This window comes from Larkinella knui, from assembly GCF_003858645.1.
In the GTDB taxonomy this organism is placed as follows: Bacteria; Bacteroidota; Bacteroidia; order Cytophagales; family Spirosomataceae; genus Larkinella; species Larkinella knui.
Genome location: NZ_RQJP01000002.1, coordinates 346,030 through 461,372, shown reverse-complemented (window position 1 = coordinate 461,372; position 115,343 = coordinate 346,030). Strand labels below are relative to the sequence as shown.

The 115,343-nt window shown below is 51.7% G+C and carries 92 protein-coding genes and 1 pseudogene (1 of these 93 running past the window's edge); 56 read left to right on the top strand and 37 right to left on the bottom strand.

The window, feature by feature from the left end:
• The first annotated feature begins 259 nt into the window (after positions 1–259).
• The 4 genes from galE to EHT87_RS10820 all read left to right on the top strand — a co-directional run bounded on the left by galE (position 260) and on the right by EHT87_RS10820 (position 4,116).
• Positions 260–1,294 carry a UDP-glucose 4-epimerase GalE gene (gene galE / locus EHT87_RS10835; RefSeq protein WP_124906645.1) on the top strand — a complete coding sequence of 345 codons (1,035 nt, stop codon included), beginning with the start codon at positions 260–262 and terminating at the stop codon, positions 1,292–1,294.
• Positions 1,295–1,298: 4 nt separating this feature from the next.
• Positions 1,299–2,357, top strand: coding sequence for a dTDP-glucose 4,6-dehydratase (gene rfbB, locus EHT87_RS10830; protein ID WP_124906644.1), 1,059 nt, complete (start codon positions 1,299–1,301; stop codon positions 2,355–2,357).
• 109 nt (positions 2,358–2,466) lie between these two features.
• Positions 2,467–3,327, top strand: a complete 861-nt coding sequence (gene rfbA / locus EHT87_RS10825) for a glucose-1-phosphate thymidylyltransferase RfbA (protein ID WP_124906643.1) — start codon at positions 2,467–2,469, stop codon at positions 3,325–3,327.
• A 384-nt stretch (positions 3,328–3,711) separates the two neighbouring features.
• Positions 3,712–4,116 carry a hypothetical protein gene (locus EHT87_RS10820; protein ID WP_124906642.1) on the top strand — a complete coding sequence of 135 codons (405 nt, stop codon included), beginning with the start codon at positions 3,712–3,714 and terminating at the stop codon, positions 4,114–4,116.
• 645 nt (positions 4,117–4,761) lie between these two features.
• On the opposite strand, the gene EHT87_RS10815 is transcribed toward EHT87_RS10820, so the two are convergent.
• Entirely contained in the window at positions 4,762–4,947 is a 186-nt protein-coding gene (locus EHT87_RS10815) for a hypothetical protein (RefSeq protein WP_124906641.1), read from the bottom strand.
• Between the two features lie 43 nt (positions 4,948–4,990).
• On the opposite strand from EHT87_RS10815, the gene EHT87_RS10810 reads away from it, so the two are divergent.
• The 8 genes from EHT87_RS10810 (at position 4,991) to EHT87_RS10775 (ending at position 15,543) form a co-directional block, all read left to right on the top strand.
• Entirely contained in the window at positions 4,991–5,377 is a 387-nt protein-coding gene (locus tag EHT87_RS10810) for a hypothetical protein (RefSeq protein ID WP_124906640.1), read from the top strand.
• A 150-nt stretch (positions 5,378–5,527) separates the two neighbouring features.
• The gene (locus tag EHT87_RS10805; RefSeq protein ID WP_124906639.1) at positions 5,528–6,076 is read left to right on the top strand and encodes a hypothetical protein; all 549 of its coding nucleotides are present in this window, start codon (positions 5,528–5,530) and stop codon (positions 6,074–6,076) included.
• Positions 6,077–6,186: 110 nt separating this feature from the next.
• The gene (locus EHT87_RS10800) at positions 6,187–6,996 is read left to right on the top strand and encodes a sensor histidine kinase (protein ID WP_124906638.1); all 810 of its coding nucleotides are present in this window, start codon (positions 6,187–6,189) and stop codon (positions 6,994–6,996) included.
• 119 nt (positions 6,997–7,115) lie between these two features.
• Positions 7,116–7,781, top strand: coding sequence for a response regulator transcription factor (locus tag EHT87_RS10795; RefSeq protein WP_124906637.1), 666 nt, complete (start codon positions 7,116–7,118; stop codon positions 7,779–7,781).
• Positions 7,782–8,011: 230 nt separating this feature from the next.
• The gene (locus EHT87_RS10790; protein WP_124906636.1) at positions 8,012–10,771 is read left to right on the top strand and encodes a 2-oxoglutarate dehydrogenase E1 component; all 2,760 of its coding nucleotides are present in this window, start codon (positions 8,012–8,014) and stop codon (positions 10,769–10,771) included.
• A gap of 55 nt (positions 10,772–10,826) precedes the next feature.
• The gene (odhB, locus tag EHT87_RS10785) at positions 10,827–12,458 is read left to right on the top strand and encodes a 2-oxoglutarate dehydrogenase complex dihydrolipoyllysine-residue succinyltransferase (RefSeq protein WP_124906635.1); all 1,632 of its coding nucleotides are present in this window, start codon (positions 10,827–10,829) and stop codon (positions 12,456–12,458) included.
• 125 nt (positions 12,459–12,583) lie between these two features.
• Positions 12,584–13,984: a dihydrolipoyl dehydrogenase gene (lpdA, locus tag EHT87_RS10780; RefSeq protein ID WP_124906634.1), complete on the top strand. Its 1,401-nt coding sequence runs from the start codon at positions 12,584–12,586 to the stop codon at positions 13,982–13,984.
• Positions 13,985–14,181: 197 nt separating this feature from the next.
• The gene (locus EHT87_RS10775) at positions 14,182–15,543 is read left to right on the top strand and encodes a M28 family peptidase (protein WP_124906633.1); all 1,362 of its coding nucleotides are present in this window, start codon (positions 14,182–14,184) and stop codon (positions 15,541–15,543) included.
• Between the two features lie 100 nt (positions 15,544–15,643).
• Here EHT87_RS10775 and EHT87_RS10770 read toward each other — a convergent pair whose 3' ends face one another.
• On the bottom strand, positions 15,644–17,815 hold the full coding sequence (locus EHT87_RS10770) for an alpha-amylase family protein (RefSeq protein ID WP_229320989.1): 2,172 nt from the start codon (positions 17,813–17,815) through the stop codon (positions 15,644–15,646).
• A gap of 118 nt (positions 17,816–17,933) precedes the next feature.
• Positions 17,934–18,260 (bottom strand): nucleotide pyrophosphohydrolase, encoded by a 327-nt coding sequence (locus EHT87_RS10765; RefSeq protein ID WP_124906632.1) that lies wholly within the window; start codon positions 18,258–18,260, stop codon positions 17,934–17,936.
• A gap of 158 nt (positions 18,261–18,418) precedes the next feature.
• On the opposite strand from EHT87_RS10765, the gene EHT87_RS10760 reads away from it, so the two are divergent.
• From EHT87_RS10760 to EHT87_RS10740, 5 genes are all read left to right on the top strand, one after another.
• Positions 18,419–19,027 carry an RNA polymerase sigma factor gene (locus EHT87_RS10760; protein ID WP_124906631.1) on the top strand — a complete coding sequence of 203 codons (609 nt, stop codon included), beginning with the start codon at positions 18,419–18,421 and terminating at the stop codon, positions 19,025–19,027.
• An 89-nt stretch (positions 19,028–19,116) separates the two neighbouring features.
• Positions 19,117–20,139: a FecR family protein gene (locus EHT87_RS10755; protein WP_124906630.1), complete on the top strand. Its 1,023-nt coding sequence runs from the start codon at positions 19,117–19,119 to the stop codon at positions 20,137–20,139.
• On the top strand, positions 20,136–23,726 hold the full coding sequence (locus tag EHT87_RS10750; RefSeq protein WP_229320987.1) for a SusC/RagA family TonB-linked outer membrane protein: 3,591 nt from the start codon (positions 20,136–20,138) through the stop codon (positions 23,724–23,726). Before EHT87_RS10755 ends, EHT87_RS10750 begins: the two co-directional genes overlap by 4 nt.
• 13 nt (positions 23,727–23,739) lie before the next feature.
• A complete protein-coding gene (locus tag EHT87_RS10745) occupies positions 23,740–25,182 on the top strand; it encodes a RagB/SusD family nutrient uptake outer membrane protein (protein ID WP_124906629.1) in 1,443 nt (480 codons plus the stop codon).
• Between the two features lie 234 nt (positions 25,183–25,416).
• A complete protein-coding gene (locus EHT87_RS10740) occupies positions 25,417–26,514 on the top strand; it encodes a spore photoproduct lyase family protein (protein WP_124906628.1) in 1,098 nt (365 codons plus the stop codon).
• Between the two features lie 109 nt (positions 26,515–26,623).
• On the opposite strand, the gene EHT87_RS10735 is transcribed toward EHT87_RS10740, so the two are convergent.
• The 7 genes from EHT87_RS10735 to rsmA all read right to left on the bottom strand — a co-directional run bounded on the left by EHT87_RS10735 (position 26,624) and on the right by rsmA (position 36,294).
• On the bottom strand, positions 26,624–26,989 hold the full coding sequence (locus EHT87_RS10735) for a DUF2237 family protein (protein ID WP_124906627.1): 366 nt from the start codon (positions 26,987–26,989) through the stop codon (positions 26,624–26,626).
• A gap of 30 nt (positions 26,990–27,019) precedes the next feature.
• Positions 27,020–27,862, bottom strand: a complete 843-nt coding sequence (locus tag EHT87_RS10730) for an endonuclease/exonuclease/phosphatase family protein (protein WP_124906626.1) — start codon at positions 27,860–27,862, stop codon at positions 27,020–27,022.
• A 125-nt stretch (positions 27,863–27,987) separates the two neighbouring features.
• Positions 27,988–29,760 (bottom strand): RagB/SusD family nutrient uptake outer membrane protein, encoded by a 1,773-nt coding sequence (locus EHT87_RS10725; RefSeq protein ID WP_124906625.1) that lies wholly within the window; start codon positions 29,758–29,760, stop codon positions 27,988–27,990.
• 19 nt (positions 29,761–29,779) lie between these two features.
• Positions 29,780–33,097 carry a SusC/RagA family TonB-linked outer membrane protein gene (locus tag EHT87_RS10720; RefSeq protein WP_124906624.1) on the bottom strand — a complete coding sequence of 1,106 codons (3,318 nt, stop codon included), beginning with the start codon at positions 33,095–33,097 and terminating at the stop codon, positions 29,780–29,782.
• Positions 33,098–33,474: 377 nt separating this feature from the next.
• On the bottom strand, positions 33,475–33,927 hold the full coding sequence (gene dtd / locus EHT87_RS10715; protein ID WP_124906623.1) for a D-aminoacyl-tRNA deacylase: 453 nt from the start codon (positions 33,925–33,927) through the stop codon (positions 33,475–33,477).
• A gap of 101 nt (positions 33,928–34,028) precedes the next feature.
• Positions 34,029–35,381 (bottom strand): magnesium transporter, encoded by a 1,353-nt coding sequence (gene mgtE, locus EHT87_RS10710; protein WP_124906622.1) that lies wholly within the window; start codon positions 35,379–35,381, stop codon positions 34,029–34,031.
• Between the two features lie 64 nt (positions 35,382–35,445).
• A complete protein-coding gene (gene rsmA / locus EHT87_RS10705; RefSeq protein ID WP_124906621.1) occupies positions 35,446–36,294 on the bottom strand; it encodes a 16S rRNA (adenine(1518)-N(6)/adenine(1519)-N(6))-dimethyltransferase RsmA in 849 nt (282 codons plus the stop codon).
• 121 nt (positions 36,295–36,415) lie between these two features.
• On the opposite strand from rsmA, the gene EHT87_RS10700 reads away from it, so the two are divergent.
• From EHT87_RS10700 to EHT87_RS10665, 8 genes are all read left to right on the top strand, one after another.
• Positions 36,416–37,027 carry a hypothetical protein gene (locus tag EHT87_RS10700; RefSeq protein ID WP_124906620.1) on the top strand — a complete coding sequence of 204 codons (612 nt, stop codon included), beginning with the start codon at positions 36,416–36,418 and terminating at the stop codon, positions 37,025–37,027.
• A gap of 86 nt (positions 37,028–37,113) precedes the next feature.
• Complete coding sequence (locus EHT87_RS10695) at positions 37,114–38,385, top strand: hypothetical protein (RefSeq protein ID WP_124906619.1); 1,272 nt, start codon at positions 37,114–37,116, stop codon at positions 38,383–38,385.
• An 88-nt stretch (positions 38,386–38,473) separates the two neighbouring features.
• Positions 38,474–38,848, top strand: coding sequence for a hypothetical protein (locus EHT87_RS10690; protein ID WP_124906618.1), 375 nt, complete (start codon positions 38,474–38,476; stop codon positions 38,846–38,848).
• A gap of 127 nt (positions 38,849–38,975) precedes the next feature.
• A complete protein-coding gene (locus EHT87_RS10685) occupies positions 38,976–40,472 on the top strand; it encodes a hypothetical protein (RefSeq protein WP_124906617.1) in 1,497 nt (498 codons plus the stop codon).
• A gap of 130 nt (positions 40,473–40,602) precedes the next feature.
• Entirely contained in the window at positions 40,603–44,187 is a 3,585-nt protein-coding gene (locus tag EHT87_RS10680; protein ID WP_124906616.1) for a hypothetical protein, read from the top strand.
• Positions 44,188–44,213: 26 nt separating this feature from the next.
• The gene (locus tag EHT87_RS10675; protein WP_124906615.1) at positions 44,214–45,494 is read left to right on the top strand and encodes a hypothetical protein; all 1,281 of its coding nucleotides are present in this window, start codon (positions 44,214–44,216) and stop codon (positions 45,492–45,494) included.
• A 116-nt stretch (positions 45,495–45,610) separates the two neighbouring features.
• On the top strand, positions 45,611–47,026 hold the full coding sequence (locus tag EHT87_RS10670) for a WG repeat-containing protein (protein ID WP_124906614.1): 1,416 nt from the start codon (positions 45,611–45,613) through the stop codon (positions 47,024–47,026).
• A gap of 223 nt (positions 47,027–47,249) precedes the next feature.
• Entirely contained in the window at positions 47,250–48,116 is an 867-nt protein-coding gene (locus EHT87_RS10665) for a WG repeat-containing protein (protein WP_124906613.1), read from the top strand.
• On the opposite strand, the gene EHT87_RS10660 is transcribed toward EHT87_RS10665, so the two are convergent.
• The 3 genes from EHT87_RS10660 to EHT87_RS10650 are packed head-to-tail and all read right to left on the bottom strand — an operon-like array spanning position 48,113 to position 50,020.
• Positions 48,113–48,823: a hypothetical protein gene (locus EHT87_RS10660; protein ID WP_124906612.1), complete on the bottom strand. Its 711-nt coding sequence runs from the start codon at positions 48,821–48,823 to the stop codon at positions 48,113–48,115. The two genes, EHT87_RS10665 and EHT87_RS10660, sit on opposite strands and share 4 nt — an antisense overlap.
• A 10-nt stretch (positions 48,824–48,833) precedes the next feature.
• Positions 48,834–49,676: a hypothetical protein gene (locus EHT87_RS10655; protein ID WP_124906611.1), complete on the bottom strand. Its 843-nt coding sequence runs from the start codon at positions 49,674–49,676 to the stop codon at positions 48,834–48,836.
• A 14-nt stretch (positions 49,677–49,690) separates the two neighbouring features.
• Positions 49,691–50,020, bottom strand: a complete 330-nt coding sequence (locus tag EHT87_RS10650; protein WP_124906610.1) for a PKD domain-containing protein — start codon at positions 50,018–50,020, stop codon at positions 49,691–49,693.
• A gap of 215 nt (positions 50,021–50,235) precedes the next feature.
• On the opposite strand from EHT87_RS10650, the gene EHT87_RS10645 reads away from it, so the two are divergent.
• From EHT87_RS10645 to EHT87_RS10635, 3 genes are all read left to right on the top strand, one after another.
• Positions 50,236–53,958: a PAS domain S-box protein gene (locus EHT87_RS10645; RefSeq protein WP_124906609.1), complete on the top strand. Its 3,723-nt coding sequence runs from the start codon at positions 50,236–50,238 to the stop codon at positions 53,956–53,958.
• A gap of 11 nt (positions 53,959–53,969) precedes the next feature.
• Positions 53,970–54,362: a RidA family protein gene (locus EHT87_RS10640; RefSeq protein ID WP_124906608.1), complete on the top strand. Its 393-nt coding sequence runs from the start codon at positions 53,970–53,972 to the stop codon at positions 54,360–54,362.
• Positions 54,363–54,501: 139 nt separating this feature from the next.
• Positions 54,502–54,837: a winged helix-turn-helix transcriptional regulator gene (locus EHT87_RS10635; RefSeq protein ID WP_124906607.1), complete on the top strand. Its 336-nt coding sequence runs from the start codon at positions 54,502–54,504 to the stop codon at positions 54,835–54,837.
• 64 nt (positions 54,838–54,901) lie between these two features.
• Here the strand turns inward: EHT87_RS10635 and EHT87_RS10630 are convergent, their stop codons facing one another.
• Positions 54,902–55,696, bottom strand: coding sequence for an outer membrane beta-barrel protein (locus EHT87_RS10630; protein ID WP_124906606.1), 795 nt, complete (start codon positions 55,694–55,696; stop codon positions 54,902–54,904).
• A gap of 240 nt (positions 55,697–55,936) precedes the next feature.
• On the opposite strand from EHT87_RS10630, the gene lysM reads away from it, so the two are divergent.
• Complete coding sequence (lysM, locus tag EHT87_RS10625) at positions 55,937–56,410, top strand: peptidoglycan-binding protein LysM (protein WP_124906605.1); 474 nt, start codon at positions 55,937–55,939, stop codon at positions 56,408–56,410.
• A gap of 198 nt (positions 56,411–56,608) precedes the next feature.
• Here the strand turns inward: lysM and EHT87_RS10620 are convergent, their stop codons facing one another.
• Positions 56,609–56,974, bottom strand: a complete 366-nt coding sequence (locus EHT87_RS10620; RefSeq protein ID WP_124906604.1) for a VOC family protein — start codon at positions 56,972–56,974, stop codon at positions 56,609–56,611.
• Positions 56,975–57,322: 348 nt separating this feature from the next.
• Here EHT87_RS10620 and EHT87_RS10615 point away from each other — a divergent pair, with 348 nt between their 5' ends.
• Complete coding sequence (locus EHT87_RS10615) at positions 57,323–59,245, top strand: tetratricopeptide repeat protein (protein WP_185716185.1); 1,923 nt, start codon at positions 57,323–57,325, stop codon at positions 59,243–59,245.
• A 102-nt stretch (positions 59,246–59,347) separates the two neighbouring features.
• On the opposite strand, the gene rny is transcribed toward EHT87_RS10615, so the two are convergent.
• The 5 genes from rny to EHT87_RS10590 all read right to left on the bottom strand — a co-directional run bounded on the left by rny (position 59,348) and on the right by EHT87_RS10590 (position 65,046).
• Positions 59,348–60,919 carry a ribonuclease Y gene (gene rny / locus EHT87_RS10610; protein ID WP_124906603.1) on the bottom strand — a complete coding sequence of 524 codons (1,572 nt, stop codon included), beginning with the start codon at positions 60,917–60,919 and terminating at the stop codon, positions 59,348–59,350.
• Between the two features lie 142 nt (positions 60,920–61,061).
• Positions 61,062–61,355 carry a cell division protein ZapA gene (locus tag EHT87_RS10605; protein WP_124906602.1) on the bottom strand — a complete coding sequence of 98 codons (294 nt, stop codon included), beginning with the start codon at positions 61,353–61,355 and terminating at the stop codon, positions 61,062–61,064.
• A gap of 62 nt (positions 61,356–61,417) precedes the next feature.
• Positions 61,418–61,777 (bottom strand): hypothetical protein, encoded by a 360-nt coding sequence (locus EHT87_RS10600; RefSeq protein ID WP_124906601.1) that lies wholly within the window; start codon positions 61,775–61,777, stop codon positions 61,418–61,420.
• An 80-nt stretch (positions 61,778–61,857) separates the two neighbouring features.
• A complete protein-coding gene (gene pheT, locus EHT87_RS10595) occupies positions 61,858–64,290 on the bottom strand; it encodes a phenylalanine--tRNA ligase subunit beta (protein ID WP_124906600.1) in 2,433 nt (810 codons plus the stop codon).
• 126 nt (positions 64,291–64,416) lie between these two features.
• The gene (locus EHT87_RS10590) at positions 64,417–65,046 is read right to left on the bottom strand and encodes a DUF1684 domain-containing protein (RefSeq protein ID WP_124906599.1); all 630 of its coding nucleotides are present in this window, start codon (positions 65,044–65,046) and stop codon (positions 64,417–64,419) included.
• A 241-nt stretch (positions 65,047–65,287) separates the two neighbouring features.
• On the opposite strand from EHT87_RS10590, the gene EHT87_RS10585 reads away from it, so the two are divergent.
• The 5 genes from EHT87_RS10585 to EHT87_RS10565 all read left to right on the top strand — a co-directional run bounded on the left by EHT87_RS10585 (position 65,288) and on the right by EHT87_RS10565 (position 69,441).
• Entirely contained in the window at positions 65,288–65,650 is a 363-nt protein-coding gene (locus tag EHT87_RS10585) for a sugar 3,4-ketoisomerase (protein ID WP_124906598.1), read from the top strand.
• A 99-nt stretch (positions 65,651–65,749) separates the two neighbouring features.
• Complete coding sequence (locus EHT87_RS10580; RefSeq protein ID WP_124906597.1) at positions 65,750–66,355, top strand: riboflavin synthase; 606 nt, start codon at positions 65,750–65,752, stop codon at positions 66,353–66,355.
• Between the two features lie 55 nt (positions 66,356–66,410).
• Positions 66,411–67,193, top strand: coding sequence for a PASTA domain-containing protein (locus tag EHT87_RS10575; RefSeq protein WP_124906596.1), 783 nt, complete (start codon positions 66,411–66,413; stop codon positions 67,191–67,193).
• Positions 67,194–67,294: 101 nt separating this feature from the next.
• Positions 67,295–69,088, top strand: a complete 1,794-nt coding sequence (locus EHT87_RS10570; RefSeq protein WP_185716184.1) for a T9SS type A sorting domain-containing protein — start codon at positions 67,295–67,297, stop codon at positions 69,086–69,088.
• Positions 69,089–69,132: 44 nt separating this feature from the next.
• The gene (locus EHT87_RS10565; protein WP_124906594.1) at positions 69,133–69,441 is read left to right on the top strand and encodes a rhodanese-like domain-containing protein; all 309 of its coding nucleotides are present in this window, start codon (positions 69,133–69,135) and stop codon (positions 69,439–69,441) included.
• Positions 69,442–69,601: 160 nt separating this feature from the next.
• Here the strand turns inward: EHT87_RS10565 and miaA are convergent, their stop codons facing one another.
• Positions 69,602–70,525: a tRNA (adenosine(37)-N6)-dimethylallyltransferase MiaA gene (gene miaA / locus EHT87_RS10560; RefSeq protein ID WP_124906593.1), complete on the bottom strand. Its 924-nt coding sequence runs from the start codon at positions 70,523–70,525 to the stop codon at positions 69,602–69,604.
• Between the two features lie 101 nt (positions 70,526–70,626).
• Between miaA and EHT87_RS10555 the strand changes: the two genes are divergently transcribed.
• Positions 70,627–71,310, top strand: a complete 684-nt coding sequence (locus tag EHT87_RS10555; protein WP_124906592.1) for a DUF4230 domain-containing protein — start codon at positions 70,627–70,629, stop codon at positions 71,308–71,310.
• A gap of 3 nt (positions 71,311–71,313) precedes the next feature.
• Positions 71,314–73,332 carry a M1 family metallopeptidase gene (locus EHT87_RS10550; protein WP_124906591.1) on the top strand — a complete coding sequence of 673 codons (2,019 nt, stop codon included), beginning with the start codon at positions 71,314–71,316 and terminating at the stop codon, positions 73,330–73,332.
• Positions 73,333–73,364: 32 nt separating this feature from the next.
• Here the strand turns inward: EHT87_RS10550 and EHT87_RS10545 are convergent, their stop codons facing one another.
• Both EHT87_RS10545 and EHT87_RS10540 read right to left on the bottom strand, forming a co-directional pair.
• Positions 73,365–74,822, bottom strand: coding sequence for a BNR-4 repeat-containing protein (locus EHT87_RS10545; RefSeq protein WP_124906590.1), 1,458 nt, complete (start codon positions 74,820–74,822; stop codon positions 73,365–73,367).
• 4 nt (positions 74,823–74,826) lie between these two features.
• Positions 74,827–76,431: an NFACT RNA binding domain-containing protein gene (locus EHT87_RS10540; protein WP_124906589.1), complete on the bottom strand. Its 1,605-nt coding sequence runs from the start codon at positions 76,429–76,431 to the stop codon at positions 74,827–74,829.
• A gap of 91 nt (positions 76,432–76,522) precedes the next feature.
• Between EHT87_RS10540 and EHT87_RS10535 the strand changes: the two genes are divergently transcribed.
• Both EHT87_RS10535 and EHT87_RS10530 read left to right on the top strand, forming a co-directional pair.
• Positions 76,523–76,783: a hypothetical protein gene (locus EHT87_RS10535; protein ID WP_124906588.1), complete on the top strand. Its 261-nt coding sequence runs from the start codon at positions 76,523–76,525 to the stop codon at positions 76,781–76,783.
• 124 nt (positions 76,784–76,907) lie between these two features.
• Positions 76,908–78,092, top strand: a complete 1,185-nt coding sequence (locus EHT87_RS10530; protein ID WP_124906587.1) for an AGE family epimerase/isomerase — start codon at positions 76,908–76,910, stop codon at positions 78,090–78,092.
• Positions 78,093–78,094: 2 nt separating this feature from the next.
• Here the strand turns inward: EHT87_RS10530 and EHT87_RS10525 are convergent, their stop codons facing one another.
• Together EHT87_RS10525 and EHT87_RS10520 are read right to left on the bottom strand one after the other, a co-directional pair.
• Positions 78,095–78,856, bottom strand: coding sequence for an MBL fold metallo-hydrolase (locus EHT87_RS10525; RefSeq protein WP_124906586.1), 762 nt, complete (start codon positions 78,854–78,856; stop codon positions 78,095–78,097).
• Between the two features lie 65 nt (positions 78,857–78,921).
• Entirely contained in the window at positions 78,922–79,299 is a 378-nt protein-coding gene (locus EHT87_RS10520) for a response regulator (protein WP_124906585.1), read from the bottom strand.
• A gap of 393 nt (positions 79,300–79,692) precedes the next feature.
• Here EHT87_RS10520 and EHT87_RS10515 point away from each other — a divergent pair, with 393 nt between their 5' ends.
• Positions 79,693–80,133 (top strand): WapI family immunity protein, encoded by a 441-nt coding sequence (locus EHT87_RS10515; RefSeq protein ID WP_124906584.1) that lies wholly within the window; start codon positions 79,693–79,695, stop codon positions 80,131–80,133.
• 7 nt (positions 80,134–80,140) lie between these two features.
• Here the strand turns inward: EHT87_RS10515 and EHT87_RS10510 are convergent, their stop codons facing one another.
• Genes EHT87_RS10510 through EHT87_RS10500 form a run of 3 tightly spaced genes read right to left on the bottom strand, consistent with a single transcriptional unit; the run spans position 80,141 to position 84,425 of the window.
• Positions 80,141–80,806 carry a Uma2 family endonuclease gene (locus EHT87_RS10510; protein ID WP_124906583.1) on the bottom strand — a complete coding sequence of 222 codons (666 nt, stop codon included), beginning with the start codon at positions 80,804–80,806 and terminating at the stop codon, positions 80,141–80,143.
• A 45-nt stretch (positions 80,807–80,851) separates the two neighbouring features.
• Entirely contained in the window at positions 80,852–83,005 is a 2,154-nt protein-coding gene (gene scpA / locus EHT87_RS10505; RefSeq protein WP_124906582.1) for a methylmalonyl-CoA mutase, read from the bottom strand.
• 22 nt (positions 83,006–83,027) lie between these two features.
• Positions 83,028–84,425, bottom strand: coding sequence for a methylmalonyl-CoA mutase family protein (locus EHT87_RS10500; RefSeq protein ID WP_124906581.1), 1,398 nt, complete (start codon positions 84,423–84,425; stop codon positions 83,028–83,030).
• 418 nt (positions 84,426–84,843) lie between these two features.
• Here EHT87_RS10500 and dnaA point away from each other — a divergent pair, with 418 nt between their 5' ends.
• The 3 genes from dnaA to EHT87_RS10485 are packed head-to-tail and all read left to right on the top strand — an operon-like array spanning position 84,844 to position 88,220.
• The gene (dnaA, locus tag EHT87_RS10495; RefSeq protein ID WP_124907224.1) at positions 84,844–86,253 is read left to right on the top strand and encodes a chromosomal replication initiator protein DnaA; all 1,410 of its coding nucleotides are present in this window, start codon (positions 84,844–84,846) and stop codon (positions 86,251–86,253) included.
• A gap of 6 nt (positions 86,254–86,259) precedes the next feature.
• Entirely contained in the window at positions 86,260–87,219 is a 960-nt protein-coding gene (locus EHT87_RS10490) for a GNAT family N-acetyltransferase (RefSeq protein WP_124906580.1), read from the top strand.
• Positions 87,189–88,220: a GNAT family N-acetyltransferase gene (locus EHT87_RS10485; RefSeq protein ID WP_185716183.1), complete on the top strand. Its 1,032-nt coding sequence runs from the start codon at positions 87,189–87,191 to the stop codon at positions 88,218–88,220. Before EHT87_RS10490 ends, EHT87_RS10485 begins: the two co-directional genes overlap by 31 nt.
• A gap of 42 nt (positions 88,221–88,262) precedes the next feature.
• On the opposite strand, the gene EHT87_RS10480 is transcribed toward EHT87_RS10485, so the two are convergent.
• The 3 genes from EHT87_RS10480 to EHT87_RS10470 all read right to left on the bottom strand — a co-directional run bounded on the left by EHT87_RS10480 (position 88,263) and on the right by EHT87_RS10470 (position 91,400).
• Positions 88,263–89,066 carry a DUF3108 domain-containing protein gene (locus EHT87_RS10480; protein ID WP_124906578.1) on the bottom strand — a complete coding sequence of 268 codons (804 nt, stop codon included), beginning with the start codon at positions 89,064–89,066 and terminating at the stop codon, positions 88,263–88,265.
• Positions 89,067–89,168: 102 nt separating this feature from the next.
• Positions 89,169–90,212 (bottom strand): aminopeptidase, encoded by a 1,044-nt coding sequence (locus EHT87_RS10475; RefSeq protein ID WP_124906577.1) that lies wholly within the window; start codon positions 90,210–90,212, stop codon positions 89,169–89,171.
• Positions 90,213–90,239: 27 nt separating this feature from the next.
• Positions 90,240–91,400: a lipid A deacylase gene (locus EHT87_RS10470; RefSeq protein ID WP_510186262.1), complete on the bottom strand. Its 1,161-nt coding sequence runs from the start codon at positions 91,398–91,400 to the stop codon at positions 90,240–90,242.
• Positions 91,401–91,504: 104 nt separating this feature from the next.
• Between EHT87_RS10470 and recA the strand changes: the two genes are divergently transcribed.
• Complete coding sequence (gene recA, locus EHT87_RS10465) at positions 91,505–92,575, top strand: recombinase RecA (protein ID WP_229320985.1); 1,071 nt, start codon at positions 91,505–91,507, stop codon at positions 92,573–92,575.
• Positions 92,576–92,786: 211 nt separating this feature from the next.
• Here the strand turns inward: recA and EHT87_RS10460 are convergent, their stop codons facing one another.
• The 5 genes from EHT87_RS10460 to EHT87_RS10440 all read right to left on the bottom strand — a co-directional run bounded on the left by EHT87_RS10460 (position 92,787) and on the right by EHT87_RS10440 (position 98,403).
• Positions 92,787–94,073 (bottom strand): citrate synthase, encoded by a 1,287-nt coding sequence (locus EHT87_RS10460; RefSeq protein ID WP_124906574.1) that lies wholly within the window; start codon positions 94,071–94,073, stop codon positions 92,787–92,789.
• A gap of 225 nt (positions 94,074–94,298) precedes the next feature.
• Positions 94,299–95,528, bottom strand: a complete 1,230-nt coding sequence (locus tag EHT87_RS10455) for a metal-dependent hydrolase family protein (protein WP_221622020.1) — start codon at positions 95,526–95,528, stop codon at positions 94,299–94,301.
• Between the two features lie 68 nt (positions 95,529–95,596).
• The gene (locus EHT87_RS10450; RefSeq protein ID WP_124906573.1) at positions 95,597–96,019 is read right to left on the bottom strand and encodes a hypothetical protein; all 423 of its coding nucleotides are present in this window, start codon (positions 96,017–96,019) and stop codon (positions 95,597–95,599) included.
• Between the two features lie 122 nt (positions 96,020–96,141).
• On the bottom strand, positions 96,142–97,284 hold the full coding sequence (locus tag EHT87_RS10445) for an acyltransferase family protein (protein ID WP_124906572.1): 1,143 nt from the start codon (positions 97,282–97,284) through the stop codon (positions 96,142–96,144).
• 225 nt (positions 97,285–97,509) lie between these two features.
• On the bottom strand, positions 97,510–98,403 hold the full coding sequence (locus EHT87_RS10440; protein WP_124906571.1) for a LysR substrate-binding domain-containing protein: 894 nt from the start codon (positions 98,401–98,403) through the stop codon (positions 97,510–97,512).
• A gap of 171 nt (positions 98,404–98,574) precedes the next feature.
• On the opposite strand from EHT87_RS10440, the gene EHT87_RS10435 reads away from it, so the two are divergent.
• On the top strand, positions 98,575–100,215 hold the full coding sequence (locus EHT87_RS10435) for a glycerol-3-phosphate dehydrogenase/oxidase (RefSeq protein ID WP_124906570.1): 1,641 nt from the start codon (positions 98,575–98,577) through the stop codon (positions 100,213–100,215).
• Between the two features lie 526 nt (positions 100,216–100,741).
• Here EHT87_RS10435 and EHT87_RS10430 read toward each other — a convergent pair.
• Entirely contained in the window at positions 100,742–103,405 is a 2,664-nt protein-coding gene (locus EHT87_RS10430; RefSeq protein WP_124906569.1) for a cation-translocating P-type ATPase, read from the bottom strand.
• 215 nt (positions 103,406–103,620) lie between these two features.
• Between EHT87_RS10430 and EHT87_RS10425 the strand changes: the two genes are divergently transcribed.
• The 11 genes and pseudogenes from EHT87_RS10425 to EHT87_RS10375 form a co-directional block, all read left to right on the top strand.
• Complete coding sequence (locus EHT87_RS10425; protein ID WP_124906568.1) at positions 103,621–105,522, top strand: glycoside hydrolase family 88 protein; 1,902 nt, start codon at positions 103,621–103,623, stop codon at positions 105,520–105,522.
• A gap of 164 nt (positions 105,523–105,686) precedes the next feature.
• Entirely contained in the window at positions 105,687–106,304 is a 618-nt protein-coding gene (locus tag EHT87_RS10420) for a TetR/AcrR family transcriptional regulator (RefSeq protein ID WP_124906567.1), read from the top strand.
• A 70-nt stretch (positions 106,305–106,374) separates the two neighbouring features.
• Positions 106,375–107,640 (top strand): TolC family protein, encoded by a 1,266-nt coding sequence (locus tag EHT87_RS10415; protein WP_124906566.1) that lies wholly within the window; start codon positions 106,375–106,377, stop codon positions 107,638–107,640.
• Positions 107,641–107,662: 22 nt separating this feature from the next.
• The gene (locus tag EHT87_RS10410; RefSeq protein ID WP_124906565.1) at positions 107,663–108,592 is read left to right on the top strand and encodes an HlyD family secretion protein; all 930 of its coding nucleotides are present in this window, start codon (positions 107,663–107,665) and stop codon (positions 108,590–108,592) included.
• 106 nt (positions 108,593–108,698) lie between these two features.
• Positions 108,699–109,622, top strand: a complete 924-nt coding sequence (locus EHT87_RS10405) for an ABC transporter ATP-binding protein (protein ID WP_124906564.1) — start codon at positions 108,699–108,701, stop codon at positions 109,620–109,622.
• 5 nt (positions 109,623–109,627) lie between these two features.
• Positions 109,628–110,362, top strand: coding sequence for an ABC transporter ATP-binding protein (locus tag EHT87_RS10400; protein WP_124906563.1), 735 nt, complete (start codon positions 109,628–109,630; stop codon positions 110,360–110,362).
• Positions 110,363–110,516: 154 nt separating this feature from the next.
• Positions 110,517–111,623, top strand: a complete 1,107-nt coding sequence (locus EHT87_RS10395) for an ABC transporter permease (protein ID WP_124906562.1) — start codon at positions 110,517–110,519, stop codon at positions 111,621–111,623.
• On the top strand, positions 111,620–112,735 hold the full coding sequence (locus EHT87_RS10390; protein ID WP_124906561.1) for an ABC transporter permease: 1,116 nt from the start codon (positions 111,620–111,622) through the stop codon (positions 112,733–112,735). The genes EHT87_RS10395 and EHT87_RS10390 overlap by 4 nt, the downstream gene beginning before the upstream one ends.
• A 172-nt stretch (positions 112,736–112,907) precedes the next feature.
• Entirely contained in the window at positions 112,908–114,236 is a 1,329-nt protein-coding gene (locus EHT87_RS10385) for an MFS transporter (RefSeq protein WP_124906560.1), read from the top strand.
• 268 nt (positions 114,237–114,504) lie between these two features.
• Positions 114,505–114,954 (top strand): annotated as a pseudogene (locus EHT87_RS31565) (polysaccharide deacetylase family protein); the annotation flags it as partial.
• A 291-nt stretch (positions 114,955–115,245) separates the two neighbouring features.
• Positions 115,246–115,343 carry the 5' end (the start) of a GH39 family glycosyl hydrolase gene (locus EHT87_RS10375; RefSeq protein ID WP_374756026.1) on the top strand. It continues 1,567 nt past the right edge of the window, so only the first 98 of its 1,665 coding nucleotides appear in the window; its start codon is at positions 115,246–115,248; its stop codon lies off the right edge, out of view.

The window sequence follows — 115,343 nt, the reverse complement described above, 5'->3', positions numbered from 1 at the left end:
GACCGTCCGGCGTTTGGGCGGTTGAATGTGGTTACGATCTGACTCGAAGATAAAAACTTATTTTTAGAAACCTACTGAATTTTATACTTTTGCCACGCAGGAAACGGGCTGGTTCCAAATTCCTAACACGATTTTATAAAAAATGATTTTCTTGCCAAAGTGTAAAAAAATACAAATTCGGCAAATTTATCGGCAAGTTTTTTGCTTGACCTGGTGCGTACTCAACGTTTGAAATAACTCTTTAAATGCCATCCATCCAATGAGAATTTTAGTCACAGGCGGGGCCGGTTTTATTGGTTCGCACACGGTCGTGGAACTGCTAAATGCTGGTTACGAGCCGGTAATCATCGATAATTTTTCCAACTCGAACCGTTCTGCACTGGCGGGCCTGCGTCAAATTCTGAACCACGATGTTCCTTTTTACGAAGCCGATTGCAACGATCAGCAAGCCCTGAACGACATCTTTGAAAAAGAGAATTTTCAGGGTGCTATTCATTTTGCGGCCCACAAAGCCGTCGGCGAATCGGTGGCCAAACCCCTGATGTATTACCGCAATAACCTGGATTCAACTATTTTGCTGCTGGAAACCATGCAGCAGTATGGCGTTCCAAATCTGGTTTTTTCGTCGTCCTGCACGGTTTATGGCCAACCCGAACACCTTCCGGTGACGGAGGAAACCCCCCGGCTACCGGCGCAATCGCCTTATGGCAATACAAAAGCCATTTGCGAAGACATTATTCGGGATACGGTTCATGCGGGCGCTCCCATCAAGGCCGTGGCCCTGCGGTATTTCAACCCGATGGGCGCGCATCCCTCCGGATTGATCGGCGAACTGCCGCTGGGTGTACCGGGCAATCTGGTCCCTTATATTACGCAGACAGCCGCCGGAATTCGCGAAAAACTGACGGTTTTTGGCGACGATTATGATACGCCCGATGGAACGTGTATCCGCGATTTTATTCATGTGGTCGATCTGGCCAAAGCGCACGTTCAGGCCTTGCGGCTGCTTGACTCACGGCAGGAAACCAGTTATTACGATATTTTTAACGTTGGAACGGGAGAGGGCAATACCGTACTCGAAATCATCCGGACGTTTGAAGAGGTCAACCACGTTAAACTCAATTATACCATCGGCCCACGCCGTCCCGGTGATGTAGAAAAAATCTACGCACAGGTCGATAAAGTCAACCAGGTTATGGGCTGGCGGGCCGAGAAAACGCTGGCCGAAGGCCTGCAGGATGCCTGGCGCTGGGAGCAAAATTTGCAGAAGAACAAATCAATCGTTTCGGAGTAAAGTCATGTCAAAAAAGATTCTGATTACCGGCGGAGCCGGATTCATTGGTTCACACGTCGTACGGTTGTTTGTGACGAAATATCCTGACTATCAGGTTGTTAATCTGGATAAGTTGACGTACGCCGGGAACCTTGCCAACCTCACCGACATTGAAGATGCCCCTAATTATACCTTCGTGAAAGGGGATATTACGGATGCCTCGTTTCTGGAGCAATTGTTTGGGGAACACGCCTTCGATGGCGTGATCCACCTGGCGGCCGAATCGCACGTCGACCGGTCCATCTCGGATCCAATGGCTTTTGTCATGACCAATGTTGTCGGAACGGTCAATCTGCTGAATACGGCTAAAAATAGCTGGAAGTCCGACTTTTCCGGTAAGCGGTTTTACCACGTTTCAACCGATGAGGTCTACGGCTCGCTCCACAATCCCGAAGATTTCTTTACGGAAACCACACCGTACGATCCCCAATCGCCGTATTCGGCTTCTAAAGCCGCTTCCGATCATTTTGTCCGCGCCTATGGCAACACCTACGGGCTGCCGATCGTTTTGTCGAACTGCTCGAACAACTATGGTCCGAATCACTTCCCCGAAAAGCTGATTCCGTTGATGATTCATAACATCCAGACCAACAAGCCCTTGCCGGTGTATGGCAAAGGCGAGAATGTACGGGACTGGTTATACGTCATCGATCACGCGCGGGCCATCGACACGATTTATCACAGGGGCAAAACGGGCGAAACCTACAACATTGGCGGTTTTAATGAGTGGAAAAACATCGATCTGGTGCACCTGCTGTGCCGCATCATGGATCAGAAACTGGGTCGGTCCGAAGGCACTTCTGCCCAATTGATTACGTATGTAACTGACCGGGCCGGGCATGACCTGCGCTACGCCATCGACGCCCACAAGCTCATGAACGAACTAGGCTGGGAACCTTCCTTGCAGTTTGAAGAAGGACTGGAAAAAACCGTCGACTGGTTCCTGGCCAATCAGGAATGGCTCGAAAACGTCACCTCCGGTGCCTACCAGAAGTATTACGACTCCATGTACGAAAACCGATAATCAATTGCGGAAGGGTGAAAGAGCGAAAGAGTGAATCGCTTCGCCACACGTGTATGACAGCGGAGCGATTCGCTCTTTCATTCTTTCGCTCTTTCACTCATTCACAACTATGAAAGGCATCATTCTGGCCGGAGGCTCCGGTACCCGTCTGCACCCGCTGACCCTCGCCGTCAGCAAACAACTCATGCCGGTTTACGACAAACCGATGATTTATTATCCGCTGTCGATTCTGATGCTGGCCGGTATTCGCGAGATCCTGATTATCTCCACCCCACACGATCTGCCGCATTTCAGGAAGCTGCTGGGTGATGGCTCGCAGGTGGGTTGTTCGTTCAGTTATGCCGAGCAGCCGCTGCCGAACGGTCTGGCGCAGGCTTTCGTCATCGGCGAAGAGTTTATCGGGGATGATAAAGTGGCCTTGATTCTGGGCGATAATATCTTCTACGGTTCGGGTTTGTCGAAGTTGTTGCAAGCCAACAATGACCCCGACGGCGGGGTGGTGTTTGCCTACATGGTGAACGATCCGGAGCGCTACGGAGTGGTTGAATTCGATGGCGATAACAAGGCGTTGTCGATTGAAGAAAAGCCGCAGCAGCCGAAATCGAACTACGCCGTTCCCGGTCTGTATTTCTATGATAATGAGGTTGTTAAAATTGCCAAAGAACTGCAGCCTAGTCCGCGGGGCGAATACGAAATTACGGACGTTAACAAGGTTTATCTGGAGAACGGGAAGCTGAAAGTCGGTATTCTGGATCGCGGCACAGCCTGGTTAGACACCGGTACGTTTGTGTCGTTGATGCAGGCGGGTCAGTTTGTGCAGGTAATTGAAGAGCGGCAGGGAATGAAAATCGGCTCGATTGAAGAAGTGGCCTATCGGATGGGATACATTGATGAAAATCAGCTGAAAACCATCGCCCAACCGCTGGTTAAAAGTGGCTACGGGCAGTATCTGCTGAATTTGCTGAAATAACGATAGAAAACACGCAGGGAATAAACCGAAGCGGACAGAACGGGCGGAATTTCGTTAGCCATTTCGGTTTATTCCCTGCGTGCATTTAAAAAAAAAGCCTGGACAATGTCCCGGCCTTTTCCAAACCTAACCTATGAGATGAGAAAATCAGCTCATCCTATCGGAGACAGGACGGACTAACTCTCTGCAAATGTGCAGGGAAGATAATAATAATGGTAGAGAAGAAATACAGGAACCGGTAAGAAGAACTGTTTTTTTTACCGGATGGTGAAAAAATACGGGATAGTCCCTGAATGGTTACGTATTTCTACCTGTTTTTCAGACCCTTCCCCGCATCCCACTGGAATTCATTTTAACTTGGTAAAGCAAATCAACCGCTCTACCATGCAAGAACCGCGTAAACCCTCCGATAAATTTCACGGCGATGTAGGCTCCTTCATATCAGCTTCCGACGCCAAAAGCCGTACGCGTCAACACCGCGCTTTTGAAGAAGGAAAGCTGGGCCTCAAACCGGACGAAATTACGAAGGCCGAGTTTTTTGGCATCAATCGAATCAATAAACTCATGGGCCGCAAAGACTGCGTCGGCATCCGGATTTACTACGGCAAACGTTACGAAGATGCCGATGGCGACCCCACAACCCAGGACAAGGGTGAGTTGAAACCCCGTCTGGTACTGGTTGGTGTCCGCGCCGACGGTTCGGATATTTTTGAAGATACCGAAGGATTGAAGGATAGGGGCGATGGTGATGCGCTGGCGGATGGAGCGCCGTGTCCGCAGTTTTGTTAATTCATAAATAGAATAGCTTCTCAAATGTTAGAAAAGCTAATAAATCATTACGCTAATTACTATGGAATACTAGCAATTGAATTTGTTACTTTAATACCAATTATTATTGGTGTCTTTTATATAAAGCACTTAAATAGGTCAATGAAGTTCCTTTTGGTTTACTATATATTGGTATTCATCAGGGACTTCATTTCAAATCTATCAGCTATTTATAAAATCAATAACCATTATTTATATAATGTATTTGGCTTTGTTGAAATAGCTACAGTAGGATTGATTTATTACCGGGCCGTATACAATATAAGAATCAGGAAGTGGATTGCGATACTAATTTGTATATCTGCTTTTTCAGGCACATTCCTTTGGTCATCTATTGAATTTTCATCCGGTATACTAACAATAGCTGATTTATGTAGTATGGGTGTTAGTATTTTATATTTTAATACAATTATATCAGAACTTAAAATAATAAACATACTTAAACACTCTTTATTTTGGGTGAGCAGCGGTCTAATTATACAAGCCGCTGGTACATTCTTTATTTTTTTATTCGCAAAAGTTGTTTTATCTGAAAAAGTCGAATACAGTGTATTTTACTTTTATTGGCAGGTTCGCCAAATAATGTATATAATCTTTTGCCTTTTCTCATCCGTAGGCTTTTGGGTGAGTAAGTACGATAAAGAAAATTATACCTGATTTTTCTGAGTCATAACCCATTAAGAAATAGGCAAGGCCAGGGCGGGCTAAAATAGCAGATTCGAATCGTTCCGTTTGCTCAAAGGTATCCCGGCTCAATTGCTTTCCATAACAAGCTTGTGCAACTTTGTACATCGAGTTCAAACGTGTTTATTTACAGTATAACCTCTTTTTTATCATGAGTACTCTAAACAGCGGTGCGGGACGGTTCATTTCAAAAGAAGAAGCCGATCTATTTAAAGGAGCCTATCAGCAACGCAAAAAGGAACAGAAGATTCCGCAGGAAGATACGGTTCGTTCCGAGTTTTTTGGCAGCGATAATTTGCAACAGATACTCAACCAGCCGGGCTGCGTAGGCATCCGGGTTTATCACGCCAAACGCCGGGAAGAAGTCAACGGAAACGAACATCTGGTGCCGCGTGTGGTGCTGGTTGGTATCGACAAAAACGGCAAGGAAATCCTGGAGCTATCCGTTCCCGCAGAAGCCGGAATGAAAGACATGCCCGCGGGTCGGGAGGGACAATTGGCCGATGGTCCGTTATGCCCTCCACAATGCAATGGATAATTGATTATTCTGAGCATGTTAGAGCCTTATATTCAATTAATAACAAAGTATCCGGAGTCTTATTTACCAGACCTGTTCCTTCTATTGGCCATTGGAACGGGTCTGGTAAATTATTCTTTTCTGAATACACCAAGTCGTTGGTTATTCAGAATGTTACTTCTATCCCTGATCATCAGTATCGCCCAAACGCACCATGCGGCTTTTCGGCAGAATAACCTTTACCTCTACAATCTAAATTCATTGGTTGAAATGAGTTGCATTGCGGTGGCCTACCGCATTGAACTGAAATCGAGCCGAAATAAAGCGGTTATTGTGGCTGGCTATATCCTTTATTTACTGGTGTTTATCTATGATTTTAGCTGGACTCATATTGCCGGTATTGCCCTCGGCGTTCAACGGATCGTTATGATTGTTTATGCCCTGCTTTATTTCCATTATATTTTGACCAATATGCAGGTGCAGCACTTATTGATCCACGCCATGTTCTGGGTGAGCGCCGGAGCCATTGTACACGCGGCCGGAACCTTGTTTGTGTTTCTGTTTGTGAAAGTGACACTCGGCGATTTAAGCTCCAACGGAAGTTATTCGTTATACATCACTATTGTTACCACATTCTCGGCCTTTTTCTACATTGTCCTGCTCGTCAGCTTCTGGCTCCGTCGGCGGGAATTTCGGCTGGTTGACCAAATGACCGTTTAATACATCGTTCTTGTGGATATGGCGCCAGAGTTTTATATTTCGCACATTGAATTACATTATTTTCCGTGTATGGAAAAGCATTTTGCTTCGGGCTCGCTGTGAACGAGGACATGAAATTATACATTGCCGTAGGAACGGCCGTTTTACTGGTGATGGCGATTTTTATCATCGTTTTTGTCGCCTATTACCAGCAAAAGCAAATCCGCCAGCAACTGATTCTGAAGGAGTGGCAGGAGAAATACCGCAAGGGACTCCTGGCCGCAACCCTTCAGGCTCAGGAACACGAACGCCGGCGGATTGCGCAGGATCTGCATGATGAAATCGGGACGATGCTGTCGGTTACTAAATTGAGTCTGAATCAGTTGGGCCGCACCGTTGAGCACAACGACCCCGGCTCGACGGTATTGGTGCAGAAAACCCGTTCCCTGCTGGACGAAACCATCGCCAACGTCCGGCGCATCAGCCGCGACCTGGTGCCCACGACCCTCGAACGCTTCGGTCTGGTTTCGGCCTTGGAAGAACTGGCCGAAAAAGCCAGCAACGGCGAAGTGCACGTCGAGTTGTCGTGTTCAGATAAAATGCCGACCTTGCTTCCGCAGCTGGATCTGACCCTGTTTCGGATTGCGCAGGAACTGATCAACAATGCCATCAAACACGCCAACGCCGAAAACATCATCATCGATCTGCACTGCCAGCCGAACGGTATTCTGCTCTCGGTGATCGACGATGGACGCGGGTTTGATCTGGACGAAATTCTGAAAGATAAAAAACGCGGGTTAGGATTGCGAAATATCGAAAGCCGCCTGAACGTCATCGACGGACATGTTACCTTCGATGTGGAAGAAGGCCGTGGTTCCCGGATTCATATTCAGGTTAAAAATCTGAAACCGGAAGTTGAGGTCGAAGTAGAAACGGTGTAAAAGTGAATAAGGGGTTCAAAAGGGCTAAAAAATGGTCAGATGGTTTAGAATGGTTAGAAGTACAGCCATCCAACCCTTTTAACCATCCTAAACCATTCAACCCTTTCAACCGTCAAGTCATGAAAAAAATCAAGATTGCTTTAGCCGACGATCATAATTTATTCCGGAAAGGAATGGCTTCCGTGTTGAGCCAGGTGCCGGATTTTGAATTGGTGCTCGAAGCGAGCAATGGACAGGAACTGATCGACAAACTGACCCGCCGAATGCCCGATGTGGTGCTGCTGGATCTGGAAATGCCGGTCATGGACGGAATTGCCACCACGGAGTATATCCGGGAAAACCATCCCGATGTCAAGATTATTATGCTGACCATGCACGATGAAGACCGCTTTGTGCTGCATTTGCTGGAAAAAGGCGTGAGCGGGTATGTGCTGAAAGATGCGGATCTGGACGAAGTAGAGAAAGCCGTGCACAAGGTGATGGACGACGGGGTGTACCTCAACGATTTCGTTTCCAAGGTGATGCACCGGAAAATGGTGAATAAAACGACGGTAATCAAACAGTCATCGACCACCACGCTCTATAATAGCAAAGTACTTTTGTCGGAGCGTGAAAAGGAAGTGCTCAAACTGATCTGCGAAGGCTTATCGACCGCCGAAATTAGCGAAAAAATCTTCCTCAGCCCGCGTACCGTCGAAGGGCACCGTCTGCGGATATTGGAAAAAACCGGGACGAAGAATACCGCCGGCATGGTAGCATATGCGTTTAAGAATAATTTAGTATAATTAGAAGGACACCGGAAGAGAGGAGGAAAGGAAAGAGAGAAAGGGAGCCACACAAGCTTCTTTTATTTTCTCTACCTTTCCTCCTCTCTTCGTTTTGTTTAACTTATTTCGGATCGGTGTTGTTACCAAAGCAAAACCTGCGGGTCTATTAATAAAGAATTGAATAAATAGAAGACATCTTTCTATTTGATCGTTTAACTTTGCCAATTGAACAAGGGTGATCCCGAATTATGGACAGATTCTCGTATATAGCTAACTCTGAAGCAGCCTACATCGACGATTTATACCGGGCCTACAAGCAAGATCCTGGCTCGGTGGATGGAAGCTGGCAAAAATTTTTTGAAGGGTTTGAATTTTCCCAATCGTATGGCGAAAATGGAAATGGCAACGGCCACGCCAGTGCCGACCAGGCCACTTCAAAACCCGTTATTGACACCAAACACGCTGAAAAGGAAGTATCGGTAGCCAGTCTGATAAAAGCCTATCGTTCGCGGGGTCACCTGCTGGCCAAAACCAACCCCATCCGTAACCGGAAAGACCGCAATCCGCGGATTGGTCTGGAGGATTATGCGCTGACGGAAGCGGATCTCGACACGGTATTTGAAGCCGGAAGCCTGCTGGGAATCGGGCCGAGTTCGTTGCGGAAAATCATGGAATCGCTGGAGAAAATTTATGCCGGAACCATTGGTTTCGAGTATATGTACATCCGCGAGATCGACGTCAAGAACTGGCTTCGAAATAAAATTGAAAAAGAAGCGCTCGTATTTGATCCAACGATTGACGAGAAAAAGCGGATTCTGGAGAAACTGAACGAAGCAACGGTTTTTGAGAACTTCCTGCATACCAAATATTTAGGTCAGAAACGCTTTTCGCTCGAAGGCGGTGAAACCACAATTCCGGCGCTGGATGCCATCATTAATTATGCATCGGAACTGGGTGTTGAGGAAGTGATGATCGGTATGGCCCACCGCGGTCGTCTGAACGTGCTGGTCAACATTCTGGGTAAATCCTACGAAAGCGTTTTTAGCGGTTTTGAAGGCAATGTTCCCGACCAGGTTTTTGGTGACGGTGATGTCAAATACCACCTGGGTTACTCGAGCCTGATCGAATCGTCGACCGGCAAGCAAATTAGTCTGAAACTGGCACCCAATCCGTCGCACCTCGAAGCGGTTAATCCCATTATCGAAGGGTTTGTCCGGGCGCAGGCGGATGAGGAATACGCGGGTAATTTCGACAAGATCATGCCGATTCTGATCCATGGCGATGCCGCCGTGGCGGGTCAGGGCATTGTGTATGAAGTGACCCAGATGGCTAAACTGGCTGGTTATCAAACGGGGGGAACCCTCCATTTTGTGATCAACAACCAGGTCGGTTTTACAACGGATTTTGAAGACGCCCGTTCGTCGATTTACTGCTCGGATGTTGCCAAAATTATCGATGCACCGATTTTTCACGTCAACGGCGATGATCCGGAAGCGGTGGTTTTCTGTGCTAAACTGGCGGTTGAATTCCGCGAAAAATTCAACCGGGACGTCTTTATCGATATGGTGTGTTACCGTCGCTACGGGCACAACGAGTCGGATGAGCCGAAATTTACCCAGCCGACGATGTATAACATCATCGAAAAGCACGCCAATCCGCGCGAAATTTATAACAAAAGTCTGATCGAGCGGGGTGAGGTGGATGCTCAACTGGCCTCGACCATGGACGCCGAATTCAAAAAAGAATTGCAGGACCGGCTCGATATGGTGAAGCAGAAAGCCGAAATTCCCTACAAACCGCTCCGTCTGGACCGGGAATGGGCTGAATTGCGGGTGAGCACGCCCGCCGATTTCGACCAGTCGCCCGAAACCGGTGTTCCGCTGGAAACGCTCGAAAAAATCGGCAACGCCCTTGTCACGATTCCGAACGGTTTCAAGCCGCTCAAGCAAATCGATAAACTGCTGAAAGACCGTCGGCAGATGCTTTTTGAAACGAAACAGGTCAACTGGGGAACGGCTGAATTGCTGGCTTACGGTTCGATTCTGTCCGAAAATAAAGTGGTTCGCTTAAGCGGACAGGATGTGCAGCGGGGCACGTTCTCGCACCGTCACGCCGTTTTGCACGACTCCGAAACCAACGAGTCGTACAGCTCGCTCGATCACATTCAGGATGACCAGCAGAAAATGCAGATTTATAATTCGCTGCTGTCGGAATACGGTGTGCTGGGCTTCGAGTTCGGCTATTCGATGGCGGCACCTCATGCTCTGGTCATCTGGGAAGCCCAGTTTGGTGATTTCTCCAACGGCGCCCAGGTCATTATCGATCAGTTCGTGTCGTCCGGTGAGTCGAAATGGGGCCTGATGAACGGCCTGGTGATGCTCTTGCCACACGGCTATGAAGGGCAGGGACCGGAACACTCCAACGCCCGTCCGGAACGCTATCTGCAACTTTCTGCCGAATACAATATGGTGGTTGCCAACGTCACCACGCCGGCCAACTTCTTTCACCTGATGCGCCGGCAGTTGGCCTGGCCGTTCCGCAAACCGCTGGTGGTGATGTCGCCCAAGTCATTATTGCGCCATCCGCAAGTAGTTTCCCCACTGGAAGATCTTACCAAGGGTAGTTTCAAAGAAGTGCTTCCCGATGGATTTGCAACGGGTAAAAAAGTGAAACGGATTTTGCTCTGCAGCGGGAAGATTTACTATGAACTGCTCGAAAAACAGCAGGCCGATAAGCGGGAAGACGTCGCCATTGTCCGGTTGGAGCAATTGCACCCGTTCCCGCAAAAACAACTCGATGCGGTTTTGTCGAAATATGATAAAAATGTCGAGTTGATCTGGGTTCAGGAGGAACCATCGAACATGGGCGCGTGGACGTATTTGTTGCGTACGGTGCCGGACTTGAAAATGCGCTCCATTACGCGCAAGAACAGTGCGTCGCCCGCAACCGGATATTCCAAAATTCACAGCCAGGAGCAAGCCGACATCATTCGCCGGGCATTTGAATAAGAGTTTACAGGTACCTCAACTCGCGGGGTAGCTGACAACTGAAAACTGAGAGAAAATGGCAATAGAAATGAAAGTACCCCCGGTCGGGGAGTCGATTACGGAAGTAACCGTTGGTTCATGGCATAAGAAAGAGGGCGATTCGGTCAAGAGAGACGAAGTGTTATGTGAACTGGAATCGGATAAAGCATCGTTTGAGTTTCCGGCTGAAGCCGACGGTGTGTTGCACATTATGGCGCAGGAAGGCGATGTGTTGCCGATCGGTGCGGTATTGTGCACGATTGATGCCGTCGGTACATCGAATGGGGCTGCTCCGGCACCCAAAGTAGAAGCTCCGGTTGCTCCCAAACCCGTTGAACAACCCGCGGCTCCACAGCCCGAAGCTGCCAAACCGGAACCGGCCCCGCAGCCTGCTCCTGCACCCGCAGCGACTTCCGCATCACAGGTCATTGAAATGAAAGTACCCCCGGTGGGCGAGTCGATCACGGAAGTGACGATTGCTTCCTGGAATAAAAAAGAAGGAGATCAGGTTGCTTTGGACGAAGTTTTGTGCGAACTCGAATCCGATAAAGCTACCTTTGAATTACCTTCCGAAGCCGCCGGAACCCTCCGGATTGTGGCCGAAGCCGGTGCAACGCTGGCAATTGGCGCGGTAATTTGCAAGATTGAAGTAGGGGCGGCTGCGGCTCAACCTGCTTCACAACCCGCGGCTCCGGCACCACAACCGGCTGCACAGCCCGCAGCTGCGCAAGCTGCTGATGGCTACGCGGCTAATCATCCGTCGCCGGTTGCGGCTAAAATTCTGGCCGAAAAAGGCATCGATCCCAAAGAAGTAAACGGCACCGGTATTGGTGGCCGGATTATGAAGGACGATGCGGTGAAGGCTGAAAAACCGGCTCAGGCGGCTCCCGCTCCTCAACCGGCGGCAGCTCCCGCTCCAAAACCGGCACCGGCACCGGTTGCTTCGGCACCGGCATCGGGTGGTGACAATCGGGGTCAACACCGCGAACGCATGAGTTCATTGCGGAAAACCATCGCCCGGCGGTTGGTAGCCGTGAAAAACGAAACGGCCATGCTGACGACCTTCAACGAGGTCGACATGAAGCCAATCATGGATTTGCGGGCCAAATACAAGGATAAGTTTAAAGAAAAACACGCGGTCGGTCTGGGCTTTATGTCGTTTTTCGCCAAAGCGATTTGCGTGGCTTTGCAGGAATTTCCGGCGGTGAACGCCATGATTGACGGCGATTCGATTGTGTTTAATGATTTTTGTGATATTTCCATTGCCGTTTCAACGGAGCGCGGACTGGTTGTACCGGTTATCCGCAACGCGGAAAGCCGTGATTTTGCCGGTATCGAAAAGGAAATTGTCCGGCTGGCGGGTCTGGCACGGGATAACAAACTGACGATCGAGCAGATGACCGGTGGCACGTTCACCATCACCAACGGCGGAACATTTGGATCGATGTTGTCGACGCCGATCATCAACGCACCCCAGTCGGCCATTCTGGGCATGCACAACATCGTGGAACGGCCGGTGGTGGTCAACGGCGAAATTGTGATACGCCCGATCATGTACGTGGCCCTATCGTACGATCACCGGATTATCGACGGCAAGGATTCCGTGAGTTTCCTGGTTCGGGTCAAGCAGTTGCTGGAAGATCCGGCACGGCTTTTACTGGGTGTATAATAAGTAGTAGGACGGACTGTAAAACGTCTTTGTTTCGGGCCATTCCAGCTCGTTGGCAGAGACGGTTTATACTCCGTCCTACAGTTGTATAAAGACCATTTACCTGCAAATAGATCTACAAATTTATGCAATACGACGTCATCGTCATTGGCTCCGGGCCGGGCGGCTATGTGGCCGCAATTCGTTGCGCCCAGTTGGGCATGAAAACCGCCATCGTTGAAAAATACAAGACACTGGGCGGTACATGCCTCAACGTCGGCTGTATTCCGTCGAAAGCCCTGCTCGATTCATCGGAGCATTTTTACAATGCCGCCCATACCTTCGCCGAACACGGTATCAAACTCGCCGATTTGCAGGTCGATCTGCCCCAGATGATCAGGCGGAAAGAAGGCGTCGTGGAGGCCAACGTGACCGGTATTTCGTTTCTGATGAAGAAGAATAAAATTACGGTTCATCAGGGATTTGGTTCCTTCGTCGATGCCAACACGCTGAAAGTCAAAAAGGACGATGGCAGCGAGGAGCAGATTACAACCAAAAATTTCATCATCGCCACCGGTTCCAAACCGACGTCGTTTCCGTCGATGCCGATCGATAAGAAACGCATCATCACCTCGACCGAAGCCCTGACGTTGCAGGAAGTTCCGAAACACCTCATCGTGATCGGCGCGGGGGTCATTGGCGCGGAATTGGGGTCGGTCTACGCCCGCATCGGTTCGAAAGTGTCGTTTGTGGAATTTGCCGATTCGATGATTCCGACGATGGACAAAACGATGGGGAAAGAACTGCAAAAAGCCATTAAAAAACTGGGGGCCGATTTCTACTTCAGTCATAAAGTTACGAGTGTTGAAAATACCGGCGAAGGTGTTGTGGTGAAAGCGGATACTCCCAAAGGGGAGCAAATCACACTGGAAGGCGATTATTGCCTGGTTTCGGTCGGTCGTCGTCCGTATACGGATGGCCTGAACCTGGAAGCCGCCGGATTGGCCGCCGACAGCCGCGGACGTATCGAAGTGGACGACCATCTACAGACCAAAGTACCCAACATCTACGCCATTGGTGACGTCATTCGCGGGGCCATGCTGGCCCACAAAGCGGAGGAAGAAGGCGTTTTTGTGGCCGAAACGTTGGCCGGGCAAAAACCGCACATCAATTACCGCCTGATTCCGGGCGTGGTCTATACCTGGCCGGAAGTGGCCAGCGTGGGCTTCACCGAAGAAGAACTGAAGCAGGACGGCCGGGCCTACAAAGTCGGTTCCTTTCCGTATAAAGCGCTGGGGCGTGCCCGCGCTTCGATGGACCTCGACGGCCTGGTAAAAGTGCTGGCCGACAAGCAAACCGACGAAATTCTGGGGATGCACATCATCGGTGCCCGGGCCGCCGACATGATTGCCGAATGCGTCGTGGCGATGGAATACCGGGCTTCGGCGGAGGACATTGCGCGGATGTCGCACGCCCACCCGACCTACACGGAAGCCATCAAGGAAGCGTGTCTGGCTGCCACCGAAAACCGGGCGATCCATATGTAATTAATTGGTATTCGGTATTCGGTTTTCGGTTAGCTAACGCGTTATACTTCGTGCGTCAGCCACCGTAAACCGAATACCGTAAACCGAATGCTGAATAGTAATTCACTGGTAATCAATAGGATTTATTGCATAATTTTTAACCCGGCTTTGGAAATAAGGCCGGGTTTTTCTTTTTTAGTAAATACCCCAACCCCAGAATGAAAAAACTACTCCTTGCCTTTTGCCTTTTCGCAACCGGTGCCCGCGCTCAGTCGACCGACTCCGTCACCATTCGCAAAATTTACAACGAAATTCTCACCAACAGTCCATCCTACGAATGGCTGCGACAACTGACCCAGCAGATTGGTCCACGGCTGAGCGGCTCGGCGGGGGCGCAGAAAGCCGTCGAGTGGTCGAAGCAACTGATGGAAAAAGAGGGTTTTGACCGGGTATTTTTGCAGGAAGTGATGGTGCCGCATTGGGTGCGCGGAGCGAAGGAAGTGGCGTATATTCAAAACGGGAAGCAAAAAATAACCGTGCCGATTGCCGCTTTGGGCGGTTCGGTGGCCACCTCTCCGAAAGGCGTGGAAGCGCAGGTCATTGAAGTGAAAAGTTTTCAGGAATTGCGGGATTTGGGAGCCGAAAAAGTGAAAGGCAAGATCGTCTTTTTCAATCGCCCGATGGACCCGACCAAACTTAATACGTTTGAAGCCTACGGCGGAGCTGTCGAGCAGCGGGCGAATGGGGCCACCGAAGCCGGTAAACTCGGCGCTGTGGGGGCCATCGTGCGCTCGATGACGACCGCCCTGGATGATAACCCGCACACGGGCAGCATGCGGTATGCCACCGGTGTACCGCTGATTCCGACAGCCTCCATCAGCACCAACGGCGCGGAATTGCTCAGTAAGTCGCTGAAAACGAACGCGAACCTCACGTTTTACTTCAAACAGAGTTGCGAATCGCTGCCCGATGCGAAATCCTACAACGTCGTCGGGGAGATCAAAGGTTCGGAAAAACCGGATGAAATCATCGTGGTGGGCGGTCACCTGGATTCGTGGGATATCGGACAGGGAGCCCACGACGACGGCTCCGGCTGCGTGCAGTCCATTGATGTGTTAAGAACCCTGAAAGCGCTGGGAATCAAGCCCAAACGCACCCTCCGCGCCGTCATGTTCATGAACGAAGAAAACGGGTTGCGGGGCGGTGTCGGCTACGCGGATTACGCCAAAAAGAACAACGAAAAACACATTGCCGCCGTCGAGTCCGACAATGGCGGTTTCACACCCCGCGGTTTCGGCATTGTCGGAACAGCCGAACAGCGCGCCAAAGTGATGCCGTGGAAACCGCTGCTGACACCGTACGGACTGAGCGAAATTGGGGCCGGATCGGGCGGGGCGGATATTGGCCCGCTGGCGCAACTGGGCACGGTTTTGTTTGGTTTCAAGCCGGATTCCCAGCGGTATTTCGACTTCCACCACACCGGCATCGACCGTTTCGAAGGCGTCAACAAGCGCGAACTGGAACTGGGCGCAGCGTCCATGGCGGCTCTGGTGTATCTGCTGGATCAGCACGGATTATGAGTGTGAGAGTTGTTACACAGGGTTTATCAGAGGAAATCAGAGTTTATCAAAGAAAGCCCCGGTTAACTCTGATTTCCTCTGATAAACCCTGTGTAACAACTCAAACCAGGTCCAGCGCGACAATCTCGTGATCCAGAATTCGGGGAACGCTTACCAGCACCTGCCTATTCCTGATTTCAAATTTAGGCTTCTGATCGCTCATCAGGAGTTTCACGCCCGTCACTTTTGCCCCCGCCGGAACCGCCACGCTGACCTGCGCTTCCACCGGAATCAATTCCCGGAAAGGGCCTTTCATCATCATCGGGTTGGTCAGATTGACCAGATGAACCGTCATCGATTTGGCCTGCCGCCACACCGTGACATCAATCACACCCGGACCCGTTACGGCCACAACGGGTTCTTCGTCGAGCGCCCAGTGGATGACGTTGCGCAGGAGTTGACCGTGATCGGTGGCCATGAGCTGCCAGAACGTGCGGTCCAGATCGCCGGGAATATAAGCGACGCGGCCTTTACCAACCTGCCGCAGATACAACTCCCGCGTATCGGTTTCGGCCACCCGCGGATACACATCCTCCATCGGCAGATCGGGATACGTCGGAATCAGGGTAACCGGGCTGGGAAACGAAGCGGTGGGCTTCACATTAACTTTATAGATCGCGTTGATGATGCGGGGCGTATCGTCCAACCCTTTCAGAATCAACTGCGTCTGGCTGTTCTTGGGATCGTTCCGGAGTTGCAGATAGCTATTCCGCATCGGGCCTTCTACCTTCTGATCGTATGAAACACCGAACAAACCGGCCAGACCGAAATCAGCTCGCGGCTGGCCTTCTTCGTCATACAGCGACGTTTCAAATGTAGCCATCAGACTGCCGCCCGTATTCACAAATGCCTGTAGTTGTTGGCATTGCGCATCGGAAAGAGCCGCAATGTTGGGCAAAATGAGCAGCTTAAACCGCTTCAGGTCGTCGGGCGTCAGCAGCCGGTCATTCACCATATCGAACGGAATGCGGCTTTCTACCAGCGTATGATACAGGCCGTCCAGGTGGTCACCACTTTTCTGTTGCCAGGGTTTGCCGCCGTAGTTGCGGTCGGTTTGCTCCGAATATACCACGCCAACCCGCGCCATCGGGGCGGTATTGCGCAGATACCGTTCGTTTTTATGGTATCCTTCATACAGGTTGGCGACGGCTTCCATCCAGCGTTTGTCGTAGATGTCGCCCCCAAACTTGACGAAACACGGGCGCATGCCGTTGGCGGTTCCTTCGGCCACCCAAATCCGGATTTCGGCGTCGTTCTGCACCGAATCTTTCCAGCGGAATTCTTCCTCGATGCCCACGCTGAAAATGCCGATCAGCGGTTTTAAACCCAGCGTCGAACGAAGCTCCTTCGCGCCTTTCCCGTTCGACCACGGAGCCATCAGACCGCGCCGGGCCTGTTGATCGGCAAAAAAGAGATCCGCTTCCTTGCCCGTTACGATTTTGTCGGGAAACCCGTTGGGAATAAACCGGGAAGTCGGTTTTTGCTGGCGGATTCCGGCATCCCAGAGGGCCCACAATTCCCGCAATCGCTTCATCCGCCAGTCCGTCCACTTCCTGTAGGTCAAATCCAGTCGATCGACCTTTTGGGGCAGTTCCAGACCGGAAGCCGCTTTAAAATTGCGCGTACAATGTTCGCAGTAACAGATATCGTGACCCGCCCAGCGGTTCGAGAAAATCCCCTCGGGCTGAAACCGCTCCATGATTTCCTGGTTCACCTGCGGCATGAACTCGAAGTTGTAAGGTCCCAGCGAGCAGGTTACCCACAACGCCGGATTGGCCCAGTGACGGCGTTTGGCACCGTCGGCATTGACCGCAATCCAGTCGGGATGGGCGTCATACACATTCTGCCGGGCGGCATGCGGATCGGTGCGAAGCATGATTTTCATGCCCAGCTTTTTGCAGCCTTCCACCAGATTCCCCAGCGTGTCGGAATTACCCAGAAAATCGCTCCGGTGGTGCAGCGGCACGTTGGTCGGGTAAAAGGCCACCACTCCGCCGGCACTCAATAACGCGCCATCGGCGTGAATCCGCTTGAAATAACCGAGCCAGAAATCGGGGTCATAATGGCCGGGGTCACGCTCCACAAAGGCGAGCTGGGCCCACCGCATCGGCCCGTCGAGCCAAAACGGATCGGCAGCCGGGGCCGACAGGCCCGCCAGGGTGGCCGGACCGGAAAGCGCATAGGCACCCCCGAGCAAACCGGCGGTTTTAATAAACTCTCTTCGTTCCATCATCGAGTTTAGGGGAAGTTGTTTCGCGGAGATGAGCGGAGGAAAAGGAGTTGAGCGGAGATTTTTTTATAACCTCTGCTTAACTCCCTTTTTCTCCGCTCATCTCCGCGAAACAACCTCTTCATTTCAGTTTCTCATTATCCAGATGCCGCGTCGCATCCCGGATGCTTTTCTTTTCCATGTTTTTCTGAAAAGCCGCTGTAAGATCAACACCGGTTTGGTTGGCGAGGCAGATCAGGACCCACAGCACATCGGCCATTTCGTCGCCCAGATCCTTCGTCTTGTCCGATTCTTTTTCCGACTGCTCGCCGTAGCGCCGGGCAATGATCCGGGCCACTTCGCCGACTTCCTCGGTCAGCATGGCCAGGTTGGTGAGTTCGTTAAAGTAGCGGACGCCGACGGTTTTGATCCACTCATCGACGGTATCCTGGGCTTCGCGTAGGGTCATATCGGTTGTTGTGTTGGGTTCGCTATTGATACCTGACAAATCCTAAAGACCTGTCAGGTGTCAACTAAGCAAATTTATCCGTAAATAATACCAATTTTTGCGGGAATCGGTTAAGTTTGTCCATCAACTTTCTTTCGTAGGTAGTTGATAGACCCGTAATGAACACCCGACCCGACTCCACCAACGACCTGATCCGCTGGAATGCTTTCCGCGAGGGAAGTGAGTCGGCTTTTGCGGCTTTATATTCGGCGCATTACCGGCATCTGATGAATTACGGCCGGCGCTTCGGGGCCGATGTCGCCACGGCGGAAGATGCGATTCACGACGTGTTCATCGACTTGTGGAATTACCGCCGAACGCTGACGCAACCGCAGTCCGTGCAATCCTATCTGCTCAGATCGTTCCGAAACCGGCTGGTCAACCAACTCGCCGAGCGGCAACGCCGGTTTGCCGAAACCGATGTCGGAGAACTATTCGGATTATTGTCCCCCGAACCTTCGGCTGAGGAACGGCTGGTGGAGGACGGGCTGAATCAGGAACAGCAGGAACAGGTTCAGGCGGCCTTCGCCACCTTGTCGCCCCGGCAGCAGGAAGTCCTGTATCTGCGCTATTTTACCGATTTGGGTTACGATGAAATCTGCGCCGTCATGGGCATTACCTACAATACCGCCCGGACCCAATTGTATCAGGCGCTGACCGCCCTTCGCAAGCGCCTGCAACCCAACTGGCCGGTGCTGCTGCTGTTGATCGGGCTATTTGAAAAGTAGTGACAAGATTTTTCTGCTATTTTTTCTTTCCTGCCTACTACAAAGCCCCCACTTCTTACTCTTACAGTTGATTGACCCTTAAACACGGCATGAAACTGCAGGAACACTACGCTACGATTGAAACCATTGACCTCGCCCGTGACCCCGATTTTCGGGCCTGGATTCTGAATCCGACACCGGAACGGAATCAGTTCTGGGCGTCGGTTAAAGCGCTTTATCCGTACCAGCAAGCCACTATCGAGCAGGCCCGACTGCTGGTGGGTGGTCTGGAATCCACCTGGCATCCGATTTCCGAAACAGACGTACAGGCTTCCTTTCAGCGGCTTCGGCAAAAACAGATCGAGCAGCAGCCGGAGCCAAAACGGGTGTTTTTCAGGCCGGTTTTGTTCCGGTATGCGGCTTCGGTTTCCCTGGTGCTCCTGGCTGGTCTGGGTTGGTGGTTTTATAACCGGACCGCTTCCCCGATTGAATACAAAACCGCTTACGGCCAGATCCGGACGGTGACTTTGCCGGACGGTTCCGTGGTGACGTTAAACGCCAATTCAACGTTGCAGATGGCGGTCGACTGGCAAACCGAAGGCCGTCGGGATATACGGCTGACGGGCGAAGCTTTTTTTGACGTCAGCAAAAAACCGTTGGGCCAACGCATGCCGTTTGTGGTGCATACCGGCGCTGCCGACGTGGTGGTGTTGGGAACGCGCTTCAACGTAAACACCCGCCGAACCCGCACGCAGGTCGTGTTGCAGGAGGGAAAAGTGAGAGTGAATGTACAAAAACAACCCGATGTTTTGATGGAGCCGGGTGATCTGGTGGAGACGACGAACGGCAAAAGCGCCATCCGCCGGGCCCGGGTCGATGCGGATCGGTACGTGGCCTGGCGCGACAATCTGCTGGTGCTGGACGATGAGCGGCTGAGCGAGATTGTTCAGCGGCTGAACGACGAATACGGCCTTACGGTGTCCATTTCCAACAAAAAGCTCCTCAACGAGCGGTTTTCGGCAACGGTACAGGCCAACCGGCCCGAATTAGTGCTGCGGATGCTCTCCGCGGCATTCCACTTAAAAATTACGAAAAAGGAAAATCAGATCGAATTATCCCAATTACAACAATGAACAAACCCCTACCAACCATGATCCGACTGGCGATTTTGAGCCTGTGGTGTCTGACGACCACGGCGGAAGCGCAGATGCTGGCATCGACTTCGGTGCCCCAGCAGTCCCGATTGAAGCAGGAATTTTTTCAAAACCGAAACCCGACCGTGCGGGCGTTGAGCGATGTGCTGCACGAGCTTGAACTGAAATACGGGATAAAATTCGCGTTTCAGCGTAAACTGCTGCTGGATAAAACCGTCAGCCTGCCGCTGCCTGCGACCGTCGACCGCGAAGCGGTTTTGAAAGCCGTCCTGAAACCGAGTAACCTGACGTTTCGCAAAGTGGACGACCGGTATTACGTCATCGTGGAAGCCGACGAAGCGACGAGCCGACTGGCGCCGTTTGTGGCTCCGCTGGAAGCCAATCAGCTGGTGCAAATTCGGTCGGGCCTGATGCCGGATGACCGCCTGAACCTGGCCATTCCGGCGGCACTCGCCATGCGCCAGTCGGTGGAAGTCGCCGTGCAGGAACGCCGGGTGATGGGCCGCGTCACGGCGGAGGAAACCGCCGACGGACTGCCCGGTGTCAGCGTGGCGTTGAAAAGCACGACGCGCGGAACAACGACCGATGCCGCGGGCAACTATACCCTTTCCATCCCGAACGAAGGCGGGACACTGGTTTTCAGCTTTATTGGCTATCAAACGCAGGAAGTGCCGGTGGGCAGCCAGTCGACGATCAACCTTACGCTGAAACAGTCCGATCAGACGCTGAATGAGATTGTGGTGGTGGGCTACGGCACGCAGCAAAAGCGCGACGTCACCGGCTCGATTGCGTCGATCAGCACCAAAAGCATCAAAGACCAGCCGGTTCCCAACATTGTGGAGGGGTTGACGGGCCGTCTGCCGGGTGTATTGATTCAGCAAAGTACGGGTGCGCCGGGCAACAGCCCATCCATCAAAATCCGGGGTTTGGGTTCGATCAGCGCCGGAAACGGGCCGTTGGTGGTCATCGACGGACAACCGCTGAACTCGGGCGATCTGGCCAACGGCGGGGGACTGAACCTGCTGAATCCGAACGATATCGACAAAATCGACATTCTGAAAGATGCCTCGGCAACCGCCATTTACGGTTCGCGGGGGGCCAACGGCGTGGTGGTGGTGACGACCAAACGCGGCAAGTCGGGCCAGTCGCGGTTGAGTCTGGATTACTACACCGGCGTTCAGCAGATTACCAAGAAAATGGATATGCTGAATTCGCAGCAGTTTGCCGAATTCTCCAAAGAAGCCTTCAATACCGCCTATCTCGAACGGGTACCGGGCTCGAAAATCGACGATCCCAACAGCGTTCGGGCGGCTGGTCAGCGGTATCGGTATCCGCGGGGTGAGATTGGCGGGGTGAATTTCGATAATCCGGGCAGCCTGCCGACCTACGATTACCAGGATATGATTTTCCAGAACGCGCCCATCAGCAGCTACCAGCTAACGGCTTCGGGCGGCAGCGAAAAAGTGCAGTATATGGTTTCGGGCAATTACCTGAAACAGAACGGTATCGTCAAACGCTCGGGCATCGACCGGTATACGGTTCGTACCAACATCGACGCGCAGGTGACGTCGTACCTGAAAATGGGAATCAGCCTGAGCCCGTCGTTTTCAATCGAAGACCGGGTCAATACCGATGGACACTGGGCCAACAACGGGGTGATCAATGCCGCCCTGAGTCTGCCGCCGTTCGTTCCGATTTACCAGCCGGGAACGTCGGTTTATAACTCCCAGGCTTTCTACGCGGCTCCCTACGACTGGCCCGGTATTACCAACCCGGTTGCCAATATCTACGAAATCGACAACAAACTCCGCACCACCCGGCTGCTGGGAAATGCCTATGCGGAGGTGAAACTGCCGTTTGGTATTCTGTACCGCGGAACCATCGGTGGCGACGTGCGGCAAACGCGGCAGAATTACTACCAGACATCGGCGCTGCCCCTCAACCAGTTGTTGCCGCCAACCGCCAATGCCGCCTATTCTGAAACCGCTCAGGAACTTAACTGGGTGACCAACCACACGCTGAACTACCAGAAACAGATCGGTGAAGCCCAGCGCCTGGAGGTTCTGGTGGGGTTGGAAAGTCAGAAAAACGATTTTGAACGCAGTCGGATCGATGCCAATAATTTCCCGAACGACATTGTCCGGACGGTCAATGCCGGAACGATTATCGGTACCAATTCGTCGCGTAATTTCAGCGATCAGTGGTCGCTGGCGTCGTATTTCGGGCGGGTTGCCTATTCCTACAAGGATCGGTATCTGGCCAACGCTTCCTTCCGGCGGGATGGCTCGTCGCGGTTTGGCAGCAAGAGCCGCTGGGGAACCTTTCCCTCGGGCTCTGTGGGCTGGCGGGTGTCGGAAGAGTCGTTCCTGAAAAATAACCGCATCGTTTCGGAACTGAAACTTAAAGCCAGCTACGGTATTTCGGGTAACAACGCCTTCACCAGCAATTACCCGTCGCTGGGGTTGTTAGGCCCGGACAATTACGTGCTGGGTGGCGCACTGGCGAACGGACTGGCCGTCAATTCCATCGGGAACGACAACCTGACTTGGGAAAAAAGCCGCCAAACCGACATCGGGCTGGAACTGGGCGTGTTGAGCAACCGCCTATTCCTGACGGTGGATTACTACAAACGCATCACGACCGATCTGCTGCTGGCGGTGCAGGTACCGACGCTGACCGGTTTTTCATCGGCCGTCAAGAACATCGGGAAGGTTGAAAACAAAGGGCTGGAAGTGGCGCTGAACACCCGGAATCTGACCGGCGCGTTTACCTGGACCACCGACCTCAACTTCTCGTTCAACCGCAACAAAGTGCTGGCACTCGGGCCAACAGGCGACCCGATCCGCAGCGGCACGGGCGTTGGGGAGTCGAACATCACGGTCATCGGCGAACCGTTGGGCAGTTTTTACGGCTACAAGCAACTCGGTATTTTCCAGAGCCAGGCGGAACTGGATGCCTATCCGCACTTTGCCGATACGCGGCCTGGTGATGTCAAGTACGAAGACGTCAACAAGGATGGAAAAGTGGACGCCAACGACCGCACCCTGATCGGCAATAACCAGCCGGACTTTATTTACGGCGTTACCAACAGCTTCAGCTTCAAGGGTTTCGATCTGGGCGTCGTTATTCAGGGCGTGCAGGGTGCTACCATTCTGAATCTGTCGCGCCGGTTTTACGAAAACCTCGAAGGCAATGCCAACTCGCTGACCACGGTGCTCAACCGCTGGCAGTCGGCGCAGCAGCCCGGCGATGGCACCACGCCCCGCGCCAACACGCGTTCGACAGGGAACAACAACGCCATCTCGTCGCGCTGGGTGGAAGATGCCAGCTATTTCCGCATCCGGAACATTACGCTGGGCTACAACCTGCCGAAAACGCTGATTCAACGCGTTAAAGTGCAAAGCCTGCGGTTGTATGGCGGGGTGCAAAACGTCCTGACGGTATCGAAATACCTGGGGTACAATCCGGAAGTAAGTGGGTACGAAGGCCCGCTGACCGGCGGAGTCGATTACGGCAGTTACCCGCTGGCCCGGACGTACACGATTGGCGTAAACATCGGTCTTTAATTCTCAAACTTCCATGAAACGGAAATACTTAGTTGCCATCTTTTTTAGCCTCGCGCTGACGAGCTGTAAGGATGAATTTTTGGCCTTATCGCCTATTTCTCAAGCCAGTACGGCCACTTTTTATAAAACCGGTTCCGATCTGCTGAACGCGTTGAACGGGGCATACGGTGCCCTCCAATTCAATGGGCAATATGGTCAGTTCTACGTGGTTTCGGAAATCCCGTCCGACGATACACGGCCGGTCTTGTCCGGTTCGGTGACGGATCAGGACGAGTTCGATAAATTTTATATTCGAACTACCAACCCGTATGTGGCCGCCCGCTGGAGCGACGGCTACCGGGGAATTTACCGCTGCAACGCCATCATCGACCGGAGCGCGGGGGTGAGCATGAACGAAGACCAGAAAAAACGAATCGTCGGTGAAGCCAAATTTCTGCGTGCGCTGATGTATTTCAACCTCGTTCGCGTGTTTGGCGATGTGCCGCTGGTGGTCAAGGAAATCGTTGATCCCCAGGAAGGGTATGAATACGCCCGGGCTCCGGTGGCGGATGTGTACGCCCAGATTGTCAAGGATTTAACCGATGCGGAAGGCGTTCTGGGGGTGAGTTATACCGGAGCCGACGTGGGCCGGGCCACGCGCGGAGCGGCCAAGTCGCTGTTGGGTAAAGTGTATCTGACCCAAAAGAAATACGCCGATGCCGCGGCCAAACTGAAAGAGGTGATCGACGCTGGAACGTATGATTTGCTGCCCAGCTATGCCAACGTCTTTCTGGCATCGGCCAAAAACCACAAAGAGTCCATTTTTGATGTGCAGTATAAGAAAGGCAGCATCGGCGAAGGGAGTAATTTTGCCAATCAATACGCCCCCGAAAATTCGGGTAATGCGGTTATTCAGTTTGGGGGTGGGGGTAACAACCAGCCGACGGCGGATATGGTGGCGGCTTACGAACCCGGCGATTTGCGGAAAGATGTGTCGCTGGCAACGAGCTACACCAACGCCAGTGGCGTAAAAGTGGATTATAACTTTATTCGGAAATACAAAGATCCGCCGGTCATCAATAATGACTCGGAAGACAACTGGCCGGTTTTGCGCTACGCCGATGTCTTGTTGATGTATGCCGAAGCGCTGAATGAAACCGGGAAAACCGCCGATGCATTGCCGTTCCTGAACCGCATTCGCCAGCGGGCCGGACTAGCGGCCAAAACCGCCACGGAAGCGGGTACGCAAGCCGCCATGCGTTTGGCAATCGAGCAGGAACGGCGCGTTGAACTCGCGTTCGAAGGTCACCGCTGGTTCGATCTGGTACGGACCGGGCGGGCGCTGGAAGTGATGCGGGCCAAAGCTGCGGCCATTGGTATCAAAACCGACCTGAAAGAAACCAACCTGGTGTTCGCCATTCCGCAGAGCCAGATCGACATCAATCCCTCGAAAGTGAAACAGAATCCGGGGTATTGATTCAGACCAAAAAACGGTAGAAAAGAGACGGAATCTATGATCCATAGGTTCCGTTTTTTGTTTCTGGTAGCCTGTGAATTTAGTTGAATAAAAAAAGTTTAAGGTGCTGATAATCAGTATCTAATTATTGGGTATTTGTTTCGTTAGCTAGAATTTTACGAGGGTGGATTTTGTTCTTTTAATACAAGAGATACTTCATCAATCGTATACTAAAAGAAGAACTTCGGATCTTTCATGCCTACCCAGCCAACCTTTTCTACCGACCTTAATCCGACCCGTTTTCCGCAGCGTTCAACAGCTCGTCTCTGGTTGCCCAAGCGGGTTTTGTTTACGCCGGATGCGCTGGAAGAGCCGTTTGGCCAGCAGATTTATGAGCGAATCGTCACGCTGAACTTACCCTTTGAAATTCTGAAAACCAACCGGATCACCAGCCTGCGCGGGGCGGATGAACGGGAAACCTACCGAAATGCTAAAAATACCCTGGCCGTTGTCAAGGCACCGCCGGGCGCTTTTCGTCTGCAACCCATTCCACCTTCTGCCGACTGGCAGATGAACCTGGCCGAAGGTTGCCCGGCACATTGTCAGTATTGTTACCTGGCAGGCAGCCTGCAGGGGCCGCCGGTAACGCGGGTTTACGCCAACTTGCCTCACATGCTGGCCAATACGGCGGCTTACGAACGGGCGGGTAAACTGACGACTTTTGAAGTTAGCTGCTATACCGATGTCATTGGGATCGAGCACTTAACGGGCAGTTTAGCCGAATGCATCCGGTATTTCGGAGGGCGCCCGGAGGCCCAGCTGCGGTTTGTGACCAAATACGATCAGGTTGAATCGCTGCTCGATCTGCCCCATCATGGCCGGACCCGCGCCCGGATTAGTTTGAATACCGAAGCCATTGCCCGGCGGCTGGAAGGCGGTACGGCCCGGGTAGAAGCCCGGTTGCAGGCGCTGCGGAAGCTGGCATTGCCGCGTCAGCAGGGCGGGGGAGGGTATCCGGTTGGTGTCGTGCTGGCACCCATCATGCCGATGACGGATTGGCGGGACCACTATTCAGACCTGCTCGACCGGCTGGCGGCTGCGCTCGATTTCGACTGTGATCTGACGGTGGAGTTCATCACCCACCGGTTTACAGCCGGGAGCAAGGAGGTCTTGCTGGACTGGTATCCCAACACGAGTCTGGACCTGGATGAAGCGGGTCGCGCCCAGAAACGGAATAAGTTCGGCGGGGTCAAATACGTGTATCCGACCGACGAAATGAAGACCCTGCGTTCGTTTTTCTACGATGAATGGCGGAAGCGGTTTCCCGAAGCACCCATATTATACTGGACGTAACGGGATTTGGTGAACGTTTGTAAAAACGAATCGGAAGCTTTTCGCGAGGGAATTACACAAAACCGCCGGACCATCGATGCGATAGTCCGGCGGTTTTGTATTCAGAATTTTATTCTTCAAAGGCCAATTCGCGCAACATATCCATGGTTACATAGTTTAGCGCGCGCTGGTGCGTACTGGCCAGTAAAACCGGCGGAGCCACTCCCGCGTCGAACGCTTCCCGCCAGCGCAGGGCGTTCAGACACCAGCGGTCGCCGGGTTTCAAACCGGGAAAACGGAGCTCGGGCCGGGGCGTCATCAGATCATTGCCGCGGTTGCGGGAAAACTCCAGAAATTGCCGGGTGATAATGGCGCAAACCAGGTGTTGTCCCTGGTTTTGTTCATCGGTACGACAAAAACCGTCGCGAAAAAAACCGGTTACCGGGCTCCTGCAGCAGCACTCCAAAGGATTACCGTATACGTTGGTTGCAGACATAACTAGGCACAAACGAATGAAATGCCCAAGTTAATGGATAACGGCTTTGATCACAACCGGTTGGTGGTCGGACGGATACCGTTGTTCTTTTGAATCGGTCAAAACGCCGTATTTCAGCACGTCGATGCCCTTTTTGACGAAAATATAATCAATGCGGTTTTTCATTGGCGCATCGAACTTGAAGCTGTTGAAGGTGCCAACGGGACCGTATGGCGGCTGGGCGGTTACTTTATAGGAGTCGCTCAGGAGGGTTTCCAGGGTGTGGACCTGTTCCGTTTCCGGGGTTGAATTCAGATCACCCACCAGCACCACGGGCTCGTCTTTCGCAATTTCCTGAATTTTCTGCACCATCAGTTTGCCGGATTGCCGACGGGCTTCCACACCTTGATGATCGAAGTGAACACTGAAAAAGTAGAATTTCTTTTTCGTCGTTTTGTCCCGGAACTGCACCCAGGAACAGATGCGGTTGCAGCAGGTAGCGTCCCACCCTTTACCGGGTTTGTCGGGGGTTTCGCTCAACCAGAAATTACCGGATTTCAGGATGTCGAAGCGGTCTTTTTTGTAGAAAATCGCCGAATGCTCCCCGGCCTGTTTGCCATCGTCACGACCCGCGCCGAAAAACGCAAATTCGGGTAGTTCAGCAATTCCGTCCAACTGCTCCCGCAAGCCTTCCTGCGTACCGAAAATATCGAACTCGTGGAAACGGATCAGGGCCTTTACTTCTTCCTTGCGGTTGGGCCAGGCATTGACGCCGTCGTTTTTAGTGTTGTAACGGATGTTGTACGTGGCAATGGTAATCGGGGTGTCTTTCTGGGAAAAACCGTCCTGGATAATCAGGAGGCTACAAAGCAGGATTAGGATCGTTCGTTTCATTTTTTGAAGTTAATTTTAAAAGACTGTTACACAGAGTTAATCAGAGGACATCAGGGTTAATCAGAGGTACACAGAGTAAAACTCTGATTAACCCTGATGTCCTCTGATTAACTCTGTGTACTAACTCACCACCCCGGATTTTGCCCAATGGCCGGATTTTGCAGCCGGTCGTTTTCCGGGATGGGGTAGAGGTAATATTTATCATTCCATTTCCGCGGAATGTTGCTCAGCCAGGTCAGTTCGCCGGACGTATCGTTTGATAACCGTTGCGGATTGGGAACACCGTTGACGGTTTCGGCGACGTTGATGTAGGTAACGCCCGCCAGTTGCGTCGCCGGTTTTACTTTATAGAAAACCACGTCGTTTTTGCCGTCCTCGTTCAAATCCAGCGGTTTATCGAGTGCCGGAACATAGAAACCGTTCCAGACCTGCTCCATCAGTTCCCCGCGTTTCCAGCGAATCAGATCCGGAAACCGGAAGCCTTCCAGCACCAGTTCGATGCCCCGTTCGCGCCGGATTTCCAACAGCGCCGGGTCCGAAATACCGGGGAAATAATTGGCTTGCAGATACGGATCGGCCACCGTCGGTTTGGCCGTCAGACCGCCCGTAATCCCGGCCCGTTTCCGCAACGCACCAATTGTTTTGGTCCAGTCTGCGTCGGTAAAGGTACCTAACTCGGCCTTGGCTTCTGCGTAGTTCAATAAAATTTCGGCGTAGCGCATGGTCGAGATGGAGTTGTCGTTCCGGGTTCCGCCGTCCGCATACGTGTCGTCGAGGGTCCATTTGATCGGCATGTAGCCGGTGTAGGTGTACGAAAATACCGGGGGCGCGGGCTCAACCGTTCCGCCATTGATCCGGGTATAATTGCCCGAGCGGATGGTTTGCGGCAGCCGTTTGTCGCGGCCTTTCACCTCCTCCATAAAGGTGAGGGTTTTGTAACCCGGCTTGCTGGTAAATGGCGTTCCGTCGAGGTTCAGGTACGTGTTGACAAACGTGCGGGTCAGGCTGACGCGGGCGCCGTAGGTGGCGCTCGTCCACCACCAGTTGGCGTCGTTGAAAACGCTCAAAGCGGGATCGACGACGGCGGAAAGCATGATTTCGTTCGTTACCGGCGTCTTGTTGATGAACAGTTGCCGGTAGGCTTTATCGGTTCCACCGGCTTCGTTCAACGTAAAACCGCCGTCTTTCATCACCGCTTCGGCGGCAGTGACAGCTTCGGTCAGCCATTTGTCGGCGGTTCCTTCGAGCTTATACGATGTCTGGTATTTCCGGAAGGTGCCTTCAAACAGACACACCCGGGATTTGAAACCCTGGGCCACGGATTTCGTGATCAGAGTGCGGGAATTGTCGGAGGTCGTACGGATGTTTTGCGTTGCATAATTCAAGTCGGCCAGCACCGAATCCATCACCATGACGCGTGAATCCCGGCCTTTGTACAAATCCTGATCCGTGACAGTCATCGCTTTGTTAATCCAGGGAACATCGCCAAACCGCTTCACTTTATCGAAGTAAAAGAAAGCTCGGAAAAACCGGGCCAGACCGATGTAATGCCGCCGAACGTCGGCCGGAATGGCCGGATTGGTGGTGTTTTCAATGAAATAATTGATGTTCCGCAAAGCCGTCCACGACCAGCCGGAACTTTGGCGCGGCCCATAGGCTCCTTCCCGAATCAAATCCGGGACCTGCGTCCGGGCCGCAAAATCGGCCATTTCGTCGCTCCGAATGATGTCGTTGGCCGAAGGCAGGTTATCGTAAAATGAATTGGCGTATAATTCGAGCCCCTTTTCACTGCTGAAAACAGAATTTTTGGAGGCTGTGGATTCCGGAATCTGCTCCAACTCGCTGCACCCGGCGAAAAGCAAACCGGCCAGAAAAAGACTGATATGTTGTAATTTCATTGTGTTGCTGGTTGTGAGGTTAAAACGTAACGGACAGGCCCATCGTGAAACTCTTCAAAATCGGATAGTTGTTGCCGTTTCCGCTGTTGCCGTCTGTCAATACGCGGTCGGAAGCGGTAGCACTTTCCACGTCCAGGTCTTTCGTGAGTTTGTAGAGTGAAGCCCACGTCCAGAAATTTTCGGCCGAAACAAAAACCCGGGCGCTCGTCATACCGGCTTTACTGATCAACAGCTTGGGGAGGTTATATCCCAGTTGGATGTTTTTCAACCGGAGATAAGCCAGACTTTGGAGGTATTTGGTCTGGGCCTGGGCCAGTTCGCCCGCACCGTTCTGGGCCACATAGCCACGATACCGGGGCAGATACGCATTTGGATTGTCTGCCGACCAGATATTGCCCAATTGCCAGGTTGGCAGGCGGTTATATGGCCGATTGTATTGTCCCCAGAAAATACCGGCTTCCGAACCCGGCCACCAATCCTGCTTGCCAACGCCCTGTAAGAAAGCCGAAAAGAAGAAATTGTTCCAGTCGGCACTTGCCATAATTCCGTAGGTGTAGCGGGGTGTCGAGTTGCCGATAATGGTGCGGTCGCCCGGTTTGTCGACGGTATTGTCACCCGGATCGATCACGCCGTCGCCGTTGATATCCCGGAATTTAATGTCGCCCGGCAGCAACTGGTTGGTGTTCGAGGCTTTGAAGAGCGTTTGCTTGGCCGAGTTTTTAATGTCATCGGCGGAAGTAAAAAATCCCTCGGTCGTATAACCCCAGATTTCGCCCACGGTCTGACCGGCGTAGTAATCCGTCAGCCGCTTGTTGGGGTTGTTGAACTTGTCAATTTTCGCCTTGTAATCGGCCATCGTCAGCCGCACTTCGTAGCCGAATGGCTTGCCGCCAACGGTGGCTTTATCGCGCCAGGCCAAAACCGCTTCCCAACCTTTGGTGGTCAGGTCGGCGTAGTTGCCTTTCGGAACATCGGTTCCGAAAACCGCCGGCAACGTCATGCCGACCGTGAACATGTCGGTGGTTTTCCGGATGTAAGCATCCGCCGTCAGGGTCAGGCGGTTATTGAGCATGCCCAAATCGAGACCAAGGTCGGAGGTCGTGGAGGTTTCCCAGGTTAATCCGTCCGGAATTACACTCGGCTGACCGGTTTTTTGCGGCCGTACACCGTTCAGAATCCGGCCGGACTGAGAAATCGAGAATTTTTCCTGAAACGAATACGAGTCAATCGTTCCATTGCCCAGCGAACCGTACGAACCTCTGATTTTCAGGTCAGAAATAACCTTGGGGGAAACTTTCCAGAAGGGCTCGTTGATCACGCGCCAGCCGGCCGAAACCGAGGGAAAGAACGCGTACCGCTGACCGGCCGGAAACTTCGACGAGCCGTCGTAGCGGCCATTGACTTCGAGCAGATACCGGTCTTTGTAGGCGTAATTCAAGCGGTAAAAACCGCCGACAATGGCCCACTTTTCCATGCCGCCAGAGGTTGTAATGGCCTGTCCCAACGCCAGGTTGATGTCCTGCGCGTCTTCATAAATCAACCCGTTGCGCAACGCTTCCAGCCGGCGGTAATTCGACGTTTCGTAATTGTAACCCGCCAGCACCTTCACGTAGTGGTTCGCGTTGATTTTCGGTTCGTATTCGGCATACAGGTTGGTGGCCGTATAGAGCGTTTCCCGGAAAATATTCTGAAGGTCGTTCGTGTTGGTCCCCACGTATTCGATCACGCCCGGTTTGCGGCTATACGGCACCGGAACGCGGGTGCGGTATTCATTATTATCCGTGTTTTGGAACGTAAAATTCCCCTTGACCCGAAATTGATCGTTAAAAAAGCTGGTGGCAAAATCGGCGGTATTCCGAAATACCCGCTTGTCGGTATCGATGCCATTTTTTCCGTACCAGAAATCGCCGACGGTGTAAGCCGCTGAATACGAAAGCGTTCCGTCCGGATTGAACATGGGCGACATGTTGTGACCTTCGTCCGAAATGTTCCGCCAGATACTGCCGCCTTCGCCAACGTTCAGCGGGTTGTGGTATTTCATGGACGAAAAGTCAGCGTTGTTGGAAACTTTCAGCCACGGAAACACCTGGACCGAGCCTTTGGCGCGTAAGCTGATGATCTTGTAATCATCGGAGTTGTAGCGGAACAAACCTTCCTGGCTGTAATACCGCCCCGTTACGTAGAAGTCGGCTTTTCCGCTGCTTCCCGAAACCGACAGATTGTGTTCCGTTGCGCTGTTCTGCTTCTTATACAGCTCTTTGTACCAGTCGGTATTGTGGTAATAAACGTATTCGCCCGTGGTGGGGTCAACTTCGGTTCTGGGCAGACTCGGGTCGTTGTTTCGCCGTTCCAGTTCGGCCAGATACGCCGGTGAAAACCGCACGGTTTTGTTGACGTTCTGGGGAGTTTGGGAGTAATCGTTCCAGGCCGACCAGCCTTCGTTAAACATTTTGGCAAACGTGTAGCCGTTGGTAACAAAATCCGGAACGCTCGTCGGGCTTTTGATCGAATGATTCAGCGAATAGGTGACGCTGGTGCGGTCTTTGGTGGGACTTTTGGTCGTTATCAAAACCACCCCGAACGCTCCGCGGGCACCGTAAATGGCCGCCGAAGCCGCGTCTTTCAGAACCGATACCGAGGCTACATCATTCGGATTGAGCCGACTCGGATCGCCTTCCACACCGTCGATCAACACCAGCGCATTCCCGCCCTGGCCAATCGAAGTCGTTCCCCGGATGTTATACGACGGTGATTGCGTTGGTTTTCCGTCGCCCATTCTCAGGTTGAGGTTCGGAATCGTGCCCTGCAAACCCTGCGTCAGGTTGGGCAGCGAGCGGTTGTCGAGCACCTCGCTCGTAATCTGATCGACTGCACCGGTGAGGTTGACTTTCTTCTGCGTTCCGTAGCCAACCACCACCACTTCATTGAGTGTTTTAGTATCCGGTTTGAGTGAAACATTGAGGCTGGTGCGGTTGCCAATGGCCACTTCCTGCGACTCGTAGCCCACAAAACTGAACACCAGCACGGCGTCGGTCGTCGGTACGGTCAGGCGGTAGGAACCGTCGGCACTTGTCGTGGTTCCTTTGGTGGTTCCTTTCAGAACAACGCTCACACCCGGTATTCCGTCGCCTTTTTCGCCGTCGGTCACGCGTCCTTCAATAGTGACGTCGGCAAGGACGGGGTTTTTCGGGTGATTTTTTGCAGGCTGAAGGAGCGATTTCGAGCCGGCTGCCGGTTGTTTTTGCCCGGCATAGGCGAGGGTCTGGCCGTAGCCTGAAACCAGATTGCTGGTCAGGAGCAGCGCCAGGAGACAGGCTTCTCGGAAGAAGTTTTTCATACAAAGCTGGATAGATGAATTGGTTCGTAACGGATTACTGAAAACGGACTTTTTGGTGTAATTAAACAAAGGCTATTTTAAACTATTTTACTCTTGACTAATGTGGATTTTTAAATATGATTACGCTACGGTCCTGGTTTGTGCCGGCTCCGATGCTTCTTAAGTAGGTATAGGAATAACTGAATGCCTAGTTACGGCATTTATTGAAGTATTGGCCGGGATTTAGGCGAATAGAGGCTGCGACGACCTGCTCGATCGCGCATCATCAATTTGGCTGCGAAGAAAGGAGATTATTGGATTTTACTTATGCTGAAGCGGGTTAAGAAATTGTGATTTTAACCCGGGAAATGGTCAAAAAACGGTAACGTTCGTAGGTACTAGACCCGGTTTTTCGAATCAATGACGATCGTCACCGGGCCGTCGTTGATGAGGGCAACTTTCATATCCGCACCAAACTCACCGGTTTCGATTGGTTTTCCCAGATCGGTCGAAAGTTGCTGAATCATTTGTTCGTAGAGAGGAATGGCCACCTCCGGACGGGCGGCTTCGATGAAGGAGGGGCGGTTGCCTTTTTTCGTGCTGGCGTGGAGCGTAAACTGGCTGATGAGCAGGATCGAGCCGCCGACGGTTTTTAGATCCAGATTCATTTTATCATCCGCATCACTGAAAATTCGCATCCCGACAATCTTTTTGCTCAACCAGTCGAGGTCTTCGCGACTGTCGGTGTGGGTAATGCCCAGCAGAATGAGGAAGCCGGTACCAATCCGGCCTTTTACGTGTCCGTCAATGGTGACGGAGGCTTCAGAAACGCGTTGGATGACGGCAATCACAACTAAAATGGTTTAGGGTTTTCAGTTTATGGTTTTCGGTGGCTGACGCGAGTTGATGTCTCCCGAAGGCTAAGGCGTCAGCCACCGAAAACCGTATACTTTTATATACTGAGCACCAGACTGGCAATTAAAAAATAGACGCCGATACCGATCAAGTCATTGACGGTGGTGATAAAGGGACCCGAAGCAATGGCGGGGTTGATGCCGAAGCGGTTGAGCGCAATGGGCGTGATCGTGCCCATAAACGAAGCCAGTAAAACCACCGCCAGCAGCGCCAGCGAAACCACCGGAACCAGGCGTGGTTCGCCAATAAGCAGACAGTAAGAACCCGCCAGCGAACCAATGATCAGCCCGTTGACCAGTGCTACCAGAACCATTTTCGCCAGGCGCTGACCGACAGTGGCGCTCAATCCGGATTTCTCGGCCAGACCTTGAACAATCAGCGAAGCGGTTTGAATGCCTACGTTTCCGCCCGTTGAGCCAATGATGGGGATAAAAGCCGCCAAAGCCGCGATTTTGCTCAACTGGGTATTGAAGTTATTGATCACCGTAGCCGCCATCAGACTTCCGACGGCCCCGGCAATCAGCCAGGGCAAACGGGCGCCGACGAGTTTCCAGATCGTATCGTCCTCTTCTTCCACGTCGCCGGTAATACCGGTAATGGCCTGAATATCGAGTTCGGCCTGCTCGGTAATGACGTCCACCACGTCGTCGATTGTGATCTGGCCCAAAAGCCGTCCCTGAACGTTCACCACCGGAACGGCATCAAGATCATACCGTTGCATCACTTCGGCCACTTCCTGAACCGGGCGGTACGTTTCGACGAAAATGACATCCTCTTCATAGATGTCGGCAATTTTGGCGTTTTTGCGGGCAAGCACAATTTTCTTCAGCGAAACGCGGCCCAGAAGTTTATCGGCATCGTCGATCACGTAAACCGAGTACACATTCTCCACATTTTCAGCCTGTTGCCGGATTTCCTCGATGCACTGGTTGACCGTTGTGTTGAGGTTGATTTTGATCAGCTCCTTTTGCATCAAACCACCCGCCACGTCTTCGTCGTAATGCAGCAGATCAAGAATAAAGCGGGCCTGTTCGCGGTCGCTCAGGAGCGCAATGACTTCTTCGCGGGTTTGAATCGGCTGCTCGTTGAGCAAATCGACCGCATCATCGGAGTCCATTTCATCGACGTAGTGGGCCAGTTCTTCCGAGGTAAAGCTTTGCAGAAACTCCCGACGGTCGATCACTTCCAGATTCGTCAGAATTTCGGAACCCACTTTTTTATCGAGCAAGGCCAGCAGATACCGGGCCGCGTCGGTATCGAGTTCGTAGAGAATTCCGGAGATATCGGCGGGGTATAATTCTTCCATTTCGGCCCGCAGCGTTGCATCGTCGTGGGCGTCGATGGCCGTCTGAATGTGCTCTACGTATTCCTTGGTAAGCTCGAAAGTCATGTACTGGAATGATGAACGATGGATGATGAACGATGGATGAACGGGCTTTTGAATTCATCGTTCCTCATTCATCGTTCATCATTAATAGGGTTAATTGAACAAACTCCGCCACGCCCAACTGCTCGGCGCGTTTATCCAGCAATGGGTGAGACAACATCGACTCCGGAGGGTTTAACGGTTTCAGCGCATTTCGCAGCGTTTTCCGGCGGTTGTTGAAGCCTTGTTTGACGACCTGAACAAATTTCTTCTCGTTACATGGCAACGCAACCACCTGGTTGCGCCGGAGACTGATGACGCCCGACTGCACCTTGGGTGGGGGCGAAAACACACTGGCGTCCACCGTAAACTCGTAGCGAATGTCGTAGTAAGCCTGCAGCAAAACGCTCAGAATCCCGTAGTCTTTATTGCCCGGTGGTGACGCAATGCGCTGAGCCACTTCCTGTTGCAGCATACAAACGACTTCCTGCACCTGCTGCCGATGGTCCAGTACTTTAAATAAGATCTGCGACGAAATGTTGTAGGGAAAATTACCGATGATGGCAACCGGCTCCTGAAAAAGGGCGGATAAATCTTTTTTGAGAAAATCACCGTCCAGAATTCGACCGCGCAACATGGGAAAATGCGCGGTGAGGTAGGCGATGGATTCCGGATCGATCTCGATAACGTGCGTCGTAAACGGCAGGTCCGTTGCCAGCAGGTATTGCGTCAGAACGCCCATCCCGGGGCCGATTTCCAGCACGGTTTGGTAGCCATTGTGGCCGGAAAGCAATCCGGCGATGCGTTCGGCAATACTGAGGTCCTTCAGAAAATGTTGGCCCAGGTGTTTTTTAGCGCGCACCGAATCACCCCGAAAAGAATGATCCCGGTCCGACGTGGCTCGCTTTGAATGATTTCCGTAGGAACGCACAGGCATAGTTTGACAATTTTAGGAATACAAAGGTACACCTACCATTGATGGAACCGTATAAAATTCATGGCATTTCCTGAGGGAATTGGTTAATTTTACGGCTTTCCCGGTAATTCGTCATTTATACATGCACAGAGGTGTTATTCATTACGATGAGTTGACGGAATGCGGGCTGTTTAAGGATGCAAGTGGTCAGGTTCATATATTCCGAAAGGGAGATTCGGTTTATCGGCAAGTCTGGACGTACGACTTTCCGGAAAAACCGCTAACTGGTGTTGCCATTCCGCCCGAGCGAAGGCCCCTGGCATCGGCCCCGATTTCTGAAAAACCGCTGGCAGCAACGCCCAGAACCGGTTATGCTGCCCCGTCGACTACCCGGATCGGGCTACTCAATTGGATTGGTATGGCCTTGTCGGGTCTGGCTTTGCTGTTGTTGATCAACATTGGGGGCGAACCCCGGAAAGACGGCGGGGGCATGAATCCGAAACTGGTCGAATCCATGTGGGCCGTCATCGCGGGGGGTTTGTTGCTGATCGAACTAATTTACTTCAGCGTGGGAGCTGCCCGCTGGCGCATACGTACGAATTATTGGGGTATCGTCGTTTGTACAGTGTTTGCCAGCCTGCTGATGAAAGGCTGCGATCACTACCAGGCCGACAAAGTGGCCGACGTTTACACAATTGTGTTAGCCATTTTATTATTGGTGGTTTATATACTGCCCAAGCAAAAAAACGGGTAACAACCTGAGTTCACAAAGGGTTAGCGTGGAAATGACCGGCCGGGAACCGGTTTCCAAACCAGATAAATTACGACGTGCACACACTAATGAATCAACCACCCATTCGGGCCAACAGCCTGTTATTCCTGCTACTCCTTCTGCTGGTTCAAAGTTGCGGTCGGAAAGAAAAAAAAACCGAAAAACCGCCCGAAGCCAAGCCCGCCGGAATCAGCAACATCCTTTTTTTTATGGAAACCTCGGCCAGTATGGGCGGCTACCTGAAAGGAGAAACAAATTTTAAAGTTGCTGTTTCTGAAGTAGTTACGAAGTTGAACCAGATTGCCCCGGTAGAAGTCTGGACCATTGCCGGTAAACCGAAGCCGTTTGTGGAGGGCTATAATCAGTTTGTTGTCAATCTGGCTACCACACCCCTGGCTACCGAGCGGAGTTCGGAATTGCATAAAATTTTTAAGGAAGTCGGCGAAAAGGCGAAGGGAAATACCGTAACGATGCTGGTGTCGGACTGCATTCTGTCGTTTCCGGACGCCGAGATCAAAAAGAACCCCGAGGTCAACCGACAAAATGCGGAAAGCGTTCTCAAAAGCCAGATCAACGACCAGTTTGCGAGCCTGAAAAAACAGGGCATCAGTGCCACGGTGCTGGCTTATAGCTCCGGTTTTAACGGAACCTACTACGATTACCAGAATACCAAACACAAACTGGCGGGCGAATCCCGGCCCTTTTACATCTGGATTATTGGCAAACAGGAACTCGTCGGCGATCTGAACCGAAAACTGGGCGAGTTGATGATCACGAAGCCCGCCAAACAACTGGATTTCGGGGCCAGTGGCGCCCTGAAACAGTTTGATTTGTTCTTTTCGCTGAATAAAAAAGGGGCGTGGCGGGCCGAAAAAGCGGGTCTTGCCGAACTCTCCGTAAAACCGTCTGCTCCGGCCGAATTTGCCGTTGGGGTCAATCTGAACGGGTTACCGGCGTACGCGCAGGCCGAAGATTTTATCCGGAAAAACCTGATCGTGACAGCGCCCAATGCCACGGTCAAGCTGATTACGGTACAGAAAAAAGAAAAAGTTTCGACCACCCGGATCAAGGAGCGGGAGTTGAAACTGCTCAACCAGAATACCCACGTCCTGACGTTTCGGGTTGACAATCTGTATGACGAAAAAGCGGATGTTGTTCTTAAATTGCCGGTGCGTTTCGACGACTGGTACGCCACTGGCTGGTCAACGATGGACGATCGGACATCCGAAAACCGGTTCAACAAAACCTTCGCGCTGGTTCATCTCATGAACGGCGTGAAAGAAGCCTACCAATCGTCGACCAATGATTTTCTGGTGCTGAATTTAAAATTGGAAAAGTAAGGAAAATTGCCCTTAAGAAATGGAAAAGAAGAGACGCGATTAATCGCGTCTCTTCTGCGACAACACACAAATACTAACCGTTATCTCCATGTTTGTAACCCTGTATGAACTCTGGCTGGGCCAGAACAATGATCCTATCTACGCGGACGAAATCTTCACCCCGGTTGGCCTGATCACCCTCTTGTTTTCGCTGGGTCTGGCGGCCTTATTCTACCTGATTCTGGGCCGATGGAAGTCAGTTTTCTACCGCACTTCCCATTGGGTAATCATGTTGGTGGTGGCCGGGATTTTCGGGTATGGATACGCGCTCTGGTTCGCGCTGGATGCAACCGACGCCGAAGATACGGACAGCTACATGCAGGGGTTCGGGGGCGTAAACTTATTGTACGCACTAATTTACTTTTTCGTTTTTTCGTTACTTCTAAAACGGTTCTCCATTTTCGCGAAACGAACACCATTCTAATCGTCTTGAACGGGGATTTCGCGGATTAAAGGCTTAACCAGGATTACCTGTTCCTGCTTTTATAGTCGAAGAATTTCCTCTTAATCCCTTAATCTGCGAAATCCCCGTTCAAGACGACTCTTTTTCTATGAAACTATTTCTTTTTGGCATTGGTGGTACGGGCGCCCGCGTCCTTCGCTCACTGACCATGTTACTGGCCGCCGGGTCTAAAACACCCGCCGACCTGACCATTATCCCGATTTTGCTCGATATGGATATGCAGAACGGCGACACCGAACGGGCCTTGCGGGAAGTTGAACTCTACCGCGCCATTCGCCGGGTAGCGTATAAAGATACGGCCGCCAGCCAGGGCAGCCAGACCGAACGGCGGACGTTTTTTGCCACACCCCTGCAACCGCTCGGGACGCTGCAGGCCGAAAATGCACAGGAGAAAATCGGCGACTCGGTATTGCCCAAACTGACCGATCACGAAGGGACTTTTGAAGAATTCCTGAGTGTCAGTAACATGGACGATATCGACCGCGAGCTGCTCAAACTGCTCTATGACAATTCGGCCCGGCCCACGAGTGCGGAATTGAAGCTGAATCTGTCGGTGGGTTTCAAGGGAAATCCGAACATCGGCAGTGTGGTTTTCAATGCGCTGGAAGACTCGGCGGTATACAAATATTTCACGGGGGCCTTCAACGACCAGACCGACCGGATTTTTGTCATCAGCTCCATTTTTGGGGGAACGGGCTCGGCCGGTTTTCCGCAACTGGTCAAACTGCTGCAACACCCCAGTCAGAAAATCCAGATTCGCAACGCGAAAAAAGGCGCGGTGACGGTGATGCCGTATTTTGCGCTGGAAGAAAACAGCCAGAGCGCCATCGACCAGAACCGGTTTTTGTCCAAAACCAAGGCGGCCCTTTCGTATTACCAGACGCAGGTGAATATGGATGCCCTCTATTACATCGGCGACCGGCCCGGTAGCAAGCTGTATCCCAACGTGGAAGGTGGTTCGAAGCAGACCAACAACGCCCACGTGGTGGAGATGCTGGCGGCAGCGGCCATTCTGGATTTTGCCAACAAACCCGATGCGGAATTCAGCGACGCCAAGCGGTATTTTGAATACGGCCTGAAACGCAACGACCGGACGCTCGACCTGCCGCATTTTTATGACCAGACCTACAACGGTTTGTTGGAACCGCTCATCCGGTTTGCCTACGCGACCAAGTTCTTTACCGACTTTGTTCCGGCGAATCTGGGGGAGGCTTTTGCCAAAAATCTGGCTCTTTCCCAGAACCTGCGGACCAATACGTTTTATACGTCGCTGGAAAATTTCATGACGCACCACTTCAAAAACTGGCTCAACGAAATGGCGCAGAACGACCGGGCTTTCTTCCCGTTCGACATGCCGAACGACTTCAATGCGATGGTGCGCTCAAAGCGAATTGAAACCGGTTTCTTTGATAAAGGGATCAGTGAAAAATTTCTGCGGGATCAGGCCGGGAAGATCGAAAACACCTTCCAAACGCCCTTTCCCGAACCAGAAAAGCGGTTTATGCAGCTGCTGATTGAAGTTGCAGAAAAGTGCCGCGAAAAACTCGGCCCCCTTAACCGGCAACTGTCCGATGCTAGTGTGTAAGTAATACGTTGTTTCGCAGAGTTAGCGGAGGAAACCAGAGTTAAGCGGAGTTTTTAGTTCTCTTCCTCCGCTTAACTCTGGTTTCCTCCGCTGACTCCGCGAAATAACCCTTTTTGATCTTTCGAAACTCATGCCACATATACTCAGAATTGATAATGATCCCAACGTCAGCCAGCAGAACCACCAGGATTGGACGGGTTCGCATACCGGTCTGACGGGCAATCGCATTGAACACATTCCCGACACGCTTTCCGGAGCGGCTGGTGGAGCCGCCGGAGCTGCGGCCAAGGCCGGAACATCGATTCCGTCGCCGTTTGCGCGGTTGTATCTGTTCGATACGGCTTTCCGGATGGTCAAAAACAACCAGCTTCCCCGCGAACTGTCGTTGTATCATGTGCTGGTTTCGCACGCCCTCGATATGCTGGAACTGTTGTTTCAGGCCGGCAACAGCGCCGATCTGACGTATCGGGTCTGGAACCGGGCCGAACGGCTGGAAGCCCTGCGCAAAAAGGCCAACCCGTCGACCACCGTCCGGCATGCGCACCAGATTCTGGCGAAAGCCCTGGAGCTGGATTTTCGCAACGAACTCGGAACCATTCAGCAGTTTACGCTCATCTATTACAAAGGCGCGCTGCTCGGCGGAACGTCGCCGTTGTCACTGGTTTTTACCTCGCCCAACTGGGAGCAGGAACGCCAGAACAAGTTTATCGATCCGCCGAAAAGTACAACGGGCCGGACGCTGTTTCAGAACGAATATGTGCCACTGCAAGACCGTGACACGGCTTTTGTGACGTATCTGCGCCGGTTGTATGATCAATACAAGGATTTGCTGCCCGCCAAAGGTGGTTTTTCCGAGTTTTTGTACAAAGCCTTCTTCGACAATACCGTACAGCTTCCGATTGAAGCGAACACGACGCTGGCGAATTTTGAGCCGATTCAGATTGGTGGCGAGGGCAACTCGACGTTGCAGGTGCTGCCGGGACTGGCGTTGTATAAGGTCCGCGAAAACGACGTGCTGGACGACATCGAGGAAAACAGCGATTTCGTCATGCAGCCCACGGTATCGTATTACCAGCAGGAGTCCCGCAATGGCGCACCAACGAACGTTCGGAAACCGCTGGCGCTGGCGTCGCGGATGGATGTAGCCGGCCGGTATGTTAAAAACACGAACTGGAATCCACAAACCGTGATCATGCGCTCGTTGCTCAACAACCTCAGCGAAGGGGGTTTGCTGGCCGAGCGGTATTTGCCGGGCGTCGATAACGTGCGGTATCCGTTCCTGACAACCGACGATTTTCTGGAAGATTTTCTGATTCAGGTACCGTTTAAAATCAATAACAAGCGGTTTTTTACCGGAACCATCGGTGAGTGTGAGTTTTTGTTGCCGATTCGGAAAGAGTATTTTAATTTTTTCCGGATTGAAGACGTCCAGAAGCAGTTCAATCTTTCGGCCGAGCACCGGGGGACGGATAAAATCATTACCGCCACGCTGCGCATTCCGATTCGGAACAACCGCACCATTGAGTTCCGGAAAGAATACAACCTGGCCCGACCGGAAACGATGATCGATTTTCGGGCAGGTCTGGCGTTTTTTCCGTTCTACCGCGTTACGGTTCCCGACTTGCAACAGATGAACCAGTATCACGTGATGCTGGCTGATGTCAGCGACCCGAACATCGGTTTTCGGGCGCACAACTCCGTTCAATTTTACGAACTGCCGAATATCATCGCCGGAAAACCGCTCAACGTACCGGCTCCCGAAGCGCGTTCGCCCAAAGTTGATCCCTTGCCGGCGTCCTATTATTACAAAGTTTCGCAGGCTTTCGACGTGATGGAAATCCGGCTCGAGCGGGGCGGTATTCCGTACCGGGGTCTGGTGTTGCCACAGTTTACGACCATCTCGGAAAAAGGCTATAAAAACTTCACCTTTGCCATCGACTTCGGAACGTCCAACACGCACATCGCCTACACGGATGCGGCTATGGGCGACGTGGAACCCAAAGCGCTGACCGTGAGCGACCAGAATACGTCGCTCGACAAGGATGAACTGCAAATGGTGCTCTTCAACAAACCGTACGAAGGCTACGAAGCGCAGACGATTTACGATAAATACGAAAAGCGGGTCAGTTTTGGCGGGCTTGTTCAACTCGACCAACTGGTTCGGCGTGAGTTTATTCCGGCCATTATCGGCAAGGAATTCGGTTCGCCCTTTGCTTTCCCGCTTCGGACGACGGTTTATGAAAAAAGCGGTTTTACCGATAGCACCAACAACCTGTTTTCCAAAGTCAATCTGGGCTTCAACATCGATCTGGAAGAAGGCAGCACGGGCGTCAATCACTACGTCACGAACCTGAAATGGTTGTTTGAAAACCAGCCGACCGATACGCTCAACCGGCCCCGGGTACGTGCCTTTTTTGAAACTCTGTTGCTGCTGATTCGTAACAAAGTCATTCTGAATCAGGGAAATATCCAGCAGACGAGTGTGGTCTGGCTGGCCCCGTCGAGCATGCGGGCGGTGACCGAAGACAACCTGGTTCACGAGTGGGAGCAGGCTTTCCGCAATGTATTTGGTACCACGAATAATTTTCGGGCCAAACCGGTTCCGGAGTCGCTGGCGCCCTATTTTTACCTCGTCAAAAATGGCGTCAAATCGTTTGCCGATACCGTCAACGTGGATATTGGGGGCGGAACGGCCGACATCATGCTGTTCATGAAACAGCAGGGGCGCTACCTGAATACGTCGTTTCGGTTTGCCGGTTACGACATTTGGGGGGGCGGTTTGGACGAACAGGGCCATCCGTCGCACCGGAAAGACAGCGGATTTGTCAAAAATTACCTGGCCTACCGCCGGACGCTCAACCAGACGCCCGCCCGTGAGGATTCCATTTTGGACACGTTCCTGAACAAACCGGAGCTAACCGCCGAAGACATTGTCAGTTTACTGTTCAAGTACGACAGCCACTTCAAGTTTACGCAGTCGATTCAGGACGGAAAACCGGCCTTGCGGATTGTGATGTATCTGCATTACAGTGCCATTGTCTATCACCTGGTTCAGCTGCTGGAGTCGCACAATCTGGCGTTGCCGCGCTACCTGACGTTTACCGGCCGGGGGAGTCAGTATCTGGCGATGCTCGGTTCGCGCTCGCGCCTGATTCAATTTACCAAGATGCTGTTCAAAGCGTATTCGAAACAGTCGGTGCCGCCTGATTTTGAGGTGATTCTGTCCGATAACCCGAAGGAGACGACGGCCAACGGAGCGGTTTTGTACGAAAATGCCGGTGGCGAAAAAGCGCAGTACGAAAACCGCGAAACGACCTGCTACTGGGGCAACGAACCCGCCACGCCCGAAGAAGAAGGGCAGGAGCCCAAGCCCCAGTTTGCCTTCGAATACCGCCGGACGAAAATTGGCGAAGTGAGCCCGCAACGGGAGTTTCACCACTCGGTTTTGCACAACATGCAGCGGTTTCTGGAACTGACGCTGCTCGATCGCGACATTGCCTATTTTCTGAGCGAATACAACATTCAGACGCCCGAACGGTATGTCGACTACCTCGTTGGCGCCGACATTACGCGCGGAGGGCGGCTGTATGACAGCTACATGCTGGCGCGGATGGGTTTTGAACAACGGCCGAACGACGCATTGGGGGAAACCTACTTTTTTCTGCCGCTCAAACACGCCTTGTACGAATTATCGAAATACATTGCCGAATCGTAATACTCAACTAAACACCTCTTCGAAGGATGATCTGTCAAACTACCCGCTGGATTTTGTTGCTTGGCGTGTTGCTTCTAAACAGACCGGCTTTTGCCCAAAATGCTGCCGAAAACCGGAAAAAGCTCGACCAGGCCGCGTTTCAACTCATCAAAACAACGGTTGAATTTCTGACGACGGACACGCAGACGTTTCAGCACGTGAAGGCCAATCGATGCCAATGCGATTCGTACGACGGATTGAAGGATTTTATCACGCAAAATGAGTTGATTGGTGCGGATAAACTGGTCGATGAAGCCCGAAGAAGAGCGGCTCAGAACATCGCTCAAATCAATCAGCCCCGAACCGCGCTGGAAGGAGTCAAAGACTATCTGAATCAGAAAGTCGCCAGCGGTGACCGGGCCAGTCGTCAGAATTTGCCGACGTATGCGGCTTTCGAATCGGCAATGGATGGTATTATCAACCGGGCGTTAACAACCGGATCTGCCGTTGCGGCACCGGAGCAAACGGTTGATACGCCGGAAGCAGCCACCCCAACGGCTACGTCGGAAACCGCCGAACCGGCACCGGTAGCTACCCCTTCAAACACTCAATCAAATTCGAACTCTATGGATAGTTTTGCGCTTTTTTTATCAATTCTGAGTCTGGTTGGCGTTGCTTTTCTGGCTTATTTAGTGGTCAAAAACCAGAAGCCGCAGCAGTCGGCCCGTGACGTTCAGTTTGATTCCCAACTGGCAAAACTTTCGGACCGGATCAGCAAGCTGGAAGTTCGTAAAAATCAGACGAATGAAACGTTTCAATTGAATGCGCAGCTGGAAGCTTTGGAACGCTCGGTGCGGTTACTGGAACAAAACCGGACTGAAAAGCCGGCAGCCCCCACGGCCAGGGTGCCGCTTGAAGTCGTAAAACCGGCTGTTCAGGAAGCCCCCGACGAACCGGAAGTGCCGAATCGCCCGGCCAATCGGTTTCGGACGCCCACCGTCGAGCCTGCCCGGCCAACGGCCTTGTTTGCCCGAACGGCGGATCTGGGTGACGGCTTTAGTGCGGGGGGCTTACTGACAACGCCCGAACGCGATACGGTTTTTGACATCACTATCCAAAGTGATACGCAGGCCACGTATCAGGTTTCCGAAAATGCCGATGCGCAACGCCTGGCGTTGAGCGACCCGTATTCGTATCTCAACGACGCCTGTGAATACCTGACGCAGCCCAATCCGAACAGCCGGATCCGGACCGAACAACCCGGCCAGTTGACGTTGCAGGGTGATAAATGGAAGATTACAGAAAAAGCAAAAATTAGATTTATTTAGTAATTTAATACCCGGTCCGGACATTTGGCATCAATGCGGTATTAAATAGAACGATACGGGTAAACAAGCGCATAGCTACCGGTCTTCGATACAATGAATAGGGATTTGCTGGTATCATGACACTGGAAGAATTACGGGATCGAATTAAAAATGAGGTCGTTTTGTATGAAGGCGAACTGGCTGACTGGCAGTGGCGGCAAAAAGGGCTCGTGGCAGAAGCCAATGAGTTAGGAATTACTGACTTCACCCGTCTGGTAAATGACATCAGCCGTCAGATAAACCGTGATTTTGGCAAAATTCTTGACCTGAAAAAAAAGATCGTTACCGTTGCCCTGCAACGTCGAAACGCGTTGTCGGAAGCGGATATCAACCAGTTTGTCAGCGAAGCCGAGCGGGTTCAGCTTTCCCGAACTTTTGTGACGGACCAGTGGATACCGGCCATTCTGGCGGCACTGCCGGTGTCGGCAGTGCCTGAAACGGGACCAGCGCCCGGGAGCACGGGCGCAAGTCCCGTTGCTCCGGAAACAAAACCGCAAAACGGCCCCGCTTCCGAAGCCGCAGCTTCGGTTGATAAAGTGGAATCGGTTCGCAAGAAAATCAAGAACATTTTAGATGATTACGATAAGCACATTCAGGCGCAGAGCCTGAAATTCCTTTTTAAAGCGGTTGACTACGATGAAGCCGAACTGGCGGAAGAGATTCGGCTTTATCTGTCGGAAAACTTTTACGCGTCCGTTAATCCGCCCCGGGGCAACACCCTCAAAGAGAAGTTGATTTCGACCGACTGGCGGCATTTGAGCTGGTGGGAAAAGGAGCAACCCCGGCCGAATCCGCAGCCGTCGGGCTCCGTAAAAAACCAGACCGGCTATACGACAACGCCCGCGACGGGGGATATGAATCCGCCGGTAAACCGGGCGACAACAGTTCCGGGGCCGGTGGCGGAACGACCACAGCCGATTCTTCCGCCGGTGGCAAACCCACCGGAAACTCGTCCCAAAAGCGGTTTTTCGGATGCCGCCCTGATTGGTCTGGCAATTTTGTCGGCTTTGGTGCTAATCTGGGTAGTTTTGCGGTTGACACGGGGAGAAGACCCGGAACCCGAACCGGTCCGAAAACGGCCGAAGGGTCGCACAAGCCAGAATCTGGATGGATATCCTACCAAAAAGACGTCGTTGGCAACCCGAACGAAATCAGAAAAGCCGGTGAAAAAGACACTGGTTCCAATGGAAGATGAAAGCGGTGAATTTCAACGCCCGGCCGTTAAGAATACCGTCGAAGAGGGGACGGACGAGGCTGCTCCGAAATCATCCGTTCCGTCTTTCGATGAGGTGGATGAAACGAAGGGTCAATTCGGCTTGCGGCCCGCCCGGAAAGGACAACTTTGGGGGTATATCGACGAAAAGAATCGATGGGTAATCGAGCCGCAGTTTGAACTGGCCACCCCGTTCAACCTGGGAAAAGCCAGTGTGGAACTCGACGGAAATCAGTTTTTTATTAATCGGTATGGGCAACGCTTGCGGGATGATAACTGATTCAGTGTGAAATGGATAGTCAGGTCCTGTTTTAGAAGTAGCCTGAATAGCGAATCGTTATTTCTTACCAAACAATCCAAATAATAAACAGACATCTTGACAGGGTGTTATCTACGTATACGAGTGGGCCGTCTGCATAAAAAATTATGAAGATAGTATGACTTTTCGTAACTTTTGAAAGTCTAAAAGAATGGGTTACCTCGTTTGTTAAATTAAGCCTGAAATGATCGATACCATTCGACAGAAAATACAAGAGGTTTTTGGCCACTATGACCGACACGTTCCCGCCGACGTAATCAACCGGTTGTTCGTTGCCATTCCTTACGATGAAACTACCTTGACGCAGGAAATCATGGGATATCTGCTCGAACATAATTACGAAGCATTGGAAACGCCCAGAGGACAATCGCTTCGGGAGCAGCTTATTTCGACCGACTGGCGCCAGAAAGAACAAAAAAAATGGCTGCCGGAGCCTGATCGGGTGGCAACGCCCCTGGCCACGGATGTATCGGTTCATCCCATCCCAACCCCATTTAGCCAATCCAACAAGGTACTCATTGCGCTGGTTACGGTTTTTGTAACGATCCTGTTGTGGCTCTGGAAAGGGAAACTAACGGAAATTGACAACGGGCTTGGCCGCGTAGAAACGACCGAGATTGAACAAACTCAGGGCAACACGACTATTCAAACCAAACAGACTATCCACGAGGCAAATGCGGCCAAACCTTCGAAGAAAGCCGCCCTGTTGCCGGTTTTGGGAGAGTCACTCACAAAAAATAACAATAAGTTAATTGCGGCTATCTCCGTAACCAGTGAACCTCCCGCTCCCCTGATTGCCGAACCGGCCGAGTCGTCGAACAGTGCGTCGGTAAAACCGTATGACACCGTCGATACCCAGATCGGTGATTTTGGTTTACGGGCGGCCCGGAAAGGAACGAAATGGGGCTATGTCGATCAAAAGGATAAATGGCATATCGATCCGGTCTACGACGATGTTACGCCGTTTCAAAACGGTAAGGCAACGGTAGTGCTGGATGGTCAGCAGATTGTGATCGACCGGGATGGCGGGCGGATTCGGGACGAAAACTAACGCGAGGTGGTTCCAACACTGACGGTCAGATTCCGAAAAGTGGTTCCATCGGTGGTCGAAACAAAACCAATCCCATTGCCCTGGTATTGACGAAACTGGTACGGGCTGGTCGGTATTTCGCGCCCATTGAGGTAAAAATGAATTTGCTCCCCTTTCCGGCGAACGGTCAGCGTGTTTTTCGTTGCTGACAGCGGAATACCCGCCGGAACATAATCGCCCCGCATATAAATCGTATAGCTAAGACCGTTGATGACGTATTTGACGGAGACCTGATTTTTATTGTTGATTCGGAAGTGACAATAATTGAGCGAGTCTTTTACACCAATCAGCAAGCCCGCATCGGGAATAATTCCGCTCGGCCCCGCCAACTCTACCTGCACCATAAACGTATCGACTTTATTCAGATTGAGGGCTGTTGGAATCGAAATGTAACTGAACGCCGATGCCGGTGAATCGCTGGCCTGCTTATAAATGCGGTAGGTGTTCTGAGACATGTCAAAAGCGTAGGCTCCCCGTCGGCCAATGAGCCACCGGTTGCGATTGTCACTGAAGTCTTCGGTAAATGAGCGGTTTGTGGCGGTTCCCGGAGTCTTTGCCTTGATTTTAACGTGTACCCAGGAGCCTGACGCTGAATACACCCCGACCTGCGCCTGACTTTCGTGGAGCAGGCCGAACAAAATTCCCAAAATGAGTGCAAAACGCATCATGAATTAACCGTTAAAAGTTGTAGTGGAACACTGCTACCGGAGAACCGGATTGATAACCCGGCCGCAGGCTGATTTTGGGCTCGGCGGTTTTCGACCGTTCTTTCTGGTTGCGCACGCCCTTGATAAACGTGGCTACAATATCCGTGATCCAGATGGCCCCGGACAAGCGGGTTGCGAGATAATACCGGTGATGGTGCTGATTGGCGCGGTCGTAATACGGTTGTGCCGCCGTTCGGTTGCGCTGTTGTTCATACAGCGAATAGTCGTCGCGCGATTTTTTGCGTTCCACTAATCCGTAAGCCATCAGACCGTAACAGGCCACCGTTATGCCCAGCCGGTGGGCAATGACCGGTTTGGGCGACTGAACGAAAATGTTGCCGACGCCGGGAGCCACCAGCGATAGCAGGGCAAATTCGGGACCACCGGGGCGGTATTTCCGTTTGACGGTATCGGCGGAAACGGCCGGAACCGGTCCGGTTGATTTTCGGGCGGTAGCCGGGGCAACTTTGACCAGAATGGTGGCCCGAATATTTTCATCCAGTTCAAAACCGTTTTCGAGGGCTCTCCAGACAATACGCCGGTTGGGTCCCGGCTGAACATCCTGGCCCCAGTCACCGGAAATATGCTGGGGCGCGGGATTCAGCAAACCGTTCGTCTGGCTTCGAATGCGAATATAGACGGAGTCGGCAGGCTGATTTCCGGTGATGTCATACAGAATTTCCACGGCTGATTCATTGATGACATTAAGGCGCACATTGGTTACAGCAACCTGACTGACAGCGGGTAAGGCGCAAAGGACCAGAAGGAAAAATACCAACCGTTTCAGCCAAAGAGGGACGAATTGCTGATGCATAAGCGGAGAATAGGCTAATTAGTGACTGTAACCGGGCGAGAAACCGTGAATTTATCATCGCATTGGTTGGCAAGAACCATGATAACGTTGTAGGTGCCGGGTTTATCATAAAACACCGTAAACTGATTGCCGGAACGGTTGCGTCCGTCGCCCAGATCCCAGCCTACAGCTCCGATGTCTCCCTTTTTATTTTCCAGAAAAAAGGTAACTTCCAGTTTAGCCGCGGTGAAACCAATGGTTCCCTCGGGTTTTTCGCAGATTGGAAAACTTTTCTGATCCAGATCAAACGGCTCACAGGCGGCACAGCACAGGCTGATCAAAACCAGCGCAATAAATACTTTCATGATGGTAGTTCAATGGGCATGCGAAACTAATCAAATTAAAAGAAACGTACTTCCAAAATAATGCCATTCCAACAACCAACCAAACGTTTATCACATTGCTGGTATTTTTTAGTAAATTTATCCTGTAGTAAGAAGGTATTTTAATTAATTCAGGTTGATTGGAAAACCGGCAGTCAATCAAACGTACGTTAGTTTCCAAACACCCCTACGGAAGAATGTCCTGGTCTGCAAAAACGAAAGATGAACTGGTGGCCGAGATTCGGCGGCTCAGTAAAGAAGTAGATATCCGCAACTCCCTCGATGGCAGTTCGCAACCGCAGCAGGCGTCGGTTTTCGATGTCAGCAAGACGGTAGATCAATTGAATCTCATTGGTTTAACGATTGAGAAAGATGGTACGGTAACGTTTTGTAACCAGTATACTTTACGCATTACGGCCTGGCAACCCACCGATGTGATCGGTAAAAACTTTTTTGAGGTTTTTATCCCGGCCGCAGAACGGGTGCAGATGCAGCGGGATTTTGAAGACGCCATTGCGCGCGGTGGCGTGGTGGATCAGAAGGAGATCAATCTGCTGGCCAAGAGTGGAGCCGTCCGGAATGTTCATCTGAACTCTTTCATTATCAACAGCGTAGCGGATCGGTCGGTGGTTGCTTCCTACACCATTATTGGTGAGGACGTTACCAATAAAAAGCGCGTTGCCTCCGCCTTGTCGTATTCGAACTCGCAGTTGCAGGATCTGGTGGATAATACCAGTGACCTGATTCAACTGGTGACGCTCGATGGCAAATTCATGTTTGTAAACCGGGCCTGGCGTGAAGTGCTCGAATACAGCTCGGATGAAATTGCTTCGCTGACGTTGCAGGATGTGCTGCATCCCGATTATGCCGAAAGCACGCTTATGCGGCTGCAACGCGTTCGGGACGGAGAGAAATTTCCGTATTTCGAGACGGTTTTTCAGAGCAAAAAAGGCAAAACCGTGTTTGTGTCGGGCAGCGTCAATTGCCGCTACGACCAGGGGAAACCGACGGCTTACCGGTGTATTCTGCACAATATTACAAGCCGGATACGCGCTGAGAAAGCCCAGAAACTGTATTACAGCATTGCCAACTGGACGCTCAATGCCCCCAATCTGGATGAACTGTACCAGAATATTCACGACGAACTGAGCAACATCATCGATGCCCGCAACTTCTTCATTGCCCTGTACGATCAGGGAAAAAGCTTTCTGTATTTTCCGTATTATGTCGATGAATATTTTACGGGAATGCGGTTTACAAAGCGGAAACTGGGAAATGGGCTGACCGAATACGCCATCCGGGCCAACCGGCCGCTGTTTCTCTACGAGCAGGACATTCAGCAACTGGCGGATACGCAGAATCTGTATCTGTACGGACAGATTCCGAAAGCGATGCTTTGCGTTCCGCTCCGGATTGGTGACCGGATTACGGGGATTATCGGGGTAAAAGCGTATGATAAAGCCGATACCTACAACATTCGCGATCTGGAATTGCTGGAATTTATCTCCGGCCAGGTGGCGCTTGCCATCGCCCGGAAGCAGGATGAAGCCGCCATCAACAAGCAAACCGCCCGGCTCAATGCCATCTTCGACAGCAGTTCCCACCTGATCTGGTCGGTTAATAAAAGCTTCCAGCTCACGTCGTTCAATCGAAATTATACGCGTCTGATTGAGAATCAGTTGGGTGAAATACCGCAGGTCAACGTGTCGACCGAAAAGCTGGGCTGGCGAATCATTGGGGCCGAAAACCGGAAGTTACTGGAAGAAAAATACCGCCTGGCTTTCCGGGGATTGCCCCAAACGGTCGAGCTTCATTTTCAGACAACGAAAGGAGAAGCCTGGCTGGAAGTGCATTTGAATCCGATCTTGCTTTCGGGGGGTGTAATCGAGGAGGTATCGGGTATTGCCCGCGATATTACAGCGCGTAAACGAACCGAGCTTGAACTGCGCGGAAGTGAAGAAAAATTCCGGGGTATTTTCGTCAATCTGCAGGATATTTATTGCCGCGTCGACCGCGAAGGACGCATTACGATGATCAGCCCGTCGGTGTTGAAACGGACGGGCTATACGCCGGAAGAAGTTCTGGGTCAGCCGATTACCAATTTTGTCGATAAGCAGGACATTCGCCGGGCGCTGGTTCGGTTGATTCGGAACAAGAGCCTGCGGAATTTTGAGGCTACGCTCCACCGGAAAGATGGCTCGATCCGGCAGATCATGCTCAACATGTTGACGCTGAACGATAAGAACGGTCGCGTTGACGAAGTAGCCGCGCTGGCCCGCGACATCACGGAGCTGAAGCGCAATGCGCAGGAGCTGATGAAAGCCAAAGACGAAGCCGAGCGGTCGTTGAAGGTAAAAGAGCGTTTTCTGGCCAATATGAGCCATGAAATCCGGACACCCATGAACGGCGTGATCGGGATGATTGATTTGCTCAACGATACGCCCCTGGATCAGGACCAGAAAGATTATGTGCAAACCATCAAAAAATCGTCGGAAACGCTGCTCAACATCCTGAACGATATTCTGGATCTGTCGAAAATTGAAGCCGGTAAAATGGTGTTGCACGAAGCGCCGATTCTGTTTCAGGAGGTTTTTGACAAATTAGTGTCGCTTTTTGGCCAGCAGGCCAGCGTAAAAGGCAATAAACTTATCTATCACCTAGACGACAGTCTGCCCAAATTCGTGATTGCCGACCAGACGCGCCTGCTGCAGATTCTGTCCAATTTAACGTCAAACGCAATTAAGTTTACGGAAAACGGCACAATAACCATTCAGGCATCGCTGGTGGGCAAAAAAGGCAAATTTAACCGAATCAAGGTGGAGGTGAAGGATTCGGGCATCGGTATTGCAAAGGATGATTTAGGGCTGTTGTTCAATTCGTTCAGTCAGGTCGAGATGTCGTCACGGAAGTCATTTGGCGGTACGGGCCTGGGTCTGGCTATTTCCAAAGAGCTGGCGGCTTTGATGAAAGGCTCCATTGGCGTTGAATCCGTAGCGGGGCAGGGGAGTACCTTCTGGTTTACCATTGAACTGAAAGAAACCTTGATCAGCCCCACGAGCCAGAAGTCGGATCAGGTCGAGATCTCGTTGCAGAATGTGTTCAAAGACCACCATCCTTATTTATTGCTGGTGGATGACAACGCCGTAAACCGGAAAGTGGCTACCGAAATTCTCAAAAAATCGGGTTGTCAGGTCGATACGGCTTCGAGTGGGCAGGAGGCCATTGACAAAGTGACGGCGGCAATGGCCGAAAAAGGTATGCCGTATGAGCTGATTTTTATGGATATTCAGATGCCGGATATGGACGGTGTTGAAACGACCGCCAAACTCCGCGGCCAGTTTGGAACGCAGTTGCCGCCGGTTATTGCCATGACGGCGTACTCGATGCGCGAAGACCGGGACCGCTTTTTGAGTCAGGGCCTCGACGATTATATCGCCAAACCGATTCGGGCTCAAAGCCTGATTTCCAAAGTGAAAGAAACCGTGGATGCCCGGAAGGAGTTTCGGGAAGCCGCCCAGATGCGTTCCAAACAACTGGAAGCCATTCGTGAACTGGAAATGCCGATGATCGATACCGAAATTATCGGTCAACTCGAACAGGTCGGTGGCTGGGATCTGGTGACGTCCATCTACGAAGATTTCGAAATCGAAGCGACTACGCTCGTTCAGGAATCCGTGGAAGCCTTTGCCGCGGGCGACATACCAACCGTCAAAAGCCATCTGCATACGCTCAAAGGCAGTGCCGGAACCATCGGCGTAGCCCGAATTGCGCAGATTGCCCGCGACGCCGAAGCGAAGCTGAAAGTGAGTGACAGCAGTTCGCTGGCCGACGATTTACGGTTACTTGAAAAGGAGTTTCAGGTGTTTTTGAGCGAATACAAAACCGCACTCGATAAATTAGTGGCCGAAAAAGCCGGATAAAGTCAGAACCTATGTCATCCCGTCAACTCATTTCGTCCGGTTCACCGTGGGAGCCGGTGGTTGGTTACAGCCGTGCCGTTCGGATCGGTGATCTGATCGAAATTTCAGGAACAACCGCTATGGATGGCGATCGTCTGGTGGGGCGGGGCGATGTGTATGAGCAAACCCGTTTTATCTTACAGAAAATACGTGGGGTCCTTCAGGAAGCTGGCGCGTCGATGACGGATGTGGTGCGTACAAGGATGTACGTTACTGATATTTCGAAGTGGGAGGAAGTGGGCCGGGCGCATGGCGAAGTGTTTAAAGACATTCGTCCGGCGGCTTCCATGGTTGAAGTGCGGGCCCTGATCGATCCGGATTTATTGGTAGAAATCGAAGTTACAGCGGTTGTAAAACCGATTTAATTGACTCAATTCCAAATAAGGGCCAAATGCTAATCTCAGCTTCTTCTTCAGAAGTTAATGCTGTAACTTTGCCTAAAATTTGATCTACTTTATTATTAATCAGTACATTACATACCAAATGGTAAGTAGAAATTAACCGATGACACCAGAATTAAAACAAGTTAAAGAAGAAACAATCTCAACAGAGCAGGTAATCAAGAAAGCTGTAGAAGTTATTTGCGGAAAATGGAGAATGGTGATTATTCACCTGTTGCGCGATAAAACCTTGAGATATGGCGATATTAAACGATCTGTTCCCGGAATCAGCGAAAAAGTGCTGGTTCATGAGCTGAAACAATTGGTTGAGTTGGGAATGGTGGATAAGGAGTCATTTAACGAGGTTCCGCCCCGGGTAGAATACCGGCTCAACGACAAGGGGCGTACCATTTTGCCGGTTATCGACCTGTTACGCGAAGTAGGTCAGGCATTTATGTAGATCGGTCAGCTCGGATGCAGGGGATTTCCGATCGGGAATCTTCCTGCATTCGAGAAAATTCAAGTCAAAAATGAATCAACTTATAGCCCACCGTTAGTTCAGCATAGCCAATAAAACCGGTAATACCGCGGTCGTTGAAAACGCCCCCGATGGGTAAACCATAGCGAAGATCCACCTCAAGCCGTTTCAGGAGGGTTATGCCAGCGCCGAATTCGACGCCAAAATTGAATTTTTTCACCTGTAAAATACCGGCTTCCTCCGGCTTGGTCAAATCGACCTGATCGGTAATCGTAGTGATGGTATAACCGGGAAAGTTGATGGCCGGATTGGCACCCACCTGGCCGGAGGCCGTTCGGATTGCTTCGGCCTTTTGGGTAAACATGAACGTGGGACCGCCATAGACGCGCCACTGGCCTTCCCGCCCGTGTTTTCCGATAAAAACGGGAATGTTGATCGAATTAAGCGTAGGTTCCGAGGTGGTATTCAACCGGGCGAAGAGCGTTCCGGGTTGGAGATTGATCGGCAAAATGACGCCAAATTCGGACGCTGCGGCCACATCGATCCGGTCGATCGGTGCTTTCTGTTTCAGAACCAGCGACGTATAACTGATTTCGGTTTGTATAAAAAACCGGTCGAAATTTTTCCTGATCCACACATTGCCCAGATAACCGACGCCGATGCCATTGTTGGTGTTTCGAATCCGGGGAACATCCAGGCCCGGCGATAGCGTCTGGGCCGGAAGAACCGTATACCCGTGCGTGAAGGTGCCTCCCCCCCTGATTCCCAATTCAATAGTCCCTTGTGCCTGTGCCTGTATCGCTACCAGAAACGCAACGCATGCCACCCCCAAAATTTTCATCTCTGTAAAAAAGCAAGTACGGTTTGGTATTTCTTTCGCTGCTCGCTGCCGCAAGAACGTAAAACTCTGCCAAGTCGTGAATAGAATTATAAATAATTTATTGACAATTGATTACCAACGGATACATTTAGCGTCTAAATAGGGATTGTGAAACCTGCCGGGCGTTCGTTTTCAAACAGTTCAAGGTCATTCTCAGTTGTTCTATTCAAATCAATCAAAGTTAATCAAAACACAAAATCCATGGGACTGCTCAGTTTTTTCAAAGGTGTAGGTGAAAAAGTATTTGGGAAAGAGCACGAAGCTCCGGCTGCCGAACCGGCCAAAGCCGCCGAAGTAGAGCCGCTGAAAGCCAGCGCCTTGCTCAACCACGTCAAGCAACTCGGCTTGTCATACAAGAAATTAACCGTCAAAACCGCCGGTGACACGGTCGTGTTGGAAGGGGAAGTTGCCACCCAGGAAGACGCCGAAAAACTGGCGCTGGCCGTTGGTAACGTTGAAGGGGTTCATCAGGTTGATAACCGGCTGGTGGTTGAAACGCCAGAACCGGAAGGCCAGTATCACACCGTTGAGTCGGGCGACACCCTGTCGGCGATTTCCAAGAAAGTCTACGGTGATCCGATGAAATACGGCATTATTTTCGAAGCCAACAAGCCGATGCTGAAAAGCCCCGATCTGATTTATCCGGGTCAGGTACTTCGGATTCCGAGGTTGTAAGGAAGCGAACTTCTTTATGGAAGGCGTCTCTTGACAGGGACGCCTTTTTTGATAGGTCAATCAGACCATTCTTTTTTTGGCATACACCCATTCTGCCAATACCCCTCACTACTTGCTTTTATGATCCAATGAAAAACGGCGTTTGCAGAATCATTCTGTAAACGCCGTTTTCGTATTTTTAATCAGTTTATAGTCCGTTTACTCTGCTCTAAAATGCGGATTTTCGATGATTCCCAGCACATTACCAAATGGGTCTTTCACGCTGGCTACTTTGATATCGCCCCCTACTTCCTCAATCCCGGAGTGCACACTGGCGCCGTGGCTCATGAGGTGTTCCCAGGCCTTTTCGATATTGGGAACCCCCCAGTAGGTAATGGTGCTGCCATCGGAGGGCTTGGCCGCCGGATCGAGGCCCAATTCATAACCGCCTACTGAAAAGCCTACGTAAAAAGGTTCGTCGAAATACGGATTGACCCCCAAAATCTTTGAATACCAGGTTTTCGCGTAAATCAAATCGGGTGCCGCGTAAATAATAGTCCGTAGGCCCAGAAAAGCGGATGCCATATAAAACAGATGAGTTGCCCAGCCAGTGAAGCTGGCTGGAAATGAAATGGAAAAATAAGAAAAAAGATCAAATAGCACGTATAGAATTTCTTTTCCGGTTTATACCTTTTCCGGGAAATAAACAAGTTAGCCGCCACGTTCTTACCCCGGTTGGCCCGGCAAGATTTTTGCAGTACGTTTAGAATACCGATTTTTGCACCTGTTGCCCGACTATTGTCAGGACTTCCCCACCCTGAACTATTGATTTTTGGTGGAATCTTGCCAATTTTACAAATAAGTTTCGAGATGGAAAGTTGCTTCGTTAAACAACTATGAAAGTGCTGTGTAAAACTGATCCGACCAGTTCGTATGTCTAAAAAAAATCAATCCTCATCGAACCAAAAACCGATCGTCCGGCCCACACCGAATGGGGGAACTAAACCGAATCCGCGTCCGGTAACTGCGGTTGCCCGCCCCGCCACCTCAGTGGCCAAACAACCGCTGCCAGCCGCACCTGAACCGCTGACGCAGCGACCGGTTCAGTGGCTATGGGCGTTGCTGGTGGCAGCTGCCGGCTTTGCGTTATACGTCAACACGTTCAACCACGGACTGGCACTGGACGATATTGCTGCCATTACCCAGAACCTGTTTGTCCAGAAAGGAATTGAAGGAATTCCGGATTTGCTCAAAACCGAATTCTGGCATTTCAGCAATATTTCGCTCGGTTACTACCGTCCGCTGGCCCTCATTACGTTTGCTCTGGAAAAAGAATATTTCAACGGCGATCCGCACATCAGTCACGTCATCAACGGAATTATTTATGGCGTGACCGGTTTCTTCCTGGCGGTTCTTTTGCAGAAATGGTTGCCGGGCCGCACGGTTCTGACCACCCTCATTGCGTTGTTGTTTATGGCGCATCCGCTTCATACAGAGGTTGTTGCCAACATCAAAAGCCGGGATGAAATGCTGAGTTTCCTGTTCATCACGCTGGTGATGCTTACCTACTGGAAATACCTGGAAACTCAACAGAAGGGCTGGGTCGTTTTTTCGGCATTCTGGATGTACCTCACGTATCTTTCGAAAGAATCGTCGCTGGTAGGTCTGGGTTTGATTGTGATCATGCAGTATACTTTTGCCAAACGCAATTTCTTTCAGTCGTTGATCAGTATCTGGCCGTATCTACTGGTGACGGCGCTGTTTTTCTGGCAGAAAAAAACCATGATTGGTACGTTGAACGGCAATCCACCGGTCGATTGGGCCAACTATCCGTATGCGCTGGAGAACACGAAGTTTCTGACGACGTTTAAATTTTTCGCGCAATATGTCCGGTTGCTGGTTTTTCCGCTGCACTTGTCTTACGATTATTCCTACAACGTGATTCCGTCCGGGAAACTGAGCGATTGGGAAACCTTGCTGGGGCTGTTCTCGTTCGGTGGGCTGGTCTGGCTCGCCTGGAAAGGGTTCTGGCAGCGGTCGCTCTGGGGGTTCGGGCTGACCTGGATGTTCATCACCATGACGCCGGGTTTGGGCTTTGTGCTCTTCCGGGGCGGTATTCTGGCCGAGCGGTTTCTGTATTCGCCGATTCTGGGCTTTGTCATTGCGGCCATCGCCGGGCTGGATCTGTTGCTGGCCAAACGGCTTAACCTGTCCGAAAATGCACCGGTTCTGAAGCGGTACGGTATTCTGATGGGCCTCTGTCTGGTAGTTGGCGGTTTGTTCAGTTTTCGGACGGTGGTTCGCAACGAGGACTGGAAAGACAACTTTACGCTCTTCAACAGCGGGCTGGATTATGCGTCCAACAGTTGCCAGGTCAACCGCCACGTGGCCAACGAGTGGATCAATAAATGTGCGGAAGAAAAGGACCCGAAACAGAAGCGGTTTTATTTCAATAAAGCCATTTACCACCTGCGCCGATCGACGGAAATTTACCCCGGTTTTGGCGAAGCCTTTTTCTCGATTGCCTATTCATACCAGAAGTTGATTCCGAATCGGGATTCGGCGGTATATTTCTACAAGCAGGCCATCCGGGCGTCGTCCAATTACGCGCCCGCTTATAATAACCTCGGCGTAATTTACCAAAACGAACGGCGGTATCATCTGGCATCGTATTTCTACAACATGTCGATGATGGTCAATCCCGCTTATCAGGATGGCAGGAACAACGCCGAGGTGATGAAAAAACAGCTGGGGCTGGATGTGAAAATATTGCCGGATAGCCTGAAAAACGAAGCCGTGTTGCCGGGAGCACCCGTGCAGACCGCCGTTCCGGCTTTGCGGTTTCCAATCCGGTAAACGGACGGATAAGAAATTGGTAAAGCAGAAACAGAAAAACCGTACCGGAATTGCCGGTACGGTTTTTCTGTTTCTAGTCGCTATTCTCGGTACGCTACAGCCTCATTTCGCGTACGCGACCGACCGCATTTCCCGGATAACCGTTATCTTGATCTGGCCGGGATACTGCATTTCTTTCTCGATTTTCTGCGAGATATCGAACGACAGCGTATTGGCTTTCTCATCGGTTACGTTTTCCGCGTCCACCATCACCCGCAGTTCGCGACCCGCCTGAATGGCGTAGCATTTAATTACGCCCTGGAAATTCATCGCCAGTTCTTCAAGCTCTTTCAGGCGTCGGATATAGGATTCCATCATTTCCCGACGGGCGCCCGGCCGTGAACCCGAAACGGCATCACAAACCTGAACAATCGGCGAAATCAGCGTGGTCATCTCAATTTCGTCGTGGTGAGCGCCAATGGCGTTGCAAACTTCCGGATGTTCCTTGTATTTCTTGGCCAGTTCCATCCCCAAAACCGCGTGGGGCAGTTCTGCTTCTTCAGGCCACACCTTACCAATATCGTGCAACAGCCCGGCGCGCTTGGCTAACTTGGCGTTCAGGCCCAGTTCCGCGGCCATGGTGGCACAAAGCTTGGCCACCTCGCGCGAGTGCTGTAGCAGGTTTTGGCCGTAGCTGGAGCGGAAGCGCATCCGGCCAATCATTTTGATCAGTTCGGGATGCAAACCGTGAATTCCGAGATCAATCACCGTCCGCTCGCCAATTTCGACAATCTCATCTTCGATGTTTTTGCGGGTCTTGGCTACAATTTCCTCAATCCGGGCGGGGTGAATCCGGCCATCCTGAACCAGCCGGTGGAGCGAAAGACGGGCAATTTCACGACGAACGGGATCGAAACCGGAGATTATGATGGCTTCCGGCGTATCATCGACGATAATTTCCACGCCCGTTGCAGCTTCCAGCGCGCGGATGTTCCGGCCTTCGCGGCCAATCACTTTCCCCTTGATGTCGTCGCTTTCGATGTTGAATACCGACACGCAGTTTTCGATGGCATGTTCCGTCGCGGTCCGCTGAATGGTTTCGATCACCACCTTTTTGGCTTCTTTCGTGGCCGTCAGTTTGGCTTCTTCCACCACGCTCTTGATGTAGGACGAGGCCCGCGAATCGGCTTCGGCTTTCAGGGCATCGACGAGTTGTTCACGGGCTTGATCGGCGGTGAGGTTCGCAATTTTTTCCAGTGCTTCCACCTGTTGCTGACGCATCCGTTCGGCTTCTTCCCGCCGTTTCCCGATGGCTTCCTGTTGCTGAGACAGCAGGAGTTTCTGCTGTTCGAGTTCGGCTTCTTTCCGTTTGCTTTGTTCGGCTTGTTGCTGGAGTTGCTGTTCGCGCTGCTTGAGTTTGTTCTCGTTGGTAATCAGAATGTTTTTCTTCCGGTTGGTGTCGTCTTCAAACTCAGCTTTCAATTTCAGGTACTTTTCCCGCGCTTCCAGAATGCGGTCTTTCTTGATATTTTCAGCCGTCAATTCGGCATTTTTGATAATCTCTGCCGAGCGGATTTCGGCCTCCTTCTCACGCTGGGCAAACAGGCGGCCCAACAGCTTCCTGCCAATGTAGATGCCCACTGCTATCGAAAGTATATCCGACAGGAGCATCACCCAGAAATCGATTTTATTCATGTCCGTAGACGTTTGTGTGAAAAATATGATTCTCACAGAACACTACAGTACCAAAAATGAAGCAAGCCGACCGTTTGCCGGTCAGCGATTGAATTGTACGGAAAGAAGGCGGATTTGCGTTTTATCGTCTACTCTATAATGATCAAGTAGTTAACGTCGAGTCCATTAACTCGTCTAAACGGGTTATCCGCTGTGCTATCTTTTCTTGCAGCGCCAGTTTTTCACTGCGTGCGTTCAGCCATCGTACGGTATTCATGACGGCAATTACCGCCAGAATGTCCATGTCATCACGCTTTTTTTTCTTATTTTTCTCCCCTAAAAAGCGTTCATTGACGAGCCGTCCGGCTTCCCGGGCGGTTTCTTCGTCTTCTGGAAGAACACTAAGCGGGTAGTTCCGGCCTGCAATTCGGATATTTATTGACAATAACTCTTCCATCGTACAGCTTGTCGAACCGGTTTCGAAAAAGCAGCTAGCCTTTTAAGATTCCGGTATATGATTTATGACAAGTCACTCAAATAGGCGATACAACGATCCAGTTCGTCGATGTAAGCCGTGAGCTGTTGCTTCAATTCGGCAGTAGTCTCTGCGTCATTGTGTTTGTTATTTACAATCTTAGGAATATTTGTTGGTTTAGAAAACTCTTTTGGCGAATTATTCACCATTTTTTCCAATTGCCTCAGTTGATTTTGATGTTTTGTTACTTCATTGGCTAATTTGGCCTTTTCCAGCTCCAGAGCGGTTTTCTCCTGCTCCAGTTCAATAATACGTTGCCGACCCGCGTTGACCATTTCGATCAAGCGGTACGCCTTGTCCTCGAAGGAGTCCATCTGCGAAAAAACCGGCGATGAATTGCTCATTATTGAATTGAAATTTCAGGATTACGACCCCCACTTGAAACGGATTGCCTCAGAACCAGCTGAGAATTGCCTGCCGCATTCTATTTTCTGATAACCGCTCCCAGTTCCCGTTCGAAAGCTGACATGAGCCGGTTCATCGTTTTGTCGATCACCGTATCGTTCAGCGTCTGGGCAGGATCTTGCAGGATAAAACTGACGGAATAGGACTTTTTGCCCCGATCCAGGTTTTCCCCTTCATATACATCAAATACGTTCAGGTCACGAAGCAGTTTCCGCTCGGTTTGATAGGCCAGACGGCTGATTTGCGCATACGTGACACCGGTATCCAGCACCAGTGATAAGTCGCGCCGAACTTCCGGAAAACGCGATACTTCTTCGTAAACGACTTTTCCGTTGTACAACTTCATCAGGTATTGCCAGTCAAAATCAGCGTAAAAAACCGGTGTCTGTTTCAGTTCAACCAGCTTCGTCAGCCCCGCCTTCACCAGCCCCAGCGTAACGACTGGTTTTTTATTGACCAGCAAAGTCAAGCCATACTGGAATAGAGCCGGGTCAGCGGGTTGGTTATCAGTTGCTTTAACCCGGAACGAAGTTAATAGTTTTTGAACAATACCGCCAAGGTCGTGATAAGTCAGGGCTGCGTCGCCGGAGCGTTGATTTCCGGTAAGCCAGCTTTCCGGCTGCATACGGCCCGCCATCCAGATTCCGAGCCGGGGCCGCTCATAAAACCGTTCCCCATCGCGGCTGTATACTTTGCCAAATTCGAAAATTTTAAGGTCTTTCTGCCGCCGGTTGATGTTATAAACCAGGGCTTCCAAACCGGAAAACAGCAAGGTTTGGCGCATCACCGATAAATCTTCACTCAGCGGATTGAGCAGTTGTACATCCGCGTGCGGAAGCGTGGCCCGGATGGCTTCGTGGTAGGCAGGCCGCGTCAGCGAGTTGCTCAGGGTTTCGTAAAAGCCGTTGGCGGCCAGCAACTGGCTGGCGCGTTCCTGCAACTGGTCGGGATCGGTTTCGGGAAACTCGGACAGAAAATCCGATGACAGGTGGCTGGAAAGCGGAACATTTCCAAGTCCATAGATGCGCAGGATTTCTTCGATCACATCGACTTCCCGTTCCACATCGACGCGGTAGGGTGGTACCTGGGCCGTGAAACCCAAATCCGTCTGGTTGCTGATTTGGATGTCGAGACTTTCCAGAATCCGGATGATTTCGGCCCGATCGATCCGGATACCGATCAGCCGGTCCACATTTTTATACCGAATTTCCACAATCCGGTCGGGAATTGGCGCCGGATACCGGTCGATCACGTCGGAACTGACTGTTCCACCGGCCACCTCCTGAATCAGAAGAGCCGCCCGTTTAAGAGCAAAAACCGGCATGTTCGGATCGGTTCCCCGTTCAAAGCGGAACGAAGCGTCCGTTTTCAGACCGTGGTATTGAGACGTCCGGCGGATGTAGGCGGGACTGAAATAAGCCGATTCCAGAAAGATTCGGGTTGTCTGGGCTTTGACGCCCGATTTTTGTCCACCAAAAACACCGGCAATGCACATCGGTTCGCTGGCGTTGCAGATCATCAGATCGTAGGCCGACAGTTTTCGCTCAATTCCGTCCAGCGTCACAAATGGCGTGCCTTCGGCAACGGTTTTGACGATGACCGTTCCGCCCGTAATCTGATCGGCATCGAATGCGTGAAGCGGCTGGCCCAGTTCATGGCAAACGTAATTGGTGACATCGACAATGTTGTTGATTGGGTTCAGACCGATAGTCCGCAGCCGCTGTTTCAGCCAGTCGGGCGACTCACCGACGGTCAGGCCGTCGATGGTCAAACCCGTGTAGCGCGGTGCGGCTTCCGGGTTTTCAACCGTTACGGCAATCGGCAAATTCTGATTATCGACCTTAAACGCATCGACCGACGGCCATTGAATGGGTCGTTGCAGAACGGCTTTCAGGTCACGGGCTACACCAAGATGTGAAGCCGCATCGGCGCGGTTGGGCGTCAGGCCAATTTCAATCTGGTAGTCGGCTTCCAGGCCAAAATAATTGACGGCGGGCGTACCGTTGGGCAGGTCGGTTGTCAAAACCATCACACCGGCGTGCGAGGTTCCCAGACCAATTTCGTCCTCCGCGCAAATCATGCCTTCGGAAGCCGCCCCGCGAATTTTTGCTTTCTTGATGGTGAACGGTTCTCCGCTAACCGGGTACAGCGTAGCGCCTACCAAAGCCACAACGACTTTCTGCCCGGCCCGGACGTTGGGCGCTCCACAGACGATGTTCAAAGGCTGTCCCTGCCCCACATCGACCGTCGTCAGGCTCAGTTTATCCGCTTCGGGATGTTTTTCACAGGTCAACACTTCGCCGATGACGACGCCTTCCAAACCGCCCGGAACAGACTCTATTTTTTCAGTACTTTCAACCTCTAAACCGGTGTCTGTCAGAATTTTACCAACGTTTTCCGGAGTTTCATTCAGGCTAATCAATTGATTGAGCCATTTATAGGAAATCTTCATATAGGAACTGGAAATGGAGTACAAAGATAGCAAGTCTTAAACCTTGATTCAGCGGATTTGCCTGATTTTAATGACGAATGATGAACTGTGGCAGAACCACCCGATTCTATTCATCCTCCATCACGCTCAGTTGATTTCAACATATTTCTCGCCCGCCCGAACGTCTACCGGAATGGTGTTTTCTGGCGGGGGAAGCGGGCAGGCATACTCATGGTTGTAGGCGCAATACGGATTGTAGGCTTCATTAAAGTCAATGATCAGGCGGTTTTCCTTGACGTCGTCGGGGCTAAAGTCAATGTAGCGGCCACCGCCGTAAGTTTCTTTTCCACTCGTTTTATCTTTGAAGAGAATCGACAGCGTATTCTCATGTTTGAGCACCAACAGGCGGCATAATTCGCCCTTTATCGTAAAAACCGCATGGGCGTATTTCTCGTAGACTTCCTCGCTACCGTCGGTTAAATGCACCACGAGTTTCTTTTTGTCGGCAAAAGGCTCCAATCGGGCCGCAACACGGTAATCCGGGTCCGGATTGAAATAGCTCAGACTTTTAAATTTGCTTTTGTCCGTAAACGGCGACTCGCTGCTGGTGCGGAAAAAGTTCTCTTTGTCCTTTCGTTTTTGGGCCACCTCCAGGCGATACGTCTCCGGATTGGTCACCATGGGGGTGTCGGTGTTACCGGAATCAAAAAAGGAATAATAAATGATGGCCAGCACAATCAGAAACAGGCCCACCAGCAAGAAACGATTCCGAGGCATAACAGATGGTTTTAAGTCGTGAAAGTACGGATTCGTTGCGTTTTTTTGTAAGAAAATCGAATCAGTTTCATCGGGTAAACCCGCGGCTGGTGCAATTGCTGTACAACAGCAATTCACACTGACCGAAGGCTACAGCGTTTTGGCCGCGGTTTTATGCGTTGGTCCGAAAGGGTGATTTCGATGCAATTTTGCCGAATTTCTCCGTAGTTTGCCGACAATTGTCCCTTGTAAAGGTACGTGTATGGCTCAACTTTTGTATTTGGATACGTTTTCTTCTGATTCCGGTAATCTGACGGTGATTGAAAAAGTGCTGCCGGGATCGATCAAACGCGTTTTTTACATCGATGAAGCGGAAGAAAATCGGTGGGTTGGACGCCGGTATCCGAAAGCCTGGCATGCGATTCTGTGTCTGAACGGACAGTGCCGGATTGGCATTCAGGGCAGCGGTACTGACAATTTTTTCTGGTTGGATGACCCCAAAAAATGCCTGCTCCTGGAGCCGGAAGTCTGGCATCGAATTGACGAATTGACCAGCGGAGCCTTTTTGCTGGTTATTTCAAATGAATACGATGATCCGGTTGAATTCGATGGGGCCACTGCTTAAAAAAACGCACGGACTTCAGTCTGTGGGTAGAATGACGGAATTCTTCTCCGGTGCATCCTGTTCATTCTTTACTCTGCTTAATCCAAGGGTAAGAAAATTATGTTTACCGGAATAATTGAAGCTACCGGCGAAGTTACCGACATCACCGCCGAAGGCACCAACCTCACATTTCATCTGAAATCCCGAATTGCACCCGAATTAAAAGTCGACCAGAGTCTGAGCCACAACGGCGTCTGCCTGACGGTGACTTCCGTGAGCGGGGAGACGTATACCGTAACGGCGGTGGAGGAAACATTGAAAAAAACGAATCTGGGTCAGGTAAAAACCGGCGACCGGGTCAATCTGGAGCGGTGTATGCCCGCCAACGGACGGTTTGACGGCCACATTGTTCAGGGCCATGTCGATCAGACGGGGATCGTTACCGGCATCGCCGACCAGAATGGGAGCTGGCTGTTCGACTTTCAGTACCGACTGGCGTCCGATGATCCCAGGGAGAACAATATCACGGTTGAAAAAGGCTCGATTTGTATCAATGGGGTTAGTTTAACCGTTTTCAATTCGGAGCCGGATTCATTTCGGGTTGCCATCATTCCCTACACCTACGAACACACGACTTTTCGGGACCTTCGGGTGGGCGATGTGGTCAATCTGGAGTTTGATGTGGTGGGAAAATACATAAAAAAAATGCTTGGGTTGTATCAATAACCGCCGGGCAAACCGCTAATATTGTGGTTTGACGAAGCGTTTACAAAGTGATTGCATGGCGAAAATCAGCACGCGTTCCACGACCGATCTGGTCATACATATTGGTATTGTTTTAGGGCTGCTAGCCGTTCTGTTTTTAGGCTTTTTCTTTGTGTATCTGCCCTTTACAACCCACCACGGTCAGACGATCACCGTTCCGGATCTGAGCCGGATGAATACGTCTGAACTGGAGGATTTTCTGAATGATCACGACCTGCGCTATGAGGTCAGTGACAGTACGTACGTGGCCGGGGCCGAACCGCTGACGGTGGTTTCACAATATCCCAAACCCGGTTTTAAAGTGAAGGCCGGGCGGAAATTATACATCACGATCACCACCGAAAACCCGCCGATGATTCCCATGCCCAAGCTGGTTGACCAGACGTATGTGAGTGCCCAGTATGCGCTGGCTAGCAATGGGTTACAGATGGGAAAACTAAAATACATTCCGGATCTGGCCCAGGGCACGGTTTTGCAGCAACTGTTTAACGGCAAGGAAATTCTGCCGGGTACGCGGATTGCCAAAGGGTCAAAGATTGACATCGTCGTTGGCGACGGATTGGGCAATACTATGTTTGCCGTTCCGGACGTTGTAGGTAAACCACGCGACGAAGCCGAAATGACAATTCGGGGTTCTAATTTGCAGGTTGGCACGATTCTTCCTGTGGAAGATCCTGAAAAAGAAGTCGGTACCGTGGTCCGGCAAAACCCGGCGGCCCGACCCGGTGCCACCATCCGCGTAGGCGATGTGATCGACCTGTGGGTGGTCGGGCCGGTCGAAAATGATGATACACAGTAAGAATGAAACACCATTTCGTACGCAACAGGCAGGGTTCTCGTCTTCAATCGGCAATTGGCAGTTGGCAACTGTTGGTTAGGCATGCATGCAGCTTGGTGTTCATGACTTACTTTTTTCTGCCAACGGCGGGGGCCCAGATTCAGATTGTGCCCATCGAATCGTTTCAAAATGAAGGCCCCGCAGCCAAACCGGCAACCGCCGGAGCCCGGATTCAGGCGGTAAAATTGCCTTTTTTTGACGATTTTGCGACGGCAACCGACCGGCCCAATCCGGCTTTGTGGCAGCCAAGCAACGTGTACATCAACAATACGCTGCCCATCAACCACCCTTCGATCAATGTTGCCACCTTCGACGGCCTGAAGGCCAATGGTACACCCTACGATTTTACCGATCAGAATGCCACCGGGCCGACCGATACGCTGACTACCAACCCGATCGATCTTTCGGGCACAACGGCCGCCGATGCCATTTTTCTGAGTTTTTACTGGCAGCGCAAAGGGCTGGGTGAACTTCCCGATGCCGAAGATTCTTTACGACTGCAGTTTCTGACTACGGCGGGAACCTGGGAGACGGTCTGGAAACAGGCGGGCGATACGGCCAGCAATAACTTTACCCAATCGTTCGTCGCCGTAAACCAGGCCCGGTTTCTACACGCGGCTTTTCAGTTCCGGTTTCAGGCTTTTGGACGAACGTCGGGCGCATTTGACAGCTGGCATCTCGACTACATTTATATGAACCGGGGCCGGTCGGCCACTAATCTGTACATCAAAGACATTGCGACCCGACAGCCCGTATCATCGTTTTTGAAACGGTATTCGGCTATGCCGCTGAAACAGTACCTGCTGAATCCGGTTGGCGAAACCGCCGATACGATCCGTACCGATATTGTCAATCTGTTTAATAACTTCAACTTTACAACGTATCGCGCCGTTGTCAAAGACCAGCTGACGGGGGCGGTTTTGCAGCAATATCAATCGCCGTCGGAAGGAATCGCTTCGCTCAGTTCGCAACCGAAGACTCTGAAACCGCTGCCGTTGCCAGCCGGTTTTGCGGGGCAGAAAGCCCTGTTGCAAACTCAGTTTGCCGTTCAAACCACCGACACCATTCCCGGCGTCAACCTCCGCCGAAACGACACGATTGCTGCCGTGACGGTTCTGGATAATTATTATGCTTTTGACGACGGCACCGCCGAAGCCGCTATTCAGAACACGCAACGTCAGGGGCGGGTCGCCATGCGGTTTCTGTTGAACAAGCCGGATGTGGTGTCGGCGCTGCGGGTTTGCTTTGCACCGGTGAAAACGAATCTTGCCGGGAAGGCTGCGGTTTTTAGCCTGTACGCGGATGACCGGGGAAAACCGGGCCGGGTGCTGTATCAGAAGGCGGCCGTAATCAGCTATGCCAATTCGCGCAGCGGCTTTGTCGACATTCCGCTCGACTATGGCATTGCGGTTACCGATACATTTTACGTCGGGTGGACGCAGGTTAGTGAAGACTATGTGGTGGCCATTGGGTTCGATAAAAATAGCCCGTTTGGCAACCAGATTTTTGAAGGCCGGGGTTCGTCCTGGGACCCGAGCAACCCGGGAGGAGTGCCCATGATTCGGCCGGTAATGGGGGCCGGAAAAGAAGCTCCCGTCACCGGCGTCGAGGACGAACCGGCGGCCCTGACGCAATTGATGGTATTTCCGAATCCTAATGCGGGTATCCTGATCTGGCAAAATCCGGCTATCCGGCAGATCGACATCGTTGACGTGAACGGACGGCTGGTGGTTAGCGCCCGCCCGACGGCCGGGCAAAATCAATTGAATGTCAATCACTTGATCGATGGTTTTTACCTCGTCCGGTTGTCGGATGGGAAAAAGACCGTTGTGCAGAAATTAATTATCCGAAAGTAAACCTACTTTTGCCATTCATAGAATTACAAAAAATAAACACGGAGATGGACATTACCGCACAGGAACTCAAAGAACGATTGGACAAAGGCGAAAAAGTCAACCTGATCGACGTTCGTGAAGAATACGAATTTGATGAAGATAATCTGGGAGGACAACTGTATCCACTCGGAAGTCTTCCCAGCCAGATCGACGATTTGGAAGACTTGAGAGACGACGAGATTATCATTTACTGCCGGTCGGGTGCCCGGAGCGGACGGGCGCAGCAATTTCTGGAACAGAACGGTTTTTCCAATGTTCGGAACTTGATTGGCGGCATTCTGGCCTATCGCGAGAATGAGCGGAAAGCGCAGTAATAAATGAATAAGGTCGGCTAATAAATGTCAAATTAAAAGACAACCTGATTCGCTTTTACGTTGCCATTTGTTAGCCGACCCTCCGAATCTGTAAAAAATACAGAAATAAACGCCCCGATCCCGTCATTGCCGCTCTGGCTTCGGGTCATAACTGCACCTTTCAATTCAACGAATTGGCAAGCCCTTCGACCATTTTGCTGATTTCTTCATATTCCTCCGCCCCAAACCAGTGGTAATTTCCCTGATGTCGGAACCAGGTCAACTGGCGTTTGGCATAGCGCCGGGAGTTGCGTTTGAGTAGCCGGACCATTTCGGCGTAATCATAGTCGCCGTCTAAATACCCGAAAACTTCCTTGTAACCAACGGTTTGCAAAGCCGTAGACTGGCGGTAGGGCAGCAGCGAGCGAACCTCCTCGATCAACCCGTGGGCGAGCATCTCATCCATCCGGCGGTCGATTCGGTCATAGAGTTCGTCGCGCGGACGATCCAGAGCGATGAAAACCGTCTGGAATGGCCGGGAAGCGGGACCGTTGGTATCCTGTTTGCGGAAAGAGGAATACGGTTTTCCTGAACTTATGCTGACTTCCAGCGCCCGGACAACGCGCTGCGAATTTTGCAGATCGGCGGTTTCGGCATAAACCGGGTCCAGCAGCCGGAGTTGTTCGCGGAGCGGTTCCAGCCCTTCCGTTTCGAGCCGGTTCATCAGTTCGGCGCGCAAATCGGGTTCGGCTTGCGGAACGTCGTCAAGCCCGAAACAAACGGCGTTGATGTACAGGCCCGTTCCGCCGGACAAAATCACCACATTCTTTTTCTGAAACAGATCGTCAATAACAGTTAAGGCTTCCCGCTCGTATTGACCGGCGCTTACCGGCTCCATAATGCTGTGGGAATCAATGAAATGGTGTCGTACGCCCTGCATTTCGTCTGCCGTCGGTTTGGCCGTTCCGATCGTAAGTTCGCGGTAAAACTGGCGCGAATCCGCCGAAACGACGTCCGTTTGCAACGCCTTTGCCAACCGGACGCCAAGACTGGTTTTTCCGACGGCGGTTGGTCCGGCAATAACAATCACTAATTTATTCGTCATGGAGTAGAAACTAAATCCATTTTCTGGCGTCTTAACTGAGAGCGGTTTGTTTTTGTAGTACTGCAAAAGTCTGTACCTTTCGTTAACTATCCAACTCTTGTATGGAGTCTTCGAATACGTTATTTATTTTCATCACGCTGCTGTTAGGCGGTTTTGGGGGCGTGGCTGTCTCAAACTGGTGGCGCAAAAAAAAGGCGAATCCGGTAACCGATGTCCGCAAGGAATCGACGGTATTGCTGGATCGGATCGAGAAAGTTTTTAAAGTGGTGATGGCCGAGGGATATTTTACGGAAATACTGAGTTATCAGGACGATAAAAAGTTTCTCTATTTCATAAATGATCCCAAAAAAGCGTTAATCATTGCAAAGGCCAAAGTGCTGGTCGGATTCGATTTTGCCAAGATCCGGTTTCGGCAACCGGAGTTGGGTGAAAAGAAACTGATTATCGAGTCGTTTCCCGAACCGCAGGTGTTGTCGATTGATACCGACTATAAATTTTACGACATTGATCCGGGGTATCTGAATCATTTTCGGAGTGAAGATTATACGCGGCTGCTCGATGAATCCAAACAGACCATGCTCGATCGGGCGATGGAGAGCGATTTGCCGCGGATTGCCAACAACCAGATTCAGTTTATGATGTATCAATTGGCCGACTCGATGGGCTGGCAACTCGAATTGCCCGAAAATGAGCAGCGGAAATTGAATGAACTGACGCAGCAATATGACCCGCTGAAAGCCGAACCCAAGGCCTTGCCCGGCGATATTCTGAACGAAGAAAAATAAGGTATGAAAAAACGTTTCCTTGAAAAAATAATCGGAAAGCAGGTTCACGTTGTGGTCCTGTTTTTATTTTGCCTGACAGCATCTGCCCAATTACCGGACAATGGAGTGGCAACTTGCCAGCACACCCGCCTGAATTACTTTGGGTCGCTGGCGAAGGCCAATCGTTCGGCCCGAATCCAGTATCCCGGCGATGCCACCATCGACGTTTCGTATTACAAACTCGACCTGACCTTCACGTATACGCCCAACTACCTGCGCGGGGCCGTGACCATCGGACTAACGAGCGTTAGCGACAATCTGAGCCGGTTTTTTCTGGATTTGGCAACCGATATGAAGGTCGATTCGGTGAAGACCGGCACGCAGAAACTCCCGTTTTCGCAGGAAAATAACCAGCTTTCGATTACACCCGTTCAACCGCTCGCCAAAGGCCAGAAGCTGACCGTAACGGTTTATTACCAGGGAGTACCGGGATCGACCGGTTTGGGGAGTTTCGCATTCGGCACGCATGGCTTGCAAAATCAGCCCGCTATCTGGAGCCTGAGCGAACCGTATGGCGCCCGCGACTGGTTTCCCTGCAAAGATACCCCTGCCGATAAAGCCGATTCGTCGGACGTCTGGATTACCGCTCCGAAGCAATTTGTATCGGTTTCGAACGGACGCCTGGAACGGACGATCGACCATGCCGACAGCACCCGCACCTACCGCTGGAAAAACCGCTACCCGATTGCCAATTACCTGATTTCGGTGGCGATGTCCAATTACGTTCTCTACGAACAGACGTTTCGCCCCACCGCCACCGACTCGATGCCGGTGACCCACTATATTTACCCGGAAGCCCTGACCGACAACCTCAGAAAGACGCTGGATCAGACCACGGCAATGCTGGATGTATTTACGAAATACTTCGGGCCGTATCCGTTTCTGAAGGAAAAATACGGCCATGCGCAGTTTGGCTGGGGTGGGGGAATGGAACACCAGACCATCAGCTCGATGGGGGCCTTCAATTCGGACATCATGGCGCATGAACTGGCACATCAGTGGTTTGGCGACAAGATTACCTGCAAAACCTGGGAGCATATCTGGCTCAACGAGGGATTTGCGTCCTATGCAGAAGCCTTGTACCGGGAAGCCACCGGCGGAACAGCCGCGTACCGGTCCTACATGAGCTCGTATCTGCTGCTGGCCCGACGCGCCCGTGGAACCCTGTTTGTGCAGGATTTAACAAACGTCAACAACATTTTTGATTCCAACCGGACGTATTACAAAGGCGCTACCGTTTTGCACATGCTGCGGGGAGTCGTGGGCGATCAGAAATTTCGGGAAATTCTACAGGCGTATGCCGCTTCGCCGTTTGCGTACGGATCGGCCACAACCGAAGATTTTGCCGCCATTGCATCGCAGGTGTACGGAAAACCGCTCGACTATTTTTTCAAACAATGGGTTTACGGCGAGAATTATCCGACGTATCGGGTGAAATGGAGCAGCGGGGCTCTGGCAGGGCAAACCAATCAATACCAGGTGCAACTGCGTCTGGAACAGACCACGAACACCACCAACCCGACTTTCTTTACCATGCCCGTACCGGTTTTGGTGAAAACTGCGGTGGGCGATACGCTGCTTACGGTCATGAACAACAGCGCCGATCAGACTTTTGAGCTGAAAGTGAAAGGACAACCGACTGACGTTCAGATTGATCCCAACAACTGGATTTTGAAACAGGTCGAAGTAATGGAAGTGATTACGGCCGTGAACGACCCGGTTTCGATAACGCAGCTGACGGTTTTGCCCAATCCCGCCCGCGAGCAACTGACGGCTCAGGTCGATGTTTCCCACCCATTTACCGGACGTTTGACCCTGACCAATCTGGCAGGTCAGGAAGTCATTGGTTTATCCGAGCATACGTTTACAACCGGCCGGCATACGATTGCCTGGCCGGTGCTGCAACTGCCCACGGGACGCTACAACCTGACGCTGACCACCGGTGATCGGCGGTTGACGAAGGCGGTCCTGATTGCGAAATAAACAGAATGCTAATTCGTAAAAGTAATTTTTCTTCACTTTCCAACCGGCACCGGTTTTTCCAGATCACCCTTCATCTCGGTGGGTAACTGAAACACCTGACCCTGTTGATTGCAGAAATACAGAAAAGACGCCGACGGTTTTCGGGCGTTGCCGTCGGCCCAGAACGCGTAAAAACCGGGATGGGCCGCCACCGGTCGCCGGGGATAGGTCTGGTTTCGGGCACTGTTCTGCGTGACGGTTTTCACCTTCTTCCAGGATTTTCCGGCATCGCGGCTTTCCAGTAACGAGAGTTCACCACCCGTGCCAAACGGCTGCGGTCCGGCTTCGGCCGGGCCAATGATTCGCCACGCAGTTCCCTCTACATACAGAGAACCCATGTCGTAGTTGTGATCCGATTGCGTAACGGTATGGATGGCCCACTGCTTGCCGGTCCAGTGTGCGACATGCCATTCATAAGGGCCGTTCTGGGGTCCCGGTTCCGGGCCTTTGCTGGTGATATACAGGATGATGGGTCGATTGGCCGCATCGTAATTGACGTCACTGATGTACACGTTCCGACCCCGGTTTCGATACGCTTTTACCAGAGCCGGATTGAGCGTGTCGCTCAAGGGCAATTGAACCGGTTGGCCGTTGGCGGTATGCCAGCTTTTGCCAAAATCATCGGTTTCCACGTAATACAGGTTGGTGCGGTAATCGAGTCCGGCGCCCACTTTCGTGTTGGGATGGTAATTGAAGGCGCTGCCAATTTTACGGCCCCGTTGTCCACTGCTTTGGTAATGACCTTCTTCGATGGTGGCAATGTCCTGCCAGGCCGACCAGGTACTCCCGTCCGGACTGGTGATGTAGGCGATCGTCCGGCGGGGTTTTGTAGCGCCATATGGCAACACACCCCGGTCGTAGTGCGTCATCAGATTGAAAAAGCCGCGACCGGGCTGGTAGTAGGTTTGCAGGTAGGAAAAATTGGTAAACGGAACGGTTTTCCCTTGTTCGTCCCGGCGGGTGGCTTCAACCCGGTCGAAGGCACTGATATCGTACGGTTTTCGGCTCCGGTGAATAAACGACGGACGTTCGGTTCCGTGCGAGGTAGAAAAAATCCAGATATACCCCCGACTATCCACTTGAATAACCGGGTTGTCGTGGGCATCGTCGGTCTGTTTGTTGAGCAAAAGCGTGGGTCGCGAAACCAGACCGGTTTTATGATCGAAGAAACCGACCAGGTGACACAATTCCCGGGAACTGGAATCGGTTACTCCGCCATAGCAGAAAAACGTCCGCCCGACGGCTGGCGCATACACCGAGAACGGATAATGGTTGGCCGGATACGTGCCCAAACCGCCACTGTATTTGTAGGCATATTCGTTGTGGGTCGCCCCGATAAAATACCAGATTCCCCGGTAGCCCGAGGCCTTCTGATTCAGGGTTTCAATCTGGGAGAAAACCGGCTTCGTGAAAAGAAAGCTACTGATTAACAAGATAATACGGTATGTCATGGGCTTAGGCGGTTTTGAGTAATCCCTCGTCTTTGGGGACCACCAGAATCACTTCTTCTTTTTCTACTTTCACCTGACCGGCCGCCAGTCCTTTGGGTTTGCGGACGAATTTCTTGGGTGTATAAATAACCGGGCACAGCGAATCCGTCCGGCGTTTGGAATACCAGGCCGCCAGTTCAGCCGCCCGCTCGATGACGGTTTTCGGAAAAGTCTTGCCCGCTTTGTATTTGACGATGACGTGCGAACCCGGTACATCGCGGGCGTGAAGCCACAGATCGTCTTTGTAGGCGTATTGCTGGGTAAGCAGATCGTTATTTTTCGAGTTACGGCCAATCAGAATCACAAACCCTTCGTGAATGACCTGTTTGAACAGGGGGGCGGTTCCGTCGGCGGCTTTTTCTTCCTTAATCGGATTGCCTTTCAGGTATTTCCGCAATTCCCGCAGCGATTCGACGGGCCTGATCCGTTCGATCTGTTGCTGAATCTGCTGAAGTTCCTGCTCCCGGGCTTCGATCTGTTCCTGAAGAATACTGGTTTCAATTTTCTCGTTTTTGGCTTTCCGGTAATAATGCTCGGCGTTTTTTTGCGGACTCAGGTCGGGTTTGAGTTTGATTTTGATCGGCTTATTCCGGTAAAAATCGTCCAGTTCCACCACTTCCGGCGACCGCGCTCCCGGACTCTCGGGAATCTGGTGCAGATTGGCCATCAGGATGTTGGCAATTTCCTCATTCTTAACCGCTTCGTCCAGACCGATGAGCCGTTGCAGGTTGGCGTCGATGGCCGCCTGCGTTCGTTTCAATCGCTTTTCCAGTAAACGCAGTGCTTCGCTTTTCTCGCGTTCCAGCGTATTTTGCCCCATGAAGCTGGCAAAAAACCGGTTGCTGGCTTCGAGCGGATCGGTAAATTCCTGACGAATCGGTTCGCCGTACGGCAACAGCGAAAGGGCCGGTTTGTGTTGAAACGTCGTGAGGTAGTAACGCGGCTGTTCCAGGTGCTGAACGGTTTCCTGAATCAACGCCCACTTTTCCCGTTCGCCTTTTTCCCAAAGTCCTTTTTCTTCCAGGTACGCATTGACGAGTTTTCCAAACGTCGGAAACAGCTTCCGGTGGTCGAAACCGCTTTGTTCGTAGGCTTCCCAGGATTGATCGAGCGGGCGGTCGAGGGTAGAAAGAACGAGCTGGGTGTCGGCGGCCAGTTTGTTGTTGAACAAATCGATGACGGTATCGCCCGAAAAAATCAGCAGATTGGGGCGGTTTCCGAAAAATTTGAACACCAGCGTAAAACCGCCTTCCAGCGTGATGGCCAGACACCGTTCATTCAAAAAAGAGCGGACGGCCACCACCGGCTGATCATACAAGTCCTCGAACAGATTGACGCTGTTGATGCGGGCGCGCTGGATGGTTTCGGGAAACAGCAGGCCCGAAAAATCGGGTCGGAGGGTGGCTTTGATGAAAAACGGGCGGTAAAAATTAACTTTTCCCCGGGCGTGGGCAAACACCAAAACCAGTTCGTCCCGATCCTGACTAAAACATTCCATCAGCTTCAGGCCGGAGAGGTGCGGGTGGAGTGCTGGGGCAAGCTGACGGAGAAAATAATAGTTGGTGTGCACGGGCTGGATCGTTAATAGTCCACAAACATACTCATCCGAACAATTGCGACAGCCGATCCGTTAACCTTTATCACTAAATAAACTCAAGGCTATGGCAACTAATAAAACAACCGACCAGCCGGGTTCGAATGATAAACAAGGGAATTCCAAACGAACCCGCAACTACGAAGCGCGCGATACATCGGCCATGACGACCAACATGGAGAAAATGCGTTCCAACCAGGATAAAACGAAACAGGGGCCCGACGAAGACCAGACCCAGAAAACCAAGTCGGAACTGCAACATGAACGCGGAGGGCAGGGGCATAGCGGGCACAGTAGTTCGCGGAGTGGCAGCGATTCAGGCCATTAATTAAAGGGTAGTGAAAACAATAGTGAATACGGACTATTGAATAACGAATATCGGGGAGTGGAGTAGATAAATTCACGTCATTGTTCGATATTCGTTATTCAATAGTCCCTTTCCTACCCTTATCATGTTTGACCTTCGAGCGATCCGTCAGGAACTCAATCAGGAATTAAAAGACATTCTGGCTTACTGGCAGAAATACGGTCCCGACCCCATCGAGGGGTATTACGGCCAGGTCGATTACCAGAATGTTCCGAAAACCGATGCGGCCAAAGGCATTGTTTTGAACAGCCGAATCGCCTGGACGTTTGCCGCAGCCGCCCGGCACACCCAGCACGACGACTACCTTCCCTACGCCGAACGCGCTTACAAATACATCGATAAACACTTCCGCGACAAGGAACACGGCGGAGTTTACTGGTCCGTCGATTACAAAGGCGAGCCGCTGCAAACCTTCAAACAGCAATACGGTCAGGCGTTCGCCATCTATGGCTTGAGCGAATATTACCGGGCCAGCAAGCACCAGCCTGCGCTGGATTTTGCCAAAGAGATTTACGGCCTGATGGTCAAACACGCCTACGATCCCAAACGGGGCGGTTTTTACGAATCCATGACCCGCGACTGGTCGGGCATGGCGGATGATTACGTGATCAGTAAAAAAGACAACCACGAAAGCAAAACCATGAATACGCACCTCCACATTCTGGAGGCCTTCACCAATCTCTACCGGGCCTGGCCGGATAAAGGCCTGAACCAGCAGATTCGGGGTTTGATCACTGATTTTGAGAAATACATTGTCGATCCGAAAACCTACCGGATGAATCTGTTTATGGACGACGACTGGAAAATCCGGAAAACCGCCATTTCCTACGGCCACGACATCGAAGCTTCCTGGTTGCTGGTCGAATCGGCCGAAGCCCTACACGATGAAGCCCTGATCAAACGAATCAAGGCACTTTCCGTCAAAATGGCGCGGGCGGCTGCCACCGGTCTGGAAGCCGATGGCGGGATGAATTATGAATACGATCCCAAAGAAAATCACCTCAACCGTGAGCGTTCGTGGTGGGTGATGGCGGAAGCCATGGTCGGATTTATGAACGCGTATCAGTTAACAAAAGAAAAGCAATTTCTGGATAAGTCGCTGAAGAACTGGGAGTTCATTAAAACCTACATGCTAGACAGGAAAAACGGCGAGTGGTATAGCGGCATTGACGAAAACCATAAAGTACTTGGCAACACGAAAATCAGCATGTGGAAATGCCCCTACCACAACGGCCGGGCGTGCATCGAAATGATGAACCGGTTGGGGTAGGTTTAGATTTCAATTTTCAACCCGTCGTACCCCAGCCGGATCGATAGTGGCAGCCGTTTTTCAACCTCCCGGTGCAGGCCAATTTTGTGGCTCATGTGGACAAAATAGGTCTGTTCCGGTCGAATACGCTCCACTAACGCGACGGCCTGATCGAGCGTAAAATGGGAAATATGGGGTTCGATTTGCAGCGCATCCAGGACGAGAATCTGGGTGCCATACACTTTTTCCAGCTCTTCGTCGGAGATGTAATTGAGGTCGGTCAGGTAGGTGAAATTGTGGATTCGGTAGCCGAAAACCGGCAGCCGATGGTGCAGCACGTCGATGGGCGTGAACCGGACGCCTTCAATTTCAAAGACTTCATTTCTGATTTCGTTGAGTTGAAGCCGTGGAATACCGGGATACTTTTTTTCGGCGAAAATATAGGCGTATTCCGTTTGCAGCTGGTTCAGAACGCGCCGGTCGGCGTAGATGGGAATATCCTGTCCCTGAAGAAAATTGTAGGCCCGCACTTCGTCCAGCCCGGCGGTATGATCTTTATGTTCGTGCGTAAAAATTACCGCATCCAGCCGGTTGATACCGGTGCGCAACATCTGCTGTCGAAAATCCGGACCGGTATCGACGACAAAACTTTTTCCATCAATGGCGAGATGAATGGACGTGCGCAACCGTTTGTCCCGGAAGTCAAGCGAGCGGCAAACCTCACACGCACAACCGATTAGCGGCACACCGGAGGATGTTCCTGTTCCGAGCAGCGTAACAACCATAAGGAAGCAAGCAGAAGGGAGGATGGCGGAAAAAAAGCTACTTGTTCCGCCATCCTTCGCTTCCCTTATTTATCCGTTAGCTGATTCACAACCTCCACCAGCCGGTCGAAATTGAGCGGCTTTACCAGGACGTCGTTAAAGCCGGCGGTTTTAAATTCTTCCTCCGTATAATTTTTCGCGTTCCCGGTAATGGCAACGACCGGAACGGCGGCTTTTTCTTTGTCGGCGAGTGCCCGCACCCGGCGAACGCATTCCATCCCATCCATAACCGGCATGTTAATATCCAGCAGGATGATGCTAAAATCTTCCTTCTCCAGAATCTGTAAGACCTGCTCCCCATTTTTGACGGAGGTGATGTCGTAATTCTGAAACTCAAGAATTTTTCGGGCAAGGTTCTGGATAACGGAGCTATCTTCGGCAATCAGTACTCGTTTGGTAGACATAAAGTCAATGGCTTGTGGTGAACTGTATCTTCACAGGAAGTTTGGACAGGTGAAATTAACGACTATTCCAATAACACAAAAAAAATGTTCGTGTACAACCGCTACTTAATTTCGTTTATCCGACTATAAAGTGGTGACTTTGAATTATTTCTCCGCCGGTTAAATTTTTTAAGCCGAAAATACTATATTATCCGGTCGCTTTTGTATTTTTACTTTCCTGTCCAAACCTGGTATTGGTCGTGTTTGAATGGCTTGGGTTAAGCGTTGAGACCAGAGTTTTCTACGTTCTGTTTCCCGCTACACCCTGGCTGCCCCGTGCCTGAACTGCTCTGCGAGATTTTACAGTGTATTAACTTCGATCCGTTTTCGGCAGATCGACAGATTGGATGACCCATGAAACTGACTGGCCCCGAAGCTTCATTTGAACTTGATATTCTGGATTATGAATACAGCGATTCAAAGTACTTTATGGATCGTAACTGGTTGTTAATCAGCTTGAAAGCTCGTTATCAGAATAAGGAATATACCACTACGGCCCCCTTGTTATCGACCTGGGAAGTTGAATTACTGATCAACTGGATGCGTTCGGTGGCTTCACAACGCCAGTTGTCGCCCCGGCTTTCGTTTGTCGAACCGTGTTTGGGATTCAAAAACGCTTCGAGCGGTTTGAGTGGCTATGCGTTCGGCATCAAGCTCGATCAGGAAGCGGCTCCGGATTGGTACAATGACCAGTCAAAACCGTTCTGGTTGTCGGTCATGCCGAATGATGATGAGTTGCAGCGGGCTATCACGGATCTGGAAGGCCAGTTGGGCCGGTTTCCGGTGCGGGATTAAGAACCTATCATCTCGTGATCAATTCCTGTAAGGTGAGCATGTTGACGGCCTTATCGAAAATGGCCCGAACGGGAATTCGAAAACCGGGTATTGTCAGACTTTCGAGGGTATCCTCACGAAATAAAACCGCCACTTCCTCAAAAGCCATTACATCTTCGTCCAGTTTATACTGCTCCAGCGACTGACGAACCGGGTCGATCATCCAGTATTCCCGGACGCCGTGGGCGGCATAGTCTTCGAATTTTATTCCCCGGTCGCGGCCCGTAGTGGTCCGGGACAAAATTTCGACGATCAGATCCGGAGCGGGATGCTCCATCTGATCGTCATGAAACGATGCGGCTATTTCTTTGTTCCAGTAGCAAATATCGGGTTCGTAGTCGTTGCGACTTAAAGCTACTAGTGCTTTTTCAAAGTCTACTTCTCCCAAATTATGTATGGCAACATAGTTTTGAAGCAAATTGACCAGGTATTTGGAAGCCTCAAGATGTCTTCGCTTAACAGGCGAATGCATCACCACCGTCCCATTAATAAATTCCGCCTTTACGTCATCCCGCAGCCATTCCCGAAATTCCCGACGTCGTTGCGATTCGTCGTTCAAAATAGCCTGTGCACGTTCGATGACTAGTTTGGCATCCGGAGCTTCCAGTAAATCAGCAACTCGACTTGAAAACATGGCCAATGTGAATTTTTATAAAAATACGAAAAAACCGTTTACAAGCTATCCCTGATCCAACCCCGGCATCAACTCGTTCAAGATCTTCTGAGCCGCCACGGAAATCACCGTTCCAGGCCCAAAAACCCCTTTCACGCCCGCATCATAGAGAAACTGGTAATCCTGCGCGGGAATAACGCCCCCGGCAATCACCATAATGTCGTCGCGGTCGATCTTTTTCAGTTCTTCGATCAATTGGGGAACGAGGGTTTTGTGACCGGCCGCCAGACTCGACACGCCAACGAGGTGAACATCGTTTTCGGCGGCTTGCCGGGCCACTTCCTCCGGCGTTTGAAACAGCGGCCCCATGTCGACATCGAAGCCCAGATCGGCAAAGCTGGTTGCAATCACCTTAGCACCCCGGTCGTGCCCATCCTGGCCCATTTTGGCCACCAGTATGCGCGGACGGCGGCCTTCCCGTTCGGCAAAACGGTCGGTTAGCTGGCGGGCGAGCCGGAAGTTTTCATCGTCGGATACCTCGGCGGAATAAATACCGGACACCGACCGAATGGTGGCTTTGTGACGGCCAAATGCTTTTTCCATAGCGTATGAAATTTCACCTAACGTGGCCCGGCAACGGGCGGCTTCAATGGCAAGGGCCAGGAGGTTGTCGGCTGCGGATTGCAAATCCGTACGAGCGGCTTCGGTGATGGCTTCGAGTGCGGCTTCTACTTTTTCCGGGTTCCGGCTGGCTTTAACTTCGTTAATCCGCCGGATCTGCCCTTCGCGAACGGCCTGATTGTCAACTTCCAGCAGTTCAAGTTCCCGTTCGGATTCGGGGCGGTATTTGTTGACACCGACAATGACATCTTTTCCCGAATCGATCCGGGCCTGTTTGCGGGCGGCTGCTTCCTCGATGCGTAGTTTGGGCAAACCGGTTTCGATGGCTTTGGTCATCCCGCCCAGCGTTTCGACTTCCTGAATCAACGCCCAAGCTTTCTGGATCAGTTGATCGGTCAGAAATTCGACGTAATACGAACCGCCCCACGGATCAACCACGGACGTAATGTCGGTTTCGTATTGCAGATACAACTGCGTATTCCGGGCAATTCGGGCCGAAAAATCGGTGGGCAACGCAATGGCTTCGTCCAGCGAATTGGTGTGCAACGATTGCGTATGACCCAACACGGCCGCCAGAGCTTCAACGCAGGTTCGGGCTACATTATTGAACGGATCCTGCTCCGTCAGGCTATACCCGCTTGTCTGACAGTGCGTTCGCAACGCCAGCGATTTTGAATTTTTGGGATTAAATTGCTTAACAAGCGCAGCCCACAGAACCCGGGCCGCCCGCATTTTGGCGATTTCCATGAAATGATTCATGCCGATTCCCCAGAAAAACGACAGCCGGGGCGCGAAGTCGTCGATGTTCATGCCGGCTTTCAAACCTGTCCGAATGTATTCCAGCCCGTCGGCCAGTGTGTAGGCCAGTTCGATGTGGGCGGGGGCACCCGCTTCGTGCATGTGGTAGCCGCTGATGCTAATGGAGTTGAATTTGGGCATGTAGCGGCTCGTGTACGCAAAAATATCGCCAACCAGCCGCATCGACGGTTCGGGCGGATAGATGTACGTATTCCGAACCATAAACTCTTTCAGAATGTCGTTCTGGATGGTTCCCGACAACTGCTCCGGCCGGACGCCCTGCTCCTCGGCGGCCACGATGTAAAACGCCAGAATGGGCAATACGGCCCCGTTCATGGTCATCGATACCGACATGTGATCGAGCGGAATCTGGTCGAACAAAATCTTCATATCCTCAACGGTATCGATGGCAACCCCGGCTTTGCCGACATCGCCCACCACGCGCGGATGATCGGAATCGTAACCCCGGTGGGTGGCCAGATCGAACGCAACGGAAAGCCCTTTCTGCCCGGCTGCCAGATTCCGTCGGTAGAAGGCGTTGGACGCTTCGGCGGTGGAAAAACCGGCATACTGGCGGATGGTCCACGGTTGCGTCAGGTACATGCTGCTGTAGGGGCCACGCAAAAAAGGCGGTATTCCGGCCACCGAACCGAGGTGCTGCGCATTGGCGATGTCGACAGGTTCGAAGTGCGGTTTTATTTTGATGCCTTCGGAAGTGACGAATGGGCGCGGTGCACCGGCTGGCGCGGGTGTTGCGTCAGTTGGCGTTGGAGGAAGGGAATGATCGAAATGGGGTCGCATACCGGTTTTTCACGTCTAATACTTATTCAAACTCTTCGGCTAACCGCCGGTCGGGGAGAAAAACGGGTGTTGAAACCTGAAAGGTCTCGGAAGACCTTTCAGGTTGGGCAGGTGGCTTGGCAACCAACTCTCCCTGAACCCGGAACTTGGTTACGCCCACCAGAATCCGCCCGTTTTTCACTGCTTCGACTTTTTCCTGATACGCTCTGTCGATTTCCGACTGAATAAAACCGGCTTCAAATGCCTTCGATAAACCGCCCCTTTTTTCCACATCCAGAAACAGCGACCAGGCCGATTCGACCAGCTCATTCGTCAGGGTTTCGAGGTAATAGGAACCCGCCGATGGGTCGAGTGTTTTGTCCAGATGCGCTTCTTCTTTCAGTAAGATGGAAATATTGCGGGCAATGCGGGTCGAAAACGCATCGGATTCACCCAAAACCGCATCATACGGATGAATCGTTAACGCATCGCAGCCACCGATGACGGCCGACATGGCTTCTGTTGTGGCCCTGAGCAGGTTATTGTAGGGCGTGGCCGTGGCGTCGTAGAACGTGGAAGTCTGGGCGAAAATGAAGGCTGCCTGGTGCGTGCTGAACGATGAATGATAAAAGGCCAATAACCGCTGCCAGAGGATGCGAAGGGCGCGGAGTTTGGCGATTTCGGTAAAGTAGCTCGTGCCGATAGAAAGCAATAAGGCGGTTTTCGGGACGATTTGTTCCATCGTCAAACCCGAATCGGTCAAGGAATCGCAGAGGTCGACCACCGCGTTGAGCGTGAAGGCCAGCTCCTGTGTGGCCGTAGCACCGGCATTGTGGAAAACCGAGCTGCCGACGGTAATTGTCCGACACTGGGGCGAATCCAGCGTCAGGCGAGTGGCTTCCACCAGGTGCGTCAGGGATTCGGTCGGATCGGTGCCAAACCGGAGGGAACGGCTAATGGGATCATCAATGAAACCGCCTTTCAGCTGATACGGCAGAAGCGGCTTCAACGCTTGCGCTACCGTTTCCGACTGCCCATCACAGTAAAACCAGACGGGTGTATCGCTCAGTTTCAGTCCATTAAGCAGCCGACTCCAGTTGATTTTCTCCACCTCGATCCCGCTTAAATTCAGCCGAAAACTGTCGGCTCCCTTGGTCAACAGATCCCGCAGGACGCTGTTGGTACGGGTTTCGGTATCAAACCGAACCGACGGCACGTTCAGCCACCCCGGCGTCCGGCCCGTTGTTTGGGTCGCTTGATTGGCGGCAAGCGGCAGATTAGCAAGATCTTCAGCGGTATAAACCGGTTCGGTTTCCACTCCTTCCGACGTAAGCCGCTTCAGGGATTCGATGGATTTTCCTTTCAGATCCGTACGAATCTGCTGCATCCACTCTGCTTTCGTGACCGGTGGAAAGAGGGATTTTAAGTCGGGATTAGCCATAAATTAACAAAATGGTCTGGTTGGCTCGATGGATAAAAATGGCTGGATGGGTAGAATAATGCCGGATAGTTGCCACCGGGATCCAATCGCCCCTTACTCGTTTTTAACCCCTTTATCCAGTGAACCCTTTTTATCCATTCAGGGATTTTTATCAAAGTTAGGTCTTTTCGGAGTAACGCCACAGCGGAGGGCAGTGCTGTCCGCCGTTGGGTTGCATTATTTTTATAATCTTCCCCGTCGTGTTGATAGGCAAAAAAAATGCCTGTATTTTTATCGTTCCAGAGTTTGCAAGTCGTCTTGTCTGCTCTGATTTTTTTCCTACTTTTGTCTCCCTTTTTTCACCCACCGGGCAAATTGTCGGTTGGCAATTTAGCTTTAAAACAGGCGAAATGTAACTGTGAACATACCCGTACCCGGCATACAGCGTGAAGCAGTGACGGTCTGGAACCGCTGCCTGCAGGTGATCCAGGAGAACATTCCTGACCAGAGTTTTCGGACCTGGTTTGAGCCGATTGTTCCCCTGCGCCTGAATGGCAGCGAACTGACCATCCAGGTACCCAGCCAGTTCTTTTACGAATGGCTGGAGGAGAATTATGTTCATTTACTGCGAAAAGCGCTTGATTTTGCCATCGGTCATCACGGTCAATTGCAATATTCCATCATTGTCGACAAAGGCGACGAAGGCAGTAAGCCCCTGACGGTCAACGTGCCAACTTCGAAATCGCCCCAGAATGCCAAACCCGATAACGTCGACGCCGATATTTTGAAGAGTCCGTTTGAAATGAAAGATCTGGACTCACTGCAACTGGACTCCTACCTGAATCCCGCCTATACATTTGATAATTTTATTGAAGGTGACTGCAACCGGTTGGGCCGCTCGGCGGGTTTTGCCATTGCTCAAAATCCCGGCACAACGGCTTTCAATCCGCTGATGATTTACGGGGGAGTTGGCTTGGGAAAAACCCACCTCGTGCAGGCCGTCGGCAATTACATCAAGAATAATAATCAGGATAAATTCGTTCTGTACGTCTCTTCCGAGAAATTCACCACCCAGTTTATTAACTCGATCCGCACCGATTCGCTGCGCGATTTCATGAGTTTTTACATGCAGGTCGACGTGCTGATCATCGACGATGTGCAGTTTTGGGCGGGAAAAGAGAAAACCCAGGAAACCTTTTTTCACATCTTCAACCACCTGCACGGCGCCAAAAAGCAAATCATCATGACCTCCGACCGCGCCCCCCGCGATTTGCAGGGCATGCAGGACCGGTTGCAGTCACGGTTCAAGCAGGGGCTGACGGCGGATCTGCAACAACCGGATCTGGAAACCCGGACGGCCATTATTCAGAAAAAACTCCTGGCCGAAGGTATTTTTATTGAACACAATGTGATTGAATACCTGGCCCATAGCATCAATACCAATGTCCGGGAATTGGAAGGCGTCATCGTGTCACTGATGGCCCAGGCGTCGCTCAACCGCCGGGAGATTGATCTCGATCTGGCCCGAAACACCCTTCGTAACATTGTTATTGACTCGGATAAAGAAGTAACCATCGATACGGTACAGGATGTGGTTGCCGATCATTTTAAAATCGCCGTATCCGATCTCAAGAGCAAAAGCCGGAAGAAGGAAGCGGTTTTTCCGCGACAGATCGCGATGTTTCTGGCAAAAGATCTCACGGAATTGTCTTTAAAATCAATCGGTTATCACTTCGGAGGTCGTGACCACAGTACGGTGATTCACGGCATCCAAACGATTAGCGATCTTTGTAGTAACAACCCGCAAATCCGCGAAACCGTCGAAAAGCTGAAAAGCTCGTTAAAATAAGGGCTAATGCTTCGCTATCTCGCCCGGCATCAAATCGATGCCAACGCCTATGATCGGTGTGTGGCGCTTTCACCACAACGGTTGATTTATGCGTTTTCGTGGTATCTGGATGTGGTTTCTCCGGGCTGGACGGCGCTGGTTGAAGGTGACTATGAGCGGGTTATGCCGCTGCCCGTTCACAAGCGGTATGGGGTGAAGGCCATCATCCAACCGCTTTTCTGTCACCAGTTGGGCTTATTTTCGTCCTTTGATACAACCGATACCGCAACGATTTCCCGGTTTTTGCAGGCACTCCATCAACACGTTCGTTACGTTCCATCGTATCAATTTAACGCAGCCAGCTCACCCCTAATAAGCCATGATTCGTCGCAACTCATCCCGCTGACCAACCACGTTCTGAATCTGCAAAAACCGTATTCGGAGCTGGCAGCGGCTTATTCCAAAGATCGGAAAACCAACTTGAAACGGGGTTTACAGCAGGTATGGGAGTTTGTGGACACCAATGACGTGATTCCCCTGATCGATTTATTTCGAACCCATAATACCGCCGGAATTGGCCGGGTTGCTCCCCGGGCCTACGATCAGCTTCAACGTCTGGTAAAGGTGTTGCAGGATCGGCAACAGGTACGGATTCGGGTGGCGATGCAGAACGGGCGGATTGAAGCGGGCTGTTTGCTGGTGACGGATGTAAACCGGGTTATTCATCTTTTTTGCGCAGCCAGTCCCGAAGGCCGGAAAGGCAACGCCCGAACGGTTATTCTGGATCAGTTCATCCGCGAGTATGCCGGGCAACCCCGCTGGTTCGATTTCGAAAGCCCGGAAGTGGAAAATCTGGCGGCCTTTAACCGGAGCTTTGGGGCCGAATCGGAGCCGTATGTCCGGTTGGTAAATAACCAATTGCCAGACTCGGTGCGGTTCTTGCAGCGGATCAAGAAATGGTTGCACCGAACGCTTCTGCCCCGATGACCATCCGGTATCTCGAACGACCCCAACTCGATCCCGCTTTGTGGGACGATTGCATTGCCGAATCGACTCAGCGGTTACTATATGCCTTTTCCTGGTATTTGGATTCGTTGACCACGGGCGAAGGAGCACCGCACTGGGGCGGTATTGTAGCCGAACAGGAAGGGCGTTATGTCGCGGCCATGCCGATTGTCTACAAAAAAAAGTACGGAATCCGGTACGCCTACCAACCCGATTACTGTCAGCAACTGGGTATTTTTAGCCGTGAAGCGATTGACCTCAAACCCTGGTCTACTTCATTTTTCGAGCAATTAACCCGGCATTTCAAGTGGGTAGTTTCCTACCGGTTTAATGAAAAAAATGATGCTGAGTTTCAATTCCCTGGCGTTTTTGCCCCAGTAAAGCGCTTTAATCATGTTTTGCCACTAAATGAACCCTACAAAGACCTTTATCAAGGGTATGCAACTGACCGGAAAATAAACCTCAATCGGGCCCGCAATACGGGTTGGCTGGTGGATGATCAAACAGACATTCGGCCGCTGATTCAATTGCATCGGGAGCATAATGAAGAAAAAGCCGTTGGCAGTAGTACCAAACTGGATTTGACCATCTACGAACGATTTGCCAATGCCGTCGACCAGCTAAAAAGCCGGGGAGTGGCGCGCATCTGGATGGCTCGGAAAGAAGGAGAAAAGAGGGCGGAAGCCGGAGGGTTATTCGTTCTGGATCGGGATCGAATCATTTACCTCTTCAACGGTGCATCGCAAACCGGACGGAAACAACAGGCGCGGTTGTGGATGATTAACCGGATTGTTGACGAATTTGCCGGACAACCGCTGGTGTTCGATTTTGAAAGTCCGGCCGTGGGAGCCGAGTCGGTAAAAGCATATTACCAGAGTTTCGGCGCGGAAAGTCGGCCGTACACCGAGATTTCGTATAACCACCTGCCGCGGTTGTTGACGTACGCCCGGACTTTAGTCCGTGGCTTTCGGTATACCAGGTAGGCCACGGACTAAACAGGGCCGCCCGTGCGGGCCGGGCGTACCTTACTGCTTAAAAAATTTCAGATCGTTTCGCAAACCCGAGTGCTTTTTCAGATCCATTTCCATGGAGCCAACCCATAGTTCCACTTCAATTTTTACGGGAATTTTATTCGCATCGTCCGACACCCAGATGCGGATTGCATCTTCGCCTTTAAACAGTTTATTGTCCGGCAGAACGGGATTGAGCTTGATGGCATTAATGTGACCGAATTTGGTTTTAACGACTTCCCGACCGCGATACCGCACCTTCATATTATAAATCTCGTCATCGAAAAAGGCCGGTACTTCAATCATTTGATTCGTATTGACCCGGCTAAAATCAATGGTACGCAAGTAATAATAGCCGCTAATCACATCATGCACGTTGTCGGGGACTTTAAAAACGTCTTTTTCGGTTTTTTCTTCCGCCCGAACGGTGTTATTGAAATGATTGAACGTGACGTTTTCTTCCTTGCGGTGGTTGCCTTCTTCGATGTGCGCAAAAAATTTCTGGGGCAGAATCGCCGTCGTATCGATGTAGGACCGCCAGGTGTTGCGGATGCGGGTAATGAGGTCGAACGCTCCCACGGTACGACCGTAGACGTTGACCCGGTAACAGGGCCGTTCGTTGACCTTATACAGCGTCGGGGCCACATCGACCGTAGCTTCTGCGGCATTAAAAATACCGTAATGGACTTTGTATTCCAGGTGTTCGCCAGCCCCAAAACTGGTATTGGGCACCCGGCGGTATGCATTATCCGGTTTTAGCGCCACCTGCGACAACGCAGCGGTGGTTATGATGGATAGGATAAGGACTACTTTCTTCATGATCGCTTGACCCATGGCCTCGCAAATTTCAGGATTAGAGATAGGTATATACTACTAAAGATGCATGAACCGCCATAAAAGGTAACTCAACCGTCACAAAACTCATAACGACGGATAGGTCTTTTTCAGATATGCCAGATAAGCACTAAAATTACGATCAAACTTTTCTTCAAATTCACTCCGGAAGCGGTTTTGCTGCTGCCGGTAGGTTTTATACCCTACGAAATACGCATTATTAGGTAAATTCTGCTTATTGAACCGACGCTTTTTCGGAATCGGTGAACTGGAAGCCGGTTTGGTTTCCAGCGTGTCGACGGTTTCCACAATTTGGTCGATCAGGCGCCACTTCGTATCCTCCTTGACCCGTTCGGGGGTCCGGGGGTTGTAAGTGGCGTATAAACTATCTAATTTCCGGGTCCCGCGCAAAATGTGTTCGTCGTACTTTTCACCGTATACCTTCGAATCCAGGTAGTCGAGTGTTGCCGGTGAGCGGGCGCCATACTTCTGGGTCAGAAATTTCAAGGCCCCATATTCACCGACAAAGTCGGCCAGATTTTCGTTGTATTCCAGGTTATCCTTTACAAACAACGTGCCGTGCGTCAACTCGTGAATAATTAATTCGGCCAATTGTCCTTCCGAACGCTTCAGCATCGACGACAGAATCGGGTCACGGAAAAATCCTAACGTCGACCAGGCAGATACTTCATTTAAACGCGTATCGTAGCCCAGTTGTTTCAGTTCATCGAGTTGCTGGTTGGCACGTTCACGTTCAAAAAATCCTTTGTAAGCAAAGGTACCAATAACCGGAAACTCCCATTCTTTGGCATTAAGCCGGTATTTTTCCGAAGCTACTACGACCCAGAGAATCGGTTGCCCATGCTGGTCATAAAACGTCGTGTAGTTTTTAGACGGATTAATCCCCAGAGAATCAACTGCATAACGCTTTATTTCCTGAATAAGTTCTATTTTTTGCTTGAGCGAATCCGGAAATGACGCATCCGCCAGCACCTCTTCAAGCGGGCGGGTGTTCCACAAAATCCGGAACTGTCCCTTCGCCTGCATCCAACCGTATCCGATTAGTTCATGATACCAGATTCCCAGCACGATACATACGCCTAAAAGCGCCAGCAGGATTTTTCGAAGCATAGACAAAAGTAGTAGACTGTGGCGGTTTTACCGTTGAAAGCTGATATAAACTCCCTCCGAATGCTCAAACTTTTTGTTTCCAAAATCATAATGGGGTTCAAACCGGACGGTTACCCAAAGCCCTTCGGTGATGGGAATAGCTTTTAGAAACCGCATGATCAAAAGCTGCCGGTTTGCCTCCTGATACGTGCTGTTGTACCGGCGCGTGTAATTCTGGTATAGATCCCCGCCAAATTCGGCCCGGTAATTCCGTCCATTCCAGTAACTGAACAAAACCGTTGCTGGCCTGAACCGGACCGTTAGATTCGGATAAAAGGCGCCACCCGAGTAAGACTTCTCCGCGTTTTCGGAATACCCGACTGCATAGGCATCCAGCCTCGCCGAGCGAAAAAAACCGGAGGTGGTATTCTGCCACAGCAAACTCAGGCTCGCGGCTGCATTCAAAGCCGTTCGGACGGGAAGCGGGCTATTGATATTTTGTCCGCCGGCGTGAAAAGCTGTAAACTGGATGGGTATGGTAAACTGAAAGCCGGGGTTTCTGATGGCTGAAAATTCGGCCGAAATACCTCCCCAGAACTGCTCCTGGCGCGTATAACCGGGCCTCGTATTTTGCGGATAACTGATCCAGAAATCGAAGAACGTGCGATCGGTCTGGTGGTTGATTTGCAGGCCGTTTTCGATCCGCTGTTGCAAGAGCCGTTCAAAATTATACAACGGTTCGATCAACCTGTGACTTACGGAACCCTCCAGCGTCCCAAAGAGGTAATTCCAGTTTTTATGCCGGAATTTGACGGTAAAGGTGGGGGCAATCCGGGTGATGCGTTCCTGGCCGAAATCCTTTTGGAAGAACACACCGGCTTGAAGTAAAACGTTCGACGCGGGTTGGTAAGCAAGTTGCGGATTGAGTTGGTACCCAAAAAGTGTGTAGCCATCGGCGATGGGGCCGAAGAACTCATTATTTTTAACAAAACCCAGGCTACTGAAGCGAAATGTTAGCTTTTTAGTGCTGTCCAGCAGAAAACGCTGTTCGAAAAACCGATTGTTGAGTTGAGCATCTGCTATATGTGAGTTTAAATATAAATAGCATATAAATAGTATACTCTGCCAGGGCCTGGCTTGGTAAATAGTGAAAAAATATTTGACCTGTGTTATGAATGAGCAATCCGGTATGCGTATAATACGCTTCATGTATTATTGATTATTTTACAAAGATGCTTGCAAATCTTAGCGCAAAATCGTAATTTTATAAGGCTAATCATACTAAAAAACATTTTTTGAGTAAAACACATCACATGGCACAAGCAACCGCTAGTACGGCTACTGACAACAAACTGAAAGCCCTGCAAACAACCATCGAAAAGTTGGATAAAGCTTATGGCAAAGGCACTGTCATGCGGCTGAGTGAAAGCAAGGTCGTTGATATTCCGGTCATTTCGACGGGTTCACTCGGATTAGACCTGGCGTTGGGAATCGGTGGCGTTCCGCGTGGCCGGGTTGTTGAAATCTACGGTCCGGAATCGTCGGGGAAAACTACCTTGACGTTACATTGTATCGCCGAGGCTCAAAAAGCCGGTGGTTTGGCCGCCTTTATCGACGCTGAACACGCGTTTGATCGTTCTTATGCTGAAAAATTAGGAATCGATACCAAAAACTTATTAATATCTCAACCCGACAACGGGGAACAGGCGCTCGAAATTGCCGAACACCTGATCAGTTCCGGGGCCATTGATATCATCGTAATCGACTCCGTGGCAGCTCTCGTTCCGAAAGCCGAACTCGAAGGCGATATGGGCGACAGCAAAATGGGTCTGCAAGCCCGGTTGATGTCGCAGGCGTTGCGGAAATTGACGGGTGTAATCAACAAAACCGGTTGCTGCTGTATCTTCATCAACCAGTTGCGCGAAAAAATCGGCGTTATGTTTGGTAACCCCGAAACCACAACGGGTGGTAATGCCCTGAAATTCTACTCGTCGGTTCGTCTGGACATTCGCCGGATCGGGCAAATCAAAGATGGCGACGAAATCATGGGGAACCGCACCAAAGTAAAGGTTGTCAAAAATAAACTGGCGGCTCCGTTCAAAGTGATCGAGTTTGACATTATGTACGGTCAGGGAATCTCAAAGGTTGGCGAAGTGCTTGACCTGGCGGTAGAACTGGAAATCGTTAAGAAATCGGGCTCCTGGTTCTCCTACGAAGGAAACCGGCTTTCACAAGGTCGCGATGCCGTTAAAAATCTGTTAGCGGACAATCCTGAATTGATGGCCGAACTGGAAGCGAAGATCCGGGCACAGGTTAACTCGAACGAAGACGCCCTGGTCGATCCGGCGGGTGCTGTTGAAGACGCCGAAGATACGCTCGATTAAGTTTTTGCCGGGCCAAACTGCTTCACGCATTGGCCGAAGGTTTTAATTTTGTTTGACAGATGAAGAGGTGGTTGGCTGTTGCTGATCACCTCTTTTTTTGTGGTATAGCAGAATAAAAAAGCCCCGTATGACTACGGGGCTCTCGTGACCCACGGACTTTAGTCCGTGTTTTTTTAATAAGTACTTAATCACGGACTGAAGTCCGTGGGTACTAGCGGTCGCCGATGGCTTTAAACTCCCGCAGCGTAGCGCCGGTATAAATCTGACGTGGACGTCCAATCGGTTCTTTCTGGGTCCGCATTTCAACGAACTGGGCAATCCAGCCCGGCAAACGACCGATGGCGAACATCACCGTAAACATATTGGTCGGGATACCCAATGCGCGGTAAATAATACCAGAATAGAAATCGACGTTTGGATACAACTTGCGTGAGACGAAATACTCGTCGTGGAGGGCGGCTTCTTCCAGACCTTTGGCAATTTCCAGAACCGGATCGTTCACACCGAGTTTGCTCAGCACGTCGTCGGCGGCTTTTTTGATGATGCGGGCGCGGGGATCGAAATTCTTGTAAACCCGGTGGCCGAAGCCAAAGAGCCGGAAGCCGGTAGTTTTGGCGTTTTTCGCCATTTCGACGTATTTAGCAACGTCGCCCCCGTTGGCCTTGATTTCTTCCAGCATTTCGATCACTTCCTGATTGGCGCCACCGTGCAGCGGACCCCACAGAGCGTTGATACCCGCCGAAATCGACGAATAAATATTAGCCCGCGACGAACCTACCAGCCGAACCGTCGAGGTCGAGCAGTTTTGTTCGTGGTCGGCGTGCAGAATGAGCAGTTTGTTGAGGGCGCTGGAGACTACAGGATCAACCTGGTAGTCTTCCACCGGCAGCGCAAACATCATGTGCAAAAAATTCGAGCAGTAGTCGAGCTGGTTTTTTGGATAATTAACCGGATGACCCTGCGATTTTTTGAACGACCAGGTCGCAATCGTCGGCAGTTTTGCCAGCAACCGGATGATGTGCATCTGCGTCTGATCCGGTGCTTTTTCGTCATACGAATCCGGGTAAAAGGCGCTTAGGGCACTCACCAGCGACGACAACACGCCCATGGGGTGCGCATTGTTGGGAAAGCCCTCAAAAATCTTCCGCATGTCTTCATTCACCATGGTATGACGCCGAATGCTGTCCTCAAATTCGGCGTATTGCTGCTGCGTCGGCAACTCACCGTAAATCAGCAGGTAAGCCACTTCCAGAAAGCTAGCTTTGTCAGCAAGGTCTTCAATCGAATAGCCCCGGTAACGCAAAATGCCCTCTTCACCATCTAGAAATGTGATCGCGCTTTGGGTCGCACCGGTATTTTTGTATCCTTTGTCTAACGTAACATAACCCGTCTGGTCGCGGAGATTGGAAATGTCAATGGCTTTTTCTTGTTCGCTACCAACAACGATTGGAAATTGGTAGGTTTTACCATCGACAGATAGTTCGGCAGTGTTTGACATACGTATTTGGGGTAGAGTAAATCGGTTATGGTAAACTTAATCGTTCAGGATGGTGTATCCACCATCCTTAGTGAAGACCTCGCGTAGCGTGTGGACAACGCCGGGCGAAGAGTCGCCGGGCGAAATTAGCCAAAAACCAATAACGACAAGTCATTACTTTGGTAAAAACGCAACGATTAGCCAAAATCTACTTGTTTAACCCGAAATCGATTGCATTAGTTGCGGCTATGGTTTTATGATTTCACCACTTTTCACCACCATCCGGACCTTCCGAATGGCCCCAATCGATTTCGTCGGATCGCCTTCAACCGCCACCAGATCGGCCAGCAAACCGGGTCGGATGCGGCCCCGATCGGTCAGATGAAACACGTCGGCGTTTACCGAGGTCGCTGAGCGTAAGGCCTCTAGCGGCTTCATCCCATAATCGACCAGCATTTCCAGTTCGCGGGCGTTGTCGCCGTGGGCAAACACCCCCACATCGCCACCGAAGCAGATTTTTACACCGGCCTCCAGCGCCTGTTTAAACGAAATCCGTTTGTTCCGAATGCGTTCCGGTTCGGGCTCGACGCCTTTCTTCCAGCCCCGGTATTGACTGGTGGCGTCGCCCGCAGCTACGGTTGGACAAAGCGCGGTAGCGTGTTCTTTCATGAGGGCGAAGATTTCGGGCGTTCCGCCGTCGCCGTGTTCGATGGTTTCGCAACCTGCCAGAATCGCCCGGCGCATGCCCTCGACCGTTGTTGCATGAGCCACCGTCGGGCGACCACTGCTCCGTGCCACTTCAACAATCAGTTTCAGTTCGTCCAGGGTGAACGTTGGCCGGGCTTCGCTCATCAGGCCCCATCGGTAATCGGCATAAACTTTGATCACATCGGCGCCCTTGCCAATTTGCCGCCGGACGGCCTGGATGAGCCGATCGTGGCCGTCGGCTTCTTCGGCTCCCTGCGGTACATCCACGTCGGGGCTAAACCCTTTCGGTGCGTAGCTTCCGGTGGCAATCAGCGCGCGGGTCGCCACAATCATGCGGGGTCCCGGAATAATGCCCTGATCGATGGCTTGTTTGAGTCCGACATCGTCATAATCAGCGCCTTCCGTGCCCAGATCGCGGACGGTCGTGAAACCCGCCCGCAACGTATTTCGGGCGTGGACGGTGGCCCGAGCGATGCGGTAGGCGCGCGGTTCTTTCAAAACCTGATCGTCCCAGGTGGTTTCGTTGTAGGGATGCAGCAGCAGGTGTGAGTGGCCTTCAATCAAACCGGGTAACAGCGTCATTCCTTTCAGGTCAATTACGTCGGCTTCTGCGCTGCGGAGATTGGCGGCCGGGCCGACGGCTTCGATCTTTTCGCCTTTGACCAAAACGCCCCAGCCTTCGTGCAGGGTCTCGCCGTCGAAAACACGGTCAGGTTTAAATAAGATGTTGCTAGCAATTTTAGGTTTACCAGTACGGTCATCTTCCAATGGCCCAAAAGCGGACGAAAAAAAGGAGGCCGTAAAAACCAGTAGGAACAGTAGCTGATGAGTCAACGTTATCGGCGTTTTTTAGGCTTTTTCGTCGTGAGAACATCGTACGACGTTTTTCCGAAGATAATAGCCAAAATCACCGGAAGCAAAACCGCTCCGGTTTTAAATCCTGATCCCATAAACTGGTAAGTTCCGGACGAAAACCGGGTGTAGGTTTGGAAAACCGCAAACAGACAGATTACGAACAGGCTGACTGCCAGCAGAACCGCCAGCGGGCCGCTTAAGGCCCGGCTGATGAGCAGACTAACCAGCAGGGCGGCCAAAACCGTTGCTCCGACCGTCGCCATGGCTTTGGGCAGTGTTTCCAGGTAATCATGGTCGTACCAGAAAATGCTGATCTGACCAATCAGGTTGGGGTGAGCCAGGAGCCAGGCATCGACGGCGACCAAAATGAGCAGCACGAGGTAATAAAACAGGTTGTTTCGCATTGGAAATCGAATGGAGATTGAAAAGCCAATCATCGGGAGATTTTACGAATAAAAAAAGCCCCAAAAGAGGCTTCTTCGTAAACTCAATTCCGCGACGGTTTCACAATAACGCCAACGCAGGCTCATTTGGTATGCAGTTCGGTGCTTACCAGGGGCGATTCAAAATAGATGGGTTCTGATTGCGCGGTTGGAGGGGGCAGCGGCTTTGACCGGCGGTAATTGATCCAGTGCAATAGCGGCCTTTCGATGTAGTAATGCAGTTGCCAACTGAACCAGGCCATTGCCCCAAGCAGTAAAAAGTTGGCAACTACTACATACTGTGAAAAGCCGAGGATCATCAAGGCCTGCGTAAGTATCATGATGCCGGGAATATGAATTAAATATAAAATATAAGAAGCATCACCCAGTTTTAGGAGCCAGCTGGGAATATAAAATTTGCCCGCTATTTCCCGCTGAACCAGGCCCAGCAGAATAACGGTGGCCGGCAACCCAAACCCCCAGATTCGCAACCAGATTTCAGAAGGATCGACCCATTCGCCGGTCAGCAGGAAAACGCCAGTGGCTATTCCCATCACCACGGGAGAAATTTTAAATGTATACCGGCGGGTAAGCAGGTAAGCGACCACTCCAAAGCAAAACTCCAGGTTAAAAGGACTCAATAAGAAGGCGTGCAGCCGGAAGCCAAACAAATTCGGCTGACCGGCCAGCGATACCAGGCCGTTTAGGGTGGTTGCGATTAAAATAGCAATTGGAATGATCGATAAGTAACGGGAAGCAATCAATAATCCAAACAGAACGTAGAAATAAATTTCATAACTTAATGTCCAGGTGACCGGTAAAACACTGTCATGATTTGGAAATAGCGTAAGTGCTTTTGCAACTTCTACGGGATTAAAAGAGTAAGAAAGCCATTTTAACGAAGGAGCAAATGCATTAAGTCCGAGTAAAACCGCGCTCGCTGCCAGAAAAAGTAACCAGTAAACGGAGTAAATCCGTCCGAAGCGCTTTTTTAAATAAGGAACCAACTGATGCGGTCGGTTCACCTTTGACAAATTGGTGTGGGTGATTATAAAACCGCTGATAATGAAAAATAAATCGACACCACCAAAGCCCGCTTTAAAGCAATGTAATAAAGGGTAATCAATGGAAACATCCTCCATTTTCATGGAAAAGTGAAAAAGCGCTACGGAAAGTGCCGCAATGGCACGCAAAGCCTGAATGGATTCAAAGGATTTAGGTAGATTTTTTGAGGGACAGAAGATCATGAAAGGGAATGTTAGCTACACGTTTCAAGTTGAAAAGGCCCTTACATTTTCCGTTTATGAGTATAGGCTGTCAATAGATGAAAGCTATCCTGTTCAGTTGGTCAAATGCGCAAGGTTATTATTAAGATGATAATATGGCTAAATGGTAACATGTTCTATGCAAATAAATAATTTATGATCGTTCTATCAAATAAACTTTTTAAATAAAAAAGCGTAAGGTCCTGGTTATGGATTATAATATCGCCGGGCAAATGTCATAAAACCAGCGGCTAAACCTTCCGGTAAACCCTGTAAGTGAACAAAACTGAAGGTCCGGGGAAGACGAAAATCTTTGATACTAACTATTTTTAGCTGACCGCTCCGAACTTCTTTTTCGATCGCCCGTGAGGATAAAATAGAAAGACAATTGGCGTGTTCAAGAAACGATTTAATGCTTTCCGAACTGCCCAGGTGCATCACCACCGTGAGCGAAGAAGGCCGGATTCCGCGCTCCTGAAGGGCCGTTTCCAGTACTTCGAGCGTACCCGAACCGCGTTCGCGCAGCACCATCGGAATGGTACTGAGTTCTGCCAGCGTAATTTCTTTCAGGCGGCTGTAGCGACTGTTGGTATGGACCACTGCAACGAGTTCATCCTCCATAAAATCGTGGTATTTCAAACCGGCGTGGTGCTTTTTACCCTCCACAATGCCCAGATCGATCTCTTTGGCCGAAACCGCGTGCTCAATCATCTCTGTATTACCGGTCTGCAAACTGAGTTGAATGGTCGGGTAGCGTTCGTAGTACGACGCCAGCAGGGGAGAAATCAGGTATTGGGCAATGGTGGTGCTGGCACCCAGCCGCAGACTACCCTTTAAGTCTTCTTTAAAGGAATTTAATTCAAAAAGAGCCTCCTGATAGAGATCAAAAATCTGCCCGGCATAGCGGAACAACACCTCGCCGGGGGGTGTCAAAACAATGGTATTTCCTTTCCGGTCGAACAGCCTCAAACCGAGCATATCTTCCAGAGCCTTAACGTGTTTGGTAACGGCGGGCTGGGTAATGAACAACTCTGCCGACGCCTTCGTGAAACTGTGATGACGGGCAACGCTGTAAAAAACTCTCAACCGAAAATCTTCCATTGGTGCGGTATTTGAAACGTTAGATATAACCAAAGGTACTGGGAAGTCCGGGCTTTATCCTACTAAAAATAAGTTATTTCGCAGAGTTACGCGGAGACGTGCAGCGTGTAGCGAAGACTCTGCTTACCTTTGTTGGTCTCCGCTTAACTCCGCGAAATAACTCCATTGATTATGCAGCGCAACGACCATCTCCAAGAAGCCGAAAACCAGGATTTTGACATTTGTATCATTGGCGGAGGAGCCACCGGCGCAGGGTGTCTGCTCGATGCCCAAAGCCGGGGGCTGAAAGCAATTCTGATCGAAAAGCACGATTTTGCCTCCGAAACCTCCAGTAAATCGACGAAATTGATCCACGGCGGGGTGCGGTATCTGGAACAGGCCGTCAAACAGGCCGATCTGAATCAGTACCACATGGTAAAAAAAGCCCTGCGCGAACGGCTGACGCTCATCCGCAACGCCCCGCATCTGGCTCATCCGCTGGCGTTGCTCACACCCTGTATGAGCTGGATGGAAGGGATTTACTACACGGCCGGTTTGAAAATGTACGATACCCTATCCGGCGATCTGAGCATCGGCAAAAGCGAATGGCTGAACAAGGAAGAAGCGCTGAAACGCAATCCGTCGCTTACGCACAAGATTCACAGCGCCGTATTGTATTATGATGGCCAGCTGAACGATGCCCGCTACAACATGTCGCTGGTTAAAACTGCCATGCAATACGGGGCGGTGGCGCTCAACCACGCCGAAGCCCGCACGTTCGAGAAAGATGCCGCTGGGCGTCTGGCGGTTTTGCACGTTCGGGATTCGTTGACGGGGCGGCTCTTGCGCGTTCGGGCCAAGCGGTTTATCAATGCAACGGGGCCGTTTGCGGATCGAATCCGGCTGCTGGCGAACCCCGAAATGGGCGTCCGGATGCGGGTCAGCAAAGGCGTTCACATCATCGTGCCGGGCGAGCTGATGCCGTCGGATGCGGCCATTCTGGTACCAAAAACCGATGACGGGCGCGTGGTTTTCATCATTCCGTACAACGGAAAACTGATGATCGGAACTACGGAAACGGAATCGGAACTGGGCGAATCGGAGCCGGTGGTGGAGCGGGCGGAAGTTGATTATTTGCTCAGTTACGTCAACCGGTATTTTGAAAAACCGATCATGGCCGATCAGGTCATTGCCGGTTTCGCCGGTTTGCGCCCGTTGTTGCAGGCCGATCCAAATGCCGATACCAAACAGCTTGTGCGTGATCATGAAGTGGAAGTCGATCAGACCTCGGGCTTGATCAGCATTCTGGGTGGCAAATGGACGACATACCGGCTGATGGCCAAAGATACGATCGATAAATTTTATGAATTGCAGGAACAGCCTGAAGAACCGTGCATTACCGACCACATTAAACTCGTCGGCGCTGATGGCTACGCGGATGATTTCTGGAAAGTACTGGTCAGCAAATACGCCGTTCCCGAAGCGGTTGCCAAACACCTGAACCGGCAATATGGCACCGAAAGCCTGGAAATTGCGCAACTGATGCACGACCGGCCCGACTGGAAAGAACGGCTTTCGGATCAATTGCCGAACACGAAAGCCGAGGTGGTTTTTGTGGTGCGGGCCGAAATGGCGCAAACGCTCAAGGATGTGCTGGCCCGGCGGTTTGGTCTGGAACTGACCGACTGGGACTCTTCCGACCGAATTTCCGAAACCGTCGCCGATCTGATGGCGGATGAACTGGGCTGGACCGATGACGAACGCCAGAAAGCCGTCTTCGATTACCACGCCGAAATCGACTGGTTCCGGAAATCGGCGGGGCTGGTGGTTTGATAATTAGTGTATTTAGTCGGCTATAAGCTGCAATTTTGTTTTGAGTTGGCTCCGGAGGAGTGTTCTAAGATTAGGGCGCTCCTCCGGAGCTTACGAGCCGGCCTATTGAGATTTGCTAGTAACAGGAAACCCCTCCGGGGTAAAATGGGCCGAACACCGGGTCTTGTCCGGCACTCCGGGGGTAAAGCAATCGAACAACGGAATCTTGTCCGGCTCCGGAGGAGCCACATGATAATAGTAACATCCCGGTTCTCGTAACCATGCAAGCTCCGGAGGAGCGGCCTAATCTCAGAACGCTCCTCCGGAGCTTGCGTGGTATCCTGAGCTTTCTGTTCTATCAACAGGAAACCCCTCCGGGGTAAAATGGGCCGAACACCGGGATTTTACGGGGCTCCGGAGGAGCCACAGGTTGATAGCAACATCCCGGCTTTTGTAACCGGCAAGCTCCGGAAGAGCGTCCTAATCTCAGGACCAGGCATAATAAGATTTCTTTGCCATTAACTGTGAACCCTTCCGGGCAAACTAGTCATTTCCCCAGCCGAATTATACCCTTCACGATCTGAACCAGCAAAACGGGCGCAAAACCAGCGGCCAGAATAAGCCAAAGTTCGGTAGTTGTCATCGGCTGAATGCTAAGCACTTTGTGTAAAAACGGTATGTAATAGGTCAACGCTAAAATCAGGAGACAGAGCAGCAGGGCATACCAGATGTAAAGGTTTCGGGTAATCTCGTTGACAAAAAACGAGCGGCCGGACCGCAGGTTGAAAACGTGCATCAACTGCGCAAACGACAGTGCGTAGAACGTCAGGTTGTTGCCTTCCTTTGCCGTCAGACCCAGTTCGCGGGTGCCGAGCCAGTAGGCTCCCAGCACTGACGCCGTCATAGCCAGGGCGTAAAAAACCACCATTCGCCAGTCGTAACCATCCATAATGGGCGTTTTAGGATCGCGGGGCGGCTGCTGCATCAGGCTCGAATTCTCGCGACCTACGCCCAGCGCCAGGGCCGGAAACACGTCGGTTACAATGTTGATGAACAGAATCTGCAAGGGCAGCAACGGATTGCCGACGTTCAGAAATCCCGCAAACGTCACCACGAAAATCTCACTCAGATTACACGACAGCAGGAAAAGCACGAACTTGCGGATGTTCTCGAAAATGACCCGCCCCTGCGCAATAGCCGAAACAATAGAAGCAAACGAATCGTCTTTCAGCACCATATCGGCGGTTTCGGCGGCCACCTGCGTCCCCCGCAATCCCATGGCAATCCCGATGTCCGACTTCTTCAGCGCCGGCGCATCGTTGACGCCGTCGCCGGTCATGCCCACAATGTCGCCCTGCTGCTGGTACAGGTCGATCATATCCAGCTTCTGCGCCGGGCTCACGCGGGCGAAGACCCGGCACGCCAGCAGCTTCGTTTTATCGGCTTCGGTCAGTTGATCCAGCGGTTTGAGGTCTTTGCCCGTCATGACCATTTCTTCGCCGGGTTCGATCAGGTTCACTTTGGACGCAATCGTCAGGGCCGTCGCGGGGTGATCGCCGGTCACCATGATGACCTTGATTCCGGCGGCCCGGCAGGCTTTGAGCGCGGGGGTTACTTCGGTGCGCGGAGGGTCGAGAAAACCGATCAGACCTATGTAGGTCAGGTCGCCATCGGTAAAGTTGTCACCGGGTTTTTCGCTGGTTTCCCGAAAAGCAAACGCCAGCGTTCGCAACCCGTCGACGGCCATTTTCTCGGAAATGTCATAATACGCCTTCCGGTCTTTTTCGCTGAGCGACTGGCAGCGTTCCAGCACTTCTTCTGCCGCGCCTTTCACGGCCACAAAATAACCGCCTTCGTGGGTGTGGAGCGTTCCCATAATCCGGGTGTCGGAGCTAAAGGCTTGCTCGGCTTTGCGCGGAAAGTTTGTGATGATTTGATCAGGAGAGTGACCAGCGGCAATCGCAAATTTGAGCAACGAAACTTCCACCGGATCACCCACTTCTTTGGGTTTTCCCTCCACACTATCATAATCCGCATTGTTACAAAGAACGCCCACCCGGATCAGTTGCTGATACGCATCGGATTCTATAACCGACAGGTTTCCAGCTATAATAGTTAGTTTTCCAGCCTCGGCATCTACCTCAATTTCGGCGTTTGCATCCGGCAATTGGAGCGTATTGACTTCGATGCGGTTTTGGGTCAAGGTGCCGGTTTTGTCCGTAAAAATAACGTTGGTACCGCCCAGCGTCTCCACCGCCGACAGCCGTTTGACGATCACTTTCTTCTCCGCCAACCGCAGCATCCCATACGCCAGCGCAATGGTGGCTACCACCGACATGCCTTCCGGAATAGCCGCAATGGCCAGCGCCAGGGCCGTTTCGATCAGCCGGAAGGGCTCTTCTTTCCGGAATAACCCGACCACCAGAAACAAAGCGGCCAGCCCGACCGTCACCCAGATCAACACTTTCGCCAGCGCATCCAGTTTGGCTTCCAACGGCGTGGCCGACCGTTTGGCGTCCTTCACCATCGTAGCAATTTTGCCCAGTTCCGTTTGCTGCCCGATGCCCGTCACCACCGCCCGGCCATTGCCCGCCGTCACCGGTGTTCCCTTGAACAAGCGGTTGTGCTGATCGCCCAGCGGGGATTCGTCGGGCGGTATTTCCGTATTTTTGTCAACGGGCAGCGATTCCCCCGTCAAGGCCGATTCGTCGATTTGTAACTGGCTGACTTCGAGCAGATTGCCGTCGGCAGCAACCAGATCACCGGCTTCCACGACCAGCACATCGCCAACGGTCACTTCTTCCGACGAAATTTCCCGAATGCGTCCGTCGCGCAGCACCCGCGCGGGCGTGGTGTCCATTTTTCGCAGCGCATCCATCGACTGCCGGGCGTTCCATTCCAGCAAAAAACCGGTCACGGCATTGACCAGCAAAACCGCAATGATGGCAAAGCCTTCGACGGTTTCGCCCAGGAAAAACGAAATACCGGCCGCAGCCGCCAGAATGTAGACAATGACGCCGGTAAACTGCCGCAGGAGAATGGTCAGCGGACTTTCCAGTTTGACTTCCTGAAGCGCATTCGGTCCAAATTCGTCGTACCGGTTTTTGGCTTCGTCGGCTGTCAGGCCTGTTTTAGGATTGGTGTTCAGGGCTTTAAGCAGCTGATCAATTGGAACCTGATGGGGCTTCTCGGGTGTCGAAATCGTTGGCATACCGTGGATGGGAAAGAGGCTTAAGTAAGTACTGACTTTCTGACGAAACGGCCAAATTAACATCCGTTCGAATTGGTAGAAAGTCGTAGAATTTACTTTAAGTTGTTACGCGGAGTTGAGCGGAGAAATGTAGAGTTAAGCGGAGAAGATAAAAAATTCTGTTTAGCTCTATATTTCTCCGCTCAGCTCCGCGTAACAACTCTTTTTAACATATCATGAAATCTCTATTTCTGATCCTCTTAACTACCTGCGCCATTGCCCAACAAAAACCGTATTCCCAGCGCATGGCCGACTCGTTCATGACGTGGCATAAGGATTCGATTCTGATTGGCGACCGCAAAACCGCCCGCTGGGATTATGAGCAGGGACTGGTTCTGAAAGCTTTCGAGCGGGTGTGGTACCGCACCGGCGACAGCAAATACTTTACCTATACGTTGAACGACATCAACCAGTTTGTGCGCGAAGACGGCAGCATCCGGACCTATCAAATGGACGAGTTCAACATCGACAATGTCACCACCGGGCGGGTGCTGTTGATGCTGGCCCAGCAGTCGCTGCCGGGCAGGGAAAAGTTTCAGAAGGCGGCTTTTCTGTTGCGCGACCAACTGGCGAAACAGCCGCGCACGAAAGAAGGCGGTTTCTGGCACAAAGGTCGCTACCCGAATCAGATGTGGCTCGACGGGTTGTTTATGGCCGAACCGTTCTACGCCGAATTCAGCCGGGTTTTTAACCAGCCTGCAAACTTCGATGACATTGCCAGGCAGTTCGCGTTGATCGAAAAACACCTCGTGGACAGCAAAACCGGGTTGCTCTATCACGGTTACGACGAAAGCCGGGAGCAGAAATGGGCGAATCCGGAAACCGGGCAGTCGCCAAATTTCTGGGGCCGGTCGATTGGCTGGTACGGCATGGCGCTGGTCGATGTGCTGGAATATTTTCCCGAAAACCACCCGCAACGCGCCAGTCTGGTGAACTACCTGCAACGGCTGGCAACGCCCCTAGTGAACTACCAGGACCCGAAAACCGGTTGCTGGTACCAGATGACCAATCAGGGAACGCGGAAAGGCAATTACATCGAGGCTTCGGCGTCGTGCATGTTCGTGTATACGCTGGCTAAAGCCGTCCGGATGGGGTATCTGGATAAGTCGTTCCTGGCGTCGGCGCAGAAAGGCTACCGGGGCATTCTGAAAAACTTCATTGAAGAAGATCCGAACGGGACGATCAGCCTCAACGGAACGGTCAGCGTGGGTGGTTTGGGCGGCACGCCCTACCGCGACGGCAGTTACGAGTACTACCTCAGCGAACCCATTCGCAAAAATGACCTCAAGGGCGTTGGGCCGTTCATCATGGCGAGTCTGGAAATGGAAATTGCCCCGGAACTGGCGATTGGTGCCGGCAAAACCGTGGCCGTCGATTACCATTTCAACCACGAATTCCGCAAAGATCTTCTCGGACAGACCGAGCAGTTTCACTATACCTGGGAAGACCGGATGCACTCGGGTTTCTGGCATTGGGGCAATACGTTCCGCGAGCTGGGGGCCAAAACCGTGCCGGTGCGGACCGCGCCGACTGCCGAATCGTTGAAAGGCATCGACGTTTATATCATCGTCGATCCCGACTCACCGAAAGAAACCGCCAAACCGAATTATATTCAGGACGCTGATATCAAGGCAATTAACGAGTGGGTAAAAGCCGGTGGCGTTCTGGTAATGATGGCCAATGATACGTCCAATTGCGAAACCAGGCACTTCAATGAACTGGCGCAGACGTTTGGCATCCGGTTTACCGATAAAAACCGCAACATGGTGAAAGGGAAAAACTGGGAGCAGGGCAAAGTGACCATTCCGGCCAGCAATCCGGTTTTTAGGGAAACAAAGGCGGTTTATATCAAGGAACTGGCAACGCTCGATTTGAAGTCGCCGGCCAGAGCCCTGGTTTCAGAAGAGGACGACGCCATCATGGCGGTTGCTAAAGTTGGCAAAGGAACGGTTTTTGCCGTCGGCGATCCGTGGCTCTACAATGAATACACCGACGGCCGGATCATTCCGATGGTCTACCAAAACTACAAAGCGAGTAAAGAACTGGCTGCCTGGCTACTGGTGCAAGCCCGAAAGTAAGGGTTATTTCGCGGAGATGAGCAGAGAAAAAAGAGTTAAGCAGAGTTTTTTATCACCTTCCGCTTAACTTTTTTATTTCTCCACTCATCTCCGCGAAATAACTAGTTAAAAATATTTATTAAAAAACTTTTTAACAAATCAACTTGCTTATTACTTTTGTTTCGATGAAACCGAAACCGAGCGAGCAGAATACCGAGCAGAAGATCAAGGAAGCCGCCAAGAAAGTTTTTCTGGAACGCGGATTTGACGGGACCAAATTGCGTCACATTGCCGAAGAAGCCAATATCACCATGGCGATGGTAAATTATTATTTCCGAAGCAAGGAGCAACTTTTTCAGGGAATTCTGCTGGAAACGATGGGTTCTTTTCTGGGACGCATTGTCTCTGTTCTGAATGAAGAAGTGCCGCTGGAAATAAAAGTGTGGAAGGTTGTCGATAATTACACCGATTTTCTGCACGCTAACCCGCACGTTCCGGTTTTTGTACTGGCTGAACTTCAGAAAGATAGCAGTGAAATTTTTGAAAAACTGAATGTCAAAGGCATTATTGAGTCGGCTTATTTTACGAAACAGCTCCAACTGGAAGGGGAGAAGGGTACGATTCGGAAAGTAAAACCGCTTCAGCTCATTGTAACGATGCTGGGGAGTCTGATCTTCCCGTTTATGGCCAAGCCGATCGTTAGCTACATCGGTGGCATGGACGATGCAGCGTACCGGAATTTTCTGGAAGAACGGAAGGTAATCATTTTCGAGACCATCATGGCGTACCTGAAACCTGTCTGATATTTTTTTGACTAGTTGTTAAATGATTTTTTAGAATATGTTTTTAGAATAAACTTTTAATGGCAATTTTATGAAACCGGTACTCAAATTTGTCCTTGGACTGCTGCTGGTCGGGTCGGCGCAGGCTCAGTCCGTGGTGACGTTGGAGCAGTGTTATGCGGCCGCCCTTGCCAACGATCCGTTGAGCCGACAGCGGGAAATTGTGCGGCAAACCGGAGAACTGAACGTGGCCAATCTGGAAAAAAACCGGCGGCTTCCGCAGGTGGGTGTCAATGGGCAGGCCAGCTGGCAATCGGAAGTGACGAAACTGCCCATCGAACTGCCCAACGTTCCCATTCCGCAACTGAGCAAAGACCAGTACAAACTGACGGCGGATGTGAGTTACGCGCTGTATGATGGCCAGCAGACGACGCTTCAAAAGCAGGTGCAGCGGGCTGGCACGGCAGTGAGTTTGCAGCAGGTGGCCGTGGACCAAAACCGGCTCAAAGATCAGGTCAACGCCTATTTTCTGAACAGTTTGCTGACCGATGAAACTGCCCGCCTGACCCGAATCCGGCTGGAAGAACTGCAAAACCGCATCGTCAAGGCCGAAGCCGGGGTTCGTTTTGGAACCATTGCTACCGGGAGTGTGGATGTGTTACGCGCCGAAGTGCTGAACGCCGAGCAGCAACTGGGACAACTGGCGGCCACACGCCGGGGTCTGCGCGACCAACTCGCTATGCTGACGGGGGTTCCGATTATGGACAGCACGCGGCTGGTCGTAGAGGAAGCCCAGACCGCTGTGGCCAATCTGGTTGTGAACCGCCCGGAGCAAAAACTCTTTGACACGCAGCGGACGTTGCTCGATGCGCAACTGCGGCTCATCAACAACCGCCTGCAACCCCGGCTGAGCGCCTTTGCCCAGGGTGGAGCGGGCCGACCGGCGCTCAATTTTCTCAACAACGACTTTCGGGGCTTTTTTATCGGCGGCATCCGGCTGAGCTGGAATCTGTCGTCGGCCTACACGCTGCGCAACGACCGCACGGTTCTGGCCCTCAACCGGGAGCAAATCGGCGTTCAGCAAAACGTGTTCGACCGGAATCTGGCGCTCCAGCTTCGGCAGCAGCAAACCGAAATCGACCGCATTGTCGCTTTGCTGGAAAAAGATCAGGAGATCAGCGCCTTGCGCTCGAAAATCCGGCAAACCGCCAGCGTACAACTCGACAACGGAACGTTGGCCGCGCGCGATTATACCTCCGAACTGAACGCCGAAAGCCAGGCGCTTTTGAATCAGAAAACGCACGAATTACAATTGCTGCTGGCAAAGGTTCAATACCGTACGCTGACCGGAAATTAACCCCTATTTGATCTTTATCTCCATGAAAAATAGTCTGATTATCAGTATTTTATCGGTTGGTTTGATGGCTTGCGAAACCGAGCCGCAGTCGGACGCCTACGGCAATTTTGAAGCCGTTGAAACCGTCGTGTCGGCCGAGGCAACCGGCGCGTTGCAAACGCTGACGGTTGAGGAGGGCCAGACGCTGAGAGCCGGGCAAACCGTCGGGCAAATCGATCCGCTGCAACTCCAGCTTCGAAAATCGCAGTTGCTGGCCAGTCGCCGGGCGGTTTCCAGCCGCTCCCCAAACATCCAGGCGCAATTGTCGCCGTTTGAGCAACAGATCGCCGTTCAGGAACAACAACTGAAGACGTTGCAGCGCGAGAAAATCCGCACCCAAAACCTGATTGCCGCCGGAGCCGCTCCGACCAAGCAACTGGACGATATCGTTGCCCAGATCGACGTCATCGAACGGCAGATTGCCCTGATTCGCCAGCAGCGCGCAGCCCAGCAATCGGCCCTGACGACGCAACGGAGCGGGACACTTTCGGAAGAAGCCCCCCTGGAAGAGCAAATCCGGCAGATCGACGACCAGATCAAAAAAGCAACCATCGTAAACCCCGCGACGGGCACGGTCACCGTCAAGTTTGCCGAACCCGGCGAGGTCGCCAGTTACGGAAAACCGCTGTACAAAGTTGCTGATCTGGACCGGATTACGCTCCGGGCTTACATCAGTGGCGACCAACTCGTGCGGGTCAAAACCGGGCAAAAAGTGAAGGTATTGGTTGATGCGCCTAACGATCAGTTCAAGGAATACGCCGGAACGGTGACCTGGGTTTCGAGCAAAGCGGAGTTTACGCCCAAGGTAATCCAGACGAAAGACGAACGCGTCAATCTGGTTTATGCGCTGAAAGTTCTGGTAAAAAACGACGGCGGGTTGAAGATCGGCATGCCGGGGGAAGTTAAGTTATAGTGGGTTTATAATTTATGGTTTATAGTTGCTAGCGCGTAGTGCCGGGCGGTCCGTAGGTATGCATCTGCAACTATAAACCACGAACTTTAAACTGAGAAACTACTATATGGATGCAATCATCATTGAAAACGTCTCGAAATCGTACGGGGCTATTCCGGCGGTTTCTGACGTCTCCCTTTCGATCAAACCGGGCGAACTGTTCGGGCTGATCGGGCCGGACGGAGCGGGAAAAACCACGCTTTTCAAGATTCTGGTAACGCTGTTGCTGCCCGACACCGGGCGGGCGACGGTGGCGGGGTACGATGTGGTCAAGGATTATAAGACGTTGCGAAAGTTGGTGGGGTACATGCCGGGGCGGTTTTCGTTGTATCCTGACTTAAGCGTTCAGGAAAATCTGGCTTTTTTCGCTACGGTTTTTGGCACGACGATCCGGCAGAATTACCACCTGATTCAGGAGATTTATGCCCAGTTGGAGCCGTTCAAAAACCGCCGGGCCGGGCAACTTTCCGGGGGCATGAAACAGAAACTGGCATTGTGTTGTGCGCTGATTCACAAGCCCGACGTGCTGTTTCTGGATGAACCGACCACCGGCGTTGATGCGGTTTCCCGCAAGGAATTCTGGGATATGCTCCGCCAACTCAACGAGCGCGGCCTGACAACCCTGGTTTCGACGCCGTACATGGACGAAGCCAGCCGCTGCGACCGGGTGGCGTTTATGCAAACCGGTACCGTGCTGGCGGTCGATACGCCGTTGGCCATCACGAGACGCTTTAAAAAGCGTCTGTACGCCGTTCGGGCTGCGGATACGTATTCGTTAATTCACGATCTGCGGCTGGCCCCGTTTACGGAATCCTGTTACGCGTTCGGTGAATTTCTGCACCTGACCGTGAAGTCGGCTGCCGTAACGGAAGAGCAAATCGGGCGGTATTTGCGGGAAAAAAACCACCGGACTATCGAAATCCATTCCATTCAACCGGGCATCGAAGACACCTTTATGGCGTTGATGACCCAAACGCAGCCAACGGCTTGACGAGTATGGAGAAAGCAGTCAGTACCAACCAGTTGACCCGGAAATTCGGCAGTTTCATTGCCACCGACGCCATTACGTTCGACGTTAATCAGGGCGAGATTTTTGGCTTTCTGGGCGCTAATGGGGCCGGAAAAACCACGGCCATGCGAATGCTGTGCGGATTGCTGAAACCGTCGTCGGGCGAAGCGACCGTGGCCGGTTTTGATGTCTATCGCCAGTCCGAAAAGATCAAGCAGAACATTGGCTACATGAGTCAGCGGTTTTCACTTTACGAAGATTTGACGGTTCGCGAAAACATCCGGTTTTACGGCGGCATCTACGGCTTGCGTCGGGCGGACATTCCCACAAAAACCGATCAGATTTTGCAGAAACTGGGGATTGAGTCGGTTGCCGATTCGCTGGTGGCTTCGCTACCCCTGGGCTGGAAACAGAAACTGGCGTTTTCGGTGGCCCTGATTCACGAACCGAAAATTGTGTTTCTGGATGAACCAACCGGGGGCGTAGATCCCATTACGCGCCGGCAGTTCTGGGACCTGATCTACGAAGCGGCCCACAACGGCACGACGGTTTTTGTCACCACGCACTACATGGACGAAGCGGAATACTGCAACCGCGTTTCGATCATGGTCGACGGCAAAATGAAAGCCCTTGACACCCCGGCGGGATTGAAAACCGCCTACGGCGTGGATTCGATGGATGCGGTTTTCCAGATTCTGGCGAGAGGAACGTCAACAAAATAAAGTTTACGGTTTACGGTATTCGGTTTACGGTAGGCTGCCGCGTACCCACGGACTTTAGTCCATGAGATCCGGATCATTTTAAATGTTCACTTAGTGGTCAGGTCTCACGGACTAAAGTCCTTGGGTACATTAAAGCCACCGAAAACAAACACTTATGAACCGCTTCATCGCTTTTGTAAAAAAAGAATTTTTCCACATTCTGCGCGACCGCCGGACGTTGCTGATCCTGTTCGGCCTGCCACTGGTGCAGGTATTGCTGTTCGGTTTTGCGCTGACGAACGAGATCAAAAACGCGGGAATCGCCGTTCTCGACAACGACAAAAGCCCGCATACGCAACAGATTACCAATAAATTGCTGGCTTCGGGGTATTTTCAGTTGCGGGAAAACCTCCGCTCGAACAGCGACATTGAGCGTGCTTTTCGGAAAGGGACGATCAAACTGGCGGTCGTCTTTCCGGCCGGTTTTACGGAAAACTACGAACACGGTCGCAGCGCACAGATCCAGTTGCTGGCCGATGCCACGGAGCAAAATACTGCCATCAGCCTGACCAATTACGCCACCGCCATCATCCGGGATTATACCGCCGAACGGAATCCCGACGCCCGGCCGCCGTTGACCATCGACGTCCGCAGCCGCATGGTTTTCAACCCCGAACTCAAAGGTGCGTTCGTTTTCGTGCCGGGCGTCATGGCGATGGTTTTGCTGCTGGTGTCGGCCCTGATGACCTCCGTGACCATCGCCCGCGAACGCGAAACGGGTACGCTGGAAGTACTGATGGTGTCGCCATTGAGTCAGGGCCAGATTTTGCTGGGGAAAGTCGTGCCGTACCTGCTGTTGTCGTTTCTGAACGGCTGCATCATCATTGCGCTCGGTGTTTTTGTGTTGAAAGTGCCGCTGAATGGGAGTCTTTTGCTGTTACTGGCCGAGACGCTGCTGTTTATTTTTCTGGCGTTATCGATCGGGATTTTCATTTCGTCCATCGTTGATACCCAGCTGGTTGCCATGTTTGCCTCGCTGATGGCGATGTTGCTGCCGACCATTTTTCTGTCGGGGTTCATCTTTCCGATTGAGAGCATGCCCAAACCGCTTCAGATCGTTTCCAACCTCATTCCGGCGAAATATTTTATCAACATCGTCAAAGGCATCATGATCAAAGGGGCCGGATTGCGGTATCTCTGGCAACCGACACTGGTGCTGATCGGGATGTCGATTTTATTCATGGGATTGAGCTTGCGCAACTTAAAAACCCGCCTGTCATGAACCGGATTCGCTACATGGTTGAAAAGGAAATCCAGCAACTCCGCCGAAATCCGGTATTGCTCCGAATCATGCTGGCTGCCCCGATCATGCAGTTGATTCTGCTGTCGTACGCGGCCAATTACGAGGTCAAAAACCTGAACATTGCCGTCGTCGATGGCGATCATACGACGTATTCGCAGCGGCTGGTCGGCAAGTTTCGGTACCTGGACAATTTCAGAATGACCGGTTATTTAGCCAGCGATAAACAGGCGCGGCAAACCTTGCTGGCGGGTGATGCCGACCTGGTTCTGGTGATTCCGCCCCATTTTGAACGCGATCTGGCGAAAGAAGGCAACACCTCGGTTCAATTGCTGCTCAACGCCATCGACGGGTCCAAAGCCGGGATTGCCAATGGCTACGCGACGGCCATCATCCGGGATTTCAACGCCGATATCCGGGCCGAAACCAGCGCCGTTGCACCCGGAACGATCCCGGCGTTAGACATTGAAAACCAGTATTGGTACAACCCGAAACTGGAATACAAAACGTTCATGGTGCCGGGTGTTCTGTTCGAACTGCTGATTCTGGTGGGCGGTCTGGTTTCGGCGCTCAACATTGTGCGGGAAAAGGAAATCGGAACGATGGAACAGTTGAACGTGACGCCCATCCGCAAGCACGAATTCATTCTGGGCAAGTCGATTCCGTTCGTGCTGATCGGCCTGGTGTTGTTTACGGTCGGCTTGCTGCTGGGCCGGTTTTTATTTCAGATCCGTATCGAAGGCAGTGTGGCGCTGATGTACGTTTTCGCCCTCCTGTTTCTGATTTTGTGCGTGGGGCTGGGGCTGCTGATTTCGACCCTGGCCGACAACCAGCAGCAGGCGTTGTTTGTGTCTTTCTTCCTGTTGGTCCTCTTCATTCTGCTGAGCGGGTTGTTTGCGTCGACGGAAAACATGCCCGAATGGGCGCAGTGGCTCAACATCCTGAACCCGCTGAAATACATCATTGAAGTAGGCCGGAATGTGATGCTGAAAGGCAGTACGTTCCGGGATGTCAGCCGTCCGTTTTTTGTATTGGCGGGCATGGCCATCGGACTGCTGCTGCTGGCGTCGTGGCGGTATCGCAAAACGGTATGAGAGTTTAAAAGTTGTATCGCGGAGTTGAGCGGAGAAAAGAAGAGTTTCGCAGAGTTTATAAAAAAACCTCTGCTTACCTCCCTTTTTCTCCGCTCAACTCCGCGATACAACTTTTCAAAGTAGATAACCACCACCACCTGCTTTCTATAGCTGACTATTACTCTTTTTTCTCATGAATAAAGCCATTGGAAGGTACCGCTGGACGATTTGTGGTCTGGTGTTTTTTGCAACGACGATCAATTACCTGGATCGGGTTGTCATCAGCTTGCTGAAAGGCGATCTGGAGAAAGATTTTAACTGGACGGAAACCGACTATGCCAATCTGGTTTCCGTTTTCCAATTGGCCTACGCATTCGGTATGCTGGGTGTGGGGCGGTTAGTCGATAAATTCGGGACCAAAATTGGCTATACGATTTCGCTGACAGCCTGGAGTATCGTCGGAGTTCTGACGGCATTTGCCAAAACGACGCTTGGATTTGGCTTTGCCCGGGCGGGGTTGGGTTTGAGCGAGTCCGGAAACTTTCCGGCGGCTGTTAAGACCATTGCCGAATGGTTTCCCAAAAAAGAACGCGCGCTGGCTACCGGTATTTTCAATTCCGGAACCAACGTCGGCGCTATTCTGGCTCCGCTTTCCGTTCCATACATCGCCGAGTTTTGGGGCTGGCAATGGGCCTTTATTCTGACGGGTGCCGTCGGATTTATCTGGCTGGCTTTGTGGATCACGATTTACGACACGCCCGCCAAACATAAAAAAGTATCGAAAGAAGAACTCGAATACATCAATAGCGACAAAGACGAGCAAACCGAAGATCAGACGTCCACCGAAAAAGTTTCCTGGACCAAGCTGCTGACGTTTCGCCAAACGTGGGCGTTCGTCATCGGGAAAATGCTCACCGATCCCATCTGGTGGTTTTACCTGTTCTGGTTACCGGCGTTCCTGAAAGCGGAGTACGGTTTGGCCGGTCGGGATGCGTCGCTGCCTGTGGCGGTGGTGTATACCATTGCGAGTATCGGCAGTATTTTTGGCGGCTGGTTGCCCTTGAATCTGATCCGGAAAGGGTTTCCGGTTTTCCGTGCCCGGAAAACGTCCATGCTGATTTATGCCATTTGTGCGGTTCCTGCCGTGTTTATTCAGTACCTCGGCAGCATGGGCATGTGGTTTGCCGTGTTGAGCATCGGGTTTGCTACCTCCGCCCACCAGGCCTGGAGTGCCAATATTTTCACGACGGTTTCGGATATGTTTCCCAAAAAAGCGGTGGCCTCCGTCATCGGGATTGGCGGTATGGCGGGCGGTTTGGGCGGTATGCTGATTTCTACCCTGGCGGGAAAACTGTTTGACCATTACAAGGCGCTTGGGCATCTGGAAACGGGCTATTACATCATGTTCCTGATTTGCGGTTTCGGGTATCTGCTTGCGTGGCTTGTCATGCACCTACTCGTTCCCCGCTACAAACTGATTGAACTTTCCAGTAAAAGTACGCCGGTGACACCGGTAGCCTGACGGGATTCGGTATACGGTTTTCAGGTCGCGGTGGCTGACGGTTGTTGTCACTCACGACGGTTGTTGTCGCTCGCGAGTGACTTGTATTCAAAGGGCCTCCGGCCCGAATCCTATCTGTCAGGGGATATGGTTTTACTTGATGAGGTACGGGCCGGAGGCCCTTTGGATACAAGTCACTCGCGACACGCGAGCGATAACTGAAAACGCGGTATCTGAGAAATAAAAGAGCGATCTGTTCCGCTGTTTCCTTCAACTATTTTTTTCTTCAATGAAACAACTCGGCATTGTCATTCTTCTGATCATCAGGTTTTTGACGGTAGTTGACGCGCAAATTATTCGGAAACCGATTCCGGACAAACTCGTGGTTTTGACGTTTGACGATGCCCCTGTCACCCACGCGACGGTGGTGGCGCCCCTGCTCAAAAAATACGGTTTTGGCGGCACGTTTTACGTCTGCGAATTCCCGCCCGATTTTGCCGATAAGCAGAAATACATGAGCTGGGAGCAGATTCGAGAGCTGGACCGGATGGGTTTTGAAGTGGCCAATCACACGCTGACGCACAGCAATGTGGCTAAATTGTCAAAACCGCAGTTCAGGGCGCAACTCGATTCGCTCGAAGCCCGCTGCAAGACCTACGGCATCAATCGGCCCCTGACAACGTTTGCGTATCCCGGTTACGGTACCAATCCCATTGCGTTTGAGGTTCTGAAAGAAAAAAACTACCAGTTTGCCCGCGTGGGGGGCGCAAAGGCGTACGATCCGACGACCGATTATCCCTACCTGATTCCTAGTTTCAGCACGACCGAACCCAATAATTTTGACAAGGAGCGCATTTTCAAGGCTTTTCAGGAAGCTAAAAACGGCAAAATTGTCGTGGTCACCATCCACGGTGTTCCCGATTATGCCCACGACTGGGTGACCACGCCCCCGGCTATTTTCGAGGCCTACCTGAAATACCTGCACGACAACAACTACAAGGTCATCGCGCTGCGGGATCTGGAGCAATACATCGATTATAAAGAAGCTCTGCGGATTATCCCGACGCCCCCGCCACCGGTTTCGATTCAAGTCGATCTGAACAAGGCAAAAGGCAAGATGGAGCCGAT

Coding starts and splice junctions, on each gene's coding strand:
- galE (WP_124906645.1), top strand. CDS start 260: ATGAGAATTTTAGTCACAGGCGGGGCCGGTTTTATTGGTTCGCACACG.
- rfbB (WP_124906644.1), top strand. CDS start 1,299: ATGTCAAAAAAGATTCTGATTACCGGCGGAGCCGGATTCATTGGTTCA.
- rfbA (WP_124906643.1), top strand. CDS start 2,467: ATGAAAGGCATCATTCTGGCCGGAGGCTCCGGTACCCGTCTGCACCCG.
- EHT87_RS10820 (WP_124906642.1), top strand. CDS start 3,712: ATGCAAGAACCGCGTAAACCCTCCGATAAATTTCACGGCGATGTAGGC.
- EHT87_RS10815 (WP_124906641.1), bottom strand. CDS start 4,947: ATGTACAAAGTTGCACAAGCTTGTTATGGAAAGCAATTGAGCCGGGAT.
- EHT87_RS10810 (WP_124906640.1), top strand. CDS start 4,991: ATGAGTACTCTAAACAGCGGTGCGGGACGGTTCATTTCAAAAGAAGAA.
- EHT87_RS10805 (WP_124906639.1), top strand. CDS start 5,528: ATGTTACTTCTATCCCTGATCATCAGTATCGCCCAAACGCACCATGCG.
- EHT87_RS10800 (WP_124906638.1), top strand. CDS start 6,187: ATGAAATTATACATTGCCGTAGGAACGGCCGTTTTACTGGTGATGGCG.
- EHT87_RS10795 (WP_124906637.1), top strand. CDS start 7,116: ATGAAAAAAATCAAGATTGCTTTAGCCGACGATCATAATTTATTCCGG.
- EHT87_RS10790 (WP_124906636.1), top strand. CDS start 8,012: ATGGACAGATTCTCGTATATAGCTAACTCTGAAGCAGCCTACATCGAC.
- odhB (WP_124906635.1), top strand. CDS start 10,827: ATGGCAATAGAAATGAAAGTACCCCCGGTCGGGGAGTCGATTACGGAA.
- lpdA (WP_124906634.1), top strand. CDS start 12,584: ATGCAATACGACGTCATCGTCATTGGCTCCGGGCCGGGCGGCTATGTG.
- EHT87_RS10775 (WP_124906633.1), top strand. CDS start 14,182: ATGAAAAAACTACTCCTTGCCTTTTGCCTTTTCGCAACCGGTGCCCGC.
- EHT87_RS10770 (WP_229320989.1), bottom strand. CDS start 17,815: ATGATGGAACGAAGAGAGTTTATTAAAACCGCCGGTTTGCTCGGGGGT.
- EHT87_RS10765 (WP_124906632.1), bottom strand. CDS start 18,260: ATGACCCTACGCGAAGCCCAGGATACCGTCGATGAGTGGATCAAAACC.
- EHT87_RS10760 (WP_124906631.1), top strand. CDS start 18,419: ATGAACACCCGACCCGACTCCACCAACGACCTGATCCGCTGGAATGCT.
- EHT87_RS10755 (WP_124906630.1), top strand. CDS start 19,117: ATGAAACTGCAGGAACACTACGCTACGATTGAAACCATTGACCTCGCC.
- EHT87_RS10750 (WP_229320987.1), top strand. CDS start 20,136: ATGAACAAACCCCTACCAACCATGATCCGACTGGCGATTTTGAGCCTG.
- EHT87_RS10745 (WP_124906629.1), top strand. CDS start 23,740: ATGAAACGGAAATACTTAGTTGCCATCTTTTTTAGCCTCGCGCTGACG.
- EHT87_RS10740 (WP_124906628.1), top strand. CDS start 25,417: ATGCCTACCCAGCCAACCTTTTCTACCGACCTTAATCCGACCCGTTTT.
- EHT87_RS10735 (WP_124906627.1), bottom strand. CDS start 26,989: ATGTCTGCAACCAACGTATACGGTAATCCTTTGGAGTGCTGCTGCAGG.
- EHT87_RS10730 (WP_124906626.1), bottom strand. CDS start 27,862: ATGAAACGAACGATCCTAATCCTGCTTTGTAGCCTCCTGATTATCCAG.
- EHT87_RS10725 (WP_124906625.1), bottom strand. CDS start 29,760: ATGAAATTACAACATATCAGTCTTTTTCTGGCCGGTTTGCTTTTCGCC.
- EHT87_RS10720 (WP_124906624.1), bottom strand. CDS start 33,097: ATGAAAAACTTCTTCCGAGAAGCCTGTCTCCTGGCGCTGCTCCTGACC.
- mgtE (WP_124906622.1), bottom strand. CDS start 35,381: ATGACTTTCGAGCTTACCAAGGAATACGTAGAGCACATTCAGACGGCC.
- rsmA (WP_124906621.1), bottom strand. CDS start 36,294: ATGCCTGTGCGTTCCTACGGAAATCATTCAAAGCGAGCCACGTCGGAC.
- EHT87_RS10700 (WP_124906620.1), top strand. CDS start 36,416: ATGCACAGAGGTGTTATTCATTACGATGAGTTGACGGAATGCGGGCTG.
- EHT87_RS10695 (WP_124906619.1), top strand. CDS start 37,114: ATGAATCAACCACCCATTCGGGCCAACAGCCTGTTATTCCTGCTACTC.
- EHT87_RS10690 (WP_124906618.1), top strand. CDS start 38,474: ATGTTTGTAACCCTGTATGAACTCTGGCTGGGCCAGAACAATGATCCT.
- EHT87_RS10685 (WP_124906617.1), top strand. CDS start 38,976: ATGAAACTATTTCTTTTTGGCATTGGTGGTACGGGCGCCCGCGTCCTT.
- EHT87_RS10680 (WP_124906616.1), top strand. CDS start 40,603: ATGCCACATATACTCAGAATTGATAATGATCCCAACGTCAGCCAGCAG.
- EHT87_RS10675 (WP_124906615.1), top strand. CDS start 44,214: ATGATCTGTCAAACTACCCGCTGGATTTTGTTGCTTGGCGTGTTGCTT.
- EHT87_RS10670 (WP_124906614.1), top strand. CDS start 45,611: ATGACACTGGAAGAATTACGGGATCGAATTAAAAATGAGGTCGTTTTG.
- EHT87_RS10665 (WP_124906613.1), top strand. CDS start 47,250: ATGATCGATACCATTCGACAGAAAATACAAGAGGTTTTTGGCCACTAT.
- EHT87_RS10660 (WP_124906612.1), bottom strand. CDS start 48,823: ATGATGCGTTTTGCACTCATTTTGGGAATTTTGTTCGGCCTGCTCCAC.
- EHT87_RS10655 (WP_124906611.1), bottom strand. CDS start 49,676: ATGCATCAGCAATTCGTCCCTCTTTGGCTGAAACGGTTGGTATTTTTC.
- EHT87_RS10650 (WP_124906610.1), bottom strand. CDS start 50,020: ATGAAAGTATTTATTGCGCTGGTTTTGATCAGCCTGTGCTGTGCCGCC.
- EHT87_RS10645 (WP_124906609.1), top strand. CDS start 50,236: ATGTCCTGGTCTGCAAAAACGAAAGATGAACTGGTGGCCGAGATTCGG.
- EHT87_RS10640 (WP_124906608.1), top strand. CDS start 53,970: ATGTCATCCCGTCAACTCATTTCGTCCGGTTCACCGTGGGAGCCGGTG.
- EHT87_RS10635 (WP_124906607.1), top strand. CDS start 54,502: ATGACACCAGAATTAAAACAAGTTAAAGAAGAAACAATCTCAACAGAG.
- EHT87_RS10630 (WP_124906606.1), bottom strand. CDS start 55,696: ATGAAAATTTTGGGGGTGGCATGCGTTGCGTTTCTGGTAGCGATACAG.
- lysM (WP_124906605.1), top strand. CDS start 55,937: ATGGGACTGCTCAGTTTTTTCAAAGGTGTAGGTGAAAAAGTATTTGGG.
- EHT87_RS10620 (WP_124906604.1), bottom strand. CDS start 56,974: ATGGCATCCGCTTTTCTGGGCCTACGGACTATTATTTACGCGGCACCC.
- EHT87_RS10615 (WP_185716185.1), top strand. CDS start 57,323: ATGTCTAAAAAAAATCAATCCTCATCGAACCAAAAACCGATCGTCCGG.
- rny (WP_124906603.1), bottom strand. CDS start 60,919: ATGAATAAAATCGATTTCTGGGTGATGCTCCTGTCGGATATACTTTCG.
- EHT87_RS10605 (WP_124906602.1), bottom strand. CDS start 61,355: ATGGAAGAGTTATTGTCAATAAATATCCGAATTGCAGGCCGGAACTAC.
- EHT87_RS10600 (WP_124906601.1), bottom strand. CDS start 61,777: ATGAGCAATTCATCGCCGGTTTTTTCGCAGATGGACTCCTTCGAGGAC.
- pheT (WP_124906600.1), bottom strand. CDS start 64,290: ATGAAGATTTCCTATAAATGGCTCAATCAATTGATTAGCCTGAATGAA.
- EHT87_RS10590 (WP_124906599.1), bottom strand. CDS start 65,046: ATGCCTCGGAATCGTTTCTTGCTGGTGGGCCTGTTTCTGATTGTGCTG.
- EHT87_RS10585 (WP_124906598.1), top strand. CDS start 65,288: ATGGCTCAACTTTTGTATTTGGATACGTTTTCTTCTGATTCCGGTAAT.
- EHT87_RS10580 (WP_124906597.1), top strand. CDS start 65,750: ATGTTTACCGGAATAATTGAAGCTACCGGCGAAGTTACCGACATCACC.
- EHT87_RS10575 (WP_124906596.1), top strand. CDS start 66,411: ATGGCGAAAATCAGCACGCGTTCCACGACCGATCTGGTCATACATATT.
- EHT87_RS10570 (WP_185716184.1), top strand. CDS start 67,295: ATGACTTACTTTTTTCTGCCAACGGCGGGGGCCCAGATTCAGATTGTG.
- EHT87_RS10565 (WP_124906594.1), top strand. CDS start 69,133: ATGGACATTACCGCACAGGAACTCAAAGAACGATTGGACAAAGGCGAA.
- miaA (WP_124906593.1), bottom strand. CDS start 70,525: ATGACGAATAAATTAGTGATTGTTATTGCCGGACCAACCGCCGTCGGA.
- EHT87_RS10555 (WP_124906592.1), top strand. CDS start 70,627: ATGGAGTCTTCGAATACGTTATTTATTTTCATCACGCTGCTGTTAGGC.
- EHT87_RS10550 (WP_124906591.1), top strand. CDS start 71,314: ATGAAAAAACGTTTCCTTGAAAAAATAATCGGAAAGCAGGTTCACGTT.
- EHT87_RS10545 (WP_124906590.1), bottom strand. CDS start 74,822: ATGACATACCGTATTATCTTGTTAATCAGTAGCTTTCTTTTCACGAAG.
- EHT87_RS10535 (WP_124906588.1), top strand. CDS start 76,523: ATGGCAACTAATAAAACAACCGACCAGCCGGGTTCGAATGATAAACAA.
- EHT87_RS10530 (WP_124906587.1), top strand. CDS start 76,908: ATGTTTGACCTTCGAGCGATCCGTCAGGAACTCAATCAGGAATTAAAA.
- EHT87_RS10525 (WP_124906586.1), bottom strand. CDS start 78,856: ATGGTTGTTACGCTGCTCGGAACAGGAACATCCTCCGGTGTGCCGCTA.
- EHT87_RS10520 (WP_124906585.1), bottom strand. CDS start 79,299: ATGTCTACCAAACGAGTACTGATTGCCGAAGATAGCTCCGTTATCCAG.
- EHT87_RS10515 (WP_124906584.1), top strand. CDS start 79,693: ATGAAACTGACTGGCCCCGAAGCTTCATTTGAACTTGATATTCTGGAT.
- EHT87_RS10510 (WP_124906583.1), bottom strand. CDS start 80,806: ATGTTTTCAAGTCGAGTTGCTGATTTACTGGAAGCTCCGGATGCCAAA.
- scpA (WP_124906582.1), bottom strand. CDS start 83,005: ATGCGACCCCATTTCGATCATTCCCTTCCTCCAACGCCAACTGACGCA.
- EHT87_RS10500 (WP_124906581.1), bottom strand. CDS start 84,425: ATGGCTAATCCCGACTTAAAATCCCTCTTTCCACCGGTCACGAAAGCA.
- EHT87_RS10490 (WP_124906580.1), top strand. CDS start 86,260: ATGCTTCGCTATCTCGCCCGGCATCAAATCGATGCCAACGCCTATGAT.
- EHT87_RS10485 (WP_185716183.1), top strand. CDS start 87,189: ATGGTTGCACCGAACGCTTCTGCCCCGATGACCATCCGGTATCTCGAA.
- EHT87_RS10480 (WP_124906578.1), bottom strand. CDS start 89,066: ATGAAGAAAGTAGTCCTTATCCTATCCATCATAACCACCGCTGCGTTG.
- EHT87_RS10475 (WP_124906577.1), bottom strand. CDS start 90,212: ATGCTTCGAAAAATCCTGCTGGCGCTTTTAGGCGTATGTATCGTGCTG.
- EHT87_RS10470 (WP_510186262.1), bottom strand. CDS start 91,400: ATGAAGCGTATTATACGCATACCGGATTGCTCATTCATAACACAGGTC.
- recA (WP_229320985.1), top strand. CDS start 91,505: ATGGCACAAGCAACCGCTAGTACGGCTACTGACAACAAACTGAAAGCC.
- EHT87_RS10460 (WP_124906574.1), bottom strand. CDS start 94,073: ATGTCAAACACTGCCGAACTATCTGTCGATGGTAAAACCTACCAATTT.
- EHT87_RS10450 (WP_124906573.1), bottom strand. CDS start 96,019: ATGCGAAACAACCTGTTTTATTACCTCGTGCTGCTCATTTTGGTCGCC.
- EHT87_RS10445 (WP_124906572.1), bottom strand. CDS start 97,284: ATGATCTTCTGTCCCTCAAAAAATCTACCTAAATCCTTTGAATCCATT.
- EHT87_RS10440 (WP_124906571.1), bottom strand. CDS start 98,403: ATGGAAGATTTTCGGTTGAGAGTTTTTTACAGCGTTGCCCGTCATCAC.
- EHT87_RS10435 (WP_124906570.1), top strand. CDS start 98,575: ATGCAGCGCAACGACCATCTCCAAGAAGCCGAAAACCAGGATTTTGAC.
- EHT87_RS10430 (WP_124906569.1), bottom strand. CDS start 103,405: ATGCCAACGATTTCGACACCCGAGAAGCCCCATCAGGTTCCAATTGAT.
- EHT87_RS10425 (WP_124906568.1), top strand. CDS start 103,621: ATGAAATCTCTATTTCTGATCCTCTTAACTACCTGCGCCATTGCCCAA.
- EHT87_RS10420 (WP_124906567.1), top strand. CDS start 105,687: ATGAAACCGAAACCGAGCGAGCAGAATACCGAGCAGAAGATCAAGGAA.
- EHT87_RS10415 (WP_124906566.1), top strand. CDS start 106,375: ATGAAACCGGTACTCAAATTTGTCCTTGGACTGCTGCTGGTCGGGTCG.
- EHT87_RS10410 (WP_124906565.1), top strand. CDS start 107,663: ATGAAAAATAGTCTGATTATCAGTATTTTATCGGTTGGTTTGATGGCT.
- EHT87_RS10405 (WP_124906564.1), top strand. CDS start 108,699: ATGGATGCAATCATCATTGAAAACGTCTCGAAATCGTACGGGGCTATT.
- EHT87_RS10400 (WP_124906563.1), top strand. CDS start 109,628: ATGGAGAAAGCAGTCAGTACCAACCAGTTGACCCGGAAATTCGGCAGT.
- EHT87_RS10395 (WP_124906562.1), top strand. CDS start 110,517: ATGAACCGCTTCATCGCTTTTGTAAAAAAAGAATTTTTCCACATTCTG.
- EHT87_RS10390 (WP_124906561.1), top strand. CDS start 111,620: ATGAACCGGATTCGCTACATGGTTGAAAAGGAAATCCAGCAACTCCGC.
- EHT87_RS10385 (WP_124906560.1), top strand. CDS start 112,908: ATGAATAAAGCCATTGGAAGGTACCGCTGGACGATTTGTGGTCTGGTG.